Genomic DNA, 83,624 nt, shown 5'->3' with positions numbered 1-83,624 from the left:
GGCTCCGCAAGTAGGATTTGAACCTACGACCTACCGGTTAACAGCCGGTTGCTCTACCACTGAGCTATTGCGGAACGTTGCTTGAATTTATCGAAGTAACGATTTAAATTGTAACCGCAAACCAGAAACCTGTCAATCACTTTTTTAGAAAAGCTTTAATATTCCATGTCGTCTCTCGGCGACTTCTATAAGATAGCACGGTCAGAAAAGACCGTCAACACTTTTTCATAAAAAACCCGAGCAAAATGAAAAATATTTTGCTCGGTGCTAGTTCCTTCTTATTTAACGCTTCGGCTCCAACATCGTGAGACTGATCCGTCCTCGATTGGCATCCACTTGTTCAATCCATACGGTGACGATATCACCGACTGCAACGACATCAAGCGGATGCTTGACATAACGATTCGACAGTTTTGAAATATGGACGAGTCCGTCTTGCTTCACCCCGATATCAACGAACGCCCCAAAGTCGATGACATTTCGCACCGTCCCTTGGAACTCCATCCCCACTTGCAGGTCTTCCAAGTTCATGACGTCCGTTCGAAGTAACGGTTTCTGAATGTCTTCGCGCGGGTCACGTCCTGGCTTCGCGAGGGACTTCAAGATGTCTTCGACTGTCGGCAATCCGGCATCGAGTTTCTCACTCAGCGCTTTGGCATCGACCGACTTCAATCGATCCCGTAGTTCGGCCGTGCCGACCGCTTGCTTCGAAACACCGAGTTCCTTCAATAGAGAGAGTGTCAGTTTATAGCTCTCTGGATGAATCTCCGTCTGGTCGAGCACATCGCTCCCGTTCGTGATCCGTAAGAAGCCAGCCGCTTGTTCATACGCCTTCGCTCCAAGACGTGGCACTTTCTTGATTTCTTTCCGTGTATCAAAGCGACCGAACTCATCCCGATACGCGACAATGTTTTTAGCCGTCGTCTTATTCAATCCGGATACATACGTGAGCAGCGACTCCGAAGCCCGGTTCACATCGACGCCGACCATGTTGACGACACTCTCCACGACAAACTCGAGCGATCCTTTCAACTTGTTTTGACTGACGTCGTGCTGATACTGACCGACCCCGACAGACTGCGGGTCGACTTTGACGAGTTCCGCCATCGCGTCTTGAATGCGTCGAGCAATCGAGACGGCCGAACGTTCTTCTACTTTCAATTCTGGAAACTCAGACCGGGCAATTTCCGAGGCCGAATAGACACTCGCCCCCGCCTCGTTGACGATAGCATAGGCTATCTCGCGTTCCGCCTTCTTCAGCCAAGTCGATACGAACTGCTCCGTCTCACGGGATGCGGTCCCGTTCCCGATGACGATGACCGAGATTGGATAACGCTTCACGAGCGACGTTAACACTTTCTCTGAGCCCGCGACATCGTGTTTCGGTGCCGTCGGATAGAAGACACCGACCTCTTCGACTTTTCCGATTTCATTGACGACGGCCCATTTACAACCCGTTCGATAGGCCGGGTCAATCCCTAGGACGACGACCTCACGAAGCGGTGGTTGCATGTAGAGCTGTTTCAAGTTTTTCGAGAACACATCGATCGCCTGTTCTTCAGCCGTCTCGGTCAACTCACTCCGGACTTCGCGTTCGATGGCCGGGAACACCGATTTCTTGAAGGCATCCTTCACGGCGAGCGTAACGAGTTCACGTTTTTCCGTCGGCAAGCGGTCGAATTTGCCGAGCGCCTGTCGCATGAAACCCGTTTCGTCGAAGACGATCTTCACTTGTAACACATCCGTACGCTCTCCACGGTTCAAGGCGAGGATTCGGTGCGGGACGATTCCGGCGATTTTCTCTTCATATTCATAATACTGGGCGAACACTTCCTTCTCATCTTCCGCCTGCTTTTTCTTCTGTGAACGAAGGAGCGCCTCTTTCCGGACTCGTGTACGGAGTGATTGTCGAAGCGTCGCCACTTCGCCCCACTCCTCCCCGATAATCGATTGGACGAACGGAAGCGCTTCTTCGAGCGAGAGGTCCCCCGCTAACGACTGCGCTTCGGTTACCGAGTATGGCGTCGGGTGACGATACCAGTCGGCGAGCGATTGGAGCCCTTTCTCCCGACCTTGTTCGGCTTTCGTGCGTCGCTTCGGACGATACGGCAGGTAGATGTCATCGACTTGTTGCAGGCTCGTTGCCGCTTCAAGCGCACGGGTCAACTCCGGTGTCGCCTTTTCAAGCTCCTCAAGTTTGGCGAGGACGTCCGACTTACGTTTGTGCAAACTCTCTTCATATTGTAACGCGTCGAGAATGGCTTTGATTTCCACTTCATCGAGATTACCGGTCATTTCTTTACGGTACCGGGCCATGAATGGAATCGTCGCTCCGTCAGCGGCGAGTTGTTGCACCGTCTCGACTTGACTCGTCTTCAACTTCAAATCTTTTGCGACTTTCGTAATCAATCGAATCACTTCCTTTTCTCTTCTCTCTTGAAGTGTAGCAAACTCAGGCGTAGACGACAAAAAAACGATGACCGTTTAGTCATCGTTTGAGAATACTTCATTGAGCGGGACTTTGATGGCCTCGCGTAATTTCTCGAGCGCACGACGCTGTAAGCGCGATACGTGCATCTGTGAAATCCCAAGGAGCTCACCCGTCTCTTTTTGGCTCATGTTTTTATAATAGGCGCATTCTAGAATCGCCTGTTCTCGTTCGTTCAAGACACTGAACGCCTTTTCAAGGATGAGACGCTGGTCGACCGATTCGTAGCCACGTTCTTGGCTTCCGACAAGGTCGAGGAGCGTGACAGTCGATCCTTCGTTATCCGCTTCGATGGAGCTGTCGACGGAAAGGGCTTGATAGCTCTTACCCATCTCGAGCGTTTCGAGAATCTCTTCATCGGAAACACCAAGGTGATCGGCGATCTCATCGATGCGCGGTGAACGTTGCAGTTCGGTCGTCAATTCTTCGACCGTCTTTTTGATTTTCGGTCCGAGCTCTTTAATCCGGCGTGGAACGTGGACGCTCCACGTCTTGTCGCGGATGAAACGCTTGATTTCACCGATAATCGTCGGAACGGCGAACGATTCGAAACTGCGTCCAAACTCAGGGTCGAAACGGCGGAGGGCAGCGAGAAGTCCGATCATCCCGACTTGAACGAGATCGTCATGAATGGCCCGGCCCCGCGAAAACTTCCGTGCGAGCGCCTCAACGAGATCCGAGTATCGGTTGATGAGGAGCATTTGGACTTCTTCGTTTTGATCGTCCTGTTGATACCGCTCAATCCACTCTAATACTTCATCATCACTGTGATGGCGTTGTTGAGATTTTGCTGGCACTCTGATCCACCTCGTCCCTGTTAAGGAGTTTCGTCATCGTCACCTTGACACCATTGTCCTTGTTGATCGAGACGTCATCCATTAAGGCTTCAATGAGGAAAAGACCGAGTCCTCCTTCGTGAAGCGATTCGATTTCAGCCGTCTCTTCGACTGGCGCCGCTTGGCGTTTCACGTCGTCGGCAAATGTTTTGCCCGAGTCCTCAATCGTCATTTCGAGACGATCTTCATGGACGCCGCACGTGAGCTTCACTTCACCTTCTTGATCTTCATAGGCATGTTGAACAGCATTGCCACAGGCTTCCGAGACCGCGATTTTGATATCTTCAATCTCGTCGTACGTATATCCCATACGGTTAGCGATTCCTGAGACGACTAAACGGACCACACCGACATACTCCGGTTTGGCCGGGAACGTCATCACCGTCTGTTCGATGTTACTCATTGCGTGCCACCTCTTACGTTCGTGTTGATTGAAAGCAACTTGTGCAGTCCTGTCAATTCAAAGAGACGGTTGACGCGGTCAGTGACGCCGACGAGCGACAACTCTTTCTCGTTACGTTTGGCAATTTTAAGGGCACCGACAAATACGCCGAGTCCAGTTGAATCCATATAGTCCACTTCATCCAAATGAACGGTAACATCTTGTTCCGTAATGGCCGGGTGCAAGACTTCCTTCAATTTTGGTGCGGTATATGTATCCACTTCTCCGGATACGTAAAGGTGTAATTGGTCTCCAATGACTTGCTCGCGAATCGCTAAATCCATCGTATATTCCCTCCTAATGTGCGTACAGAAAAATTGAGTACGATTAAACTAAATTCCCGTTTTTCAGAATTCTAAACTATTTTTTAACGATTTTTTTGAAAAAAAACCGATACCCATGTATCGGTTTCCTTATATGTAAGCTAGAGAGGGATTAATCCCAAACTAATCTCTAGCGCTCGGTCAACTTTGTGCATCGTCTCATCATCGAGATGAGTGACTTTATCTGTCAGACGACGCTTATCAATCGTTCGAATCTGTTCAAGCAAAATCACGGAATCTCGTTCGAGACCATGTTTGACTTGATATACCTCAACATGAGTCGGCAGTTTTGCTTTCTGGATCTGAGCCGTAATCGCAGCGACAATGACGGTCGGGCTAAAGCGATTGCCGATATCGTTTTGAATGACGAGAACCGGACGAACTCCACCTTGCTCTGAACCGACTACGGGCGACAGATTCGCATAAAACACGTCACCACGCTTTACGATCACTCCGCTCACACCCCGCTTACTTGACGTAAGAGAGCATGTTCGGCTTCCGTCTCAATCATCAGCATCTCTTCTGCCATATTCAAATTAAACGCGGCCATCTCTTGATAGCCTCTCGCCAATTCTTCGCGCAGTGTTTGTTGTCGATCAGCAATTTCTTTGGACAAGTACGTCACTACATCGTTCAATGACAATGATTCACGATCTTTCATCGAAATCGGACCCACATGTTGCGAGAACCGATCTGGAACGGACGCTAAAGCACCCGCAGTTCGCTGTTTCAACATCTTACACCTCCAGAATCGTTTCAATGACTGGCGGAAATCTTCCCGCGTTCTTTACCAATATAACACGCGAGTTTGGGAAAATATAGAGGATTCCCGAAAGAATTCAGATAATTTCACACGTTTTCCACTTTACACATAACGTCTCGGGAGACGGCTCGTCAATTGGCAGACGACCTCATAGTTAATCGTCTCGAGATGGGTGGCCAGTTCATCAATCGCGACCGGTCCGCCGATGAGCGTGACGACCGTCCCGACCGGCAGCTCTTCAGGAAGCCTCACCATGAAGCGGTCCATACAGACACGACCGACAATCGGACAACGGTGTCCGTTTACGTCGACTTCGAATCCGCTCGCTTTACGAATCCAGCCGTCGGCATAGCCGACCGGCACGGTGCCGATCCACTCATCTTCAGTCGTCGTATACGTCGCCCCGTAGCTGATTGTCTGGCCGGCCTCGAGTTGCTTTACTTGCATGAGCTTGCTCTTCAACGTGAAGGCTGGACGCAAGAATGAATAGAAGGAAGCCATCTCAGCTGACGGATACAATCCATACAGTGCGATGCCGACTCGGACTAGGTTATATGGCACATCTTGCCCGGCCATACGGATCGCTCCGGCCGAGTTCGATGTATGGATGTAACGGAATCGTGAATGAAGACCGTCCATCAATTGAGCGAACCGTTCCTGTTGGTCATAGTACAGCTCGCTGTCCGGCTCATCTGCCGTCGCGAAATGCGTATAGATCCCTTCCACGATGAAACGGTCATCGGCCGCTTCGAGCAGCGCATCAAGTTCAGCGCGGGTCCGCAGACCGAGGCGCCCCATTCCTGTGTCGACTTTCACATGGACGGTGAGCGGACGCTCCGCCAAAAACGTGCTCGCCTCGCGCAACCAGTCGGCGGAAAAGACGGATAACGTCACATCATGCTCGGCCGCGACGCCCGCATTTTCTGGGAATTGGGCTTCCATGACGAGAATCGGTGCTTCTATCCCCGCCTCTCGGAGCTCGATGGCTTCTTCAAGCAAAGCCACACCGAGCATCGTCGCTCCGTTGTCGAGTGCGATGTTCGCGACTTCGACGGCTCCATGTCCGTAAGCGTTCGCTTTGACGACGGCCATGAGCGCTTGCGGGATCCGTTTTTTGATTTCGATTACGTTATGCTTGATCGCCGTCCGATCAATTTCAATCCCACTTGGACGAAACATCGTGATCCCCCTCTTCAATGATGACTTGTGCCACGGCGTAATGCTCGCTGTGGCTGATACTCATATGAATCCGGCCTGGGTACGGCGCCGTCATATGCGGTCGCCCGGCCTCATCCGGTAAGATTTCGATTTGTTGCCACGACAGGCCCCGGGCAATCCCGGTCCCGACCGCTTTGGCATACGCCTCTTTCGCCGCGAATCGTCCAGCGACGAATTCGATGCGCCGTTGCTCTGGATAGGTATCCGCGAGCGCCCGTTCGGCCTCGGTCAACAGACGCGCGACGAAACGGTCATTTTTGATCGAGCGGGCAATCCGTTCGATCTCGACGATATCGATTCCGATTCCCACAATCACAGGACACTCGCTCCTTTCCTTTTTCACTCGTTTCCTTATACAATTAAGGAAAGAGGTGATGCTATGTTTAGTCGTACTGAGAATGTTCAAACGTTCGTCCGAGCGTATCCGCTCGTAACGCTGTTCATTGTAATCCAACTGCTCGTGTTTGTCATCGATTCTTTGGTACCTGACCTTCGAATCGTCGCACTCGGCGGGTCGTTCCATCTCGCGCTCGCCCAAGGGGAATGGTACCGTCTCTTGACGGCCAACTTCATCCACTTAGGGCTCGGTCATCTGCTGTTCAACTCGTTCGCTTTGATTATCTTCGGACCTGCCATGGAACGCATGGTCGGCCATATCAAATTCGCCGTGTTTTATATCGTCGCCGGTGTGCTTGCCAACCTGCTGACGTACTTCACGGTGAGTGAGCTGTTCTACCTGCAAGCCGGTGCGTCAGGTGCGATTTTAGCGATTCTCGGTTTCTACGTGTACATCGGTCGGTTCCGTCGGACGCTCATCTATAGCCAGGACGCGCGACTTGTCTATATCTTCGTCGCCATCAGCGCCGTGTTCACGCTCATCGGTGCGAACGTATCACTCTGGGGGCATGTGTATGGATTCCTGGCTGGGTTCTTGCTCGCGATTCCGCTCTCCCGGTTCGCGGTCCCGTACTCGCGTCCGCTCCGTTACGGGAAGTACAAGCCGCGCAAGTATTCACCGCCGATCATTCATACGGGTGAAGGCAAATGGATTTTCTACGTGATCGTCGGACTGGCCGTATTCGGTTTGTTCGCCCGCTTCTTATGACAGCATTATTAAAGAGAGGATTCGCCAAAGCGGCGAATCCTCTCTTTTCGTTCAGGCGAGTAGCGTGAGCATGAGCGCCTTTTGCGCGTGTAAGCGATTCTCAGCTTGATCGAACACGACCGACTGCGGACCATCGATGACGTCGGCCGTCACTTCTTCGCCGCGATGGGCCGGGAGGCAGTGCAAGAAAATCGCCTCTGACTTCGCTTGTTGCATGAGCGCAGCATCGACTTGGAACGCCGCGAACTGCGTCAACCGTTCCGCCGCTTCCGCTTCTTGGCCCATACTCGCGAACACATCCGTGTAAATGACGTCCGCCCCCGAGGCCGCAACGACCGGATCTTGCCACAGCGTGACGCTCCCCCCTGTCGTTGCCGCGAGTTCGTTCGCCCGTTCGAAAATGTCGGTCTCGACCGTATACGCTTCCGGCGAGGCGATGCGGATGTGCATCCCGCTGAGCGCGCCCCCGATCATGAGCGAGTGGGCCATATTGTTCCCATCGCCGATGTACGTCAACGTCTTCCCTGTTCTCGTGCCGAACACTTCCTCGACCGTCAATAAGTCGGCGAGCACTTGGCACGGATGATGGGAATCGGTCAATCCGTTGATGATTGGAATCGACCCTGCCGCAGCGAGCGTCTCGACCGTCTCGTGGGCGTACGTCCGAATCATGAGCGCGTCGACATAGCGGCTCATCACTTGAATCGTATCCGTCAGTGGTTCCCCGCGTCCAATCTGTAAATCACTGCTGCTCAAGAACAGCGGATAACCGCCGAGTTCGACGACACCGACCTCGAACGACATCCGGGTCCGGGTCGAGGCCTTCTCGAATAAGAGCGCCACTTTCTTGCCGGCGAGTGCCGATTGGAACGCTTCCGGCTGTCGTTTCACCTCGGCCGCGAGTCCGAGCAAGTCGTCGAGGGCGGACGGAGTCAGTTCCTCGAGTGTCAGTAGATGATTGATCGTTTTCGTCGTCATAATGGTAGTCCCTCTCCTGTCTGCATCGTTTGAAGTGAACGGACCGGCATCGGTTCCGCTTGCATCGCTTGTTGATAGTATTCGGCAAGATGTGTCTCCGAGATGACATGGACGCCGTTTCGGACCGCCGTCTCACGTGCCGCTTGCTCTTCTGGTGCGTTCGAGAAGAGGACCGACACGTTTTGGAACTCGGTCGTCTCACCAAGCGGTTGATCACTATATGCCGACCAGCCTTGTCCGGCTACAATCTCAGTCCGATTCATGACGCGCGTCGTCGTCGCATCGTAACAGAATCGTTCGGACACGTAAGGGATCATGCTGAATTGGAGTGTCTCTCCAGTCGAGCGCATGACGGGGCCGGTGAGCGGGTCGACGCCCGGCAATTTCAAACTCGAGAACACCGGTGTCTTAATGGCATAGGCGCTCCATACCGGACGTGCGTCTGGGACGACGGTTGCCAACTCATGGCCGAACGCCGCGAGCGTCGCCCATTCGATGAGTGGTTCCCCGGTCACTTTACTGACGATTGGGACCGTCCGAGATGCACGCGGATTGATTTCGAGCACGTAAATGACGTCGCCTTTCAAAATGAATTGGATATTGAGCGCGCCCCGATACGTGAGTGCTCGTCCAATCGTTTGAACGATGGCTTCAATCTCGGCTTGTTGCGCTTGTGACGTCTTGACCGGCGGCAGAATCATCGTCGAATCGCCCGAATGGACACCGGCCGCCTCAATCTGTTCGAGCAAAGCCGGGACGTAGACGCTTTTCCCATCAGTGACACAGTCGACTTCGAGTTCACGTCCATCGACATACGCATCGACGAGGAGCGGATAGGTCAAGTGTGGTTCGACTTGGTGCAAATCCGCCGCGGTCCGGATAATATACATCCCTTTCCCACCGATGACATAAGACGGACGGACGACACATGGATAGCCGAGACGATCGATTGCGGACGTCAACTCGTTTACTGATCCGACCTCTTCTCCAGGGATGTGGGCCACCCCGACCTCGTCGAGGAATTGATAGAACCGATCCCGGTCCTCCATTTGATCGATGACGTCTGCCGTCGCCCCGAGCAAGTGGTAGCCTTTGGTTTCCAGCGCATGGGCGAGTGAGATGCCGGTCTGGCCGCCGAACTGGATGAGGACGTCCTGACAGCCTTCTGCCTCCAATACGTGGACGACATCTTCAATCGTCAACGGTTCGACGTACAGTTTGTCGGCGACCGTGAAGTCGGTCGACACCGTCTCCGGGTTGTTGTTGATCATAATCGTCTCGACCCCGAGCTTTTGAAGCGCCCAGACCGCATGCACCGAACTGTAATCGAACTCGATGCCTTGCCCGATTCGAATCGGACCAGACCCGATGATGGCGACTTTCTGGCGCTCGCTTGGAACGACTTCGGACGTCCCGTGCCACGACCCGTAAAAGTACGGCGTGCGGCTCTCGAATTCGGCGGCACACGTGTCAATCATCTGGTAGACCGGATGGATGTCGTGTTCGAGCCGTATTGCTGCGATTGTGTCGGCCGTGACATTCATCTGTTGCGCAATCTGAGCGTCGGTGAAACCGAACCGTTTCGCCTGTAACAGGTTCGCTGGCGTGGACAGATTCAGACGGATTGTCGTCACGAGTCGCTCGAACGTCATCATGAAGTGCGGGACGATGCCCGTCAGCGCTTCAAGTTGTGACGTCGTGGCGATTCCTCGGTCGAGTAGCGCGAGGCACGCCAGGAGACGACGATCGGTCGGCGCCGAAATTTCAGCGTATAGCGCGTCGGCATCAGCTGTCGCCATCCAACTCGGATAGAGCGGATTCTGCTCGACACCGGCACCACGCCATGCTTTCTGCAGCGCTTCTTCGAGCGTTTTGCCCATCGCCATGCTCTCCCCAGTCGCTTTCATCTGCGGTCCGAGTGTCCGGTCCGTCCCGTTGAACAAATCGAACGGGAACGTCGGCACTTTCGCCGTCACATAATCGAGGGCCGGTTCGAAGCTCGCCATCGTCCCGTTCGTGACGGGATTGATGCAATCGTCGAGTCGCTCCCCAAGCGCGAGACGAGTCGCAATCTTCGCGATCGGATACCCGGTCGCCTTCGAGGCGAGTGCCGAGCTACGCGAGACGCGCGGGTTCACTTCAATCACGTAATAGGCGTCTTCCGTCGGATGGACGGCGAACTGGATGTTACATCCGCCGATGACACCGAGCGCCGAGACGATCCGGAACGCGGCGGTCCGCAACGTCTGATGCATCGTATCCGATAACGTCTGGGCCGGGGCGAATACGACCGAATCGCCCGTATGGACGCCGACCGGGTCGATGTTTTCCATGTTGCAGACGATGATGCACGTCCCGTTGGCGTCACGCATGACCTCATATTCGAACTCTTTATAACCGGCGATGCTCTGCTCGATTAAACACTGTGAAATCGGACTCGCCTCGAGACCACGCTTCGCGAGCGTGTAGGCGGCATCAACCGTCTCGGCAATCCCACCGCCGGTGCCGCCGAGCGTGAACGCCGGACGAACGATGAGCGGGACGCCTGTCTCGGCGATAAAGCCGTCAAGGGCATCGATGGACTCGATGGTCGTGCTGACAGGGAGCGGTTCCCCGAGTTCGTTCATCTTCTGCTTGAACCGTTCGCGGTCCTCCCCGTCGCGAATCGTCTCGAGCGACGTCCCGAGGAGGGCGATGCTGTATCGTTCGAGCACGCCGGCCTCGTCTAACGCGAGCGCCAAATTGAGGGCGGTCTGCCCCCCGACCGTGGCGAGCAAGTGGGTCGGACGTTCCGTCTCGATAATCAACTCGGCCTTCTCTAACGTCATCGCCTCGATGTACGTGTGATCGGCTACACCGGGATCGGTCATAATCGTGGCCGGGTTCGAGTTGAAAAGCACGACTTCACAGCCTGCTTCCCGAAGCGCTTGGCATGCCTGTGTGCCCGAATAGTCAAACTCGGCCGCCTGTCCGATGATAATCGGACCCGAGCCGATGACGAGTACTTTTTTATGCATAGACGTTCACCCCTTGCTGAATCATTTTGTCGAAGCGGTCAAAGATGGCTTGCGCTTCCTTCGGTCCCGGACTGGCCTCCGGATGGAACTGGGCCGAGAGAATCGGGGCAGTGCGGTGCAACGTCCCTTCGACCGACAAATCGTTCACGTTTTCAAATAGCAGTTCGAGCGGCGTCGCTTCCAAACTGTTCCGTGTGACGACGTACCCATGGTTTTGCGACGTCATCCACACTTCACCCGTTTGGACGTTTCGGACCGGATGATTGGATCCACGGTGTCCGTATGTCTGTTTTTCAATCTCACACCCGAACGCGAGCGCGAGCAGTTGATGGCCCATACAAATGCCGAGCGTCGGATACGCCAATGCCACTTCACGCACATTGTCGAGGTAATCGACCAAATCACGCGGGTCTCCCGGACCGTTTGACACGAGAATCCCGGTCGGCGCGAGCGCATGGACTTGGGCGGCCGTCGTATCGAACGGAACGACTGTCACCGTGTACCCTCGCCCCACCATCGCTTGCACCATCGACGCCTTCACGCCGAAATCAAGACAGACGATATGTCCGTTCACCCCGTCACCGTGACGCACATGACTTGGCGTCGAAACGGTCTCCGTAATCTGATGTAGGTCCCCATCGAACGACACATCTGATTCAGACGTCATCACACCCCACTGATCGCCGTGTTCACGAAGGGCATGGACGAGCGAGCGCGTGTCCACATCTGACAAGACCGGGATGCCGGACTGTTCGAGCCAATCCTTCAAGTCGGTCGCCGCCCCGTTCCCGGCTAACGTCTGGACGAGCACGCCCGCCACTTGAATGTCCGCACTTTCAGATGCTGTGTCGGTCAACCCATATTGTCCGATGAGCGGATAAGTGAACGCGACGATTTGACCGGCGTACGATGGATCGGTCAACACTTCTTGATAACCGGTCATCCCTGTGAAGAAGACGACCTCCCCTTTCGCCGAGCGTGCACTCGTTTCCCACGTCCCGTTGAACTGTTGACCGCTTTGTAACGTCACTGTCCCCGTCATGACACCATCTCCTTTGTAATCACATGTTCAATGATTGCGAGCGCCTCATCCACTTCAGCTTCTGTAAGCAGCAAAGACGGCAAGAAGCGAATCACGTCCGGACCTGCCGCGACGACCAAGAGGCCAGCGTCTCGCAACTGTTCAATCCATGTCGCGACCGGTTGCGTCGCGACGAGCCCGAGCATCAAGCCGAGTCCACGCACCTCGGTGAACGTCTCTCCGTCGACAAATTGTTCCAAGCCCGCTCGTAATCGCGCGCCCATCGCATGGACGTGAGCAAGTGCGTCCGCCTCGAACAAGATGTCGAGCGTCGCTTCCGCCGCGGCCATCGCGAGCGGATTGCCGCCGAACGTCGAACCGTGACTGCCAGCCGTGAAGACGTGTTCCGCACCTGCTGCTGTCAAAATCGCTCCGACGGGGAACCCACTGCCGAGCCCTTTCGCGAGCGTGACGACGTCCGGTTTGAGCGGGGTCTGTTCGAACGCGAAACGGGTACCTGTGCGGGCAATCCCGGTCTGCACCTCATCGACGACGATTTTGACTCCATACTCGGTCGCTTTCGCTTGAAGCGCTTCGAGCCAGGCCGTGTCAGCGACGACGACCCCGCCCTCGCCTTGGACGATTTCGAGCCAGACCGCAGCCGTCTCGTCATCGATCATGTCGAGTGCGTCCATATCATTGAACGGTGCGTGCACGAAATCAGCCACCATCGGGCCGAATCCGGCTTTGACCTTGTCTTGTCCAGTTGCCCCAAGCATGGCGAACGAGCGACCGTGGAACGATTTCGTGAACGTCACGATTTTCGTCTTGTTCGTCCATTTCCGAATCAATTTGAACGCCCCTTCGTTCGCCTCGGTCCCGCTGTTACAGAAGAACGCATGCGTCAAGTGCGTCTCCGACACGAGTTTTTCAGCGACACGCGCCTGCCCGCTGATGTTATATAAATTCGAGGTGTGCCACACTTTTTGCAGCTGCGCCTCGAGCGCTTGGCTCACGTGTGGATGACGATGGCCCGTCCCGCAGACGGCGATGCCCATGACGAAGTCGAGATATCGGTTGCCTGCCGTATCGGTCACGTAAGAGCCGCTCGCCTGTTCGATTTCAATAAGTCGTTGTCCGTATGTCGGTAGTAGTGAATGCATGGTGCACCTCCTGTAGTGTTGTCCCGGGATGAGCAGGTTGCTTGCCGTCACGGATGACGGCGACTTCAATGCCTCCTGTTAAAGCGCCCAGGAGCGCCTCGGTCTTCGGAATCATGCCCCCATAGATTTGCCCCGAAGCAATGGCCGTTTCGATGTCTTCGCGCGTGAGCGTTTGACGGACCGTTCCATCGATGCGAATACCCGGCACGTCGGTAATCATTTCAAAACGATCGGCCTGCAACGCGACGGCGACCGCAATCGCACAATCGTCTCCGTTACAGTTCAACGTTCCTTCCGGTCCTTGTAACAGTGATGTCACGACGGGCACGTAGCGACTCGCGAGCAACAGCTCGAACAAGTTCGTCTCGACTTGGTCGACTTCGCCGACCGCCCCGAGCTCCACCAATTGCTTTCCTGTCAACGTCTGTCCGTCCACACCCGAGAGACCGACCGCTTGAATCTGATGACGACCGAGGGCAGCAACGATTTCAGTTTGCATTTCCCCCGCGAGCACGCGCTCGGCACCGATCAACACGTCTGCGGTCGTGACGCGACGTCCGTCTTGAAACACCGGTTCGATTTGTTGGTGCTCGCAATAAGCGGACAACGCAGGTCCACCCCCATGGATGAGTACGAGTTCATGCCCTGCGTCGAGCCACGTCCGCCACTCGTTGAAATAGTCCGGATGAAGCGTGTCCCAAACGCTCCCGCCGAGTTTGACGACTTTTCGTTGTGTCATGTCCGGTAACTCGCGTTGATTTTGACGTAGTCGTAAGTCAAATCGCAGCCATACGCCTGACCTTGCCCCACCCCGTCCTGCAATCGGATGTGAATCGAGACGATGTCTTGTCCCATCTCTTCTGTCGCGAGTGCCTCATCGAACCAGACCGGCGCACTTTCCATCAACACATGCTGTGACCCGATGCGGATATCGACGTGGTTCACGTCAATCGGTTGCCCCGAGGCACCGATGGCGGCGATGATGCGTCCCCAGTTCGCATCTTGTCCATAGACGGCCGTCTTCACGAGCGACGAACCGACGACTTGTTTCGCGATCATCCGAGCCGCCTCATCCGTCTTCGCCCCGACGACCTCGACTTCAATCAGTTTCGTCGCCCCTTCCCCGTCACGGGCAATCGCCTTGGCGAGATCTGTGCACACGTTAGTCAACGCTTGAAGGAAGCGGTCATAGGCTGGCGTCCCTTCGATGATTTCGTCCATCTCGGTCAGTCCACTCGCCAAAGCGAGGACCATATCGTTCGTCGAGCTATCCCCGTCGACGGTAATGCTATTAAACGAGGCATCCACGCCCTGTTTCAGCGCCCGTTGCAACACGTCGGGCGCGATGACGGCATCGGTCGTGATGAAGCCGAGCATTGTCGCCATGTTCGGATGAATCATCCCCGAACCTTTGGCCACACCTGCGATCGTCACGGTAGCATCGCCTTCGGCATACGCGACGCCTGTGCATTTCGTTCCCGTATCGGTCGTCAAAATCGCTTCCGCGAACGACTCCGCCCCCGTCTCCTCATGGATCGGTTCAAGCAAATCGATGCCGCTCAAGAGCGTCTCCATCGGCAGCAGTTGACCGATGACACCTGTCGAGGCAATCGCCACTTCCTCTGGTTTGACCCCGATATGTTCGGCCGCCTTGTCGCGCATCACATACGCGTCCTCGAGCCCTTGCGGACCGGTGCAGGCGTTGGCGTTCCCACTGTTGATTAGGACGGCGCGAAGCTTCCCGCTCGTCGCAAGGAGCGATTCTTTCGTTACTTGAATCGGCGCCGCTTGGAACTGGTTCGTCGTATACACCGCGGCGGCACTGGCCAGCTGTTCGCAGACGAGCAACGCCAAATCTTTACGTTTTCGTTTTAATCCGGCGTGAACTCCGCACGCTTGAAACCCTTTCGGCGTGACGACGTGGACGACAGGGCTAATCGTTGTTTCAATCATCCGTTTGACCTCCTTATATGTACTGGGGTTGTTCAGTCAACCCGGCTGTTTCGTTTACTCCGAAGCGGACGTTGGCGTTTTGAATCGCTTGTCCGGCCGCACCTTTTTGCATATTGTCGATGACCGAGACGATGGTCAATCGATTCGTCCGTGCATCGGCGTATACCCAGATGTCACAGTAGTTCGAGCCGACGGCCGTCCGAATCTCCGGTTCGCCTTGTTGCACCCGGATGAACGGTTCGCCCACATACGCTTCGGTCAAGACGTGCACCCAGGCCGCCTCGCTCTGCTGGATCTTCGGGACGACGCTCATCGTCGCCATGATCCCTCGATTGATCGGCAACAGATGTGTCGAGAGTGACACGGTCGCTTGCGTCCCGCTCACTGCATAAAGCGTCTGTTCAATCTCTGGGATGTGTTGATGCGCATGGATTTTATACAGTTGCACGTTCTCGTTGGAGCGGGCGTGGTGCGTCTTGGCGCTGAGTCCTTTCCCGGCTCCCGTGATGCCGGAGCACGCCGAGACGATGATTTCGTGCGGGTCGATCCAACCGCCGTTCACGAACGGCAATAAGCCGAGAGCGACCGCCGTGGCGTAACATCCGGGATTGGCAATCCAGTCCGCCGTCCTCACGGCGTCCCGGTTCCATTCCGTCAATCCATAGACCGCCTGCGCTTGTAGCGATGCCGGTACGGCCGGTTTGTCGTACCACGTCTCGTAACTTGATGCCGGCAGACGTAAGTCTCCGCTCAAATCGATGACGACCCCTTCATACTCCGTCAACTGCGTCACATATTGCGCCGACACTCCGCTTGGCGTCGCTAAAAAGATGACGTCGATGTCGTTCAATGCGTCCACTTGGAACGGCTCGAGCGTCAAATTTTCGATTTCTAACCATGGATACAGTTGCGCGAGCGTCGACCCGGCGCTCGAATCGCTCATCGCCCGGACGAGCGTGAACTCGGGATGTTTCCCGATGAGCTTCAATAGCTCCATGCCGGCGTACCCCGTGACACCGACGATTCCACAAGTGATCATCTTCCGAACCTCCTTAAAAGAATAAATTGATTAAAACATACGTATATTTATACTGTCAATTGTATTTTTATACAAAAAAGATAGAGAGGTTCTTGCCAGAACATGAAAAAACGGCCCGGTGCAACAGCACCGGACCGTGGAGATGACTTAGATTTGATTTTTATGACGAGCGTCTTGAAGCGCATCGACCAAGTCTTTCACGTCCTCGACGAGATTTTGAATCGTATCTTGGTTCTCTTCGTAGAGCGCCTTCAAATCCATGACGCGATCTTTCAAACTCGCTTTCGAAGAGGCTTGAAGGCCGACCGAATGAGCTTGTGTCGACGTATCGTGCGACTTGAGACGTGATTTCATATGCTTGAGCTGGCTGACTTGTTGCTCGCGCGTCTCTCTGTGGAGAAGCGATGCCCCGGCTCCGATGACGGCACCTGCGGCCATACCTAACCAGAAGTAGTTCTTGTTCATAAAAAATCCTCCCCTAACGTGACGTTATGTTTATTATAGGTCATCCGCTCCATCGACGACATAGTGTTTTATGATTGGACCGGCTCCTTTTTGTTCGACGGCTTCTTTCAGCCATTCTTGGAACAAGACGTAATCAGTCGAATCACGGAAACGATTTCCGCCATCGGTGAATTGGATGAAGATGATCCCGTGGTGATCGTCCGGGTCAACACCGAGCCGATAGGCGGCAAAACCGCTATGGCCGGACCCTAGACGTGATTTATCTTTCAACAAGCGATGGAACAAGAGCGACCGGGCGTTCGAATCGACGGGAATGTTTGCATAGACAATATTCCCTTTCGGAGCGAATTGTCCTTCCGCTTCCTCGATTTGAAACATCTTGCCACTCTGGAACGGGGACTTGTCCCCTTCGGCAAGCAGAATCGTTTCCGTCCCGTTCGCGACGATGACGCCCGGTTGTTGACGCAATCGTTCAGCGACCGTACCTGAGGCGAATGTCATGAATAGCTTAGACAAGCTCCTCACACCCTTTCGCGAGCATGATGTCTTTCTCCGTGATTCCACCTTCGTCATGCGTCGACACGGTCAACGTGACGTTCCGATACTCGATTAAGATGTTCGGATGGTGATCGAGCGTCTCCGCCAAATCGGCGACGAGATGGACGAATTGAATCGCCTCTGGAAACGTCTCGAGACGGTACGTCTTTTGCAATTCCCCTTCGACAACGTCCCAGCCGTTTAAGCGGGACAGTTGCTCTGACAGTTCGGTTGATGACAGCAGCATGTGCTGATTCCCCTTTCGCAAACAGTTCTTCTTACACTTAGTACCCGACCGCAATCAAAAATAATCTTTTTCGCTTCACGCAAAATGATTTAGAATAAGAAGGATAGCCAACTATTCTTTACATGAGAGAGGAGATCTCACCATGCGAGCATTGATTGTGATCGACTACACGTTTGATTTTATCGCAGATACGGGTCGTTTGACTTGTGGAAAACCAGGGCAAGACATAGAAGAACGAATCGTCCAGTTGATTGAGGAGTTTGCGGACGAGGATTATGTCGTCGTCGCGAACGATGTTCACGACGCTGGTGACACGTATCATCCTGAGACGACGCTCTTCCCGCCTCATAACATCCGCGGGACGGAAGGCCGCGAACTTTACGGTGCCGTGAAAACCGCCGCGAGCCGGGCTGACCATTGGATCGATAAGACACGCTATAGTGCCTTCGCCGGGACCGACCTTGATTTGCGTTTGCGCGAACGGGCCATCACTGAGATCCATCTCGTCGGTGTGTGCACGGATATTTGTGTGCTCCATACGGCAGTCGACGCGTACAACCTCGGCTATACAATCGTCGTTCACGCCGATGCCGTCCAAAGCTTCAACCCAGTCGGTCACGATTGGGCGCTCCAACATTTTGTCACGACACTCGGGGCCACTGTAACCGAAAAGTGACATAAAACAGAAAGGAACGATTATGTTACATCGCAACCTAGCGCTTCACACCGACCTATACCTCCCACGTTGGATGTATATCTATTGGAAACAAGGCCGTCACAACGAACGAGTCGTGTTCGACCTGTATTACCGCTCGAACCCGTTCAGCGGAGGCTACGTCGTCTTCGCCGGCCTGCAAAACATCGTCCACTACTTGGAGAACGTCTCGTTCACGGAAGAGGACATTCATTACTTGAAACAACAACTCGACTTCGAGGACGAGTTCGCGGATGTGCTCCGCAACTTCAAGTTCACCGGCTCGCTCTATAGCGTCCGCGAAGGAGAAGTCATCTTCCCGAACGAACAAGTCGTCCGGATTGAATCGACGATTTTTGAGGCGAAACTGTTCCAGACGGCGCTCTTGAACATCGCCAACCATGAGTCACTCATCGCGACGAAATACGCGCGCATCCGTCAAGCCGCGCCGAATGAGACGTTGCTCGAAGGTGGGGCTCGCCGCGCCCAAGGCGTCGATGCTGCGTATTACGGGACTCGGGCCGCCTATATCGCCGGGTTCGACGTCACGAGTTTAGTTTCGGCCGGACGCGATTTTGATGTCCCGACCGGCGGTACGATGGAGCACGCCGACATCCAGTTCCATGATGAAGAGCTCGAGGCGTTCCGCTCGTTCGCCGAGATGTATCCGGACAACACGAGCCTGTTGATCGACACGTACGACACGCTCAAATCGGGTCTTCCGAACGCGATCACGGTCGCCAAGGAACTCGAGGAAAAAGGCTATCGTTTAAAATCGGTCCGACTCGACTCAGGCGACTTGGCTTACTTGTCAAAACGGGCTCGGAAAGCACTCAATGCGGTTGGACTCGACTACGTCAAAATCGTCGTCTCAGGCGACCTTGATGAGTACGTCATTCAAGACTTGCGGATGCAGGGCGCTGAAGCCGACACGTTCCTCGTCGGGACGCGCGGCATCACGGCGTATGAACAGCCCGCTCTCGGCATGGTGTACAAGCTCGTCGCCCGCGAAGGCGCCGACGGGAAGCTGAAGCCAGTCATCAAAGTCTCGTCTTCGAAAGTGAAGACGACGACGCCGCACAAGAAAGAATTGTATCGCATCATCGATAACGAGACCGGAAAATTCAAAGGGGATTATATCGCCCTGGCGGATGAGCCGGTCGAGACGTATAACGAAATCGACTTGATTGACGTGCGTGACCCAGCGTTCCGCATCAAGACACGCAACTTTAGCGTCAAACGTTTGCTCGTCCCGATTTTCCAAGACGGCGAACGCGTCTATGACTTACCGAACGCGACAGAGATTCGCGCGTATCATCATGAGCAAATGAACGGTTTATGGGAAGAATATAAACGCCTCCGCTTGCCGGAAGTGTATTCGGTTACCTTCAGTAAACCACTCTGGGATTTGAAACTCGAAATGATTCGTCAAACACGGATTCCAAAATAAAACGAGAGGCTACGGATTGGTTCCGTAGCCTCTTTTGATGATAGTTTTATGCCGTCGTCATCTCATTCGCATGGATTTTATCTTCTTTTCTCCGAAAGTAAAGCGCGATTGAAAGAGAGATCAAAATCAATATGAAGTAAACGGTCCGTTGCCAAAACGTCGCTTCCGTATCCCCTTGGAACAACGCGATGATATAATCACTCCCGCTCACGAAAAACAATCCCGCGAGCAAGAGAAAGATTCGATACCCGGCCCGACTCCGCTCCTGCTTTACTTTGAAGAAAAGGACACCATAATAACCGATTGCTAGAATCGTGATATACCCGATTATGCCAACAACCCAACTCATCTTGATGCCTCCTTATCCTCTATTTTTTACGTCGCTTCCACGCTATCGTAACACAATCTTCGAACCAGACTATGTTAAGATGGATTAAAGAAAATGTGGAAGGGATCGATACGATGAAAACGTTCCGCCTAGTCCAAGTTCGCCTCGTCCAAGACGAGTATGGCAACGAGTTGAACCTCCCCGTCGAACTGCTCGATGGGTTGATTATCTCGAAAGAGCATGACAACGAATGGCTCCTCGAGATGCTCGTTCCGACCGAATTTGCCGTCACGCTTCATCACTATTTGAATAAGCGAATCCTGCTCCTTGCCGAAGCCGTCATCACGTCACCGGCGAACCGCCCGGCCGCCCTCGCGTTGACGTTCACGAGCGAACGGTCGCTCAGCGACCATCACACGTTCGTCGCGGAAGGGCTCATGCTGATGCCGAAACAAGATCCGACCAAGCAAGTGCTCGATTCGTTGATTTCCGAAGGTGTGGCGAACGCCGAACTCAAACCGTCCTTCTTCGAAAAACAAGTCGAACAGCAGCAGTCGTTCAGCCGCTCCGCCTTCACACAGCTCGTCAAGACAGGATCGTTCGAATAAATCGAACGGTCTTGTTTTTCTTTCCCCGTTTTTATAAAATTCTCAACCAAAAAAGGCGAAGAAGTTTCTTCGCCTTAGATGTAGATGAAAAACAAGATGACCATCATCGTCATCCCGACGACTTTAAGCATCGTGCTGCCGAGGAAAGCGAGTACGGTCCCGACTCCGATGCTCCACGCTTCCCGCGTCGACTTCCCGAGCGTGAGTTCCGCTAAAAACGCGAAGATGAACGGGAAAATGAGCACTCCGACGAGCGGGAAGATGAACGGTCCTGCAATCAAACCGATGGTCGCTCCCCACTTCGCCCGTTCAGAGCCGCCCCGTTTATCGACCGTAGCCCGGGTGACGATATAGTCGACCACGAACAGGAAAATCAAGAACAAAATCTGCCAGAGCCAAAACGTCCATGTGAGCGGCTCGAACGAGAAACCGAAGCCATAAATCATGTAACCGATGAATAAGAACAAGACGCTCGGGATGACCGGATAAATCAATCCTGCGAACGCGACAATAAATGATGCGATGATGAAAATCCAGAGCAATGTCGTCATGAGCTTCTCCTCACTTTGCGACAATCACATTCGTAATATGGTCGGCGACATTGACCGCCTTGACCACGAACTGACCGTCTTGATGTTCGATATAGTTCGAGCAGGCATTGCGCATGGCATGACGAAACGTATATGTGTCGTCGATTGCCGATAGCGCGGCTTTAATCGCATGTGAATGACAGACGACGATGACACGTTTTCCGGCATGTGCCTCGACGAGATTGCGCATACCGCTCAAGACGCGGGCTCGCATCTCGTCTTCGGACTCGAGACCGGGGACGCGGTCTTGATCATCGGCTTGAACGGCCTCGTAAATGCCCGGTACCGGTTTTCCCGACGCGGCTCCGAATTCACGCTCGATGAAGCGTTCGTCTTGAATGATGTGTGCTGCGTCGATGCCGCACGCCTCCGCGATGTAACGTGCCGTGTCGACGGCTCGCGATAACGGGCTCGCCACGATGACGTCCCACGATTCTTGACTTAAAAAGGCCGCACTCTCTTCGGCCTGCCGATGTCCGAGTGCGTTGAGCGGGATATCTTCCCGTCCTTGAATGATTTCTTGAAAGTTCCAATCGGTCTGACCATGTCGGACCAAGCAAAGTTCTGTCACGCGAGTCACTCCTTTTTGATTCCTAAATCCTACCCCATCGTACCATCTTTGCGAAAAAGCGCAACGTCACATCATTGCGTCATCGATGAAACGGTCGATGCGAGCCATGAGCTGCGTTTCTTTGATTGGGTTGTCGGATTGGAGAAAGCTCGCTAACGAATGGGTACCGTTCGGGAAGGAAATCAGTTGCACGTTCGCACCGACCTCACTCGCATGTTCGACAAAGTGGAGCGCCTGTCCGAACGGAACGATCGGGTCTTTCTTTCCGTGAAGAATGAGGATGGGCGGGGCGTCGTCATAGAGATGCGTGACCGGTGAGCACTTCACCATCAGCTCGCGCCATGCCTCGCGGCTCCCTTCATAAAACTTCAAATGAGCGAGCCACGTCTGGATGAACTTGAACAATAAGAAGTTCGTCGGCGGATAGAGCGCGATCACCCCTTTAATCGGTGGCACGTCATCTCCAAGTTCACCGGTGAACTGTTTGCTTCGATCGAGCGCCGTCGCTAAGACGAGGGCCGCACCTGCCGAGTCACCCCAGACGATCAATCGGTTAATATCCAAGTTGAGCAGACCGTCGTGCTGTTTCAGATAACAGAGCGCATCGGAGACGTCGATGATGTTGTCCGGGAAATAGACCCCATCCTCGAACAGACGATAGTCGATACTGATGACCGCGAACCCTTTGGCGAGAAAATGGTCGAGTAACGGATGGAACAACGTCACCATGCCTCGATTCCCTCGTACGAACGCCCCCCCATGGGCATATACCGCGACCGGGAACGGTCCATCCCCTGGCGGATAATACACGTCAAACTGGAGCGGGCGGTCATTGACAATCTTGTACGTGTGCGTCCGACGTTTACGGGTCGAGGGTTGCGCCGGCAACTCGGGCTCTTGCCAACGCACGAGCGATCCATACTGGTTCCATACGCTGGCCCCGGCTGCCGTGGCGGCCGCGAGCGCCGCACCCCCGACGAACCAGGCGGTCTCCTTTCTCATATACATCCACTCCTCGTTCTTTTTTTAATCATATTCCCTTTTTCTCGAAAAACCATCCATCGGAAGTCGGACTTGACGTGCACGGATTCGCCCCCTATAATATAACTCGCAGTCTCAGAACGTAACGGTTACGATTTAAAGGTTCGTATAGAGAGGACAGGTGGAAGAGTTCATGAATAAGAAGTTATTGAGTGTCGCCGCTGCCGGCACACTTTTATTAGGTGGATGTGCAAGTAATGAAGAGAGTGGCGCGACGGAGGAGACGAGCGACCAGTTGACCGTCTACGCGTCAACGTTCGCTTTGAAGTCATTCGCGGAAGAAATCGGGGGCGACCGTGTCCGCGTCGAGATGGTCATCCCGCCTGGCGCTGACCCTCATACGTATGAACCGACATCGAAGCAGATGACCGATATCGCCGAAGCCGACTTGTTCTTGACGGTCGGGCACGATCTTGAGCCATACGTCGAGTCGATGGAAAAGAGCTTGGCCAATGAGAACGTCACGTTCGTGAAGACGGCCGAGGACGTGACACTCCTCTCGGCAGAAGACACGGTTCACGTCCATGGCGAGGATGAGCATAGTGAGGACGAACATAGCGAGGACGAGCACGGACATGAGGAGGACGCTCATGCCGAGGAAGAAGCCGGGCATAGCGAAGATGACGGGCATAACCACGGCCAATACGACCCACACGTCTGGCTCGACCCAATGAATGCCGTCTCGATGGCGGAAGCTGTCGAAGCAGCCTTCAGCGAACAGGCACCGGACTATAAAGATGAGTTCGCGGATCGTTTAAGCGCCTTCAAAGAAGAAGCTACGACGTTAGATGGCGAACTACAAGCAGCAGTCGATGGCGGCTCGAAGTCTGAGTTGCTCGTGACACATGCAGCTTACGGCTACTTGGCGGAGCGCTACGGCTTTGACCAACTCCCGATCACGGGTCTCACACCTTCAGAAGAACCGTCGCAACAAGCATTGAAGCGCGTCATCGAAGAGGCACAGCTTCACGACTTGAAATATATCGCTTTCGAGGATACGGTGACACCGAAAGTCGCACAGGTCGTTCAAAACGAGATCGGTGCGGAGACGGTGACGATTTACAACTTAGAATCGGTCACGAAAGAGCAGATGGACAAGAGTTACTTCGATCTCATGCGCGAGAACGTCAAAGCGCTCGAGACGGCATTGAAATAAGCATTTCAGAAAACAGCTCGGCGCCTTCGCGCCGAGCTGTTTATGTATGTTCTGGTTCCCGGTCGATTTGTCTAAGCCTAGTCCAGATGATACCGGTCACAAAAATCGCTGTAACCAACATCACGGTATGCATCAGTGTGTCCTGTAGCACGGTCGTTGAGTAAGCTTTCTCAATAAACACGAAACAGAGCGCTGTCAAAAAAGAAAGGACGACAAGCAACTTCTTCACGCTAGCTTTAGGATTGCGTTTGTGCATAAACCACACGCTGTTCCCTATGGCAAAGCAACAGTTCGCCATAATCGAAACGTAAAAGAGCATCGATACTGGATGGTTATAGAGCAGCCCCATTGTGAGGATAAACAGCCAGGAACCGATAAAGAGTAACACGGTGAAAAGATTGATGCGACCAATGGTTGTTAGACCGACTCGATACGCGAATATTGGACTAAACACACTGATGACGATGGCGACCATTGAAGAGAAATCCAGCATACATCCACCCCTAGGCAAACTATTTGTAATAGTTTACCAATTTTCAAGGTGTTTTCATAGACTGTTTATTCATAGTAAATCAACACGAGCTCATCCCGTTCAATCGCTTCTTCGCAGAATCGTTTCAACAACGTCCATTTGAGCCAAACGTCATCGAGGCCTTCATGGTCGACGAACGCCATATCGGCCACATCTTCTTTCGTGAATGCGTTCATCGCATCTTTGACGATATGGAGCAACTGCGGCGTCAAAATTCCGACGACGACCGCCTGCTTCTCATTGACAATCAATTCTTCCCCGATGACAGCCATCTCTAAGTTGTACGTGTCATCCCCATCGATATAAATCTCGATTTGTCCGAGAATTTTTTGGAAGCGTTCGATGTTCGGGAGCGTCAACGTCTCATACGTATCACGTTGTTGACTGTGTACGTGCAACAGCCAATCTAAAATCATTTCCGGGTCTTGTCCGAACGAGACCCATACTTCCGGGGAAATGCGTATATAATGTGTCGTCTCCATGATTGAACGCCCCCCTTTTCTTCAGTTTACCCATCTTTCGGGCGCAAAAAAACCGTCTACGCGCTTTCGTAGACGGTTTGTCGTTTATGAGCGAATCGTGCCTGTTTTGACTTCTTCTTCCGACTCCCAAGCCTCGATGTACTCGCGACCTGGCAGATCTTCGATTGAATCGGCATAGAACACCGGATCGTCACCTTGACGGCGTTGCTCCAAGTAATCGTCGAGGACGAGACGAGCAACTTTCGCGAGGCGGAAAATCGCATACAAGTTGACGAGTGCCATGAGACCCATGAACACGTCCGCGATTGACCAAACGAGACCGGCCGAACGGACCGCTCCGAAGAGGACCATACCGACGACACCGATGCGGTAAAGTGTGACGTAAATCTTTTTATCCGAGATGAACTGGATGTTCGTCTCGCCATAGTAGTAGTTTCCGAGAATCGAGCTGAACGCGAACAAGAAAATCGCGATTGTGAGGAACGATGTCGCCATCGGACCAATCTCTGCCGTGAGCGCCGCTTGTGTCAATTCGACACCTGCGAACGACTCTGAACCAGCGACACCTGACAACAGGATAATCATCGCTGTCGACGTACAGACGAGAAGCGTGTCGACGAAGACGCTGAACGACTGAATCAAACCTTGTTTGACCGGGTGCGATACTTCAGCCGTCGCCGCCGCGTTCGGGGCTGAACCCATCCCCGCTTCGTTCGAGAAGAGACCACGTCGGATTCCTTGAAGCACCATCGCTCCGATAGCACCGCCGAACAATTGTTGAAGTCCGAAGATTCCTTCTGAGAAAATCAAGCCGAATACTTCCGGCAACAACGAGGCGTTCGAAATCATGACCCATCCTGCGAGCAAGATATAACCACCGGCCATAACCGGAACGATGATACTCGAGAGCACGGCAATCGATTGAATCCCACCGAAGATGACGATGGCTGTCACGACAGCCAAGACGAGACCGACTGTCGTCGTGCTAATCCCGAACTGGTTGCTGACTGACAACGAAATCGTGTTCGACTGAACCGAGTTGAAGGCGAAACCGAACGAGAACGTGATCAAGATGGCAAACAAAATCCCGAGCCAGCGCTGACCGAGCGCACGTTCCATGTAGTAAGCTGGACCACCGCGCCATGTGCGACCGTCGCGGATTTTATATACTTGCGCGAGCGTACTTTCGACGAATGCCGAAGCCGATCCGATGAGGGCGATGAGCCACATCCAGAAGACGGCTCCCGGGCCTCCGAGCGCGATGGCCGTCGCGACACCGGCGATGTTCCCGGTCCCGACGCGCGCCGCCGTCCCGATGGCGAACGCTTGGAATGACGAGACTTGGCCTTTTTCACGCTTCATGCCGTCTTTGAACAAGAGGCGGAACATTTCAGGCAACATCCGGAACTGGACGAACCCCATGCGAACGGTAAAGTACAAACCTAAGGCGACAAGGACAACGATTAGCACTGACGACCAGAGCAGGTCGTTGGCTGATGAAACGAGATCTTCTACGAATTTCTCCATCTTTAAATCCTCCGTGTATGTGTGAGTTATAAGAAAAAGTTATGTCAACTTTCTTTACATGAGTAGAATTATAGGAAAAACGTTTAAAAAATGCAATCTTTTTCGACAATTTTCATTTCGGGTGTCGAACAACAAAAAGGCGACCGGTCAAGTGACCGGCCGCCTAGATTATCTCAGTTGGTTAGATAAAGAGGTTCAAGTTACCGCCTTCGGCTGCCCCGAGGTATGCTGCCACACCACCGAGGTCGATGCCGTCGATTAACTCTTCTTCTTTAATGCCCATGACGTCCATCGACATCGTACAAGCGACCATTTTGACGCCTGCCTCTTGAGCCGATTTAATCATTTGATCAAGTGATGGCACGTTTTTGTCGCTCATCACTTTCTTCATCATCTTCTGACCAACGCCACCGAAGTTCATGTTCGAGAGCGGAAGCTCACCCGCATGAGATGGCATCATCATGCCGAACATCTTCTCGAGGCCTTGCTTCTTCACTTCTGGCGCATCTGGTTTACGGATGACGTTGAGTCCCCAGAATGTGAAGAACATCGTGACGTCTTTACCCATTGCTGCTGCACCTTGCGCGATGATGAATGAAGCGAGTGCACGGTCGAGGTCCCCACTGAACACTACCATCGACGCGCCGTCGCCTGCTGGTGCGCCCGCTTGGACGGCTGCAGGGCCTTGACCTTTTTGGAGGACCGCTTCGACGCGACCGTTCACAAATTGTTTCGAGACGAGCTTGTTGCCCGTTTTCTTCGCCCATGCTTCGATGTCCGCAAAGAAGCCAGGATCACTTGCGAGGACGCGGAGCGTCTCGCCTTCACCAAGTTCGGCTACTTTTTTGTTGACTTCTAAGATTGGTCCCGGGCATTGCAGACCGCACGTATCTAGGAAAATCGGTTCCCCGATTGGTTCATTCATCATTACTGGTGGTGCCTCCTCCGTTGCTGTTGCAGCAGTCTCATTTGCTGCCGACGCGTCTGCCTCGATGGCATCGAAATCGCGTTTTACTTGTGACCACGTCTTGTAGCCACCGCTCAAGTTTTTAACCTTGAATCCGTTTTGACGCAAGATGCGGGATGCGAGATATCCACGAAGCCCGACTTGGCATGTCACATAAATCGTTTCGTCTTTACTGTAGTTGTCCAAGTGATCGCGTAGCGAGTTGAGCGGAACGTTGATCGAGCCAGGGATTTTACCGAGCTCGTGCTCTGATTCGTCACGGACGTCGAGCAATGTCGCGCCGTTTTGGACCAAGTCGTCAATCTCGTTCCAATGTACGACTTCGTTATCGCCGAGGACGACGTTCGACGCGACGTAACCGATCATGTTGACCGGATCTTTCGCCGAGCTGAACGGTGGTGCATAGCTGAGTTCGAGGTCTGGAAGGTCGAGGACCGTCAAGCCACCTTTCATCGCTGTCGCAATGACGTCGATGCGTTTATCGACACCGTTCATCCCGACACCTTGTGCGCCGTAGATTTCACCGGTCGTCGGGTGGAACAAGAGTTTAAGTGATACTGGTGTCGATCCCGGGTAATAACCCGCATGTGAACCTGGGTGGACGTGGACGGCTTCGAATTCTTTACCAGCTGCTGTCAAACGTTTCTCGTTCCAACCTGTCGAAGCAACGGTCATATCGAATACTTTGGCAATCCCAGTCCCCATCGTTCCGTTATATTGGACGTCACGACCGTTGATGATATCGGCGACGAGACGTCCTTGGCGGTTAGCCGGCCACGCGAGCGGAACGACCGTCGGCTCTTTGAAGATATAATCGAGCACTTCGACGGCGTCACCGATGGCGTAGATGTTCGGGTCTGACGTGAGCATCTTCTCGTTGACGCGGATGGCGCCGCGCATGCCTGTTTCAAGGCCTGCTTCCGTTGCGATTGATGATTCTGGCACGACACCGATTGATAGGACGACCATATCGGTCTCGATGACGCGACCGCTTTTCAAGTGGACACGCTTCCCTTTCTCAGAGAAGGAGTCGACACCGTCAGACAGCTGAAGGTCGACGCCGTGAAGGCGCATGTGCTCGTGAACCGGCGAGACCATCTCACGATCGAGCGGTGTCATGACTTGGTCGGCCATCTCGACGAGCGTGACGTCGACGCCACGTTCCCGTAAGTTTTCAGCCATTTCGATGCCGATGAAGCCGCCACCGATGACCGTCGCGTGTTTCGGCGCTTTATCATCGACGTAGCTGCGGATTTGATCCGTATCCGGGATGTTGCGAAGCGTGAAGATGTCTTCTGCTTCTTCAATTCCAGGGATGTTCGGACGAATCGGTTTCGCTCCTGGTGATAAGACGAGTACATCGTACGACTCATCGTATGTTTCGCCCGTTTTAACGTTTTTCACCGATACCGTCTTCTCGGCACGGTTGATTTTCGTCACTTCCGTCAAGTTGCGGATATCGAGTTGGAAACGTTTATTCATGCCCTCGACGGTTTGGACGAGCAATTTTTGACGATCTTGAATCACGTCACCGATGTAATATGGAAGACCACAGTTCGCGAACGAGATGTACTCGCCCCGGTCGAACATGACGATTTGGTTCTCTTCATTTAAGCGACGAAGACGGGCGGCTGCCGAAGCGCCACCGGCCACCCCACCGACGATTACGATTTTTTTACTCATTGCGCATTTCCTCCTTTGACGACTTCACCAGGCCAGCTCATCAAGCCATCTTCTATATTGACCACTTTATAACCTTTCGCTTCCATTTGCCAAGTTGCTTGCGTGCTGCGAGCACCTGAACGGCAGAGAACGATGTATTCTTCTTCAGGGTCGAGTGTCTCAATCCATTCCGAAATTTCAGATAGCGGATAATTTGTCGCGCCAGCAATGTGCGCTTCCTGGAACTCGTCACGTTCACGAACGTCGACGATATTTACTGGTACTTCAAAATCCATTTGACGCTTCAAGGCAGATGCTTTCATGTTTGTTTACCCATCCTTTTAATCTATGATATTTCACTTATTTATTCGTCAGCTTGGTAGCGGGCGTTCGACGAAAGTTTGTGATTCATTGAACATATCGCTTCCACGTCATTAATATACCCCCTGCGGTATTTGATTGCAAGGGATTTGTTTGTCGAATCGGTAAACGTTTGAAAAATTTTCACATCAAACGTTGTTGCTCGACACATACTCCCCCACGTATTAAGATGAGACTACACAATAAATAGTTGGGTTACTGAACGATTTGAATGTAGAGGTGAATCTAATGGAACAGTATCAATACGATGCAAAAGTGTTGAACCGGATGAAACGGGTCGAAGGACAAATTCGGGCCATCATTCGCATGATGGAAGAAGGGAAAGAGTGCCGTGACGTTGTGACACAGTTGAGTGCGGCTCGATCAGCGCTTGACCGTGCTTCGACCATCATCGTCGCGAAGAACTTGGAGCAATGCATCATTACCGCCCAACAAGATGGCGAAGATACGTCAGAAACCGTCGAAGAAGCCATCAAAATGTTGATGAAACGCTAGTTCCCCTTGCTTTCCCTCCGCAAATGGGCGAAAGTTAGAGTAACGACTTTTAAGGGGGACTTGTTTGTGAACTTCGAAGAAAAAGTAGAATCATTTAAAGCGCTCGTTGCTGAACGCAATATGACGTTCAAAGAGAGCGAGACTGAAACGCATGTCACATTTTTGACGCGTGAAACGACTAAATCCGGGGCTCAGCCCGTTATGATTATCGCCTTCAATAAAAAGACGACAGATGCGGAACTGTATGCCGCGACGGTCACACACGTACCGGATTACGTCGAAGACCTACCGATTCTGAACGCCTTGAACGAGTTCAACCAAGAGTTCAAATACTTCCGCTGCGTGCTCGACAGCGACCGTGATGTCACACTCGCCTCGACGCTCGACCTCGACCTCGGCTTCTCGCCAGAGATCATCTTGCAACATTCATTCATGATGTTCCAAGCGGCCGACGAAGTGAACGAATACATGCAGAAGTTGTATACGCAAGTCCAATAACAAACAGCCGCCCCGGACGAATCCAGGGCGGCTTTTTTTGAATCATTCTTTCGATTAAGCTCGTATAAGGAGAAAAAGGAGGAGTTGCTGATGATGACACGGTATACGCATTACCTCGAAGCACTCGAGGCAATCAGGGGAGCGACAAAGTGGTTCACCGATGATTTCCGACGTTTGATGGCCATCAATTATGCCATCCACGACACCCCGTTCGATGAAGCGCGGTTCGAGCAGGCTCAAGCGGCCGTCAAACGGAAAACGAAAGCCTTCTCCAAGTTTCGCGGCAGCAATAATTTCGTCTGGCTGTCGTTCCTCGATGCCAAGTATGAAGACATCGAACCAGCCATCGACGAGGCACTCCGACTCGACACGTTGCTCGACCGAAAACACTTCCGCTTCAGTATGTTGCTCCCCTTCATCGCGAGCCAACTGATTAACGTCGATGAGCCCGAGCGCCGGCTTGACGAGGCGAGCGCACTCTATCAAACGTTCAAACGAAACCATCCTTGGCTGACGAGCGAAGAAGACCTGTTGTCTGCCCTCGTCCTCGTTCAAGCGTTCGATGACCACGATGCGTTGAGCCAACGGATTGAGACGTATTACGAAGCGTTGAAAACCGAGTTGCCCCGCTCAAACGAGCTCCAACTCGTCTCGCATCTGCTTGCTTTTAGCGACTTGCCTTCAGACGAGGTCATCAACCGCCTGCTCGAGTGGCGCACGCGGCTCCAAGGACAAGCAATCGCCGTCAAAAACGAGCATCTGCCAGCGCTCGCCCTCTTGGCCATCGTCGCGGCCCCGAACGACAACGACGAGCGCGACCTGATTGACATCACGAACGCCGAGAAGGAAAAGCATCGCTGGTTCCACACCCACGCGTTGACGGTCGCCCTGCAACTCGTCGCGGCAAACAACATCAAGGAAGACGCGAGCGAGTTACTGTTGCACGGTACGTTCGCCCATCTGCTCGCCATGCAACAGGCAGCAACGGCAGCGGCGACCATGGCTATCATTTCGAGCACATCTTCGAGCGACTAAAAAAGAAGGGTTTCCCCTTCTCAACTAAATAAATACCAACTGAGACAACCGAGCACGAACACCGAGTTGGCGATTTCGACGATCCCGATCTTCATGATGGGGATCTTTTTGCCGTAGAACGCGACCGCCCGGACGAGACTCGGCACGTAAGCGAGTGCCAAGACCGGATAGCCAAACGCGATGAAGATGGCGACGAGCAAAAAGTGATACCCCCATGATACGTTCCGATAAAACAAGCTCTTCTTCTCCCGAATCATCGTTTTGACGAAAAAGATACTTCCGAGGAAATATAAGTACGGCAAAGCGAACATCCACACTATCGTCCCATCCAAGATGCGCGCCCCGAGATAATAGCTCGCCATCCCGCCGATACAAAATGAGGTGACGGCGCTGACATCGTTCCAGACGTTGCGCTCATCCTTAATTTTGGCAAAATAGGCGTTGATGAGACCGAATGGAATCATAGCAAGGACAAACCAGACAAGACGCCACTCGGACAAAAACACCGGGATGGCAGCTACAATCGCAATCGTCAAATACGTCACGACCGTACGCAACAGCTCTTGTGACTTCTTCCGTTGCTTAATGTATTGGAACAAGAAAAATGTACCCATATAAACGAACAACCAGGCGATGGCGAACGGGATGTGCGCGAGCGTCCACCCTCCGACAATGCCGCCGAGTAAGAACGGTAAAATCAGCATCGACCAAGCGCCGTGCTGTTTTGGAATCATCCATTTCATGTGACTCCCTCCTTCTATGTGTAGTGTAGAAGAAAGATGACTGTAAAACTGTGATAAATTTTACAAAACAAAAAACGATCTCACGCGAGATCGTTTTTTGTTTTTAGTTTGGTCACACTTGGTACGGTTACTTCGACCACATCGTCCGTCAACATCTTCGTGACGACACGACCTGCGATCGAGACCGCGAGAAGCGTATACAGCGCATTCGACAATGGCAAATAGATGAGCGAGATCGCCAAAACGATGACATCAAATATGATGAGAATCGTCCCGACCGATACGCCGGTCCATTTTGATAGGCCGAGTGCGAATAAATCGTCGCCCCCGGTCGCCCCGCCCGATTTCAAGACGAGACCGAGACCGTAACCTGTCACAATCCCGCTCGCGATGGCGGCGAACAACGTCGCCGGCCAGACTTGGATATCGAACGTTAGTAAATCCAACCGATCCCACATGGCGTAGCTGAGCGACAGTGACGCCGCGGCAAGCACGGCTTGCCCGACGAAGCGCCAGCCTTTCCACCACAGGGCGATTAAAAAGAAGGGAATATCGAGTACAATCATCGAGATCGCCGGATCGATATCAAATAAATAGCGGCCGAGCAATGCTAGCCCGACGAAGCCCCCTTCTGCCAAACCAAACTGTTCATTCAAATAATAATAACCGAACGCCATGATCAGCGTTCCGAGCACTATGGTAGCAACTCGTTTCATTCCGATTGTCCTCCCCGTTTTCAACGGAGAGGAGGATCCTCAGTCGTAGCCGCGGTTCCATCTGTTCCATCTCCGATCTTCCGTTTGTTGATTTTTACATTGATGTCGCTTGTAAAAACTCAACGCTAGAAGTCCGGTAATTGAAACAGAGGCCATGTCCTCTCGGTATCCATAAAGACCTTCCTTTCCCAAATTGCGCGTAGTGATATGAGTAGTCTAACACAATTCCGGAGTTGTTTCATTAACTGTACATTTAGTGTAAGTTACGTTTCGGTAAATCTTTCTTCCCGAACCACCACCAGTTCCAGTCCCCGAGCAATTTCATCAAGGACGGGACAAGTAAAATACGGATGATTGTCGCATCGATAAAGATTGCGAGCGCGATGCCGACACCGAGCTGTTTGATCGGACTGACACCGGTAAAAGCGAACGCCCCCGTGACGACAATCATGATGACCGCGGCCGACGTGATGATTTTACTCGTCTTGGCGAGTCCCATCTCCGTCGCGTAATCGTTATCTCCAGTCTCCCGGTAATATTCCTCAATCCGCGAGACGAGAAACACCTCGTAGTCCATCGATAGGCCGAACACGAGCGAGAAGATGAACACCGGGGTCAAGATGCTGATCGTCTCGGCATCGTACACGTATCCTGATTCGAAGATGATGACGAGCAGACCGAACGTCGCCCCGAGACCGAGCACGTTCATGATGATCGCCTTAATTGGAATCAAGACCGAGCGGAACGCCCACATGAGAATGACCATCGTCGCCAAGATGACAGTCACGACCGCATACGGGATACTGTCATAAATCTCTTCATAAATTTCTTCGTTGAACGCGGCTGGTCCCCCGACGTCAAAACCGCTCTCACGCCAATCCCGGACGAACGCCTGCGCGTCCTTATCACTTGGCGGGACGTTGAAACTGATGTTGACGAGGGCAAGGTCGGTATTCCCTTCGAGCGTGACGAGACGTTCGAACGCCTCGAGTTGCTCTGGTGCCGCTTCCGCGAGTTGTTGGAATTCGGCCGGTTCGAGACCGGATGCCGTCAAGAACGTCGTAACGTTGTCGACAATCGGATCCTCGGATAGCTCATCGGTGAGTGCCGTCAATTCATCGAGAATCATTGAATCGGTCAAATCGTTCGTCTCAAACAAGAGCACCGCATCCGTCGACGTCTCCCCGAACACGTCGTCCCACCGCTCAAGGGCGGCCCGTGACTCGTACGAGGTCGGGAGCGCATCGGCGTCCGGGATGTTCAATTCGAGGTCACGGACGAACCAGAGACTCGGTAGTAACAGCAAGAGCGCGACGAGTGTCATCGTGACGGGACGTCGCATGACGAAACGGGCCAACTTCTGCCACCGTACTTCAGAACGCGTCTCATTCGTTTTGATGAGACGCCCCTTATTGATGGCATCTCCGACGATATATAAGGCGGACGGCAACAGCGTGAGCGCCGATAAGACCGCCCCCGCCACCGCAACTAACGCACCGAGCGCAACGGCTTGGAACACGTCGACTTGGATGAATAGCAACCCGGCCAGTCCGACGAACACACAAAGCCCTGAGAACAGAATCGAACGCCCGGCCGTCGCGACCGTTCTGACGATGGCTGCCTCACGTATGCTCCCACGCGCAAGCTCTTCGCGATAACGGTTGACGAGCAATAATGAAAAATCGATGCCTAGCGCGATGGCGATCATCGCGACCGCATTCAAGACGAAAATGGACAGTTCCATCGTTTGGGCAAAGAAGAACAATGCACCCGCCGCCACGATGAACGTAATCAATCCAACGAATAACGGCATGACCGCGGCGAGCGGTGTCCCAAAGACGAGCAAGAGGACGAGCAACGCGACCGGAATCCCAATCAACTCAGCCCGAATCAAGTCATTCTTCGACGCTTCATTCAAGTCATCCGCGAAGACCGGCTCTCCCGTCAATCGCACGTCTGTATCCGTATCTCGAATCAAGGCGTTGCGAACGCCATCGATTGACGCCTCGGCCGTATCGTAATCCTCGAACTCGAGCAATAAGTAAGCTGCGTCCCCTGAGCGGGCATCGGGATTCTCGGCTGGCGTGATCACGCCGTCGACCCCATCGACATCAATCAGTCGATCCCGTTGCTGCTCGATGACCGTCTCAAGGTCGCCCCCTTCCAACAAGACGATCATCGAGGCTCCGGCCCGGTCGAACCGGTCGTTCAACGTATCTTCCACTTGGGCGAAACGCCCGTCTTGAATCGCAAACCCGTTGCCGCGCAGTTCACTTGGCAACTGTAATCCGAAATATACCGATACCGCGAGCAATACCGTCCAAATCAACACGACAGCGTAGCGCCATCGGACTAACGCTTGTCCTAATCGTTCCATCCCTGTCCACTCCTCTCCATCTAAGAAGACTGTTCCCGTTTTTAGACGAGATTCTGTAAGCCTTCGTAAAAAAATCCTGAACCGTGTCCTGGTCCAGGATTGTCAACGCTCGAACACTTGCAGCCAGCTATGGCAGAAGCGGCGCGGCGTCGATAGGACGACGAGTCTGTCGCCCGGCTCGTCCAATAAGACGACTTTCAATAATTCGGTCTCGGCACATACTTCGGATGAGAACACTTCACAATCGCGCTCAAACAGTTGGAACGATGTCATCGAGGTGATGGCGGTCGTCACACCGATTTGATCGACGATGACCAAGTCACGGTCACCCCCGTATGGAATTTTCCAACGCGCGCCCGCTTCGACGTCCTCGACCATGAACTGTTGATTCCGTTCATCGTACAAGGTCACGAGGCCAGGTGCCGTGAATCGTTCGAAATCATAGGTCGGTTGATATGCGAGTTCGATGATATTCCCGAACTCCGGGATCTCCTCGTAACGGCTATACCGAAACGTGTGATCGTTCAAGTTCAAGGCGACGATATCTGATTCGGCCGAGTACAAATACAAATCGTCCCCTGACCAGTAATGCAAGTTACTGAACCAATCGTCATGGAACGTCCTTGGAATCGGGTGACGTTCCATCGTCCCGTTTGTCAAATCCATGACTCCGTATGTCTGCAAATCTCGAAATAGCGCGACGGCTCTTCTACCGTGCGGTTCAATATATAGTGCACAAGGTGCCCATTTCCACTCGAGTTCCCATCGGATTTGGAACGTCTCGTCAAAAAACAGAAACCCGGTTTGCGCCAAATACAACATCCATCCTCCACCAACGCGCTCTAACCATTCAACCGTCTGATGAAATTGATAGTCTGCTACTTGTTTGTACATTTGATCACTTCCTAGTTTCAGCTTAGCAACGCCTGACGCATTTTTCGATTTTGAATGTGTTCACCGAACACATTCTCCAACCGTCCGTTTTTCCTGTATACTGGCAGTAGCATACCCGTAATCGGAAAGGAGGAACCCTCATGCGCCCACTTCAACTCTCTCCCGAGACGGCGGTCGAGCTTGCCAAAAAGCTAAACGTCCCGCTCGAGGAACTCATGCATATGCCAAAACACATCATCGTCAAGAAGATGATGGAGCTCGAGGCAGCCAAAACTGAAACGAACGAGGAAAAGGAGACGGAATGACGTCTCCTTTTTTCGTGCTTACTTTTGTTTCGGTTTCCGTTTTTTCGCGACATACCAGAGACCGAGGATGGCCAAAGCAGCTCCACCGGCGACCGCATATTTGCTGTAATCCGGACGGCGTTCCGTCACGACGAGTGTCGATAACGGCGCGACCGTGACGTGCCGCTCCTCAAGGAGACGTGGCGCCGTCAAATTGACGGTATGGTCTTCGACGTGGACCTCGAACTTGCCGGCCGGGAGTTTCACCTCGACCGCTTCCTCGAGTCCGTTATGGTATACGAGATGGCGTTCGACGTAGCCCTCGACGTGGCGACTCAGTTCAAAGGCGATGACGCCCTCTTCTTCATCGAAGAAACGCAAATGTTTACGAATCTGTTCCGCATTCTCAAGACGGAACAACGGATATTGTTTGCGCAGGCTGATCAAGCCCTTCACATATTCGACGCTCGGCGTCTCTTGCTCGGCTCGTGTCCAATCCAAACGGTTGACGACCTCCCCCGAATTGAAGCTGTTCTCGTCCCCGTCTTTCGTGCGGAAGAACTCTTGACCGCTATGCAGGAACGGGATGCCTTGGCTGAGCAACACGATTGACGTCGCGAGGCGATGCCGGCGGCGGCGTGTCGTCTCATCATCGTCCGGATTCGTGGCGGCAAGCTTGTCCCAAAGCGTCAAGTTGTCATGGCACTCGACATAGTTCACGACTTGGTTCGGTTCGTCAGCAAAGCTTTGGCTCGTGACCGCACCGGCAATCCCACGTTTGACGTCTGCCGTCATATCCGTGTTGCCGCTGATCCAACCTGGCAAGTCTTCGATGAACACATCCCCGCGGACACCGTCGCGAATCGCATCGTTGAACTGGGCGATGCGCGGCATCTTATGGGCGTTATGTTGGTTCGCCTTTTTGCGGACCGAGAGCGGCGTATCAAGATCCCAGCCTTCTCCGGTCACGAGAATCGATGGGTCGATGCGATCGAGCGCCTTGCGGACCTGGTTCATCGTCTTGACGTCATGGAGCCCCATCAAATCGAAGCGGAAGCCGTCAATCATGAACTCTTTCGCCCAATACGACACACATTCCACGATCAGTTTGCGCATCATCGCCCGCTCGGACGCCGTATCGTTCCCGCATGCCGAACCGTCGGCGAGCGTGCCGTCCTCGTTCAACCGGTAATAGTAGTCCGGTACGAACTGTCCAAGCGGCGTCGTCAACGCGTCATACGTATGGTTGAACACAACGTCCATGATGACACGGATGCCACGGTCGTGCAGCGCTTGAATCATCGCTTTCAATTCGATGATGCGAGCGGCCGGGTCATCCGCCGAGGAAGCGTATGAGCCTTCGACGGCAAAATAGTGGACCGGGTCATAGCCCCAGTTATAGTTCGCCTCACTCTCGCGCGATTCGTTCACCGAACCGTAATCGAAGAACGGCATGAGTTGGAGATGCGTGACACCTAGCCCGGTAATATAGTCGAGAGCCGTCGGGTAACCCGTCGGTGTCTTCGTCCCGACTTCGGTCATCCCGAGGAATTTCCCGCGATGCATGACCCCGCTGTCCGGATGGCTCGTCAAATCACGGACATGCGCTTCGTAAATGACCGCTTCTTGTGATGAGTGGAAGAGCGGACGTTCTTTGACCCAATGGTCCGGGTTGAGCGTGGATGGGTCGAGCAGACATCCGCGCTTCCCATTGACCCCGACGACTTTTGCATACGGATCGAGCGATTCGACACGTTTGCCGGCGACAATCGCCTCGAACACATAAAATTGACCTTCGAACAAGGCACGATCGAGTTCGATGACCCACGTCCCTTTCTCGGCCCGTTCTAGCGGCAACCGTTCGAACTTCCGCGCTCGCGGCGTCCGGTATAGTTTCACCGTCATCTCTTCGGCGACCGGTGACCAGACCCGCAATCGGATGAGGTCACTTTTAAACGTCACCCCGAGGTCTTTGCCGTGATATGCCATATGGTCTAAATCTACATTTGTCTGTTGATCAATCGTATGTTCCATCTCTTTCACTCCTTCACTACTTCAAATCTGCTATCATTATAACAAAACCCTAGTAAAGGATGGATGAAACATGGCAAAAGAGAATTCTTTTGATATTGTGTCAGAAATGAACCTCGAAGAAGTGAAGAACGCGATTCAAATCGCCGAGAAAGAAATTTTAAACCGCTACGACTTTAAAGGTTCGAAAAGCGAGATGTCGCTCGATAACGGCGATGTCGTCCTCGTCTCAGATGATGACTATAAGCTCGAGCAATTGAAAGACGTCTTGATCACGAAATTGATTAAACGCGGCGTCCCGACGAAGAACCTTGATTATCAAAAAGTGGAACGTGCGCTCGGCGGCACAGTGCGTCAACGCGTCAAATTGAAGAGCGGCATCGATAAAGACGATGCGAAAAAGATTAACAACGCCATCAAAGAATCAAAACTGAAAGTGAAGTCGCAAATTCAAGACGATCAAATCCGTGTGACAGCCAAGTCGCGCGATGACCTTCAAGCCGTCATGCAGCTCGTCCGTGAGCTCGAATTGTCCGTCGATGCCCAATTTACAAACTACCGATGAAACTCGCCATCATCAGTGACCCACATGGTTCGTTTGATGATTTGAAAGCCGTGCTCGAGTCGGTCCGCCGCGAGACGGAGCACATCCTTTGCCTCGGCGATTTGTACGAGTGTCATATCGGTAAGAAACGGCGCAACGAGCGCTTCCATGAAGTGTCCGACGTTGTCACTTACGACCCGGACTACGAGGCGCTCCTCACCTTCCCGAGTCTGCGCGGCAATCAAGAGGAGCGGATTGATGAGGTGCTCGTGGTGTCACATCCGGTCAAAACACGCATCTCCTTATTACCGGAGCAGACGACGCTCGACGAAGCGCTGTTCTTGCACGGTCACCAAGTAAAATGGAGTCCAGACTGGGAACCGCTCGTCGAGAAAGGCAAGTATCCGCTCGTCTTTATCGGACACAGCCATATTCCGGGGATTTACCGGAAAGGTCGCTCGATTCCCTGGGAAATCGGACAACCGTTCGTCTTGAAGAAGAAGCGTTACGTCATCAACGTCGGCGCCGTCATCTTTGACCGCGAGTGGTGTTTGTATGACACGAAAGCGCGGACCGTCACCCGCATGAAAGCATAAGAAAAGGGACCTCGCGAGGTCCCTTTTGTCGTCCTTACATTTCTTCTGGAGCTTGAACACCGATCAATCGGAGTCCTTCCGTCAACACGATTGTCACCGCTTTGACGAGGGCGAGACGTGATTGTTTGCCTGCATCTTCTTCAAGGACACGGACGTGGCCGTAATACTTGTTGAACGCTTGCGCCAAATCGAGCACATAACGGCTAATGATCGACGGCTCGCGGCGTTCGTGGGCACGTGTGATGACGTGCGGGAATGCGTTGAGCATCGTCACGACGCCCCACGTGTGGTCATCATCCGCACCCGTGAATGTCGAGCCGTCGTAGTTGCCTTTACGGAGGAGCGAGTTCGCACGCGCGTTCGTGTACTGCACGTACGGGCCTGTCTCGCCTTCAAACTTGAGCATGCTGTCGAGGTCGAACTCGATGTTGTTGATGCGTTCGTTCTTCAAGTCGTGGAAGATGACCGCGCCGACACCGACCATACGAGCCACATCGTCCGCGTTCGCAAGTTCCGGGTTCTTCTGAGCGATGTTCGCCTGTGCTTTCTCGATTGCTTCTTTGAGCACTTCCTCGAGCAAGACGATGCGACCTTTACGTGTCGACATCTTTTTCCCTTCTTGCAAAATCAAGCCGAACGGCACGTGGTGCATACCGTCGACGAAGTCGTAGCCGAGCTTGCGCAGGACCGAGAACAGCTGCTTGAAGTGAAGCGCCTGCTCACCGCCGACGACGTAGTTCGCTTGGACGAAGTTGTACGTCTCATGACGATAGACGGCAGCTGCCAAGTCGCGTGTCGCATAGAGCGTCGCGCCGTCTTTCTTTTTGATCAAACATGGTGGCAAGTTCTCATCTTCAAGCGAGACGACCATCGCCCCTTCACTTTCGACGAGAAGGTTTTTCTCTTCGAGCATGGCGACAACACGATCCATCTTGTCGTTATAGAACGCTTCCCCGCTAAAGCTGTCGAATTCGACACCGAGGAGGTCGTATACTTTTTGGAACTCTTTGAGTGACTCGTCACGGAACCACGTCCACAGCTCAGTCGCTTCCTCGTTGCCGTCTTCAAGTTTCTTGAACCACGCACGGCCCTCATCTTCAAGTTCCGGTTGAGTCTTCGCTTCTTCGTGGAAATGGACGTAGAGCTTCAAGAGTTCAGCAATCGGATGTGCCCGGACCGCTTCCTCGTCGCCCCATTTTTTATAGGCGACCATCAGTTTACCGAACTGTGTGCCCCAATCCCCGAGGTGGTTGATGCCGACGACGTCATAGCCGTTTTTACGGGCGATGTGGTTGATGGCATTCCCGATTACTGTCGAGCGAAGGTGACCCATCGAGAACGGTTTGGCGATGTTCGGTGACGAGAAGTCGGTGACGATCGTCTCGTTGCGCGTCGCGTGTGTCGCGTAATCCGCTTTCTCGTCGAGCACCGTGTTGATGATTTCTTGTGAGACGACGTCACGGCTCAAGAAGACGTTCACGTACGGGCCCGCTGCCTCGACTTTCGTGAACAACTCGTCGTTCAAGTCGTTCGCGATATCTGTCGCGATCATGACCGGAGCTTTGCGATAGGCTTTTGCGAGTTGGAAACAAGGGAAAGCGAGATCCCCGTGTGCCTCATGTTTCGGTTTTTCAATCAATGCTTCAATCTGGTCGAGCGTCAACTCGTCCCCGATGACACGGGACAAGGCTTCCGCATATTTGCGTTCATAACTCATTCTAATTCCTCCTTATAATTTGTTCATAAAAAAAACGCCCTTTGCACAGATGCAAAGAGACGGGATGGCCCGCGGTACCACTCTTCTTGCCTGCTTGACACAGACCGCTTTATCGGTGATAACGGGGGTCCCCCGGCTACGCCTACTCAGGTTCGGATAGCATCTCAAAAGTGCGTTTCGCGATGTTTGTCAGCCTAGGCTCTCACCAATCCCTAGGTCGCTTTGTTGACGGAACGATCGTTACTCTCTTTTTCATCGACTTTCGTCTATGTGGTTGAAAAGCAATTTCATTATAGAGGAAATTTCATATAGACTCAATGCTAGAATTCCGCCATTATGATGGATAGGCAGGACTCGGGCATGGTTGTGCCGAATCTCCTACCATACATAATTGAATTTTTCCCACATAGGAGGGAACCATGAACCATTTCCGCAAGATGTCCGTCCTTGGTTGGAGTATTTGGAGTATGCTGTTCGGTTTGACGCTCATCTTGTTCGCGACAGGTGTGTTGAACATGCCGGCCATCGAGCCGTTATCGTTCATTTTGATCGCGTTGCTCGTCATTATTTTTCAAATGGACTCCATCGAACGGAAAGGCGTCTACTTTACCTTTTCGGAAAGTATCGTCTTAATCATTTTCTTGTTCTTCGATTTCGAGACGGCGTTGTTCGTCAATCAGATTGGACTACTCGTCTTCCAGTTCGTCAACTTGAAACCGCGTGTCGCGCTTCGTCGCTTCCGCTTCACGTATCCGTGGAACGCCATCACGTCATTTTTAGAGATTGCCATCCCAGCCAGTGTGTACTTGGCCCTCGGCGGTGTGACCGGTCTCGGTTTTTATTCCCAAGATTCGTTTCTGCCGCTTGCCGGCTTGATTGTGGCCATCATCTTGAACACTGTCGTGCAAAAGTATCAAGTCGGTTGGTGGTTCCGTGTCGATATCCCGGTCCGCGACTTTCTAAGCATCGCGTTTTACACGTATATCGTCAGTCTCGTCTTCATTTTGGCGGCCTCGCTCTTCCGTGAGACGAACTTGCTTGTCGTCAGCAGTATCGCCGCCGCACTCACCTTCTTTATTAAGCGGCTCATCATCCAGAAAGGTCGGCAAGACGCCTTCAAATCGTTGATTGAACAATATGATGAGGCAAAAGAAGCCGTGTCGTTGTCACAAAGCGAGGCGCAAGCGATTGAGGTGTTCCTCAGTCAATGTGAACGACTCAACGAGTACGACGAAGGGTTCGTCGAGTTCAAACTGTTCGACCGCACGCTTTACTTTGATTTGAAGACGCGCCAGCCGATCGATCGCCACGTCGTCTTTGATTTACTCGATGCAACCTATCCGAACGAAGCCTCGGTCGAGTATGAGATGCGCTTTGAATGGGACGCCCCGCTATCGAACGAGTTCGATGAAGACTATCATAGCTTCATCTCGGTCCGTTCCGAGGAAATCGAAGGCATCCGCACGTGGCTCGTCATGACCGGCGAACACGTCTATGGCTATCCGCCCATCATTCAACGTGAGATTGTCAAACTGCTCAAATCGTTCAATCGAACGATTAGCCGTTGTCATGAACGTGACCGCCTCTATACCGAGAGCCGGACGGACAGCTTGACGTTGCTTGCCAATGCGCGGGCTTTTTATGAATACGGGATTCAACAAATCTCGGACGGCTCGATGTATCCGATTTCCGTCGCGATGCTCGATATCGACTTCTTCAAAAAAATCAACGACACGCACGGTCATCAAGTCGGAGACAGCGTGCTCCAAGAGTTTGGTCGCCGCATCCGCCAAGTGCTCCGCACCGATGATTTCGCAGCCCGTTATGGCGGCGAGGAGTTCATCTTGCTGTTGAACCGGTGCGATGTCGAAGCCGCCGTCGAGATTGCCGAGCGCATCCGTCAACAAATCGAGAACAAACCATTCCACGTCGACGGAATCGATATCCCCGTGACCGCCTCAATCGGCGTCGATACGATTCAAGCGTTCGGTGACAAACGACTAGACGATACGATTCGCAACGCCGACCGAGCGCTTTACGTCGGCGGGAAGTACGCAGGACGCAACCGCGTCGCCCATTACAATTTTTTGACGTCCTGACTCGCCCCCACGTGCATCGCGTGGGGGTTTGCTATTGACAAGCAGATTTGAAACAGGTACGTTAGGGAACGTGTCTTATAACTAAATATCACAACTTTTTTATCAAGAGAGACTGAGGGACTGGCCCGATGACGTCTCGGCAGCGGGTAACCTGTGCCAAATCCAGCGAGCGGTCTGCTCGACAGATGAAAAAAGTGTTTCTTGTCGAGAGAGCCTTTTTTCAGAAGGCTCTCTTTTTATTTTAATGAATGAGGTGAATCGATTGGAACAACCAACAGCTAACAAATGGGCGCTCCTGCCCTTACTCGTCTTCCTTGTCTTCTTTATCGGGGCAGGCATCTACTATGACGACTTTTATAAATTCCCCGTCCTGATCGCGGCCTTGATTGCCGTCATCGTCGCGGCGATGATGACGAAAGGAAGCGTCACCCAGACGGTCGAACGCGTCGCCCAAGGCGCCGGCAACCCGAGCATCTTGATCATGGTGTTCATCTTCTTGCTCGCCGGTGCGTTTTCAAGCGTCGCCGAAGCAATCGGCGCGATTGATGCGACCGTCAATGCGGCATTGACGTTATTACCGCCTTCGCTCCTCTTGAGCGGCCTGTTCGTCATCGCAGCCTTCATCTCAATGGCGATGGGCACATCGACCGGGACGATTGCCGCACTGGCGCCGATCGCCCTCGGCATCCATGAGGAGAGCGGCGTCAATATTGCCATCGCGGCAGCGGCCGTCGTTGGCGGTGCCATGTTCGGTGATAACTTGTCGTTCATTTCGGACACGACGATTGCTGCCGTCCGCACCCAGCGGACGAACATGCGCGACAAGTTCCGGACCAACTTTTGGATTGTCTTGCCGGCAGCCGTCATCACAACGATTTTGCTCGCCGTCTTATCGAGCGGTGAATCGACCATCGAGCCGGCAGCGTTTGAATGGTATAAGCTGATTCCGTACCTTGCGGTCATCGTGCTCGCCTTGACGGGAATGAACGTCATCCTCGTCTTGCTCGGCGGCATCGCCCTGACCGGCATCATCGGTCTGTTGGACGGCAGTCTAGCCGTCACCACGTACGTCACCGCCATGGCGGACGGCATGATGGGCATGGCCGAGATTTCACTCCTGACATTGCTCATGGGTGGGCTCGTCGGACTCATCTCGCATAACGGCGGACTCACGTACTTGCGTGACGCGCTCACGTCCCGAATTAAAAGACGGGCCGGCGCGGAGTGGAGCATCGCCGGGCTCGTCAGTGCGACAAACGTCGCGACGGCGAACAACACGATTTCGATTCTCGTGGCTGGTCCGCTCGCCGCAAACATCGCCGACGATTATGACATCGAACGTAAAAAGTCAGCGAGTGTACTCGATATCTTCTCGTGTGGGGTCCAAGGTCTGTTGCCTTACGGGGCACAGCTTCTCATTGCGGCCGAACTGACGAACACAGCGTCACCGGCGCTCGTTCCGTATATGTTCTATCCGTTCTTACTGTTCATTTGCGGAGGATTGGCCATCGCCTTTAACTTCCCGCGTTTCAAAAAACGCGCTTAACGAAAACGACCTTGTGAAGTAGTCGCTTCACAAGGTCGTTTGTCGTTTCGCTTCAAGTTCACGTTTCAGCTGCTCGTTCCGCTTTCTGAAGGCACGCCGTTTGAGCAGCTCTTCGAGTCCGCGGCTGATGGCCCATAGGACGAACAGTAATAAAACGAGCATTGATAATCGGAACGGGCTTTGGATAAACTCTTCCCACTGGTCGCCAATGACAGAGAAAATCAAGACGACGAGTAACTTGCCGAACCCGGCCGCCATGATGAACGTCCGGAGCGGCATTTGAATGAGCGCGAGTAAGTATGTGATCAAGCTGACCGGAATGAACGGGAGCGAGTACAGAAATCCGAGTGAGACCGGACTCATATGCTTGATGCGTTCGAGCCAATAGACGCCTTGCTTATGTCGCTCGAGCCACCGCGTCATCGGCTTTCGGAACACGTAGCGAACAGCTACAAACACAAGGATTGTTCCGAGCAAACTACCGACCCAAGACAGTAACGTCCCAAGCAAAAATCCATACGTCGCTGCGTTCGCCGAGATGATAAGGACGAGTGGGAGAAATGGAAAGATGGCTTCTAAGAAAGGTGCCCCTAGTCCTGCCCAAGGTCCGCCCGGAAGTCCTTGTAGCCATTCGATCAAGTTTAAAATATATTGTTGGAGTGATGTCAGCATATCCGTTTCCACCTTCAACTTTCGTTATTCCCTTTTTACCCGATTTCGCTCAGGAAGACGCATCCCCCTGCCCATCGCCGTAAAAAAATAAAAAGTATTTGCGAAATTCATCTGTGATATCTATCATATAGTATGGACTTGTGGTTGCAGGCAAGTCCGTTCGTCGAACGACACAACCCAACGTTCGTTTTCCTGCAAAAAACTGAACACAGGGGAGTAACACACATGGAAACAAAACCAATGCGGGTCTTGCTGTACTATAAGTACGTCAACATCGAAGACCCAGAAACGCTCACACAAGAGCACCTCAAGTATTGTAAGGACCTCGGTATCAAAGGACGCATCTTGATTTCTTCCGAAGGAATCAACGGGACGTGCTCTGGGACTTGGGAACAGACCGAGCAATACATGAACGACTTGAAAGCGAACCCACTATTCAGCGACATCGAATTCAAAATCGATGAAGTCGAAGAGCATGCGTTCTCGAAAATTTTTGTCCGTCATAAAAAAGAGCTTGTGACGTGGCGCTTTGATGGGGAGTTCGACGTGCCAAAACAGCACGGTGCGTACCTCGAACCGGCAGAATGGAAAGAGATGATGAATCGCGACGATGTCGTCATCCTCGACGTTCGTAACAACTACGAGTACGATCTTGGTCACTTTAAAAACGCGATCAAAATCGATGTAGAGGCTTCTCGTTACATGCCAGATTGGCTCGAAGAGAACAAGGACCTCTACGAAGGGAAAACGTTACTCACGTACTGTACCGGAGGCGTCCGTTGCGAGAAATTTACCGCATATATGCGTGACCAAGGTCACGATAACATTTTCCACCTTAAAGGCGGCGTCGCCATGTACGGCAAAGACGAAGCCACGAAAGGCGAAGACTGGGAAGGTGAGCTTTACGTCTTTGACGAGCGCATCAACGTCCCGGTCAACACGGTCAACCCGTCCGTTGTTTCGGAGTGCATGCACTGCGGAACGAAGACGGTCCGCTACGTTAATTGTGCCAACCCGGTGTGTAATGCCCAACACTTCTGTTGTGAAGAGTGTGAACCGAAACAAATGCGTTCATGCTCGAAAGAGTGCCAGGAGCATCCACGTAACCGCTATATCATTGAGAATATCGCGGACAAACTTCAGGAGACTGAAGGCGTCGTCGGGTAACAAAAATCGACCAGAAAGCACTTCGAGCCTACGCTCGGGGTGCTTTTTTGACAGAAACTTTACGTCTAGCCGATGACAGAATCGGGTATAGTGTAGATACCATTGTCAGACAGGAAGTGAATCGATTGCTCTTTAACGAACCTTTACTCGCCGCCTTGCTCGCTTGGTTCATCGCACAAGCAGCCAAGCTCGTAACCGAACTCATTAAAACACGCGATTTTGAATTAGAAATCATGTTTGCCTCGGGTGGGATGCCAAGTTCCCACTCCTCGACCGTCGTCGCTCTAGCGACCGTCATCGGTCGAATCGAAGGGCTCGATTCCAGTATGTTCGCGCTCGCCTTGATTTTCGCGACGATCGTCATGTACGATGCGACCGGTGTGCGTCAGGCGGTCGGGTTCCAGGCCCGCTTGTTGAACGACTACTTCAAAGGCATCAAGCACGAGACGCCCATCTTAAATGAGCTCGTCGGGCACACCCCGTTCCAAGTCATCGTCGGTGCCTTGCTCGGTCTCGTGGTCGGACTGTTTTTCCCAATTTAATATGAATGATGCAGGCATGTCGTTCCCCCTTTTAAAAACTCACCATCTTTTTGTGAACTTTCACAACAGAGACGGTATAGTGAGAGAGAGGAGGAATCGACATGCCTTTTTTGCAGAAATCTTATGAGTCACTCGATACGCTCGCCGAAGCAATCGGACAAGCGATTCGGGCTCCGATTACGATTGAAAATCGACACCATCAGTTACTGGCCTACAGCACCCACCCCGACTCGACCGATCCGGCCCGCATCGCGACGATTATCGGCCGCCGCGTCCCGGAAGCGGTCATCGAGGACTTATGGGAAAGCGGTATTCTTCAAGAAGTGATTGACCGCGACGAACCGGTCGTCATCCCGGCCCGCATGGCCGTCGGTCTCGGTGAACGAGCAGCTGTCGTCATCAAGCAACAAGGGGATGTGCTCGGTTATATTTGGAGCCTGGCCCGAACGACGCCGTTCTCGGAACAAGAACTTACCGTCCTACAAGAAGGGGCGAACATCGCCAAAAAATTGCTGATGACCATCGCGATGCACGAACGGCGCATCGACGCCGAATTGGAACGCTTCTTTTTAGAAGTGCTGGCCACTCCCGTTTTATCGCCATCCCAGCGCGACCGCTTGAATGAGCTCGCACCGATTGCCGTCGCCAGCCGCCTCACCGTGATTGAATGCGCCCAGCCGGTCACCCCGCAACTGGCGGAACGACTGTTTTATGTATTGGCGACCCAGCAAGCGATTGAAGTCGTCCTGCACGCGATCGATGGCCAGCAATTACTTGTCTGGCATTATATGAAATCGGACTTGCCCGAGGAAGAAGCGGCGCTCTTGCAGTGGGCGGACCGTTTTGAGAGTCAGCTCCGAGACAAGTTCATTGAAGCGGAGCCGCGTCTTGGCATCAGTCGGCGTTTCTTTGAGAGCGACATGCTCTATGCGGCGATGGAAGAAGCACGACGCGTCACGTCGCTTCGCCGAAAGTTCCCGTATGAGCTTGCGACATCGCGCTCGTTCGAACAGATCGGAATTTACCAGCTCGTTCCCGATTTGGCCCGACGCATCGGGCTTCGTCTCGAGACACATCCGACCATCGAGCGCCTGCAGACGTATGACGTCACGCATCATACCGAGCTTGTCACGACGCTCGAATGGTATTTCTATTTTGATGGGAACGTCAAGCGTGTCGCCGCTCATCTTCATATCCATCCGAACACCGTACTGTATCGGATTCGTCGGATCGAAGAACTGACGAACATCACCCAAGTCTCGCTCCCCGAACGCGCCGCCGTTTACCTCGCCATCAAAGCCGGCCAATACCGCCAAGACGATTGACGCCTACTTTGTGATTTTTCACAAAGTGGGCGTCATCACTTTTAGAATCCATGCTAAAGACAGCGTTTTCGGATGGGTCTATACTAGAGGTGTGAACAAATTGTGTCAGTAGAGAAAGGGGAACGTTACATGAAAATCGGGGTATTGAAAGAGATTAAAAACAACGAAAATCGCGTCGCTTTGACGCCGATGGGGGCAGCCGTATTAACAGAACTTGGACATGAAGTCCTCGTCGAGACGGAAGCGGGCGTCGGTAGCGGCTTCACGAACATGGAGTATGTCGATGCGGGGGCAACCATCGTCGACACAGCCGCGGACGTTTGGGAACACGTCGAATTGGCGTTGAAAGTTAAAGAACCGCAACCATCGGAGTATCGTTATTTCCGTCCTGATTTGACGCTCTTCACGTACTTGCACTTGGCGGCCGAACCAGAGCTCACGAAAGCACTCGTCGAATCTGGCGTGACGGCAATCGCCTATGAGACGGTCGAGATTGACCGGACGTTACCGCTCCTCACACCGATGAGTGAAGTCGCCGGACGGATGGCCGCTCAAATCGGAGCCCAAATCCTTGAAAAACCACACGGTGGTAAAGGGATTCTCTTATCTGGCCTGCCGGGCGTACCACGTGCGAACGTCACCGTCATCGGGGGCGGTGTCGTCGGGATGAACGCGGCCCGCATCGCGATCGGTCTTGGTGCCAACGTCACAATCATGGATATCAGTCCAGCCCGTCTGCGCCAAATCGATGATCAGTTCGGCAACACGATTAACACGCTCATCTCAAACAGCTATAACATCGCCAAACAAGTGGCTGAAAGTGATCTCGTCATCGGTGCCGTCCTCATTCCAGGCGCGAAAGCACCGAAACTCGTCACGAAAGAAATGGTCCAACAGATGTCACCAGGTTCGGTCATCGTCGATGTCGCCATCGACCAAGGCGGAATCTGCGAAACGATCGACCATATCACGACGCATGACGCGCCGACATACGAGCGTTACGGGGTACAACATTATGCCGTCGCCAACATGCCAGGTGCCGTCCCACGCACGTCGACACTCGGTTTGACGAACGCGACGATGCCATATATCGTCGAATGCGCACAAAAAGGGATTTTCCCGGCACTACGCGGGAACGCAGCCCTGCTCAAAGGCTTGAACGTCATCGACGGGACGGTCACGTATGAAGCTGTCGCCCGCGACCTCGGTTACACGTTCGTCGCTCCTGGCGAAGCCATCACGAAGCAACTCCAAGCGTAAACGTAATGTCGCCAGCATCGTTGCTGGCGGCTTTTTTGTCGTCGCTCCATAAAAAAACGCTCGAACCAATCGGTTCGAGCGTTTGTGTGCTTATGCGTTCTCGACGGCGATGTCCTCACCGATGATTTTCACTTCTGGTTCAAGCTCAATCTCGAACTTCTCCTTCACCGTCGCCTGGACGTGACGGATGAGCGAGATGTACTCCGTCGCTGTCGCTTCATCGATATTGACGATGAAGCCGGCATGTTTGAGTGAGACTTCCGCTCCACCGATCCGCTTCCCTTGCAGGCCACAGTCTTGAATCAATTTACCGGCGAAGTAGCCAGGTGGTCGCTTGAAGACGCTACCGCATGATGGATACTCGAGCGGTTGCTTCGACTCGCGCTTGTACGTTAAGTCGTCCATCACGTCTTTGATCGCTTCATAGCCGAGCGGTTCGAGTTCGAACGTCGCTTCGAGCACAATTAACCCATCTTTCGAAATCCGGCTCGTCCGGTAGTCGAGATCGAGCTCGTCTTTCGTAAGTGTCATGAGCTGGCCTTCAGGCGACAACACGACCGCACTCGTGATGACATCTTTCGTCTCGCCACCATAGGCGCCTGCATTCATATACACCGCGCCGCCGACCGTTCCTGGAATGCCACAAGCGAATTCTAAGCCAGATAACTCCTCGGTCAACGCTTGGCGTGAGACGTCGATGATGGCCGCGCCGGCTTGGGCGATCAGTTGATTCCCGTCACGGCGAATCGTTTTCAGTTCGTTCAAGTTTAGAACGATGCCACGGAGACCGCCGTCACGAACAATCAAGTTCGAGCCGAAACCGAGAATCATGAACGGGACGTTTTCACGGTGCGCAAGTTCAAGCACCGCTTGTACTTCTTCATACGTATGCGGGGCAACGAAATAATCGGCTTTCCCGCCTAGTTTTGTATACGTATGTGCCGAAAGGGGTTCGTCTTGTTGGACGCGATCGGCCGGGATGATAGTGAATAATTGGTCTAAAAAGCTCATGCGTTGCCTCAATCCTTTACGTTCTATTTTGAAAGTGCCGACCCTTCGAGCACGGACCAGGCATGTCACTGAATGGTTTCATTACGAAACACAGTATACAAATCTTTGACGGGGGTGACAAGCAACGTTTTCTTTACAATGAAGCAATTGGTTTATAACAATAACGATGTCGCGACCGCCACGACGATAGGAATTGTAAAGTTATCCCAATCCCGATACGAAATCGCTTCTGTCAACGTGGCAATGATTGAAATAATGAATCCATATGTTACCACTTGCCAAAGTGGAATATCATCCCACAAAAATAATAAAAAGAGGACGGCATACGAGCTGAGGAACATGGCCATGCTGCCTTGGAACGAGCGCTTCTGTCCGTATAAGTCATAGGTCACCGTCCCGTACTTCCGTCCGATGAGCGCGGCCATGCCATCCCCCCACGCCAAGACGAGCGATCCTGCCAAAAAGGCGAGCGGCTCTGATTCAAAGAAGAAGTATAGAATGACGAGCAAGGCGATTGGATAATAGACGGTGCCGAGCGATTTACGTTCCGTCTGATGGACCGGTGACGGACTCTTATAAAGAAGGAACGCGTTCGCGAACGTGAAAAAGACGAGCGGCACGGCGGCGACGTACCATGTCTCCATTAACCAGACTGCAAGCAGCGACCAATGGCCGACCGCGATATGTACACTTTTACGAATTGTCTCATCCGTCCAGCCGAGGCGTTTGCCAATCTGTTCAAGACCGACGAGAAACACCAGGACAATGACGATGGACAGGATGGAACTGACCCATTCATTCATCGTAGGACCACCTTTATCTACATTTTTTTGTACGTTTTCATTATACCTTAATCGAGCGATAGCCTAGCTTCCTTTTCAAACATTTGGTAGAATGAGGTCAAATGACTGTATAGCCAACGAACGAAGGCGGCTATAGAAAGGATGCCTGTATGCGCGACGCAATTTCGATTCAAACTTTGGCTGATTGCCTTCACTATATGCGGGTTGGCGACGTTGACCGGGCCATCTCACTCTTCCCCGAGGACGTGCGCGAGCATTTCCCGAAAGAGCTTCGTAAAATCCACTTGTTTCATATTGAAAAGAACGGACTATCGATCAATCAAATCGTCGCTTTGGCGAACACGTTGACCGGAGAGCATCTATCCGCGACCACGATTCAAAACTGGACGAAACGAGAAGTGCGTAAAATCATCGGCGTGCCTCGGGTCGGCAAGAAATACTCGCTCCAACAAGCGGCCATCATCTATTTACTCGATGATTTGAAGCACTTGTTCTCGCTTGAAGAGACGAGTTCCCTGCTCGCGCTCATCTTCAACAACCCTGACCGCGACGAGGACGATCTCATCTCGCCCATCGACTTTTACCGCCTCTACGCCGAGTACGCCAAATCGACGAGCCCCATCGAGCTCCTCGACACGCGTGCGAAGCGCTCGATTGAAAAGATGGGGGTCACCCATCCGAACATCTTGCACGTCCTCAAGCTCTGTCTATACGCCCATCGCGTGACAACACTCGAGCTCGAGGCAAAACACTATTTGAGCCGCTTCATTTGACCTCCGTCGAATGAAGCTTTTTTGTTAGCAAAAAACACCAGTCGCAGTGACTGGTGCCCGTCATATTTGTTACACCGATACCGCGATTGGCATCCGTGATTTGACTGTCAACGTTTTAAGGACAGACAACAACTCGAACATCGAGAGTTGATCAGCCTCTTTCGTCAAGCAGAAGCAGTCATCGTCTTGTTTGCGGAGTTCCGCCACAAGCTTACCTGCTTTGTCTCGAACGCTGAACTTGTAACGCTCGACATCGTATTGAATCGTATAGAGACCGCGTTCGTAGACGTTGTACTCACACTTTTTCCCGAATAACGAGAATTTGTCCTTCAACTGACCGATCGCTTGTCCGTCGTGGTTCATGACGACCCACTTCTGACAGTTCGGGATATACTTCCCGTGAGCGATTTGACGGCCTGACAAGTTGTGCACTTGAACACTGCCCTCCGCGTCGCGGTGAACAGATCCGATCGCATCATTTGTCTCGTCATAAATGGTCGCTTCGCCTTGCGTAAAGACGCAACCTTTTACATAAATTAATTTGCGCACCGCTTTTCCTCCTAATACGTTCCAACCGTTGATTTGTGTGTGTTTGGTTGGTATTTCTATGAAACCCCCAAATTGGTACTGTGCGTCGCGTTTTCTCGTTTCAGCGACTACATATTTCATATGACGAAGATGATTATTGCACCGATTCGTGAAAAAGACAACCCCTTTTTCTTCGACACAATCCGCCATTCTGTCAAAGTTGTGAACACGCCTGATATTATCGCTTGAAACCGGCCTGTTTCAGCATCTGTTCGAGCTCCGTTCTTGCAATCAGACGAACTTGATTTGGCTCCGCCAATTCGTACGCACTGTCGGTATAGGAAGAGTTCGTCACGACCCACCCTTCGTTCACCCCATAGTACGGAACGGAAGCGGCGACTTGTTGGACCGCCTCGAGCCCGACCGCTTTTTCATAGCGCTTCGCTTGGACAGCAATCGACCATCCGTCCTCCGCCTCAAGGAGCAGGTCCGCCCCGAAGTCACGCGACGCCGGCGTCACCGTCACCGTATAACCGAGCGCGGTGAACACTTCCTCTAAAAACAATTCAAATTCACGACCGTCCATCCGATCGATGCGATGAATCGTCGACAGACGCATCCGCCAGATGAGCCAGATCAGGCCGATTCCTATACATGCGACGATACTCCATATCGGCGCCTCTCCCCACCATAATCCGAGGGCGATTAATAAGCTGAGTCCCATTCCTTTCACATCCATCGTCCTCTCTCTCTGTTCTTGTCTTCACTTTACCGTTTGAAGGCAGGAAAACAAAGGGGGAGCTGTCGAATGTATTGAAGATGTACCCGTGTGACATACAGAAGGAGGGATCATCGTTCATGGAGAACCGAGGACATCTCCAAAACGAATTGCTGCACGCCTTGCCTTACGGTGTAGCGTTAATCACGACGGACGGGACGATTGTTCAAGCGAACCGGCCGTTTTTAGAACAATTCCCTGAAGACTTACAAACGAGAACGAACATCTTTCATATGGTCAACCAGTCACCGATCACCATGGAACTATCGCGACGGATGGAACAAGGCTTGCCTTGGACGTACGAGATGCCGACAATCCGCATCCATGCCATCCCGAACGGTGACGTCTATATCTTATCAATCGAACCGCTCCCGCTCGATACGCGGGTGACGGTCCAACATAACGCGTTCGAAGCGATGATGCATACCGAACTCGACATGGCGATGATTATGACCGATGCCAATCTGTTAATCAATCGCTTCAATAAAGGGGCGACCGAGCTGTTCGGCTACGAGCCGCACGAAGTTCTCTATGAAATGACCCCGTTCGGTCTATTCGAGTCGCGCGAGCTGAGCGAGAAGCGGACCCATTATCAAGACGAGACTGAGCGATTGTTGTCATTCGAACAGATGCTGCGTGTGGCGTTAGACCGCGGCGACCGTGAATGGAAGTTCCAACGAAAAGACCGGACCCATTTCGTTGGAAAGCTGTTCATGCATCCGGTGTACGAACAAGCTCGCGTCATCGGCTTCTTCTTTTTCGTGTTCGATGTCAGTCCCGAAATCGCCTTGAAAGGCGAATTGCTACACAAAGAACAGCGGTATCGCATGTTCGCCGAATCAGTTATCGAAGCCGTGCTGTTTCACGAAGGTGGGACCATCTTAGACGCGAATAAGGCGGCCGAATCGATTTTCCGAATCCCGGCCGAACAGATGGTCGGTCGCCAAACGATCGAATTCATCGCCGAGGGCTATCGGGCCGATGTGTTGCGCCGCATCCGAAATCATATCCAGACACCGTATGAGGTCATCGGCCGGCGTGAGGATGGGACGTTCCTCGAGATGGAAGTGTATCCGAAAGAAGTGACGTTCCAAGGTCAGACGCTCCGCGTCGCCGTCATGCGCGACATTAGCGACCGGAAGAAAGTCGAGCGGATGCTCGAACGTGAGAAGAACGCCATCGCCCGGCAACGCGATATCATCCAATCGATTTTACAGGCGTCCAATGAAGCGTTCGTCTTGACCGAATCGAACGGCAGCGTCCTGTTCATGAACGTGCACGCCCGTCGCCTGCTCGATTTACCCGGGATCGCCCCGAACAAGATGCAAGAGCGGATTCCGCTCCTGTCTACGTTCCGCGCGCGCGACCGCACCGAGATGTTGAAAAAAATCGATTTGTTACTCGACGGCTCGGCCCACGAGGTGTCGATGCGTTTCTCCATCCCACAACCGAACGACCGGGACGAACAGTATTACGAGATGTATGGGACCGGCATGGATACGAAACGCCAAATCGGAATGGACAGTGGCTTCTTATTCGTGTTCCGCAACCGGACAGAGGAAGAGCGGATGGATCAAATCAAAAATGAACTGGTCAGCACCGTCTCACACGAACTCCGCACCCCGCTCTCGTCACTGTCGGGATATATCGAGCTGATGCTCGTCCGCGACTTGAATCCCGAGAAGCGCGAGCGTTACTTAAAGACGATGGCGAAAGAGGCGAAGCGTTTGACCGACCTGTTAAACGATTTTCTCGACATTCAACGCATGGAAGATGGCAATCAAGAGTATAAGAAAGACCATTTCGTCTTGAACGAACTCGTCCGTGACGTCGTCGAACGCTTCCGCGAGACGAGCAACCACTCCATCCATTTTGATGATGCCGATGAAGCGCTCCACCTCGTCGCCGACCAGGACCGCATCGAGCAGGTCATCATCAACTTGTTATCGAACGCCATCAAGTATTCGCCGAACCATCACGAAATCGAGGTGCGGGTACGCAAAGAACGAAATCAAGCCCACGTCTCGATTCAAGACTTTGGCATCGGAATTCCGGAGCATGCGTTCGAAGAACTGTTCAAGAAATTTTATCGAGTCGACAACTCGGACACACGCCAAATTGGCGGGACGGGTCTTGGGCTATCCATCTGTAAGGAAATCATCGAATCGCATGGCGGCAGTATCGAGGTCGAATCGAGCGTTGGCGTCGGCTCGACATTCACGTTCACGTTGGACTTAGCGGAGGAGACACTATGAACCATTACGCTTTCACCGGTTTCCCCGGCTTTTTAGCCGGAAAGATGATCACGCACCTCGCGTCATTGCCGAATCAAATCGGGACGATTTACGCGCTCCACCTCCCGACCGAACGTTCCGCGGCACTCGCTTTAAAACAGGAGCTGTTGGAAGCGACATCGTTACGAGACGATCAGCTCGTGCTCGTCGAGGCCGATATTACGCTGCCTGAAGTCGTGCTCGATCCAATCATGCGCTCGATCATCGAGCGTGAGGTGAATTACATCTTCCATTTGGCGGCCGCTTACGATTTGAGCATCCCGTATGATGTCGGGTATCGCATCAACCTGCTCGGAACGAAGCACATCACCTCGCTGGCAAAACGGGCACCGCATTTGAAGCGGTACGTCTACTTCAGCACCGCCTATGTGTCCGGACGCCGCCAAGGGACCGTCTATGAGAACGAGTTATGGCACCGCGTCCGTTTTAAAAACCATTACGAGGCGACGAAGTATGAGGCCGAGGCCATCGTCTCACGCGAGCTCGGCTCGATGCCAGTGACCATCATCCGTCCAGGCATCGTCATCGGCCATAGCGAGACCGGCGAGACGAAAAAGTTTGATGGGGTCTACTTCGTCTTGAAGTTAATGGAGCAACTTCGTCAAGCCGCCCCGCTGCCTTATATTGGACGACAGAATATCGAAGTAAACCTCGTTCCTTATGATTACGTCGTCGAGGCGACCGCTTATCTCGCCCACGCACCGGTCGGTTTGAAGCGGACGTTCCATTTGACCGATCCGTTCCCGCACGGGGCCCGCGAAGTGTTCCGCATGATTCACGAAGAGATGTTCGGTCGCCCTCCACGCGGAACGATCCCGCATGCGGTCGCGGAGACCGGATTCTCGGCGTTGCATCTGTCGGAACGTTACGGTGTTCCGCGTGAGCTGCTCGCCTACTTTAAGCACCAAGTCCATTTCGATACGACCCAGACGCTGCGCGCACTGAGCGGCACTGAGATCGTCTGTCCGGATTTAAAAGACTATCTGCCAAAAGTCGTCGCCTATTACGAGACACACAAAAAGCCCTGACCAGGGCTTTTTGTGTGTCATCCGATTAACAACTTCTCTTTTGGATAGCGAATCTTCCGATCCATCTGGCGTGCGACCGTGAAGAGAATCGTCAACGAGCCGACACGACCGAGTAACATCATGAACATGATAAAACTCTTACCTGCATCGTTCAGTTCCGCTGTGATGCCGAGTGATAACCCGACCGTTCCAAAGGCCGAGACCGTCTCAAACAAGAGTGCGGTCGCCGGAATGTGACCGTTCGTCAAGATGGTCAGTGCCGTAATCAATAAGATGAAGAAGAAACTCGTAATGGCCACGATGTACGCTTTTTTAATTTGGAACGCATCAATCGTCCGCTCCAAGATGACCGTCTCTTTCTTCCCGACGATGAACGCCCACATATCGGCGAGGATGACGGCCACGGTCGTCACTTTAATCCCTGACCCAGTGGAAGCGGCGCCGGCGCCGATATACATGAGAATCAAGACGACCCCGATTGAAATCGGTGCCATCGTCGTGAGGTCGATCGTGTTGAAGCCTGCCGTCCGCGTCGTCACCGCCTGGAAGAAGGTGACGTGTAGCGCTTCACCGAACGGGCGGCCATACAGTCCGCCTTCATTCGATACCCATTCAAACAACATGAGCGAGAACCAGGCAATGCCGTTGACGATGACGAGCGAGGCAATCATGATTTTCGAATGGAGGGCGAGGCGCTTCCAACGTTTCACCTCGGTCGCATCCGCGATGGTCGTGAAGCCGAGACCCCCAATCATGAGCAGCACAGCAATCGTGATCACGATGGCCGTATTCTGCTCGAACTGCATCAAATTGTCCGGCCATAGGGCGAACCCGGCGTTGTTAAACGCCGAGACCGCATGGAAGAACCCGTAGTAAAGCGCCTCACCAAAGCGATAATCACCGGTGCTGTACAGTTCGACCGTCAAAAACAACATACCGAGAAACTGGACGATGAGCGTCGTGAAGACGATGTTGCGGACGAGACGGACCGTGCCGCCGGGTCCCGACAAGTTGAGTGACTCTTGGAGCAAGATGCGCTGCTTTAAACCGATTTTCTTCCCAAGCAAACTGAGCAACATGAGCGCGACCGTCATAAAGCCGAGACCACCGACTTGAATCAACGCGACGATGACGAGCTCGCCGAACGTGTTGAACGAAGATCCGATATCAATCGTCGACAATCCGGTCACCGTGCCGGCCGATGTCGCGATAAACAGACAATCAATCCAGGACACGGGCTGTGTCTGTGCGAACGGCATATAGAGTAACGTCGCCCCTAAAAAGATGGCGAGCAAAAAGCCTGTCGCGATAAAACGGGCTGGCTTTTCAAACACGAGCCGGTAAAGCGCCTCGATTCGTTTTATTCGCAATTCCCGTACGGTCAATCGATGTCGCATCTCGCTATCTCCTTCAAATCAAGTTTTCTAAGGCTCATATTACTCCTCACTTATAAAATTGCCAACTAGAAAAATGTATCGCTAACTGTTTGCCAGATTTTTTGGTAATATGAGAGATAGACTTTATGAATGTTGAGGAGGTTGAATGAAACCGTGGACCCTAGTACGGTAGATCATTCGCTAACGGATGTCTCGCGAAGGTTGGAGCGTCAGTCACAATGCATGCCCGCCCATCTTTATTTCCAGCTCGAAGAACTGCTACATTGGTCACTTGATCAAGAAGTTGTGAATCAATTGTACGCATTATTAAAAAAATACGACGTGTTAACCGATATAGAGCGTGAAGAACGAAATATCAGCATCCAGATGCTGATTGACGAAAACGGCGCTTAACCATCGGGAACGCATTTGCGGGAGACGAGTTAAGTCTCTCGCTTTTTTTGTCTCCTGATTTTTTTAGAAAGGTGGAAAACATAGACATGGATGTCGTCACGTTAGTAGGACTCATACTTGGGTTCCTCACCCTCGTCGGAGGAATGGTATTGAAAGGAGCCGGGATTGCCCCGCTCATCAACCCGGCAGCACTCGTCATCATTTTTGTCGGGACAGCGGCCGCGGTCAGTATCGCCGTCTCAAAGGAACAACTACAAAACGTACCAAAGTTGTTCGGAATTCTCTTCAAAAAGCAAGAGTTGCCAAGTAAGTCTGGACTGTTGACGCAGTTCGTCGACTTGTCGACACAAGCGCGTAAAGAAGGACTCTTGTCGCTTGAGACTGCGCTCGAACAAGTCGAAGAACCGTTCTTGAAACAAGGCATGATGATGGTCATCGACGGCCAACCGTCCGAGTATATCGCTGAGGTCATGTCACGCGATATCGAGAACATGGAGCAACGCCACAAAGCGAACTCTGACATCTTCACACAGGCTGGCACGTATGCGCCGACACTCGGGGTTCTCGGAGCCGTTATCGGATTGATCGCGGCCCTCAAAGATTTGTCTGATATCGAAAAGCTCGGTCACGCGATTTCAGCCGCGTTCGTCGCGACGCTGTTCGGGATTTTCACGGGATACGTCCTCTGGTTCCCGTTCGCCAATAAATTGAAGCAGTATTCGAAGAGCGAGGTCATCATCAAAGAAATGATGATCGAGGGGATTCTCTCAATTCAAAGTGGGGAGTCGCCGAAGACGTTAGAAGATAAATTGTCTGTGTATTTGTCTCCAAAGGAGCGAGCCGACTATGAAGCGCAAAAAGAAGCATGATCATGAAGAACATATCCCGGAAGGTTGGTTAATCCCGTACGCCGATTTATTGACGCTCTTACTCGCCCTCTTCATCGTCTTGTTCGCCTCGAGTAACATCGACCAGACGAAACTCGAGAAAATGTCTCAATCTTTTAATCAAGTGTTCTCTGGCGGGACGAGCGTGTTCCAAGCGTCGACCGCCTCGAACAGCGACATCAGCCGTACAAACAAGACGGATACGGCGGCGAACCCTCGGACATACGAGCTCGCCAAATTGGATGAGTTGAAAGAAGAGGTCAACCAATACATCAAAAAGAACGGGCTCGAACAAGAAATCGAGGCGACGATCAACTCGAGCGGTCTCGTCCTGACGATTCAAGACCGCGCCTTGTTCAGCATGGGGGAAGCGACGCTCGACGCCGAGGCTAGAACAGTGGCCGGGTCGATTAGCGGGATTCTCGAAAAAGCCGGTAATCGCGAGATTGTCGTATCCGGTCACACCGATAACATTCCAATCAATACGGCCCGATTCCCGTCGAACTGGGAACTTAGTTCAGCCCGGGCCACGGCCTTCATGCGCGGACTATTGGCGAACGACGCCTTGAATCCCGGACAGTTCACGCTCGCCAGTTACGGAGAGTACAAGCCGATTGCGACGAATGACACCGAAGCCGGGCGCTCGAAAAACCGCCGCGTCGAAGTGTTGATTAAACCACTCGTCGATTTATCAGAAGGCTCGCCGAAGATGCTCGAGACGATTGTTCTGCCATAAGAAAATCCCACTCTGTCGAGAGTGGGATTTTTCGTTATCGAGTCCATTCGAAATACTTGCGAGACAAATCTGTGAGCGGGCTGTTGAACAAGCGCTTCCGCCAGTAAAGGTCGGCCACTTTTTTCACGGCTTCGCTTCGCGACGGGTACGGATAAATCATACGCGATAGCTTGCCAATTTTATCGCCTCGCTGCATCGCATAGACGACGATTTGCATCCAATCCCCGGCCGTCATCCCGACGGCGTGTCCGCCGATGATTTTGCCGTTCTTACGCGTGATGATTTTGACGAAACCTGTCTCTTGACGGTCAGCGACGAAGCGGTCGACCTCGGACAGTTTCGCTTCAAACACCTCGACGTCGTCACCGTGGCGCTCCCGTGCCTCAGCTTCGGTCATGCCAACGTGGAATACTTCTGGATCCGTGAACGTAATCCATGGCATCTTCGAATAATCGACTTTGTTCCATAGTCCGAACAGAGCGTTGGCCACGACAGCCTTGCCTTCTTCTCCAGCCGCATGCGTGAACGGTAACGTCTTGATCGTATCGCCAATCGCAAATATGTGGGATTGTGACGTGCGGTACGTCGACGTGACGTCGACATATCCGTCTTTGACGTGGACGTGGGCCCGGTCGAGTCGAAGTTCATCGATTCTCGGTTTCCGGCCCGTCGCGACGAGCAGCTTGTCCGCCTCGTATGTGACGGTTTCGCCATCAAGTTCACCGGTGACGTGAACGCGTCCCGCGACTTCCGAGATGTGATTGATGTTGATGCCGATTTTAAGACGCATCGCCATCTCGAGCTGCGAACGGAGCAACTTGCTCACCGACTCGTCTTCTCGCGGTAAAAACGTATCCTGTGCCTCGAGCACGGTCACTTGGCTGCCGAGACGAGCGAACGACTGGGCGAGTTCGAGACCGATCGTTCCGGCCCCGATGACGATGATGCTCTCTGGCAACGTCTCTTCTTCAAACACCTGCTCGTTCGTTACGTATGGCACGCTATCCAAACCGTCAATCGGTGGCACGGTCGGTTGCGATCCGGTTGCGATGACAAATTTCTTCCCGATTAACAAGTCGTCGCCGACTTTGAGTTCATATGGGCTTTGGAACGAGGCTTCACCGATGTAGACATCGACTCCTAGTTTTTCAAAACGCTCTGTCCCGTCATGATCTTGGATGATGGCACGGGCGCGATCGACACGGGCCTTTGTCGACTGATAATGGGCTGGCCCGTCAAACTCGGCTCCGAGCACGCGGGCGGCTTGCATCATGCTGTTCGCTTCTTTCGAGGCGGCAATTAGCGCTTTCGACGGGATGCACCCGACGTGAAGACAGTCACCCCCGAGATGTTTTTTCTTCTCGACCAAGGCGACTTTTGCCCCTAGATTCGCGGCACCGGCCGCGACCGTCATTCCGGCCGCGCCCCCACCGATGACAATCAACTGATAATCCTTCATCTCATCAACCTCCGGTATCGTTCACTTACATCTTGCATCCGCTTCCGGTTCACGCCAAAGTCAGAATGACCGAGTCGTGACGCCGATCGGAAGTGAATTTGTTTCGTCTCATCGTCAAATCGGAATTCGACGTCATCCTTAAAACGCATTAGTTTCGTCGTGACGACGTAATGCAGTGTGTCTTCCTTCTCCTCGACGAGTTCGGTCCGAGGCAATTGCCCCATCACCATCTTGATTGTCTCCATGCTCTCGGCACGGTCCTGTCCATACGGAAGCGGGTCCATGCGTAACGCCCCAATCGGTGTTTCGGTCGAAACGGCATTCGGACTGCCTGATAACGGCTTCAATGATTTCGTTGCCACAAAAAAACCTCCCTCATTCTACATACAATTACATGTATCCTGAATTCGGGAGGTTTAACCCTTTTAATGTAGTTCACTCGGGTCGAGCGGCAAAAGGACGGTCACTGTCGTCCCTTGTCCGACCTCACTCTCGATGACGAGTTTGCCTTCATGCGCCTCAATCAACTCTTTGGCGATGGCGAGACCGAGCCCACTGCTCCCTTTCGTCACTTGTGCCTGATAAAACATTTCCGTGATGCGTTGCAAGTGATCACGCGAGATACCCGGACCCTCGTCGATGATGGAAATGAAGGCGACACGCTCCGATTGCACGAACCGTACCGTCAACGTCCCACCTTCGGGCGAGAAACGGATGGCGTTCTCGAGCAAGTTTAAAAACACTTGCTTCAGCCGGTTCTCATCGAACAGTCCGATCGACTTTTGCGGATATCGTTCGATGAGCGTGATCTGTTTGTCTTCGAGTGACTGTTTCAATTGAATCGTCACTTTCCGTAACAGCGACACGAGATCGAGTTCTTGGCGGTACAAGACGAGCCGGCTCTCTTCGATTTTTGTGTAATCGAGCAGTTGCTCGACGAGTCCAATCATCCGCTCCGTCTCCGAATGGATGATGCTCAATCCGAGTTCGGTCTCGTCCGACACTTTCTCGTCACCGCCCCGAATCGTCTCCGTCCATCCTTTGATGGAAGTAAGCGGTGTACGCAGTTCGTGCGACACGTTGGACAAAAATTCGTTTCGCGTCGATTGGTGCTGTTGCACTTTCGCGCCTAAATATGTCAGCGTCCGGGCCAGTGCCCCGAGCTCATGCTTTTCGTTCGAGTACACTTCGACGTCGAAATCACCTTGCGCCATCTCATCGGCCGTCTCGATGATATCACGGATTGGTCGCACGAACCGGTCCGCGATGCGAATGACGGCATAGAGTGCGACCAACCAAATCAAGACGCCAATCATGACGACGGCCATCCAAATCTCACGAATCAACGTGTCCAAGTCGGCGAGTGGCCGTGTGAAGCTGATGGCGAATTCACTCGCTCCGTCCGTGATGATTGGACTCGTGACTGATAGATAATGATTGCCATCGGCATCATAGTCTTGGACGACGGACTCACCGCGGGCGAGGTCTTGCAACTGTTCGGTCGAAAAGGCGGCCTGTTGGGCCCGCTGCCCTGTCGTCTTGATGATTTGACCGGTCCGGTCGACAATCGTCAAATCGGTACCGGGATAACCGAACGTCCGAACGAGCACCGAGAACGCGCTCGGTGTCTCAAAGCCGACTTGCGCCTGCGGGTATAGATAGGCGCTCGTCGTCGCATGACTGAGTAGCGCCTCTGATTCATATTCATAGTAATAGCGGTACGTTCCGTACGACAGGACGCTCACGAGCAAGACGAGCACGAGCGTCATGACGAGCATAATCCGAATGACGAGCTGTTGCTTCATCCGTCATGTCTCCGCCACTTATAGCCGTGCCCCCACAGTGTCTCGATGTACGCCGGGTGGCTCGGGTCGTCTTCAATCTTTTGACGGAGACGACGAATGTTGACGTCGACCGTCTTTCTGTCGCCAAAGTAATTGATCCCCCAGACGGCGTCTAACAGCGCGTCACGTGACAGCACGACTTCCTCGTTTTGGACGAGGTGACAAATCAAATCGTACTCGGTCGGGGTCAAATCGATGGACTGCCCATACTTCGTCACTTGCTTCGCGGCCAAGTCGATGGCGAACGGTCCTGACTTCAACCGTTTCTTCTCTTTCCGTTTCACTTTTTCGACACGGCGCAGGAGCGCTTGAATCCGGGCCACGAGCTCACCTGGGCTAAACGGTTTGGCGATATAATCGTCCGCCCCTCTGCCGAGCCCTTCAATCTTATCTTCTTCGAGCGTGCGCGCCGTCAGCATGATGATGCCGACGTTCTCATCTAAGTCGCGGATGGCGGCGCATGCCTCGAATCCATCCATCTCAGGCATCATGACGTCGAGCAAGACGACATCGAACGGTTCCCGGTCGAACGCTGTGACCGCCTCACGTCCGTTCGTCGCCTCGAAGACGTCAAATCCGGCCCGCTTTAAATTAACGATGATAAAGCTGCGAATCGCATGCTCATCTTCGGCTACTAATATCCGATTCATATATCCACCTCTTCTGATGTTCACTTCTCTACATTATAGTTACGTTTTTGCGACAAGGTTGTCAATTGACCTCAAATCGTATTAGGATGGAGTCATTAGATTCTGAAGGAGGACTCCTTACCATTATGAGTTACAAGATGATTGTTTTAGATATGGACGATACGCTCCTCACGAGCGACCATACGATTTCCGCCAAAACGAAAGCGGCCTTGCTGGATGTACAAGAACGCGGACATAAGGTCGTGCTCGCGAGCGGTCGCCCGACATATGCGATGTGGGATGCCGCACGTGAACTCGAGCTCGCCAAATACGGTAGCTATATTCTCTCATTCAATGGTGCCTCAATCATCAATTGTGAGACGAATGAAGAAATCTTCTCAAGTACGTTGCTTCCGGAAACGGTCGCCCATCTCCATGATATCAGTGTCCGGGAAGAAATCGCGATTCATACGTACATCGGTAACGAAATCGTAACCGATCAACCGAACCCGTATACCGATATCGAAGGTGAATTGACGGGCATGCCGGTCATCCATGTCCCTGACTTCAAAGAAGCGGTCACGACGCCGGTCGTCAAGTGTCTCATGCTCGGTGACGGCGACACGCTCGCTCCAATCGAAACGAAACTGCAAGTCGAACTCGAAGGGAAACTCGCGGTCGCACGATCGAAGCCGTTTTTCCTTGAGTTCACGGAAGCAGGCGTGACGAAAGGGACAAGCCTCGCCTTCCTCGCCGAACACGTCGGCATCGAACAGGCCCATGTCATCGCTTGTGGTGACGGGAACAATGACCTCACGATGATCGAATGGGCCGGCCTCGGTGTCGCCATGGGCAATGCCAACACGACGGTCAAAGGCAAGGCCGACTTCATCACGAAATCAAACAACGAAGACGGGATCGCCCATGTCATTGAAACGTTCATGGGAACTGTCCTCGTCGATCGGTAAGTGAACAAACTGGATTGAACCAAGGAGGAATTACGATGAATAAAGGATTGAAACGAGCAGGACTTGGACTGGTCGGTACGGCTGTCGCCGGTGCCGCCTATGTATTCTTGTCCCCGAAACCGACCTCACGTCTCGTCAAGACCTCATTTGCCGGCGGGAACGAAGTCGCCATCAAAGGATTTGAGGAAGTCGTTCAAAAAACGTCGGTCCGGAAAGATATCGATTACCATTCGGCTTATGAGAACGGGACGTTCGACTTGATTCGCTATGAAGGCGACAAACAAATCGTTCCTACCATCTTTTGGGTGCACGGCGGTTCGTTCGTCGGTGGTGACAAGGCCGACGTCTTCAAATATGCGACCTCGATTGCGAGCAACGGCTATAACGTCGTCAGCGTCAACTACGCCCTCGCCCCAGACGTCACGTATCCTGTACCGCTCCAGCAGCTCGAAGAAGCCTACACGTATATCAAGGAAAACAACGACCGCTTCCGCCTCGACCTCGACCGCGTCTTTTTTGCGGGCGATTCGAACGGTGCCCAACTCGTCGCTCAGTTCGTCGGGATTCAATTGAACGACGACTATGCGCCATCAGCCGAAGTGAATCAAGTAGTGCCGAAAACGTCCATCCTCGGCACGATTCTCATGTCGGGTCCTTACGACTTGAAACGAAGCATTGTCGAGTCATCGAAGGCGGTCAACCGCTTCTTGTTCAAACGGATCGGTTGGGCGTACTTCGGAACGTACAACTGGGAGGACTTACCGGTCGTCGCGGAAGCGTCACCGCTCGTGAACATCCCGGCCACGTTCGTGCCGACGTTCATCACCGACGGCAACACCGGTTCGTTCGAGACGCAAGCAAAAGAATTTGCGACAATTCTGTCAGGTCGTGCAGACGTCACGAGCGTCTTTTATGACCGAAACGAACACACACTCGGCCACGACTACCATTTTGAGATGGATAAGCCGGCAGCCGGTGCAACGTATCGCCGTTTAATCACGTTCTTGCGTGAAACGACGCGTTAACAAATAATCCCCGCCCAATGATGGGCGGGGATTATTTTTGTCAGTTGAGCAATGCGAGCGCACGGCCAATCAACTCATGCCGCGAGGCTGACGTCTCACGCAATGCGTGCAACCGTTCCGTCAACGCTTGGCGAAGCGCATCGGACTCGACGAGCTCCAAGCATTCGATGTGGAGCAGCCAGGCATCCGGATGATCCGCAAGAATCGTCGGCACGAGTCCATCAATCGACTCGCCTTGTTCCCGCATGTTACGGATCTGATTGAACATCGGGTCATCGTTCGTCCACACACGGGCATCACGTTCGATGTGGACCGGCTTCTCCAAGATGACGAGCTCTTCAATCTCGGTGCCCGGGAAAATCGATGGGAGCGTGTCTTGTCTCACTTCGAGTGTCTCCAATTTGATTTGTCGAGCTTCGATGGTGACGACGACGTCTTCGAGGTGCAACGCCTCTGTCGTCTCGCTGACGATTTGACCATCCAACCGGATGCCTGCTGTCGCCAACGCGTCTTGAAGCGGTCCATCGAGCACGAGCAGGCCGTGATTATGCAAATTCGTCAACTGACCGTGATTGACGTTCACACAGTCGTCCCATTGGATGAGGGCATGGGCCCCAGAGCGTGTCACGTGGCGAATCACACCGACGCGGTCCGTCCCGTCTTCAAGTCGGACGGTCGATTGACTGCCCGATGCGAGCGCCTTCGCGAGCGAGGCAATCCCGCCCTGGTTGACCGCCATCCGTGACTCGAGTTCATCGAGCGCGTCCTTCAACGCCTCAAAATCCGGGATAACGAACAACTCGCGTTGCATATTCGTCACGTCTTGTTTCGTCTCGAGGGCGTGCTCCAAATTGAACGGATGCTTCGTGACGGCATCTGTCAAACAGTGACGGCTCTCGCCGACCGACGACAACAGCCCGGCGCCGTAGATGAGCGGATTGTCCACGTCACCAATGAGACCGAACTCGACCGTCCACCAAAAGATGCGGGCGACTTGTTGCGCTTCCGAGAAACCGGTCACTTGAGCTTTGGCCTCATGTACCGCCGCTTCGGCTGCCGCAATCTCCTCGTCCGTCGAATTCGCGTTCTCCTTGACCACGGTCAGGCGTTTCAAGGCTGCAAACGAGGCATGTTCTTCTCGATTCATGAACGCTCTCGCCCCGAGCTGGCCGAACCGCTTCACGATTTGTGAAAATTCAGGGTCCATCAACATCGGCGCATGGCCGGCCGCCTCATGGATGATATCCGGTGCCGGACTGTACAAAATATTCTCGACTTTTCGGATATCGGTCGCGACCGGCAACATCCCGTTACCTTGAAAATCAAAGAAAGCGACGCCCGGAATGAGACCATCGACTGCGACCGTCGACCAACCGGCCGACCGCATCTCTTCGGTCATCTGTTCGACGTTCGGGAGACGCTCCGGCCCCATCCCCGTCTTTTTCAACCCTTCAATGTAAAACGGATGGGCCTTCCCTTCAAGCGTATGCAAGTTCAGTCGTAAGACGAAGCGCCAGACCGCATGATCGGTCGGCGTGTACTCGTCGTAGAACTGTGGCGAAATATGTGGGGCCAAATGGCGTGGAATGATTTGTGTGAGCATGATGTTTCCTCCTTTGATTGACTGAACGTAAAAAAGTCCCTATCGATTCACTCGATAGGGACGACGATGCCGCGGTACCACCCTGATTACTAGACGGACGTCTAGTCACTCTATTCCGATAACGGGGGACCGCTCAACGTGTGAGAGCTCGCGAACTGTAATTCGATTCATCTTATGGGCGTGTTCGCAGCACCACACGCTCTCTGAGCCAGGGAAGATGTCTCTACTTCGGTTCGGTCATCGCTTTTATACTGTTATACAGTTATGCTTCTGTGCGCATTCGCTTTTAAGCGCTAAAGCATCTTGTTGCTAGTAACAATAACAGACGATTCGGACGCCGTCAACAAAAAAACAGTCCGCATGTGCGGACTGTCATAAACACCAATCGATTTCAGGTTGTCCCCACTCGCTCAATTTCGCGTTCACTTGCGAGAACGGCTTTGATCCGAAAAAGCCGCGATGCGACGAGAGTGGACTCGGGTGAACCGAGGTCAAGACGGCGTGTTGCGGGCCAATAAATTTCTGTTTCTTCTTCGCGTCGTTCCCCCATAAGATGAACACGAGCGGCTCTTCCCGTTGCCCGAGTCGCTCGATGATGGAGTCGGTGAACTGCTCCCATCCCTGTCCCCGATGCGAACCGGCCTTGCCCGCTTCGACCGTGAGCGCGGTGTTGAGGAGCAACACGCCTTGACGGGCCCACTTCTCCAAGTTACCACTGGTCGGCACGGGACAGCCGATATCGTCATGCAACTCTTGAAAGATGTTTCGCAACGACGGCGGGAAACGGACACCGTCTTGGACCGAGAAGCTGAGTCCATGCGCTTGGTTTGGCCCATGGTATGGATCTTGTCCGAGAATGACGCATTTCACGTCCTTGAACTTCGTATAGACGAACGCATTCCAAATGTCTTCTCGGGCCGGATATACGGTCGATGACGTATACGCCTCATCGACGAACGCTTTTAAGTCAGTAAAATAAGGCTCGGCCATCTCGGATGCGATGATGTCGCTCCAATCCCCGAGCAGGCGATCTGATAACTGTTCTCCCATGTCACTCTCCCCTTTCCGTCTTATCATACCCGAATCGATGGCACACAAAAAGGCGAGCCCGATGTTGGACTCGCCTTGATCATTATACTGTGACCGCGCCTGCGACTTCTTTCGCAAGTGCTTCGGCTTTCGCTTTCGCGTCAGCAACGATTTCTTCGATTTTGTCTGGGTATTGGTTCATACCTTCAACCGGAAGTGTCGTCACTTCTGTCACGCCTACGAATGCGAGTGCTTGACGAAGGTATGCGTCTGCGAAGTTGAGGTCTGTACCTGTGTAGATTCCACCCGTACCTTGGATGTGAATCGCTTGTTTGTTCTCGAGAAGGCCGACTGGACCTTGTTCTGTGTAACGGAACGTTTTACCAGCAGTCAATACGCTGTCGAGGAACATTTTCATACGCGCTGGGAAGAAGAAGTTCCACATTGGCGTCGCGAACACGTACATGTCAGCTTCCATGAACTTCTCGAGCATGCCGCTCATCGTTGCAACTTTAGCCGCTTCGACATCAGTGAGGGCCTCGCCTGAAGCGAATTTGCCCCATGCGCTGAGGACGTCGCCGTCGATTTCTTGAACATCGACATCGTAAAGTTCGATTGCTTCGACTTCAAGTGCCGGGTTCTCGTTCGTAAGTGTCGTCATGAACGTTTCTGCGACTTGTTTGCTGTATGACAATTCAGTTGGTTTCGGGTTAGCCGATACGTATAATACCTTTTTCATAAATGGGTTCCTCCATAAGTGTAATCTCTATTTTTGTAACAACAGTTAGAACTATATCATCTGTATATCTCACAGTCAATTAGTTTAACTTCAAGATAAATGATAAAAAAAAGCAGGCAGGCGTCATTTGCCTGCCGCATTATAACCGACCCGTTTCAATAAATCGATTAACTGTTCCGTCTCTTGGTCGCTAAGGGGACCGTAGATGTCTTTAAAAATCTCGATATGCTCTGGATAGACGACGTCCATCAAGCGCTTGCCTTCCTCTGTTAACGAGGCGTATGTGACGCGCCGGTCAGACGGGCAAGCCACACGTTCGATTAAGCCACGTTTTTCAAGCTTATCAATCACGTATGTGACGCTTCCGCTTGTAATCAAAATTTGGTCTCCGATTTGCTGGAGCGGGGTATCCCCTCGTTTATACAAGACCGATAAAACACCGAACTCTGTTGAATTCAATTGGTGGCGTCGTAAATCGTCCTTTACACGGTCACTGATTGCGTCCATCGCTCGTGCCAAGACGATCCATGCCTTCAATTCGAGTGATTCAATCATGTCGGTTTCACCTCAATTCGTTCATCATTTACCTTTAGTATAGCAGGACATGAGCAGTATACGGTGGGAAAAACGCTTCGTCAAGAAACTTCTTCATTGTCGCTCCTGTCTGAAACGTATAGAATGGAATTATTGCGATTTTTAGAAAGGATGGACGGTATGCGCGAGTATTATGAAATTTCATTGACGATTAAGGAAGCTTATTTGGGTACGGTCATCGAGTTGTTGAACCGGGAAGGGATTGCCCCAGACTATGCGCTCGAAAAAGAAGGCGCGGTCTTTTTACTATTCAATCACTTGCCATGGCCGAACGTCACGCGCGAACCCCATGCGGTCGAACGCTTTTTATTGACGTTGTCGCGTGAGGACTACTTGTTCGTCAAAACGAAACGTAAGTCCCCCGTCCCTGACCATGAACCGGTCGCCTGCATGGGTGCATTCGATTCGCCGTTCCAAGAACATTTGAAGATTGAACTCGCCGTCGACGAATCCGATGCGAGCCACCTGGATATGTCGGCATTCCGCCATTACTGAACAACACATCTGTGTTGTTTTTTTTATGACTAGTCTCGCCACAGGACGGGAATAGATGACAATATCTGAATGTGAAAAGGGGAATGTGCTTTGATGGATACAGTCATGTTAATCGTCAACCCGTCGTCCGGGAAAGAGTTAGGGAAAGAACACGCCGCGGCAGCAGAGGAAGTGTTGCGAGAGCGCTACGGCAACGTCGATGTCCGGTTCACGGAAAAAGCAGACGATGCCACACATTTTGCGAAAGAAGCGGCAGCGAAACAATATAAAGCTGTCATCGCGATGGGTGGCGACGGGACGCTGAACGAGGCCGTAACGGGGCTCGCCGAAGCCGATCATCGTCCTGATTTCGGCATCATCCCGCTCGGCACCGTCAACGACCTCGCCCGTGCGCTCGGTGTCCCAAGCGACCCTGAAGATGCGATCGAGGCGCTCAAGACCGCGCAACCGACGCCGATGGATATCGGCAAATACGAGAACGGCTACTTCATGAACGTCATTGCCATCGGCCTGATCGCCGAAGCAGTCGACGAGGTCAGTGTCGAAGAGAAGACAAAATGGGGCCCGTTCGCCTACTTGATTGAAGGCATCAAAGCGTTCCGTGAACATAGTCCGTACGCCTTGTCGGTCCAAGCCGAAGAGCACACGTTCGACGGCGATGCCTATTTGGTCGTCATCGCCCTCACGAACTCGGTCGGCGGGTTTGAAAACTTTGAACCGGACGCCGAACTGAATGACGGGTTACTTCACGTCTATCTGTTTGAGAATCTTGGATTTAAAGATGCCATTCAACTCGCGCCGGCCCTCTTCACCGGCAAGTTAAAAGAGACGGACAGCGTCACGTCCTTCACGACAAAACGGGTCCATGTCGACTCACCAGAATCGCTTCCGGTCAATGCCGACGGCGATACGGGCGGTAAACTCCCGCTCACGTTCGAAGTGCTCCCGAGCCACCTCAACGTCTTGAAGCCGACTCAGTAAAAACGAGGACTTTTTCAGTTCGAGGGCGAAAGCGTATGTCTGAAAGGAGGGGACTCGATGCCCACCTCGCTCGTCCCATTGCGGGAAGCGTCCGACGCCATCGTCGCGACGTTCAATCGCTGGAATAACGACCCCGCCATCGTCCATTTGATTCGTCCGGCCCGATCTGAAGCCGAACTCGTCGCAGAACACCAGATGACGCTCGCAGATTTGACGGAACGACTGGACACGCACGATATCTTCTTGATTTACGACGATGACCGGCTCGTCGGCGAGGTGAATGTCACCTATGACGCCCCGCACTTGTATGACAAAGAACCGGGCAGCGCTTGGCTCGGTCTCGTCATCGGCGAACCGACAGGCCGCGGGAAAGGCGTTGGCACCGTCGCTCTCACCTTGCTCGCCGACCACCTCCGTGCCCAAGGTGTGCCGCGCATTGAGCTCGGTGTGTTCGGATTCAATGAAGTGGCGCATCGCCTCTATCAAAAGCTCGGCTATCACGAAATCGCCCGCATCGAGGCGTTCACGTATTGGGACGGTCAGTTTTGGCCCGACATCCGGATGGAACAACGATTGAATTGAACAAGGCCTTCCTCGCTGTGAGGAAGGCCTTTCGTCAGTTATTTAAATTCTCGACTTCGACGACGCGGAACCCTTTTTGTTCGAGTTTAGCGACAATCTTGTCTTTCGTCTTCTCGTCACAGTCCGGCGGCAACGTGATTAACACGCGACGCAACACCTTACTCTTGGCGTCGAGCGTCATCAGGCTGGCAATCGATGAATATTTGCTGATGATTTTCGTGATTTTCTCAAGCGCCCCCGCCTGCTCACTGAGTGCGATCGTGACGACATAGCTCCCCGTGTCACGGCTCCATGCCTCTTCGAGCATGCCGAGCATCTTCCCGTGCGGCAAAATCCCGTAAAATTCATTGCTCTCGTCTTTCAAGACCGCGATATACGGAAGTTCTTTAATCGAGAAGAAAACTTTGAAAAAGCCGTCCGACTCGTGGACGTACTTTTGCGTGTTCTTGATGAGTTCCATGACGTTATCGTCTAGGCTCGCCCCACTCATTCCGTGGCGATAAATATGCATCTTATAGATATTACCGCGGAAAAATGTTCCCGTCTCATCGAGCACAGGGACACAACGGTAGCCTGTCTTTTCGAGCGTGTCGAGCGCCTCGCGCAATGTCGCCTTTTCACTGATTGTGACGACATCTTTCTTCGGAATGCATAAGCTATGCACTAACATGCGGTTTTCCTCCTAGCCAAATTGAAAGTGGTCTACACCCTATTCATTACTATTCCCCAAATACGATTGAAATCCTGCCATCATTTTTTGAAACTTATTCCGGCTTGGATGCGACCTCGGGATTTGTCGTAGCGCCAAAAAGTCGTTATAGTGAAACTATCCAAACAGACAAAGGGGATTGAACGACTATGACGATGAAAAAAGCTTTAACAATCGCTGGCTCGGATACGAGTGGCGGTGCAGGCATCCAAGCTGACTTGAAAACGATGGAAGAACTCGGTGTTTACGGCATGACCGCCCTCACGGTCATCGTGGCTCAAGACCCGCATAACGCGTGGCACCACGAAGTGTTCCCAATCGACACGACGTTGATTGAGAAACAGATCGATACGGTCCTCGCTGGAATTGGCGTCGATGCCGTTAAGACAGGGATGCTCCCGACTCCAGAGATTATCGAGCTCGCAGCTCGTAAAATCAAAGAGTACGGCATCCAAAACGCGGTCGTCGACCCGGTCATGGCATGTAAAGGCGCCGACGAGATCCTCAATCCGGACGTCGCGGTCGCCATGCGCAAGCATCTCGTACCGGTCGCAAAAATCATCACACCGAACTTATTCGAGGCGCGTATGCTCGCTGGCCTCGATAAGACACCTTCAACAATGGAAGAAATCGAAGAGGCTGCTCGCTTGATTCATGAGCTCGGCGCCGAAATCGTCATCATCAAAGTCGGCGGCAAGCTCGGCTTCGACACAGCATTCGACGTACTTTACGACGGCAACGAGTATCGCCTCCTCGAGAGCGAAAAAATCGACCCGGCCTTCACACACGGCGGCGGTTGCACGTTCTCATCAGCCATCGCGGCGTCACTTGCGAACGGGCACTCGGTCGATGAGGCCATCGAAATCGGAAAAGAGTTCATTACGGAAGCGGTCCGTCATTCGTTCCGCCTCAATCAATACGTTGGGCCTACGAACCATACCGGTTACCGCAAAAAACTAGCAACACAATCATAACGGGTGGCCCGGGACGCATGTCTCGGGTCATCGTTTCCATTGGAGGGAACCGCGTGAAATCGATTCAACCTACAACCATCCAGACTTATTTGGACGCGCATGTGTCCATGCCGCTCTACGTCCATGTCGAGACGACGAACGGGGCGTATGCGACGCATAACGACCCTGATTTTCATAACGCCGGTATGTTCATTCGCAACGTCGTCATCGAATACAGCATCGGTCAAATCAAGGGCGATGGACCATATCGGGTCGGCTTGAAACTCGACCACGGTTGGCTTTACGTCGAAGGTTTGACCGACTATGAACAGCACGGAGACCAGCTCCTGCTTGCCGGTCACGACCGCCTCGGTCGCCTCGCCTGTGCCTTACATTTAGACATCAAACCGCTCCCGCAAGGAGCCTCGGAGGTGGAAAGCCAATGAATGGACCGTTACTCGTTATTTTTCCGCATCCCGATGATGAAGCGTTCAGCTCGGCCGGAACGATTATCCAACATCATAAAAACGGCTTCCCGGTCACGTACGTCTGCCTGACACTCGGTGAGATGGGCCGCAACATGGGCTCCCCGATTTTCACGACGCGTGAAGAGTTGCCGAAGATTCGCAAACATGAACTCGAGGCAGCGTGTGCCGTCATGGGCATCGACGACCTCCGCATGTGGGGACTCCGCGACAAGACCGTCGAATTCGAAGACGAAGCGGAACTCGCGGCACGGTTCAGTGCCTTGATTGAGGAAGTGCAGCCTGCCCGCGTCATCTCCTTCTATCCAGGATACGCCGTCCACCCCGATCACGAGGCAACGGCACGTGCCGTCGTCCGAGCGTTGCAAGATATCGATGCCTCGAAGCGTCCTGAATTTTTAGGGGTCGCGTTCGACCATCGCACCGACGCCGAACTCGGAAAACCGCATGTCATCATCGAAGTCGGTCAAGAGAGTGCGGCGAAACGTGAGGCGTTGCTCGCCCACCGGTCACAGACAGAAGGCCTGTTACGCGCCATCGACAACGCAGAAAACGCCCACGTCATGGAGTTACTCCAACGTGAGCGCTTCTATCACTATCCGTTCTCATGATTCATAGGCAAGGCGTGACACGTACAGCAATGTACCGACAGCCCCTAAGCCGATTAATGTTCCCAATACGACAACGATATGTTCCATGTTCTCACCTCTACTTGGTTATACGAACTTGATGGATCATTGGTTTCAAAGCGCATGTGCTGACATGCGCTTTTTTTCTTAGAAGTACAAGAAGTAAATGACAGCAGCCAACACGATGCGATAAATCGCGAACGGCGTCAACTTCACTTTGTTAATCAACTTCAAGAAGAACTTAATCGACAAGAGCGCGAACAAAAACGCGCTAATGAATCCGACAAGGAAGACCGGGAGGGTCGCCATCGTGAAGTACTCCCATTTGCTGTAGAGCGACAGCGCACTGGCACCGAACATAATCGGTACGGCCATGATGAACGTGAAGTCCGCCGCGGCCCGGTGACTCATCCCTAAAAGGACCCCGCCCGAAATGGTCGACCCTGAGCGTGAAAAGCCTGGCCAGAGCGAGAAACATTGAATCAAGCCGACACCGAGCGCTTGTTTATACGAAATCTCATCGAGCGTTGCCGTCGTTTGCCGCTTCACGCCTGACAAGTCCGCGGCAATCATGAAGAATGCCCCGATGACGAGCCCAATCAAAACGGTCTTGATGGAGAACAAGTTCTCATCGATATAGTCTTCAAACAATAGGCCAAGCACGGCTGCAGGGAGCAGACCGATGAAGATATGTAGCAAGTTCAGTTTCTTTGTCGGCCCGCTGCTGCGAATCGCGAGCAACTCCTTCGGATTCAACAACTCTTTGAACCGATTCCGAAATACGACGATGACCGCTAAAATCGAACCGAGTTGAATCACGATCTTAAACGTGTTGGCCACCTCTTGACCGAGGAAGCTGCTCGAGTTGAGCCACAGGTCGTCCACAAGAATCATATGTCCCGTTGACGATACCGGAGCAAACTCTGTCAGTCCTTCGACGACGCCTAACAAAAAGCCAATAAATAATTCATACCATTCCATTGTTTATCTCCTACTCCAGTATTGTTTCTTATCATACACAAATTTATTCTCAACCGCCCTAGGTCTTGAGGCGTAAAAAAGAGGACGCTTCAGGAAGCATCCTCTTTCCACGCTCTGACCGTGACAATCGCTTGATGCACACAAACGGTAATCCCGATGAACAAAAAGGCGGCGAACAGCGTCACCCCTGCCCCGACGGCAAACACGAGCCCGAACAGGATGATGCCGCCATGCAGCAACATCGAGACCGACGATTCTGTCGTCGCCCGGATTCCGGATGGGACACGGTGATGCAACGCCCCGAGATAGAGCGGCTCGACGATTCCAATAAGACAGGCCATTCCAGCCATCAACAGGAGACCGCTCGGCCCTGGATAGAGGCCAAGAACGACAAAGCCGATACCGGTGCCCCACCCGATCCAGCGCAACCAACGCTCGGCCGTGGCAAAGCGTAACAGCATCGGTGCGACCAACTGTCCTGGTATTTGGATGAGCAGCAGAATCGTTGACATCATCCCGAACCAATAAATCGGAAGCTCGACATCGCGCGCATACAACTGCCAGAACTCATCGATAAAATTGAACGCACCAATGGTCACAACAAACAACGACGTTACGATGAACACGCGACGATGTTGCCGGATGAAGCGGAAACCGGCCGCGATGTCCGCCCACATCAACCGTTCGTCCGATACGACTCGCTTCGGTTCAATCAGACCGAGGCTGCATGTCGTCGCGATGAACAAACTGACAATCGACAGCACGTAATTCAGCTCAAACGGGAAGCGTGTCGCCAACAGACTGCCACTGAGGGCCGCGAGCACGGCTGCGACGATTCCGATGACGTTCAATCGACCGACCGTGCGTTCAAACGTTCCCACCTTTCCGTCCTGTTCGAGCGTCTCATACAGCAACGCATTCTCGGCCCCGCTTCGAAACGCCGCTCCAATGCCCGACAAGCCGATGGCGACAGCAAACCCGACAAACGAGAACGACAACAGCAGAACGATAAACGATAGACATTCCAACCCGACCCCGATCTGCATCAGCCGCCGCCGCTCAAATCGGTCGGCGAGGACACCCGTCGGCACTTCAAGCGTCACGACGAGGACGGCGTAAATCATCTCGAGATAGACAACCTCTTGAATCGTGATCGTCCGTGACTCCCAAAACAGACGTTCAATCGTGTAGGCCGGGATGAGGGCATCGAACCAACGGATCCAGCCGAGCAACACAACGTTTCGACCGACTTAACTAGGTGAACGTGCTCGTTTCATCATACATCTCCTCCTTATTTGTCTATTCCCGCTGACACAAAAAAAGCCACGGAAATATTCCGTGGCCTGCACATTATTTGAGCAAATTGAGCATCTCGCGATTGAACGCCGGGATGTCATCCGGTTGTCGGCTCGTCACGAGCTGTTCTTGGCAGACGACGACTTCTTTGTCCGCATACTTCGCTCCGGCGTATTCCATGTCGACTTTAATCGACTTGTAGCCCGTCGCATCGCGGCCTTCGAGCGTCTTCGCCGTAATCAACAGCTGTGGTCCGTGACAGATGGCGAACACCGGTTTTTTCGCGTCCATGAACGCCTTGGCGAACTGGACGAAACGGTCATCTTCGCGCAACAAGTCAGGTGAGAATCCGCCCGGTAAGAGCAGTGCGTCAAAGTCTTCCGGTGACACGTCGTCGATGGCTTTGTCGATGGTGACCTTCGACTCCCCTTGTTTGCCTTCGACCGTGTTCCCAGCTTTCTTTTCAATTGTGACAACGTCGTGCCCCGCTTCCACCAATGCGTCGCGTGGACCCGTGAACTCTACGTCTTCAAACATGTCTGTGATTAGCGTTGCTACTTTTGCCATATTGAAACACTCCCTCATTATTTATATGCACATAGGGAGTGTTCCACACCTAACCGGACCATAAACATTCAGCGAAACTTGGAGACGTACGGATTGGTCCGTTCGAAGAAGCGATACGGGTAGTCACGCGCTTCGCCCGTGTTCGGAATCCCGATGCGCGGACCGGCCTCGATGTCCGGAATGACGTCCCCTTCAACGATATAGAGCGGTTCCTGTTGGAGCGAGTGGCCATACAAGTCCATCGTAATCCCGAGCGCTTTCGTCAGTTTCCCAGGACCGTTCGTCTGATCGAACCGTTTGATGCCAGGACGATGCATGTCGATAATCGCCTGTCCTTCAATCGGCTCGATGGCTCGGATGAGGACGGCTTCCGGCGTGCCGACCGGACCGCTCACGACGTTCAAGAGTGTATGTGTGTGCATCTGATACGTATAGACGTGTCCCGGCAATCCGAACATGACCTCGGTCCGGTTCGTCCGTCTGCCCCCGAAACTATGGGCCGCCCGATCGACGGCACCGAGATAGGCCTCCGTCTCGACGATTTTGCCGACAATCTGACCGTCGAGATGATTGTGGACGAGATACTGCCCGAGCAATGAGCGTGCCAATTCAATCGTCGGTTGTTCATAAAATGATGGGTCGAGTCGTTTCATCGTCATCCCTCCTCCATCTATTTTCGCAAACGTTGGCGCACGGACACAAAAAAGATGCCCTTCGTAGTCAAAGGGAATTCAGGATGGAAGCAGAATGGTATGACATACGAGAAAGCGAGGCGAAAAAAATGGGGTATCTATTAGAGTTAAGACAGACAGTCGGGAGCAGACCGCTCATCAGTGTCGGGGCGACCATCCTCGTGTTGAACGAATACGGGGAGCTGTTGTTCCAACATCGGTCCGATACGAATGATTGGGGATTGCCCGGAGGCTCGATGGAGTTGAATGAGACGTTAGAAGAAGTGGCCGCTCGTGAATTGAATGAAGAGACTGGTCTTGAAACCAATCAATTCGAACTCGTCGGTGTCTGTTCGGGACCGAAGTTTTACTTCAAGTATCCGAACGGAGACGAGACGCATAGTGTCATCAACCTCTTCCATGCGAAGCGCGTGCAAGGGACACTGGCCATGAACGACGAAGAAAGTCTGGACTTGCAGTATTTCTCAAGAGCTGACCTACCACCGGATATCGAATCGAGGGCTCAGGCGCTCATCGACCAGTTCGGAGATGCGCTATGGGAACTTGAGAGCTCTTTTACTTGAGACACTCAAAAACCATCCAGGACAGCTAATTGTCCTGGATGGTTTTTGAAGTGATTCGATTAAGATGCGATTCGCATCGTCTCACGCTGCTTTCCCAACTTCACGTATCCGAGAATAATCGAGAAAATCGGGCTGAGCCAGAGGAAGAAGGCGAACGGTGCGTATTCAAGTACCGGCACGCCGAGCGTGGCCGCAAAGAACGCACCCGACACGCCCCATGGGATGAGCGGGTTGATGACCGTCCCGCCATCTTCGAGGGCACGTGACAAGTAACGGGGATCGATGCCGCGATCGATGAACCCTTGCTTGAACGCTTGACCTGGGAGCAAGATTGACAAGTACTGTTCGCCAGCGAGCAAGTTGACGCCAATCGAGCTGAGGACGACAGACAAGACCGAGCTTCCAGGTGACTTCAACCGTTCGAGCAACGCATCGACGACTGCTTGGAATACGCCGAGTTCACGGAGCAGACCACCGAACGCGAGTGCAATCAAGACGAGACTGACCGACCAGAGCATCGACTCGAGTCCGCCACGATCGAGCACAGCTGCAATCGTCTCGTTCTCGACGCCCGAATTGAACCCGGCCTGCATGACACCGAACCAGTTTGTGACGTTCCAGTTGCCTTGAACGAAACCAGCCGTCAACACCCCGGCGAACATCCCGACGAGCATCGTCGGCAAGACCGGCATGCGGCGGAACGCAAGCACCGCGACGAGAACCGGCGCGAGCAGCGTCAACCAAGACAAGTTGAATCGTCCAGCGAGTGCCGCCTGCGCTTCCGCGATTTGCGTCGTATCGGCCGCTTGACCGCTCCGACCGAGAAGCGTGAACAAGACGAGGGTGATGAGGATGGCCGGTACGGTCGTCCCCATCATAAAGCGGATATGGTCGAACAGTTTGACACCAGCCACGGCCGGTGCGAAGTTCGTCGTATCCGAGAGCGGACTCATCTTGTCACCGAAGAGTGCACCCGAAACGATGGCCCCGGCCGCGAGCGCCGGAGAAATCCCGAGCGCCATCCCGATTCCGAACAAGGCGACCCCGACCGTACCGACTGTCGTAAAGGCACTGCCCGTGAACGACGAGACGATCATCGTGATGAGCAGGACGCTCGGCAAGAACCATTGTGCTGAAATTGTATCTAAACCGATGGAGAGGATCGTCGCCACGGTGCCAGACATTTGCCATACGCCAATTAACATCCCGATGAGCAGTAAAATCAAGACCGGCATGATGGCTTCACGAATCCCGCTAATCATCGCCGCTTCGATTCGTTTGAAATCACGCGTCCGATAATACGCGTAACCCCCTATTAATACCATTGTGCCAAAGATTGCCATATGTGGCGTCGCTTTGGCCAAAAACATCAGTGCGAGCAGGGAAATCCCGCTCATCAGCACGACGAATACAGCCTCTTTTCCTTTCATCTGCATCGACGTCCCCTCCTTTCAGTTCCATCATTTTCTACCTAACCGCTTAAACGCTTTTATGCGCGAAAGTGTTTCAGTGATGTTCTTTACTATACCTGCTTCTCTTTTCCCTGTCAAACGTCTTTTTATGGTAAAGTAAACGCTCGAGGGTGACCTCCGGAGTTCGTAACCTCCTCCGACATCAAAACTAGCGAAAAAGGAAGTGTGCACGTTGCAACACGAAAAAGCATTGGTCGTCTTTAGCGGCGGTCAAGATTCAACCACCTGCCTATTTTGGGCAAAACAACAATTCTCTCATGTGGAAGCGGTGACGTTCGCCTACGGGCAACGCCATGACGCGGAAATCGAGGTCGCAAAAGAAATCGCGGCCGAAATCGAGGTCCCGCACCACGTCCTCGACTTGTCCTTACTTGGACAACTCACCTCTAATGCGCTCACGAGACATGATCTCGATATCGACAATGCGGACGTCCCAAACACGTTCGTCGATGGACGCAATCACTTATTCTTATCCTTTGCGGCCGTTATGGCCAAACAGCTCGGGATGCATCACATCGTCACCGGTGTATGTGAAACCGACTTCTCCGGTTACCCGGATTGCCGGGACCAATTCGTCAAGTCCTTGAACGTGACGCTCAACTTGGCGATGGACTATCCGTTCGTCATCGACACGCCGCTCATGTGGCTCGATAAAAAGCAGACGTGGGAACTCGCGGATCAGCTCGGTGCGTTCGATTACGTCAAAGAACGGACGCTCACGTGCTATAACGGCATCCTCGGATCAGGTTGCGGCGAATGCCCGGCTTGCGTGCTCCGTCAAAACGGCCTCGCCGCTTATGAGGAGGTACGCGTATGAAGAACGCCCCATTCCTCGCCCCGACGAGTGTCGAAGCCAAACAAGAAGGCTCGCTCATCTATTGTCCGCACCGCGTCCAAATCGTCAAAGAAGTGACGTTCGACGCCGCTCATCACTTGTTCGATTATGACGGCAAATGCCGCGCGCTACACGGACATACGTATAAATTGCAAATGGGCATCAGCGGATTTTTAGACAACCGTGGCATGACGCTCGACTTTGGCGACCTGAAAGCCATCTTTAAAGAAGAACTCGAACCATACCTCGACCATCGTTATTTGAATGAGTCGTTACCTTATATGAATACGACTGCCGAAAACATGTGCTACTGGATTTTCGAGCAGCTCGCCATGCACTTGCCTGACGAGCGCGACGTCCGCGTCGAATTCGTCAAACTGTACGAGACACCGACGTCGTACGCCGAGTTCCGCCGCGAATGGTTGGTGGACTGATGAAAATCCCTGTCCTCGAAGTGTTCGGCCCGACGTTTCAAGGGGAAGGCCGCGCCATCGGACAAAAGACGATGTTCGTCCGGACCGCCGGTTGCGATTATCGCTGTTCATGGTGCGACTCTGCCTTCACATGGGACGGCTCGGAGAAACCCGACATGCTCACAGCCGACGAAATCATCGAACGGCTCGACGCACTCGGTGTGTATGACTACGTCACCATTTCGGGCGGTAACCCGCTCCTCATCGCCGCGATGAAAGAGCTCGTAGCGAAATTGAAGGCGCGTGACGTCAAGCTTGCCGTCGAGACGCAAGGCAGTCGCTATCAAGACTGGCTGTCTGACATCGACGACGTGACGCTCAGCCCGAAACCACCTTCTTCCGGCATGACGACCGACTGGGAGAAACTCGACGCCATCGTCGAACGACTGCGCCCCGAACAGATGACGTTCAAAGTCGCCGTCTTCGATGAACTCGACCTCGCCTATGCGAAATCGGTCCAGACGCGCTATACGCCGGACGTCATGTACTTATCGGCCGGCAATCCTGAGCCTGGTGCGGACGGTGACATCACCGACGCCCAGCTTCGTCGCTTGAAAGAACTATGGGAGGACGTCGCCCGTGACCCGTCATGGCAAAGCGTCCGTGTCCTGCCACAACTGCACACATTACTGTACGCCAACGAACGTGGCGTCTAAGGAGAATACTCATGAGACCAGAAGACTTACAAGACTTGTCGCTCCTCGGACAGAAGAGCGTCCCCTACATTTTTGAATACGCACCGGACGTCCTCGAGGCGTTCCCGAACCGTCACCCGGAGAACGACTACTTCGTGAAATTCAACGCACCGGAGTTCACGTCGCTCTGCCCGATCACGAACCAACCGGACTTCGCCACGATTTACATCTCATACATCCCGGACGAGAAGCTCGTCGAATCGAAATCGCTCAAGCTGTACTTGTTCAGCTTCCGCAACCACGGAGACTTCCATGAGAACTGCATTAACGTTATCGGAAAAGACCTCGTCAAGTTGATGGAGCCGCGCTATCTCGAAGTGTGGGGCAAATTCACGCCACGCGGCGGCATCTCGATTGACCCGTACTACAACTACGGCAAGCCGGGCACGAAATACGAGAAGATGGCCGAGCATCGCCTCTTCAACCACGATTTATATCCAGAGACGGTCGATAACCGCTAATAGACAAAGAAGTAGGCGCTCATCGGCGCCTACTTCTTCAGGCTGTTGACGAACCAAATCGCCCATCGCGATTTGGTTCGTCTTTTTTTGTGTTCCATGTGCTCGAGGCGCT

Annotated in this window: 89 protein-coding genes, 1 tRNA gene, 1 riboswitch and 2 other annotated features; of the genes, 36 read left to right on the top strand and 54 right to left on the bottom strand. The window is 53.0% G+C overall.

Annotated features, from left to right (window positions below; translation table 11 throughout):
* Nucleotides 1–2 precede the first annotated feature (2 nt).
* From KNO58_RS14205 to acpS, 9 genes are all read right to left on the bottom strand, one after another.
* Nucleotides 3–74: transfer RNA gene (locus tag KNO58_RS14205), tRNA-Asn, on the bottom strand.
* Nucleotides 75–282: 208 nt separating this feature from the next.
* On the bottom strand, nt 283–2,409 hold the full coding sequence (locus tag KNO58_RS14200) for a Tex family protein (protein WP_214754942.1): 2,127 nt from the start codon (nt 2,407–2,409) through the stop codon (nt 283–285).
* Nucleotides 2,410–2,484: 75 nt separating this feature from the next.
* Nucleotides 2,485–3,285 carry an RNA polymerase sigma factor SigB gene (sigB, locus tag KNO58_RS14195; protein WP_021068185.1) on the bottom strand — a complete coding sequence of 267 codons (801 nt, stop codon included), beginning with the start codon at nt 3,283–3,285 and terminating at the stop codon, nt 2,485–2,487.
* Complete coding sequence (rsbW, locus tag KNO58_RS14190) at nt 3,251–3,727, bottom strand: anti-sigma B factor RsbW (protein ID WP_128123186.1); 477 nt, start codon at nt 3,725–3,727, stop codon at nt 3,251–3,253. Before rsbW ends, sigB begins: the two co-directional genes overlap by 35 nt.
* Nucleotides 3,724–4,050 carry an STAS domain-containing protein gene (locus KNO58_RS14185; RefSeq protein ID WP_131471548.1) on the bottom strand — a complete coding sequence of 109 codons (327 nt, stop codon included), beginning with the start codon at nt 4,048–4,050 and terminating at the stop codon, nt 3,724–3,726. Before KNO58_RS14185 ends, rsbW begins: the two co-directional genes overlap by 4 nt.
* Before the next feature lie 140 nt (nt 4,051–4,190).
* Complete coding sequence (locus tag KNO58_RS14180) at nt 4,191–4,541, bottom strand: type II toxin-antitoxin system PemK/MazF family toxin (RefSeq protein WP_029596222.1); 351 nt, start codon at nt 4,539–4,541, stop codon at nt 4,191–4,193.
* Nucleotides 4,542–4,546: 5 nt separating this feature from the next.
* Nucleotides 4,547–4,825 (bottom strand): hypothetical protein, encoded by a 279-nt coding sequence (locus tag KNO58_RS14175; protein ID WP_021068181.1) that lies wholly within the window; start codon nt 4,823–4,825, stop codon nt 4,547–4,549.
* Between the two features lie 129 nt (nt 4,826–4,954).
* A complete protein-coding gene (gene alr / locus KNO58_RS14170; protein ID WP_214754927.1) occupies nt 4,955–6,031 on the bottom strand; it encodes an alanine racemase in 1,077 nt (358 codons plus the stop codon).
* The gene (gene acpS, locus KNO58_RS14165; protein WP_214754925.1) at nt 6,009–6,386 is read right to left on the bottom strand and encodes a holo-ACP synthase; all 378 of its coding nucleotides are present in this window, start codon (nt 6,384–6,386) and stop codon (nt 6,009–6,011) included. Before acpS ends, alr begins: the two co-directional genes overlap by 23 nt.
* 63 nt (nt 6,387–6,449) lie before the next feature.
* On the opposite strand from acpS, the gene KNO58_RS14160 reads away from it, so the two are divergent.
* On the top strand, nt 6,450–7,175 hold the full coding sequence (locus KNO58_RS14160; protein WP_214754922.1) for a rhomboid family intramembrane serine protease: 726 nt from the start codon (nt 6,450–6,452) through the stop codon (nt 7,173–7,175).
* 51 nt (nt 7,176–7,226) lie between these two features.
* Here the strand turns inward: KNO58_RS14160 and argF are convergent, their stop codons facing one another.
* The 10 genes from argF to KNO58_RS14110 form a co-directional block, all read right to left on the bottom strand.
* Nucleotides 7,227–8,153, bottom strand: a complete 927-nt coding sequence (gene argF, locus KNO58_RS14155) for an ornithine carbamoyltransferase (protein WP_214754920.1) — start codon at nt 8,151–8,153, stop codon at nt 7,227–7,229.
* Nucleotides 8,150–11,170 (bottom strand): carbamoyl-phosphate synthase (glutamine-hydrolyzing) large subunit, encoded by a 3,021-nt coding sequence (gene carB / locus KNO58_RS14150; RefSeq protein WP_214754918.1) that lies wholly within the window; start codon nt 11,168–11,170, stop codon nt 8,150–8,152. The genes argF and carB overlap by 4 nt, the downstream gene beginning before the upstream one ends.
* On the bottom strand, nt 11,163–12,212 hold the full coding sequence (locus KNO58_RS14145; RefSeq protein ID WP_214754917.1) for a carbamoyl phosphate synthase small subunit: 1,050 nt from the start codon (nt 12,210–12,212) through the stop codon (nt 11,163–11,165). Before KNO58_RS14145 ends, carB begins: the two co-directional genes overlap by 8 nt.
* Nucleotides 12,209–13,354, bottom strand: a complete 1,146-nt coding sequence (locus KNO58_RS14140; protein ID WP_214754914.1) for an aspartate aminotransferase family protein — start codon at nt 13,352–13,354, stop codon at nt 12,209–12,211. The genes KNO58_RS14145 and KNO58_RS14140 overlap by 4 nt, the downstream gene beginning before the upstream one ends.
* Nucleotides 13,314–14,093 carry an acetylglutamate kinase gene (argB, locus tag KNO58_RS14135; protein WP_214754912.1) on the bottom strand — a complete coding sequence of 260 codons (780 nt, stop codon included), beginning with the start codon at nt 14,091–14,093 and terminating at the stop codon, nt 13,314–13,316. Before argB ends, KNO58_RS14140 begins: the two co-directional genes overlap by 41 nt.
* Entirely contained in the window at nt 14,090–15,307 is a 1,218-nt protein-coding gene (argJ, locus tag KNO58_RS14130; protein WP_214754911.1) for a bifunctional glutamate N-acetyltransferase/amino-acid acetyltransferase ArgJ, read from the bottom strand. The genes argB and argJ overlap by 4 nt, the downstream gene beginning before the upstream one ends.
* A 13-nt stretch (nt 15,308–15,320) precedes the next feature.
* On the bottom strand, nt 15,321–16,346 hold the full coding sequence (gene argC, locus KNO58_RS14125; RefSeq protein WP_214754909.1) for an N-acetyl-gamma-glutamyl-phosphate reductase: 1,026 nt from the start codon (nt 16,344–16,346) through the stop codon (nt 15,321–15,323).
* 147 nt (nt 16,347–16,493) lie between these two features.
* On the bottom strand, nt 16,494–16,811 hold the full coding sequence (locus tag KNO58_RS14120; protein ID WP_021068170.1) for a hypothetical protein: 318 nt from the start codon (nt 16,809–16,811) through the stop codon (nt 16,494–16,496).
* 33 nt (nt 16,812–16,844) lie between these two features.
* A complete protein-coding gene (locus KNO58_RS14115; RefSeq protein ID WP_251026271.1) occupies nt 16,845–17,327 on the bottom strand; it encodes a hypothetical protein in 483 nt (160 codons plus the stop codon).
* Nucleotides 17,320–17,595 (bottom strand): 4a-hydroxytetrahydrobiopterin dehydratase, encoded by a 276-nt coding sequence (locus KNO58_RS14110; protein ID WP_131471574.1) that lies wholly within the window; start codon nt 17,593–17,595, stop codon nt 17,320–17,322. Before KNO58_RS14110 ends, KNO58_RS14115 begins: the two co-directional genes overlap by 8 nt.
* Nucleotides 17,596–17,737: 142 nt before the next feature.
* Here KNO58_RS14110 and KNO58_RS14105 point away from each other — a divergent pair, with 142 nt between their 5' ends.
* Together KNO58_RS14105 and KNO58_RS14100 are read left to right on the top strand one after the other, a co-directional pair.
* Nucleotides 17,738–18,271, top strand: a complete 534-nt coding sequence (locus KNO58_RS14105) for a cysteine hydrolase family protein (RefSeq protein WP_214754907.1) — start codon at nt 17,738–17,740, stop codon at nt 18,269–18,271.
* A gap of 22 nt (nt 18,272–18,293) precedes the next feature.
* Nucleotides 18,294–19,739, top strand: coding sequence for a nicotinate phosphoribosyltransferase (locus tag KNO58_RS14100; RefSeq protein ID WP_214754905.1), 1,446 nt, complete (start codon nt 18,294–18,296; stop codon nt 19,737–19,739).
* A gap of 46 nt (nt 19,740–19,785) precedes the next feature.
* On the opposite strand, the gene KNO58_RS14095 is transcribed toward KNO58_RS14100, so the two are convergent.
* Nucleotides 19,786–20,088 (bottom strand): hypothetical protein, encoded by a 303-nt coding sequence (locus KNO58_RS14095; RefSeq protein ID WP_131471580.1) that lies wholly within the window; start codon nt 20,086–20,088, stop codon nt 19,786–19,788.
* 113 nt (nt 20,089–20,201) lie between these two features.
* On the opposite strand from KNO58_RS14095, the gene KNO58_RS14090 reads away from it, so the two are divergent.
* Nucleotides 20,202–20,675 (top strand): YwpF family protein, encoded by a 474-nt coding sequence (locus KNO58_RS14090; protein WP_021068164.1) that lies wholly within the window; start codon nt 20,202–20,204, stop codon nt 20,673–20,675.
* A 74-nt stretch (nt 20,676–20,749) separates the two neighbouring features.
* On the opposite strand, the gene KNO58_RS14085 is transcribed toward KNO58_RS14090, so the two are convergent.
* The 3 genes from KNO58_RS14085 to KNO58_RS14075 all read right to left on the bottom strand — a co-directional run bounded on the left by KNO58_RS14085 (nt 20,750) and on the right by KNO58_RS14075 (nt 22,838).
* On the bottom strand, nt 20,750–21,226 hold the full coding sequence (locus tag KNO58_RS14085) for a DUF456 domain-containing protein (RefSeq protein WP_214754903.1): 477 nt from the start codon (nt 21,224–21,226) through the stop codon (nt 20,750–20,752).
* A gap of 10 nt (nt 21,227–21,236) precedes the next feature.
* Nucleotides 21,237–21,836, bottom strand: a complete 600-nt coding sequence (locus KNO58_RS14080; RefSeq protein ID WP_214754901.1) for a histidine phosphatase family protein — start codon at nt 21,834–21,836, stop codon at nt 21,237–21,239.
* Nucleotides 21,837–21,902: 66 nt separating this feature from the next.
* A complete protein-coding gene (locus KNO58_RS14075; protein WP_214718410.1) occupies nt 21,903–22,838 on the bottom strand; it encodes an alpha/beta hydrolase in 936 nt (311 codons plus the stop codon).
* 172 nt (nt 22,839–23,010) lie between these two features.
* Between KNO58_RS14075 and KNO58_RS14070 the strand changes: the two genes are divergently transcribed.
* A complete protein-coding gene (locus tag KNO58_RS14070) occupies nt 23,011–24,033 on the top strand; it encodes a metal ABC transporter solute-binding protein, Zn/Mn family (RefSeq protein ID WP_214754899.1) in 1,023 nt (340 codons plus the stop codon).
* A 40-nt stretch (nt 24,034–24,073) separates the two neighbouring features.
* Here the strand turns inward: KNO58_RS14070 and KNO58_RS14065 are convergent, their stop codons facing one another.
* The 5 genes from KNO58_RS14065 to KNO58_RS14045 form a co-directional block, all read right to left on the bottom strand.
* The gene (locus KNO58_RS14065; RefSeq protein WP_214754897.1) at nt 24,074–24,526 is read right to left on the bottom strand and encodes a hypothetical protein; all 453 of its coding nucleotides are present in this window, start codon (nt 24,524–24,526) and stop codon (nt 24,074–24,076) included.
* Nucleotides 24,527–24,591: 65 nt separating this feature from the next.
* The gene (locus KNO58_RS14060) at nt 24,592–25,047 is read right to left on the bottom strand and encodes a DUF1877 family protein (RefSeq protein WP_214754895.1); all 456 of its coding nucleotides are present in this window, start codon (nt 25,045–25,047) and stop codon (nt 24,592–24,594) included.
* An 84-nt stretch (nt 25,048–25,131) separates the two neighbouring features.
* Nucleotides 25,132–26,574: an alanine/glycine:cation symporter family protein gene (locus tag KNO58_RS14055; protein WP_214754894.1), complete on the bottom strand. Its 1,443-nt coding sequence runs from the start codon at nt 26,572–26,574 to the stop codon at nt 25,132–25,134.
* A gap of 181 nt (nt 26,575–26,755) precedes the next feature.
* Nucleotides 26,756–29,224 (bottom strand): CoA-disulfide reductase, encoded by a 2,469-nt coding sequence (locus tag KNO58_RS14050; protein ID WP_214754893.1) that lies wholly within the window; start codon nt 29,222–29,224, stop codon nt 26,756–26,758.
* Nucleotides 29,221–29,526, bottom strand: a complete 306-nt coding sequence (locus tag KNO58_RS14045) for a rhodanese-like domain-containing protein (RefSeq protein ID WP_214754892.1) — start codon at nt 29,524–29,526, stop codon at nt 29,221–29,223. The genes KNO58_RS14050 and KNO58_RS14045 overlap by 4 nt, the downstream gene beginning before the upstream one ends.
* Before the next feature lie 286 nt (nt 29,527–29,812).
* On the opposite strand from KNO58_RS14045, the gene KNO58_RS14040 reads away from it, so the two are divergent.
* From KNO58_RS14040 to KNO58_RS14030, 3 genes are all read left to right on the top strand, one after another.
* Nucleotides 29,813–30,079: a metal-sensitive transcriptional regulator gene (locus tag KNO58_RS14040; RefSeq protein WP_021068154.1), complete on the top strand. Its 267-nt coding sequence runs from the start codon at nt 29,813–29,815 to the stop codon at nt 30,077–30,079.
* Between the two features lie 66 nt (nt 30,080–30,145).
* The gene (locus tag KNO58_RS14035) at nt 30,146–30,577 is read left to right on the top strand and encodes a type III secretion system chaperone family protein (RefSeq protein ID WP_016509669.1); all 432 of its coding nucleotides are present in this window, start codon (nt 30,146–30,148) and stop codon (nt 30,575–30,577) included.
* Between the two features lie 90 nt (nt 30,578–30,667).
* Nucleotides 30,668–31,612: a DUF4003 family protein gene (locus tag KNO58_RS14030; RefSeq protein ID WP_251026270.1), complete on the top strand. Its 945-nt coding sequence runs from the start codon at nt 30,668–30,670 to the stop codon at nt 31,610–31,612.
* 20 nt (nt 31,613–31,632) lie between these two features.
* On the opposite strand, the gene KNO58_RS14025 is transcribed toward KNO58_RS14030, so the two are convergent.
* From KNO58_RS14025 to KNO58_RS14010, 4 genes are all read right to left on the bottom strand, one after another.
* The gene (locus KNO58_RS14025; RefSeq protein WP_214718432.1) at nt 31,633–32,355 is read right to left on the bottom strand and encodes a YwiC-like family protein; all 723 of its coding nucleotides are present in this window, start codon (nt 32,353–32,355) and stop codon (nt 31,633–31,635) included.
* A gap of 80 nt (nt 32,356–32,435) precedes the next feature.
* On the bottom strand, nt 32,436–33,071 hold the full coding sequence (locus KNO58_RS14020) for a YitT family protein (protein WP_034780845.1): 636 nt from the start codon (nt 33,069–33,071) through the stop codon (nt 32,436–32,438).
* 253 nt (nt 33,072–33,324) lie between these two features.
* Entirely contained in the window at nt 33,325–35,448 is a 2,124-nt protein-coding gene (locus KNO58_RS14015) for an MMPL family transporter (protein ID WP_214754891.1), read from the bottom strand.
* 102 nt (nt 35,449–35,550) lie between these two features.
* Nucleotides 35,551–36,342: a hypothetical protein gene (locus KNO58_RS14010; RefSeq protein WP_214754890.1), complete on the bottom strand. Its 792-nt coding sequence runs from the start codon at nt 36,340–36,342 to the stop codon at nt 35,551–35,553.
* A gap of 140 nt (nt 36,343–36,482) precedes the next feature.
* Between KNO58_RS14010 and KNO58_RS14005 the strand changes: the two genes are divergently transcribed.
* Nucleotides 36,483–36,647, top strand: a complete 165-nt coding sequence (locus KNO58_RS14005) for a YycC family protein (protein ID WP_021068148.1) — start codon at nt 36,483–36,485, stop codon at nt 36,645–36,647.
* An 18-nt stretch (nt 36,648–36,665) separates the two neighbouring features.
* On the opposite strand, the gene pulA is transcribed toward KNO58_RS14005, so the two are convergent.
* Nucleotides 36,666–38,660 (bottom strand): type I pullulanase, encoded by a 1,995-nt coding sequence (pulA, locus tag KNO58_RS14000; RefSeq protein WP_214754889.1) that lies wholly within the window; start codon nt 38,658–38,660, stop codon nt 36,666–36,668.
* A gap of 70 nt (nt 38,661–38,730) precedes the next feature.
* On the opposite strand from pulA, the gene KNO58_RS13995 reads away from it, so the two are divergent.
* Nucleotides 38,731–39,222 carry a YajQ family cyclic di-GMP-binding protein gene (locus tag KNO58_RS13995; protein WP_128123161.1) on the top strand — a complete coding sequence of 164 codons (492 nt, stop codon included), beginning with the start codon at nt 38,731–38,733 and terminating at the stop codon, nt 39,220–39,222.
* Nucleotides 39,219–39,797: a metallophosphoesterase family protein gene (locus KNO58_RS13990; RefSeq protein ID WP_214754887.1), complete on the top strand. Its 579-nt coding sequence runs from the start codon at nt 39,219–39,221 to the stop codon at nt 39,795–39,797. The genes KNO58_RS13995 and KNO58_RS13990 overlap by 4 nt, the downstream gene beginning before the upstream one ends.
* Before the next feature lie 34 nt (nt 39,798–39,831).
* Here the strand turns inward: KNO58_RS13990 and argS are convergent, their stop codons facing one another.
* Nucleotides 39,832–41,514 (bottom strand): arginine--tRNA ligase, encoded by a 1,683-nt coding sequence (gene argS, locus KNO58_RS13985; protein WP_214754885.1) that lies wholly within the window; start codon nt 41,512–41,514, stop codon nt 39,832–39,834.
* 52 nt (nt 41,515–41,566) lie between these two features.
* Nucleotides 41,567–41,779 (bottom strand) — a binding site (T-box leader).
* A gap of 154 nt (nt 41,780–41,933) precedes the next feature.
* Here argS and KNO58_RS13980 point away from each other — a divergent pair.
* Both KNO58_RS13980 and KNO58_RS13975 read left to right on the top strand, forming a co-directional pair.
* Entirely contained in the window at nt 41,934–43,613 is a 1,680-nt protein-coding gene (locus KNO58_RS13980) for a GGDEF domain-containing protein (protein WP_251026269.1), read from the top strand.
* Nucleotides 43,614–43,709: 96 nt separating this feature from the next.
* Nucleotides 43,710–43,805, top strand: a riboswitch (SAM riboswitch).
* 52 nt (nt 43,806–43,857) lie between these two features.
* A complete protein-coding gene (locus KNO58_RS13975) occupies nt 43,858–45,159 on the top strand; it encodes a Na+/H+ antiporter NhaC family protein (protein ID WP_034804307.1) in 1,302 nt (433 codons plus the stop codon).
* Between the two features lie 27 nt (nt 45,160–45,186).
* Here KNO58_RS13975 and KNO58_RS13970 read toward each other — a convergent pair whose 3' ends face one another.
* The gene (locus KNO58_RS13970; protein ID WP_214754883.1) at nt 45,187–45,831 is read right to left on the bottom strand and encodes a TVP38/TMEM64 family protein; all 645 of its coding nucleotides are present in this window, start codon (nt 45,829–45,831) and stop codon (nt 45,187–45,189) included.
* Nucleotides 45,832–46,056: 225 nt separating this feature from the next.
* Between KNO58_RS13970 and trhO the strand changes: the two genes are divergently transcribed.
* From trhO to ald, 4 genes are all read left to right on the top strand, one after another.
* Nucleotides 46,057–46,998: an oxygen-dependent tRNA uridine(34) hydroxylase TrhO gene (trhO, locus tag KNO58_RS13965; RefSeq protein ID WP_034804313.1), complete on the top strand. Its 942-nt coding sequence runs from the start codon at nt 46,057–46,059 to the stop codon at nt 46,996–46,998.
* Nucleotides 46,999–47,114: 116 nt separating this feature from the next.
* Nucleotides 47,115–47,540 carry a divergent PAP2 family protein gene (locus tag KNO58_RS13960; protein WP_029596250.1) on the top strand — a complete coding sequence of 142 codons (426 nt, stop codon included), beginning with the start codon at nt 47,115–47,117 and terminating at the stop codon, nt 47,538–47,540.
* A gap of 101 nt (nt 47,541–47,641) precedes the next feature.
* Nucleotides 47,642–48,865, top strand: coding sequence for a PucR family transcriptional regulator (locus tag KNO58_RS13955; RefSeq protein ID WP_214754881.1), 1,224 nt, complete (start codon nt 47,642–47,644; stop codon nt 48,863–48,865).
* Between the two features lie 129 nt (nt 48,866–48,994).
* The gene (ald, locus tag KNO58_RS13950) at nt 48,995–50,125 is read left to right on the top strand and encodes an alanine dehydrogenase (RefSeq protein ID WP_214754879.1); all 1,131 of its coding nucleotides are present in this window, start codon (nt 48,995–48,997) and stop codon (nt 50,123–50,125) included.
* 90 nt (nt 50,126–50,215) lie between these two features.
* Here the strand turns inward: ald and murB are convergent, their stop codons facing one another.
* Nucleotides 50,216–51,136 carry a UDP-N-acetylmuramate dehydrogenase gene (gene murB, locus KNO58_RS13945; protein ID WP_214754877.1) on the bottom strand — a complete coding sequence of 307 codons (921 nt, stop codon included), beginning with the start codon at nt 51,134–51,136 and terminating at the stop codon, nt 50,216–50,218.
* A gap of 152 nt (nt 51,137–51,288) precedes the next feature.
* Nucleotides 51,289–51,939, bottom strand: a complete 651-nt coding sequence (locus KNO58_RS13940) for a diacylglycerol/polyprenol kinase family protein (protein ID WP_214754875.1) — start codon at nt 51,937–51,939, stop codon at nt 51,289–51,291.
* 149 nt (nt 51,940–52,088) lie between these two features.
* Between KNO58_RS13940 and KNO58_RS13935 the strand changes: the two genes are divergently transcribed.
* On the top strand, nt 52,089–52,712 hold the full coding sequence (locus tag KNO58_RS13935; RefSeq protein WP_214754873.1) for a DUF1836 domain-containing protein: 624 nt from the start codon (nt 52,089–52,091) through the stop codon (nt 52,710–52,712).
* Between the two features lie 69 nt (nt 52,713–52,781).
* Here KNO58_RS13935 and KNO58_RS13930 read toward each other — a convergent pair whose 3' ends face one another.
* Both KNO58_RS13930 and KNO58_RS13925 read right to left on the bottom strand, forming a co-directional pair.
* The gene (locus KNO58_RS13930; RefSeq protein ID WP_021068133.1) at nt 52,782–53,261 is read right to left on the bottom strand and encodes an LURP-one-related family protein; all 480 of its coding nucleotides are present in this window, start codon (nt 53,259–53,261) and stop codon (nt 52,782–52,784) included.
* Nucleotides 53,262–53,478: 217 nt separating this feature from the next.
* Nucleotides 53,479–53,979 (bottom strand): restriction endonuclease, encoded by a 501-nt coding sequence (locus KNO58_RS13925; protein ID WP_251026268.1) that lies wholly within the window; start codon nt 53,977–53,979, stop codon nt 53,479–53,481.
* 119 nt (nt 53,980–54,098) lie between these two features.
* Between KNO58_RS13925 and KNO58_RS13920 the strand changes: the two genes are divergently transcribed.
* A complete protein-coding gene (locus KNO58_RS13920; RefSeq protein WP_214754871.1) occupies nt 54,099–56,273 on the top strand; it encodes a PAS domain-containing sensor histidine kinase in 2,175 nt (724 codons plus the stop codon).
* Complete coding sequence (locus KNO58_RS13915) at nt 56,270–57,340, top strand: SDR family oxidoreductase (RefSeq protein ID WP_214754869.1); 1,071 nt, start codon at nt 56,270–56,272, stop codon at nt 57,338–57,340. The genes KNO58_RS13920 and KNO58_RS13915 overlap by 4 nt, the downstream gene beginning before the upstream one ends.
* 17 nt (nt 57,341–57,357) lie before the next feature.
* Here KNO58_RS13915 and KNO58_RS13910 read toward each other — a convergent pair whose 3' ends face one another.
* Entirely contained in the window at nt 57,358–58,737 is a 1,380-nt protein-coding gene (locus tag KNO58_RS13910) for a TrkH family potassium uptake protein (protein ID WP_214754867.1), read from the bottom strand.
* Between the two features lie 141 nt (nt 58,738–58,878).
* On the opposite strand from KNO58_RS13910, the gene KNO58_RS13905 reads away from it, so the two are divergent.
* From KNO58_RS13905 to KNO58_RS13895, 3 genes are all read left to right on the top strand, one after another.
* Nucleotides 58,879–59,130: a hypothetical protein gene (locus KNO58_RS13905; RefSeq protein ID WP_233005246.1), complete on the top strand. Its 252-nt coding sequence runs from the start codon at nt 58,879–58,881 to the stop codon at nt 59,128–59,130.
* A gap of 86 nt (nt 59,131–59,216) precedes the next feature.
* Nucleotides 59,217–59,999: a flagellar motor stator protein MotA gene (gene motA, locus KNO58_RS13900; RefSeq protein ID WP_021068127.1), complete on the top strand. Its 783-nt coding sequence runs from the start codon at nt 59,217–59,219 to the stop codon at nt 59,997–59,999.
* On the top strand, nt 59,977–60,753 hold the full coding sequence (locus KNO58_RS13895) for a flagellar motor protein MotB (protein WP_214754865.1): 777 nt from the start codon (nt 59,977–59,979) through the stop codon (nt 60,751–60,753). Before motA ends, KNO58_RS13895 begins: the two co-directional genes overlap by 23 nt.
* 34 nt (nt 60,754–60,787) lie before the next feature.
* On the opposite strand, the gene KNO58_RS13890 is transcribed toward KNO58_RS13895, so the two are convergent.
* The 4 genes from KNO58_RS13890 to KNO58_RS13875 all read right to left on the bottom strand — a co-directional run bounded on the left by KNO58_RS13890 (nt 60,788) and on the right by KNO58_RS13875 (nt 64,706).
* Complete coding sequence (locus tag KNO58_RS13890) at nt 60,788–62,212, bottom strand: dihydrolipoyl dehydrogenase family protein (protein ID WP_214754863.1); 1,425 nt, start codon at nt 62,210–62,212, stop codon at nt 60,788–60,790.
* The gene (locus KNO58_RS13885) at nt 62,209–62,574 is read right to left on the bottom strand and encodes a DUF1499 domain-containing protein (protein WP_214754861.1); all 366 of its coding nucleotides are present in this window, start codon (nt 62,572–62,574) and stop codon (nt 62,209–62,211) included. The genes KNO58_RS13890 and KNO58_RS13885 overlap by 4 nt, the downstream gene beginning before the upstream one ends.
* Before the next feature lie 63 nt (nt 62,575–62,637).
* Nucleotides 62,638–64,017, bottom strand: a complete 1,380-nt coding sequence (locus KNO58_RS13880; protein WP_214754859.1) for a sensor histidine kinase — start codon at nt 64,015–64,017, stop codon at nt 62,638–62,640.
* Nucleotides 64,014–64,706 carry a response regulator transcription factor gene (locus KNO58_RS13875; protein WP_034780802.1) on the bottom strand — a complete coding sequence of 231 codons (693 nt, stop codon included), beginning with the start codon at nt 64,704–64,706 and terminating at the stop codon, nt 64,014–64,016. The genes KNO58_RS13880 and KNO58_RS13875 overlap by 4 nt, the downstream gene beginning before the upstream one ends.
* A gap of 125 nt (nt 64,707–64,831) precedes the next feature.
* Between KNO58_RS13875 and KNO58_RS13870 the strand changes: the two genes are divergently transcribed.
* Together KNO58_RS13870 and KNO58_RS13865 are read left to right on the top strand one after the other, a co-directional pair.
* Entirely contained in the window at nt 64,832–65,653 is an 822-nt protein-coding gene (locus tag KNO58_RS13870) for a Cof-type HAD-IIB family hydrolase (RefSeq protein ID WP_214754857.1), read from the top strand.
* A gap of 35 nt (nt 65,654–65,688) precedes the next feature.
* Entirely contained in the window at nt 65,689–66,678 is a 990-nt protein-coding gene (locus tag KNO58_RS13865; RefSeq protein ID WP_214754855.1) for an alpha/beta hydrolase, read from the top strand.
* A gap of 40 nt (nt 66,679–66,718) precedes the next feature.
* On the opposite strand, the gene KNO58_RS13860 is transcribed toward KNO58_RS13865, so the two are convergent.
* The 4 genes from KNO58_RS13860 to KNO58_RS13845 all read right to left on the bottom strand — a co-directional run bounded on the left by KNO58_RS13860 (nt 66,719) and on the right by KNO58_RS13845 (nt 70,604).
* Nucleotides 66,719–68,281, bottom strand: a complete 1,563-nt coding sequence (locus tag KNO58_RS13860; RefSeq protein WP_214754853.1) for an aromatic amino acid hydroxylase — start codon at nt 68,279–68,281, stop codon at nt 66,719–66,721.
* A 53-nt stretch (nt 68,282–68,334) separates the two neighbouring features.
* Nucleotides 68,335–68,531, bottom strand: a binding site (T-box leader).
* A 122-nt stretch (nt 68,532–68,653) separates the two neighbouring features.
* Nucleotides 68,654–69,331 carry a uracil-DNA glycosylase gene (locus tag KNO58_RS13855; RefSeq protein WP_214754851.1) on the bottom strand — a complete coding sequence of 226 codons (678 nt, stop codon included), beginning with the start codon at nt 69,329–69,331 and terminating at the stop codon, nt 68,654–68,656.
* 82 nt (nt 69,332–69,413) lie between these two features.
* Entirely contained in the window at nt 69,414–70,049 is a 636-nt protein-coding gene (locus KNO58_RS13850; protein ID WP_214754848.1) for an FMN-dependent NADH-azoreductase, read from the bottom strand.
* A 123-nt stretch (nt 70,050–70,172) separates the two neighbouring features.
* Nucleotides 70,173–70,604, bottom strand: a complete 432-nt coding sequence (locus KNO58_RS13845) for a MarR family winged helix-turn-helix transcriptional regulator (protein WP_021068116.1) — start codon at nt 70,602–70,604, stop codon at nt 70,173–70,175.
* A gap of 159 nt (nt 70,605–70,763) precedes the next feature.
* Between KNO58_RS13845 and KNO58_RS13840 the strand changes: the two genes are divergently transcribed.
* The 3 genes from KNO58_RS13840 to KNO58_RS13830 all read left to right on the top strand — a co-directional run bounded on the left by KNO58_RS13840 (nt 70,764) and on the right by KNO58_RS13830 (nt 72,701).
* Nucleotides 70,764–71,138, top strand: coding sequence for a hypothetical protein (locus KNO58_RS13840; protein WP_214754846.1), 375 nt, complete (start codon nt 70,764–70,766; stop codon nt 71,136–71,138).
* 93 nt (nt 71,139–71,231) lie between these two features.
* Complete coding sequence (locus KNO58_RS13835) at nt 71,232–72,119, top strand: diacylglycerol/lipid kinase family protein (protein WP_214754844.1); 888 nt, start codon at nt 71,232–71,234, stop codon at nt 72,117–72,119.
* 57 nt (nt 72,120–72,176) lie between these two features.
* Nucleotides 72,177–72,701, top strand: a complete 525-nt coding sequence (locus tag KNO58_RS13830; protein WP_214754842.1) for a GNAT family N-acetyltransferase — start codon at nt 72,177–72,179, stop codon at nt 72,699–72,701.
* 34 nt (nt 72,702–72,735) lie between these two features.
* Here KNO58_RS13830 and cbpA read toward each other — a convergent pair whose 3' ends face one another.
* On the bottom strand, nt 72,736–73,371 hold the full coding sequence (cbpA, locus tag KNO58_RS13825; RefSeq protein ID WP_214754840.1) for a cyclic di-AMP binding protein CbpA: 636 nt from the start codon (nt 73,369–73,371) through the stop codon (nt 72,736–72,738).
* A 188-nt stretch (nt 73,372–73,559) separates the two neighbouring features.
* On the opposite strand from cbpA, the gene pdxK reads away from it, so the two are divergent.
* Genes pdxK through bshB2 form a run of 3 tightly spaced genes read left to right on the top strand, consistent with a single transcriptional unit; the run spans nt 73,560 to nt 75,459 of the window.
* Nucleotides 73,560–74,384 carry a pyridoxine/pyridoxal/pyridoxamine kinase gene (gene pdxK, locus KNO58_RS13820; RefSeq protein WP_214754838.1) on the top strand — a complete coding sequence of 275 codons (825 nt, stop codon included), beginning with the start codon at nt 73,560–73,562 and terminating at the stop codon, nt 74,382–74,384.
* A 53-nt stretch (nt 74,385–74,437) separates the two neighbouring features.
* Nucleotides 74,438–74,809: a YojF family protein gene (locus tag KNO58_RS13815; RefSeq protein WP_029596267.1), complete on the top strand. Its 372-nt coding sequence runs from the start codon at nt 74,438–74,440 to the stop codon at nt 74,807–74,809.
* Entirely contained in the window at nt 74,806–75,459 is a 654-nt protein-coding gene (gene bshB2 / locus KNO58_RS13810; protein ID WP_214754836.1) for a bacillithiol biosynthesis deacetylase BshB2, read from the top strand. The genes KNO58_RS13815 and bshB2 overlap by 4 nt, the downstream gene beginning before the upstream one ends.
* A 165-nt stretch (nt 75,460–75,624) precedes the next feature.
* On the opposite strand, the gene KNO58_RS13805 is transcribed toward bshB2, so the two are convergent.
* The 4 genes from KNO58_RS13805 to KNO58_RS13790 all read right to left on the bottom strand — a co-directional run bounded on the left by KNO58_RS13805 (nt 75,625) and on the right by KNO58_RS13790 (nt 78,980).
* On the bottom strand, nt 75,625–76,458 hold the full coding sequence (locus KNO58_RS13805) for an undecaprenyl-diphosphate phosphatase (RefSeq protein WP_214754834.1): 834 nt from the start codon (nt 76,456–76,458) through the stop codon (nt 75,625–75,627).
* Nucleotides 76,459–76,547: 89 nt separating this feature from the next.
* Entirely contained in the window at nt 76,548–77,693 is a 1,146-nt protein-coding gene (locus KNO58_RS13800; protein ID WP_260570813.1) for an MFS transporter, read from the bottom strand.
* A 115-nt stretch (nt 77,694–77,808) separates the two neighbouring features.
* Nucleotides 77,809–78,321, bottom strand: a complete 513-nt coding sequence (locus tag KNO58_RS13795; RefSeq protein ID WP_114164876.1) for a type 1 glutamine amidotransferase domain-containing protein — start codon at nt 78,319–78,321, stop codon at nt 77,809–77,811.
* Nucleotides 78,322–78,389: 68 nt separating this feature from the next.
* Nucleotides 78,390–78,980 carry a DNA-3-methyladenine glycosylase gene (locus KNO58_RS13790; RefSeq protein ID WP_214754832.1) on the bottom strand — a complete coding sequence of 197 codons (591 nt, stop codon included), beginning with the start codon at nt 78,978–78,980 and terminating at the stop codon, nt 78,390–78,392.
* A gap of 77 nt (nt 78,981–79,057) precedes the next feature.
* Here KNO58_RS13790 and KNO58_RS13785 point away from each other — a divergent pair, with 77 nt between their 5' ends.
* A complete protein-coding gene (locus KNO58_RS13785; protein ID WP_312845883.1) occupies nt 79,058–79,576 on the top strand; it encodes an NUDIX hydrolase in 519 nt (172 codons plus the stop codon).
* Between the two features lie 59 nt (nt 79,577–79,635).
* Here KNO58_RS13785 and nhaC read toward each other — a convergent pair whose 3' ends face one another.
* Nucleotides 79,636–81,012 carry a Na+/H+ antiporter NhaC gene (gene nhaC / locus KNO58_RS13780; protein WP_214754830.1) on the bottom strand — a complete coding sequence of 459 codons (1,377 nt, stop codon included), beginning with the start codon at nt 81,010–81,012 and terminating at the stop codon, nt 79,636–79,638.
* 208 nt (nt 81,013–81,220) lie between these two features.
* Here nhaC and queC point away from each other — a divergent pair, with 208 nt between their 5' ends.
* Genes queC through queF form a run of 4 tightly spaced genes read left to right on the top strand, consistent with a single transcriptional unit; the run spans nt 81,221 to nt 83,512 of the window.
* The gene (gene queC / locus KNO58_RS13775; RefSeq protein WP_214754828.1) at nt 81,221–81,865 is read left to right on the top strand and encodes a 7-cyano-7-deazaguanine synthase QueC; all 645 of its coding nucleotides are present in this window, start codon (nt 81,221–81,223) and stop codon (nt 81,863–81,865) included.
* On the top strand, nt 81,862–82,317 hold the full coding sequence (gene queD, locus KNO58_RS13770; protein WP_214754826.1) for a 6-carboxytetrahydropterin synthase QueD: 456 nt from the start codon (nt 81,862–81,864) through the stop codon (nt 82,315–82,317). The genes queC and queD overlap by 4 nt, the downstream gene beginning before the upstream one ends.
* Nucleotides 82,317–83,012 (top strand): 7-carboxy-7-deazaguanine synthase QueE, encoded by a 696-nt coding sequence (queE, locus tag KNO58_RS13765; protein WP_236355772.1) that lies wholly within the window; start codon nt 82,317–82,319, stop codon nt 83,010–83,012. Before queD ends, queE begins: the two co-directional genes overlap by 1 nt.
* Nucleotides 83,013–83,023: 11 nt before the next feature.
* On the top strand, nt 83,024–83,512 hold the full coding sequence (gene queF, locus KNO58_RS13760) for a preQ(1) synthase (RefSeq protein ID WP_029333812.1): 489 nt from the start codon (nt 83,024–83,026) through the stop codon (nt 83,510–83,512).
* Nucleotides 83,513–83,624 lie beyond the last annotated feature (112 nt).

The organism is Exiguobacterium sp. J17977 (assembly GCF_018616375.1).
GTDB lineage: Bacteria > Bacillota > Bacilli > Exiguobacteriales > Exiguobacteriaceae > Exiguobacterium > Exiguobacterium mexicanum.
The sequence above is the reverse complement of the archived record's forward strand: the minus strand, read 5'-3'. Positions and strand labels throughout refer to the sequence as shown.

What these genes read in the sequence shown, in the direction of transcription:
- rsbW (WP_128123186.1), bottom strand. Translation starts at nt 3,727, where the DNA reads ATGAGTAACATCGAACAGACGGTGATGACGTTCCCGGCCAAACCGGAG.
- KNO58_RS14185 (WP_131471548.1), bottom strand. Translation starts at nt 4,050, where the DNA reads ATGGATTTAGCGATTCGCGAGCAAGTCATTGGAGACCAATTACACCTT.
- KNO58_RS14175 (WP_021068181.1), bottom strand. Translation starts at nt 4,825, where the DNA reads ATGTTGAAACAGCGAACTGCGGGTGCTTTAGCGTCCGTTCCAGATCGG.
- alr (WP_214754927.1), bottom strand. Translation starts at nt 6,031, where the DNA reads ATGTTTCGTCCAAGTGGGATTGAAATTGATCGGACGGCGATCAAGCAT.
- KNO58_RS14160 (WP_214754922.1), top strand. Translation starts at nt 6,450, where the DNA reads ATGTTTAGTCGTACTGAGAATGTTCAAACGTTCGTCCGAGCGTATCCG.
- argF (WP_214754920.1), bottom strand. Translation starts at nt 8,153, where the DNA reads ATGACGACGAAAACGATCAATCATCTACTGACACTCGAGGAACTGACT.
- carB (WP_214754918.1), bottom strand. Translation starts at nt 11,170, where the DNA reads ATGCATAAAAAAGTACTCGTCATCGGCTCGGGTCCGATTATCATCGGA.
- KNO58_RS14145 (WP_214754917.1), bottom strand. Translation starts at nt 12,212, where the DNA reads ATGACGGGGACAGTGACGTTACAAAGCGGTCAACAGTTCAACGGGACG.
- KNO58_RS14140 (WP_214754914.1), bottom strand. Translation starts at nt 13,354, where the DNA reads ATGCATTCACTACTACCGACATACGGACAACGACTTATTGAAATCGAA.
- argB (WP_214754912.1), bottom strand. Translation starts at nt 14,093, where the DNA reads ATGACACAACGAAAAGTCGTCAAACTCGGCGGGAGCGTTTGGGACACG.
- argJ (WP_214754911.1), bottom strand. Translation starts at nt 15,307, where the DNA reads ATGATTGAAACAACGATTAGCCCTGTCGTCCACGTCGTCACGCCGAAA.
- argC (WP_214754909.1), bottom strand. Translation starts at nt 16,346, where the DNA reads ATGATCACTTGTGGAATCGTCGGTGTCACGGGGTACGCCGGCATGGAG.
- KNO58_RS14120 (WP_021068170.1), bottom strand. Translation starts at nt 16,811, where the DNA reads ATGAACAAGAACTACTTCTGGTTAGGTATGGCCGCAGGTGCCGTCATC.
- KNO58_RS14110 (WP_131471574.1), bottom strand. Translation starts at nt 17,595, where the DNA reads ATGCTGCTGTCATCAACCGAACTGTCAGAGCAACTGTCCCGCTTAAAC.
- KNO58_RS14105 (WP_214754907.1), top strand. Translation starts at nt 17,738, where the DNA reads ATGCGAGCATTGATTGTGATCGACTACACGTTTGATTTTATCGCAGAT.
- KNO58_RS14100 (WP_214754905.1), top strand. Translation starts at nt 18,294, where the DNA reads ATGTTACATCGCAACCTAGCGCTTCACACCGACCTATACCTCCCACGT.
- KNO58_RS14095 (WP_131471580.1), bottom strand. Translation starts at nt 20,088, where the DNA reads ATGAGTTGGGTTGTTGGCATAATCGGGTATATCACGATTCTAGCAATC.
- KNO58_RS14090 (WP_021068164.1), top strand. Translation starts at nt 20,202, where the DNA reads ATGAAAACGTTCCGCCTAGTCCAAGTTCGCCTCGTCCAAGACGAGTAT.
- KNO58_RS14085 (WP_214754903.1), bottom strand. Translation starts at nt 21,226, where the DNA reads ATGACGACATTGCTCTGGATTTTCATCATCGCATCATTTATTGTCGCG.
- KNO58_RS14075 (WP_214718410.1), bottom strand. Translation starts at nt 22,838, where the DNA reads ATGAGAAAGGAGACCGCCTGGTTCGTCGGGGGTGCGGCGCTCGCGGCC.
- KNO58_RS14070 (WP_214754899.1), top strand. Translation starts at nt 23,011, where the DNA reads ATGAATAAGAAGTTATTGAGTGTCGCCGCTGCCGGCACACTTTTATTA.
- KNO58_RS14065 (WP_214754897.1), bottom strand. Translation starts at nt 24,526, where the DNA reads ATGCTGGATTTCTCTTCAATGGTCGCCATCGTCATCAGTGTGTTTAGT.
- KNO58_RS14060 (WP_214754895.1), bottom strand. Translation starts at nt 25,047, where the DNA reads ATGGAGACGACACATTATATACGCATTTCCCCGGAAGTATGGGTCTCG.
- KNO58_RS14055 (WP_214754894.1), bottom strand. Translation starts at nt 26,574, where the DNA reads ATGGAGAAATTCGTAGAAGATCTCGTTTCATCAGCCAACGACCTGCTC.
- KNO58_RS14050 (WP_214754893.1), bottom strand. Translation starts at nt 29,224, where the DNA reads ATGAGTAAAAAAATCGTAATCGTCGGTGGGGTGGCCGGTGGCGCTTCG.
- KNO58_RS14045 (WP_214754892.1), bottom strand. Translation starts at nt 29,526, where the DNA reads ATGAAAGCATCTGCCTTGAAGCGTCAAATGGATTTTGAAGTACCAGTA.
- KNO58_RS14040 (WP_021068154.1), top strand. Translation starts at nt 29,813, where the DNA reads ATGGAACAGTATCAATACGATGCAAAAGTGTTGAACCGGATGAAACGG.
- KNO58_RS14030 (WP_251026270.1), top strand. Translation starts at nt 30,668, where the DNA reads ATGATGACACGGTATACGCATTACCTCGAAGCACTCGAGGCAATCAGG.
- KNO58_RS14025 (WP_214718432.1), bottom strand. Translation starts at nt 32,355, where the DNA reads ATGAAATGGATGATTCCAAAACAGCACGGCGCTTGGTCGATGCTGATT.
- KNO58_RS14020 (WP_034780845.1), bottom strand. Translation starts at nt 33,071, where the DNA reads ATGAAACGAGTTGCTACCATAGTGCTCGGAACGCTGATCATGGCGTTC.
- KNO58_RS14015 (WP_214754891.1), bottom strand. Translation starts at nt 35,448, where the DNA reads ATGGAACGATTAGGACAAGCGTTAGTCCGATGGCGCTACGCTGTCGTG.
- KNO58_RS14010 (WP_214754890.1), bottom strand. Translation starts at nt 36,342, where the DNA reads ATGTACAAACAAGTAGCAGACTATCAATTTCATCAGACGGTTGAATGG.
- KNO58_RS14005 (WP_021068148.1), top strand. Translation starts at nt 36,483, where the DNA reads ATGCGCCCACTTCAACTCTCTCCCGAGACGGCGGTCGAGCTTGCCAAA.
- pulA (WP_214754889.1), bottom strand. Translation starts at nt 38,660, where the DNA reads ATGGAACATACGATTGATCAACAGACAAATGTAGATTTAGACCATATG.
- KNO58_RS13995 (WP_128123161.1), top strand. Translation starts at nt 38,731, where the DNA reads ATGGCAAAAGAGAATTCTTTTGATATTGTGTCAGAAATGAACCTCGAA.
- KNO58_RS13990 (WP_214754887.1), top strand. Translation starts at nt 39,219, where the DNA reads ATGAAACTCGCCATCATCAGTGACCCACATGGTTCGTTTGATGATTTG.
- argS (WP_214754885.1), bottom strand. Translation starts at nt 41,514, where the DNA reads ATGAGTTATGAACGCAAATATGCGGAAGCCTTGTCCCGTGTCATCGGG.
- KNO58_RS13980 (WP_251026269.1), top strand. Translation starts at nt 41,934, where the DNA reads ATGAACCATTTCCGCAAGATGTCCGTCCTTGGTTGGAGTATTTGGAGT.
- KNO58_RS13975 (WP_034804307.1), top strand. Translation starts at nt 43,858, where the DNA reads ATGAATGAGGTGAATCGATTGGAACAACCAACAGCTAACAAATGGGCG.
- KNO58_RS13970 (WP_214754883.1), bottom strand. Translation starts at nt 45,831, where the DNA reads ATGCTGACATCACTCCAACAATATATTTTAAACTTGATCGAATGGCTA.
- trhO (WP_034804313.1), top strand. Translation starts at nt 46,057, where the DNA reads ATGGAAACAAAACCAATGCGGGTCTTGCTGTACTATAAGTACGTCAAC.
- KNO58_RS13955 (WP_214754881.1), top strand. Translation starts at nt 47,642, where the DNA reads ATGCCTTTTTTGCAGAAATCTTATGAGTCACTCGATACGCTCGCCGAA.
- ald (WP_214754879.1), top strand. Translation starts at nt 48,995, where the DNA reads ATGAAAATCGGGGTATTGAAAGAGATTAAAAACAACGAAAATCGCGTC.
- murB (WP_214754877.1), bottom strand. Translation starts at nt 51,136, where the DNA reads ATGAGCTTTTTAGACCAATTATTCACTATCATCCCGGCCGATCGCGTC.
- KNO58_RS13940 (WP_214754875.1), bottom strand. Translation starts at nt 51,939, where the DNA reads ATGAATGAATGGGTCAGTTCCATCCTGTCCATCGTCATTGTCCTGGTG.
- KNO58_RS13935 (WP_214754873.1), top strand. Translation starts at nt 52,089, where the DNA reads ATGCGCGACGCAATTTCGATTCAAACTTTGGCTGATTGCCTTCACTAT.
- KNO58_RS13925 (WP_251026268.1), bottom strand. Translation starts at nt 53,979, where the DNA reads ATGGATGTGAAAGGAATGGGACTCAGCTTATTAATCGCCCTCGGATTA.
- KNO58_RS13920 (WP_214754871.1), top strand. Translation starts at nt 54,099, where the DNA reads ATGGAGAACCGAGGACATCTCCAAAACGAATTGCTGCACGCCTTGCCT.
- KNO58_RS13915 (WP_214754869.1), top strand. Translation starts at nt 56,270, where the DNA reads ATGAACCATTACGCTTTCACCGGTTTCCCCGGCTTTTTAGCCGGAAAG.
- KNO58_RS13910 (WP_214754867.1), bottom strand. Translation starts at nt 58,737, where the DNA reads ATGCGACATCGATTGACCGTACGGGAATTGCGAATAAAACGAATCGAG.
- motA (WP_021068127.1), top strand. Translation starts at nt 59,217, where the DNA reads ATGGATGTCGTCACGTTAGTAGGACTCATACTTGGGTTCCTCACCCTC.
- KNO58_RS13895 (WP_214754865.1), top strand. Translation starts at nt 59,977, where the DNA reads ATGAAGCGCAAAAAGAAGCATGATCATGAAGAACATATCCCGGAAGGT.
- KNO58_RS13890 (WP_214754863.1), bottom strand. Translation starts at nt 62,212, where the DNA reads ATGAAGGATTATCAGTTGATTGTCATCGGTGGGGGCGCGGCCGGAATG.
- KNO58_RS13880 (WP_214754859.1), bottom strand. Translation starts at nt 64,017, where the DNA reads ATGAAGCAACAGCTCGTCATTCGGATTATGCTCGTCATGACGCTCGTG.
- KNO58_RS13875 (WP_034780802.1), bottom strand. Translation starts at nt 64,706, where the DNA reads ATGAATCGGATATTAGTAGCCGAAGATGAGCATGCGATTCGCAGCTTT.
- KNO58_RS13870 (WP_214754857.1), top strand. Translation starts at nt 64,832, where the DNA reads ATGAGTTACAAGATGATTGTTTTAGATATGGACGATACGCTCCTCACG.
- KNO58_RS13865 (WP_214754855.1), top strand. Translation starts at nt 65,689, where the DNA reads ATGAATAAAGGATTGAAACGAGCAGGACTTGGACTGGTCGGTACGGCT.
- KNO58_RS13860 (WP_214754853.1), bottom strand. Translation starts at nt 68,281, where the DNA reads ATGCTCACACAAATCATTCCACGCCATTTGGCCCCACATATTTCGCCA.
- KNO58_RS13855 (WP_214754851.1), bottom strand. Translation starts at nt 69,331, where the DNA reads ATGGGAGAACAGTTATCAGATCGCCTGCTCGGGGATTGGAGCGACATC.
- KNO58_RS13850 (WP_214754848.1), bottom strand. Translation starts at nt 70,049, where the DNA reads ATGAAAAAGGTATTATACGTATCGGCTAACCCGAAACCAACTGAATTG.
- KNO58_RS13845 (WP_021068116.1), bottom strand. Translation starts at nt 70,604, where the DNA reads ATGATTGAATCACTCGAATTGAAGGCATGGATCGTCTTGGCACGAGCG.
- KNO58_RS13840 (WP_214754846.1), top strand. Translation starts at nt 70,764, where the DNA reads ATGCGCGAGTATTATGAAATTTCATTGACGATTAAGGAAGCTTATTTG.
- KNO58_RS13835 (WP_214754844.1), top strand. Translation starts at nt 71,232, where the DNA reads ATGGATACAGTCATGTTAATCGTCAACCCGTCGTCCGGGAAAGAGTTA.
- KNO58_RS13830 (WP_214754842.1), top strand. Translation starts at nt 72,177, where the DNA reads ATGCCCACCTCGCTCGTCCCATTGCGGGAAGCGTCCGACGCCATCGTC.
- cbpA (WP_214754840.1), bottom strand. Translation starts at nt 73,371, where the DNA reads ATGTTAGTGCATAGCTTATGCATTCCGAAGAAAGATGTCGTCACAATC.
- pdxK (WP_214754838.1), top strand. Translation starts at nt 73,560, where the DNA reads ATGACGATGAAAAAAGCTTTAACAATCGCTGGCTCGGATACGAGTGGC.
- bshB2 (WP_214754836.1), top strand. Translation starts at nt 74,806, where the DNA reads ATGAATGGACCGTTACTCGTTATTTTTCCGCATCCCGATGATGAAGCG.
- KNO58_RS13805 (WP_214754834.1), bottom strand. Translation starts at nt 76,458, where the DNA reads ATGGAATGGTATGAATTATTTATTGGCTTTTTGTTAGGCGTCGTCGAA.
- KNO58_RS13795 (WP_114164876.1), bottom strand. Translation starts at nt 78,321, where the DNA reads ATGGCAAAAGTAGCAACGCTAATCACAGACATGTTTGAAGACGTAGAG.
- KNO58_RS13790 (WP_214754832.1), bottom strand. Translation starts at nt 78,980, where the DNA reads ATGACGATGAAACGACTCGACCCATCATTTTATGAACAACCGACGATT.
- KNO58_RS13785 (WP_312845883.1), top strand. Translation starts at nt 79,058, where the DNA reads ATGGAAGCAGAATGGTATGACATACGAGAAAGCGAGGCGAAAAAAATG.
- nhaC (WP_214754830.1), bottom strand. Translation starts at nt 81,012, where the DNA reads ATGCAGATGAAAGGAAAAGAGGCTGTATTCGTCGTGCTGATGAGCGGG.
- queD (WP_214754826.1), top strand. Translation starts at nt 81,862, where the DNA reads ATGAAGAACGCCCCATTCCTCGCCCCGACGAGTGTCGAAGCCAAACAA.
- queE (WP_236355772.1), top strand. Translation starts at nt 82,317, where the DNA reads ATGAAAATCCCTGTCCTCGAAGTGTTCGGCCCGACGTTTCAAGGGGAA.
- queF (WP_029333812.1), top strand. Translation starts at nt 83,024, where the DNA reads ATGAGACCAGAAGACTTACAAGACTTGTCGCTCCTCGGACAGAAGAGC.